We start from the raw sequence: 115343 nt of genomic DNA on the forward strand, positions 1-115343 counted from the left end.
CAGTATCCCGCAGATCACCTCTGTTGGGGGCCTGAACAATGTCGCTTAACACCGCCGCACCACAGCGTGCACACCTGAAAAAATCCCTGACCTTGATCCCGGTTGTCATGATGGGCCTGGCGTATATGCAGCCAATGACCCTGTTTGATACTTTCGGTATCGTCTCTGGATTGACCGACGGCCACGTCGCCACCGCTTATGCTTTCGCGCTGATCGCGATACTGTTTACTGCCGTGAGCTACGGCAAGCTGGTACGCCGCTTCCCATCTGCGGGCTCCGCTTACACCTATGCTCAGAAGGCTATCAGTCCGCACGTCGGCTTTATGGTGGGCTGGTCATCACTGCTGGACTATTTGTTCATGCCGATGATCAACATCCTGCTGGCGAAAAGCTACTTTGAGACGCTGGTGCCGGGCATTCCGTCGTGGATTTTCGTGGTGTTGCTGGTGGCCTTTATGACCATCTCTAACCTCCGTGGTATCAAAACCGTTGCCAACTTCAACAGCGTGATCGTCGTGCTGCAGGTTGTGGTGATGGTGGTGATTACTGGTATGGTGGTTTACGGTGTGGCGCACGGTGTTGGCGCAGGAACATTGACCAGCAGCAAGCCTTTCTGGTCTGAGAATGCCCATGTGGTGCCGATGATTACCGGTGCAACCATACTTTGCTTCTCGTTCCTCGGCTTTGATGGCATCAGTTCGCTGTCAGAAGAGACTAAAGATGCAGAACGTACTATCCCGCGCGCGATTTTCCTGACCGCGCTGATTGGTGGTGTGATCTTTATCGGTGTGTCTTACTTCCTGCAGTTGTACTTCCCGGACATCTCGCGTTTCCAGAATCCGGACTCTTCACAGCCTGAAATCATGCTGTTCGTGGCAGGTAAAGCCTTGCAGATCGGCATCCTGATTTTCTCTGTGGTTACCGTACTGGCTTCCGGTATGGCGGCACACGCTGGCGTTTCCCGTCTGATGTATGTGATGGGCCGTGATGGCGTGTTCCCGCAGCGTTTCTTTGGCTTCGTGCATCCGAAATACCGCACGCCGTCGCTGAACGTGCTGTTGGTGGGCGCTGTGGCACTGCTGGCGATTAACTTCGACCTGGTGACCGCCACTGCGCTGATCAACTTCGGTGCGCTGGTGGCATTCACCTTCGTCAACCTGTCAGTGATTGCGCAGTTCTGGATCCGTGAAAAGCGTAACAAGACGCTGAAAGATCACCTCAACTATCTGGTGCTGCCAGTGATGGGTGCTTTGACAGTGGGTGCACTGTGGATCAACCTGGAAGAGACCTCGATGGTGCTCGGCCTGGTGTGGGCAGCGGTCGGTATTATTTACCTGGCGTTTGTTACTCGCACCTTCCGCAATCCGGTTCCGCAGTTCAGCGAAGAAGTGTAATTTTCGTTGCGCATTATGCGCAGCGGATAAAGACTTCGTGTCGTATGCAAAAGGTCGCCATATTGGCGACCTTTTGCTTTTAGACCAGCAAACTTAACCCGCCAGCACCAACTCCCAACCCCCCGCACTCAACGTCTCGCGTCCCGCTTTACTTAATTCGGTATCGGTTACGAGGGTATCGAAGCGCTCCAGCGGTAATGCCAGATGGGTGGCAATCTTGTTGTATTTCGAGCTGTCGCTCAGCAGTACGCGCTTACTGCTGACATCGCTGGCCGCCAGCTTGACCGGCACCTTATCTTCATCGGGTGTAAACAAGCCGCGCGGCCCCCAGCAGGATGCGGAGATAAACGCGATATCAATCGCCAGCATGCGCAGACTTCTCGCCGCTGATTCGCCGACGCTGGAGCGATTCTCGCGACATACGGTGCCGCCAGTGTGAATCAGCTTGCAGCCGCTGCTCTCCATCAATAGCCGGGCAATCACGAAATCATTGGTCACCACCAACAAATCGTCACGCTCGACCAGTTCGCGAGCCAGCGCCAGCGTGGTGGTGCCTGCGTCGAGATAAATACAGCTGTTGCGCGGAATATGGCGCGCGGCAAACTGACCAATCGCCATCTTTTCACTGCTGTACATGCTGGTTTTCGCCAGATGTGATGGCTCAGCAGCCAGACGATCCGCCGAGCGCACGCCGCCCGATACCGACAGCACGGCACCTTGCTCCTCCAGCTTTTGCACATCACGACGTATCGTCATGTGTGATACGCCTAAACGCTCGGTCAGCTCGGCAATGCTCACCACGCCGCGTTCGGCAACCAGCGCTAAAATTTGTTGATGACGTTCTACCGGAATCACATCGCTCTCCCTGAATTACCAATTTTTCACATTGTAAGGCATCAATTCACAGCCTGCAGCACAATTTATCCCAGGCAAATGTTAGCAAATATCCCTCCAGAACTGGGGTTCCCGTAGGGATTCAGAGGTGTGAATCGATGTTATAAGCTGTGCGTGTAAGTTAATTTTTGTGATTTACCGCACGTTTCTCCGCCAGTAACTGCGGCAGAATTAACAGCATTGAACAAAATATCACTTAAATTAACAACGGAGGTGTGCTGTGTCAGCAACCGTGAATAACATTGGCGTCATTGGTTTGGGTTCCATGGGCATGGGCGCAGCGCAGTCCTGTATTCGCGCTGGATTGAACACCTGGGGCGTTGATTTAAATCCACAGGCGCTGGAAACCCTGCGTCAGGCCGGCGCGCGTGATGCGCAAACTTCCGCTGCCAGCTTCGCGCAAGAGTTAGATGCCGTACTGCTGCTGGTGGTTAACGCGGCGCAGGTGAAAGCGATTCTGTTTGGCGAAACCGGTCTGGCGGCACAACTCAAGCCGGGCACCGTGGTAATGGTCTCTTCAACCATTTCTTCACAGGATGCACAGGCGATTGAACAGCAACTGGCACAACATCAACTGCTGATGCTGGATGCGCCAGTATCGGGCGGTGCAGCTAAAGCCGCGGTCGGCGAGATGACCGTGATGGCGTCTGGCAGCGATGAAGCCTTTGCGCTACTGAAGCCAGTTCTGGATGCGGTTGCCGCCAAAGTGTATCGCGTGGGCAGCGAAATCGGCCTGGGTTCAACCGTTAAAATTATTCACCAGCTGTTGGCGGGCGTACATATTGCAGTGGGTGCTGAAGCGATGGCGCTGGCTGCGCGCGCAGGCATTCCACTCGACACCATGTACGACGTGGTCACCAACGCCGCGGGTAACTCGTGGATGTTTGAGAACCGCATGCGTCATGTGGTGGACGGCGACTACTCACCGAAATCCGCAGTCGATATCTTTGTGAAAGATCTCAGCCTGGTGGCCGATACCGCGAAATCATTGCATTTCCCACTGCCGCTGGCGTCTACCGCCCTCAACATGTTTACCGAAGCGAGTAATGCTGGCTACGGCCGCGAAGATGACAGCGCAGTCATCAAGATTTTCAGCGGCATCACGCTGCCCGAGTCAAAGGAGAAGTAACCATGCGTTTAGGCGTGATTGCAGACGACTTTACCGGTGCAACGGATATTGCCAGCTTCCTGGTACAGAACGGTCTGCCTACCATTCAGTTCAACGGCGTGCCGCAAGGTCATGACGATGTGAGCGCGCAGGCGATTGTCATCAGCCTGAAGTCACGCTCTTGCCCGGCACAGCAGGCAATCGACCAGTCTCTGGCAGCGCTGGCCTGGCTGCAACAGCAGGGTTGCGATCGTTTTTACTTCAAATATTGCTCGACCTTCGACAGCACCGAACACGGCAACATCGGTCCCGTCACCGATGCACTGCTGGCCGCACTGGGCGAGACGCAAACGGTGATCTCACCCTCGCTGCCGGTAAACGGTCGTACCGTGTATCAAGGCTATCTGTTTGTTGCCGACCAGCTGCTGTCTGAATCGGGCATGCGTCATCATCCGGTGACACCAATGACCGACAGCAATCTGGTGCGTCTGATGACGCGTCAGGCGAAAGGGCAGGCGGCGGTGATCAATGCTGCTCAGCTGGACAAAGGCGCGGAAGCGGTTCGTAAACAGCTGGGCGAGCTGAAAGCGCAGGGCATCAACTACGTGGTGCTGGATGCGCTCAACGAGCAGCATCTGCTAACCCAGGGCGAAGCGCTGAAAGAAACCGTGCTGGTGACCGGCGGTTCCGGCCTGGCAATCGGTATCGCGCGCGCCTGGGCCACTCAGCAGCAAAACAGCGATGCCGAGCAGGCCGGACGTCCACAGGGCGAACGTGCGGTGGTGATCTCGGGCTCTTGTTCGCAGATGACCAATCGTCAGGTTCAGGCCTATCGCCAGCAGGCGCCATCACATGAAGTGCTGGTGGAGCGCTGCCTCGACGATGCTGAAGGCTACGCGCAGGAACTGTGCGATTGGATTGCCGCGAATAACCAGCAGCCTCTGGCACCTTTGCTCTTTGCCACTGCCGATGCTCAGCAACTGCAGGCAATCCAGCAGCAATATGGCGCAGCACGCAGCAGCGAAGCGGTTGAGCACTTGTTTGCCGCCGTCACCCGTGAGCTGAAATCACGGGGCTGGCAGCGCTTTATCGTCGCCGGGGGCGAAACCTCTGGCGTGGTGGCACAAAGCCTGGGCGTAACGGCCTTCCACATCGGCCCGATGATCTCCCCTGGCGTGCCGTGGGTGCGTGACATCCAGCAGCCGCTGTCGCTGGCCCTGAAGTCAGGCAACTTTGGCGACGAACAATTCTTTGCCCGCGCACAAACGGAGTTTTCAGCATGACCGAACAACAAGCACGTGAAGAGATGGTGCAACTGGGCGCCTCCTTTTTCCAGCGCGGTTACGCCACCGGTTCAGCCGGCAACCTTTCACTGTTGCTGGAAGATGGCAATCTGCTGGCGACACCTACCGGCTCTTGCCTCGGCGAACTGCAGGCCGACCGCCTGTCAAAAGTGACGATGCAGGGCGAGTGGATTTCGGGTGACAAGCCTTCTAAGGAAGTGGCGTTTCACCGCGCGCTCTATCTAAACAATCCCGCCTGTAAAGCGGTGGTGCATCTGCACAGTCACTATCTGACGGCGCTTTCGTGCCTCAACGATCTCGACAGCGAAAACTGCATTCGCCCGTTCACGCCCTATGTGGTGATGCGCGTGGGCGATGTGCCGGTCGTACCTTATTACAAACCGGGTGATGACCGCCTGGCTGAAGATCTTGCGCAGCTCGCGCCACGTTACAACGCTTTCCTGCTGGCCAATCATGGCCCGGTAGTGGTGGGTAAATCGCTGCGTGAAGCCGCGAATAACACTGAAGAACTGGAAGAGACCGCGCGTCTGATGTTCACGCTCGGCGACCGATCTATTCGTTATCTGACTGATGGCGAAGTGGCGGAATTGAGGAATTACTGATGCCTAAGTTTGCAGCCAATTTATCCACGCAGTTTGGCGAAGTGCCGTTTATTGAACGCTTTGCCGCAGCGGCCAACGCCGGTTTCCGTGCCGTTGAGTTTCTGTTCCCGTATGACTATCCGGCCGAGGTGATCAAAGCCGAGCTGGAGAAACATCAGCTGGAGTTGGTGCTGTTCAACACCGCAGCCGGAAACGTGCAGGTCGGGGAGTGGGGCGTCTCCGCAATTCCTGGTCGTGAAGAAGAGGCGCGTGCCGACATCGATCGTGCGCTGGAATATGCCTTAGCACTGGGCTGCCCTCAAGTGCATGTGATGGCGGCAACGGTGCCAAACGGTGCCGATAAGGCGGCGTATGAAGAAACGTTCGTCCGTAATATGCATTACGCATCCGAGTGCTTTGCACCACACGGCATCCGCTTGTTACTGGAGGCACTCAATCCGATGACGAAGCCGAACTACCTCTACTCCAGCCAGTATCAAACGCTGGCGATGATGGAACGTATCGATCGTCCGAACGTGTTCACGCAGTTGGATCTGTTCCATGCGCAGTTAGTCGACGGCAACCTCAGCCATCTGATTCGCGAGTACGCTGGGCGTTATCGCCATATTCAGATCGCCTCTGCGCCGCATCGTCACGAACCAGACGAAGGCGAAATCAACTATCCGTACCTGTTCAGCCTGCTGGATGAAGTCGGCTATGACGGCTGGGTCGGCTGCGAGTATTTCCCACGCGGTCGCACCGAAGCGGGCCTCGGTTGGTTCGCGCCTTACGCGAAATAGCTTTTGTTGTACCGCCCAGCACAGTGCGTTGCGCCCTGTGCGGGTGAAGTCTTACCTGAATTCATAAAACATTAAAAATATACCCAAGTACCCCCTAAATAATTCGAGCTGCAGGAAGGCGGCAAGTGGGTGAGTCCCCAGGAGCTTACATCAGTAAGTGACTGGGGCGAATCCACGTAGCCAACGCACCTGCAGCTTGAAGTATGACGGGGGGAATAGAATTAGAGGTTTATCATGTCAACCGCGTTGCTGTTAGCTATCGCTACTGCCAGCATTGTCATACTGCTGCTGTTGGTGATTAAAGCCAAAGTCCATCCGTTTGTTGCTTTACTGATTGTCAGTTTGATCGTCGCCATCAGTACCGGTATTCCGGCTGATAAGATCATGGAAACCATCTTTAGCGGCATGGGCAACCTGCTGGGTCATATCACTATTATCATCGTGTTGGGGGCGATGCTTGGTGCAGTGATTGAAGCCTCGGGCGGTGCCGAATCGCTGGCGCAGCGCTTCAGTAAATCGCTCGGTATCAAGCGTACCGTCGCAGCCTTAACCATGGCGGCGTTTATCCTCGGTATTCCGGTGTTCTTTGAAGTCGGCTTTATCATTGTGATCCCGCTGATTTACGGCTTTACCAAAGTGGCGCGTGTCTCGCCGCTGAAGTTTGGTTTGCCGATGGCGGGCGTGATGTTGACCGTGCATGTCGCGTTGCCGACACACCCAGGCGCAGCAGCCGCCGCCGGTATTCTGCATACCGATATGGGCTGGTTAATGATGCTTGGCATCCTGATTTCGATCCCTGTGGGTATCGTCGGTTACTACGTGGCAAAAGTGATGAACCTGCGTCAATACCACCTCTCAGTGGATGTACTTGAGCAGTTGCAGCTGGCGAAACCTGAAGGCACGCCAAAAAGCGAAGTGCCACCACCGGGTGCGATGACGATTGCCGGTCTGATTGTGGTGCCGATTGTGTTGATCGTGTTAGGTACGCTGGCGCACACCATGCTGGCGGAAGGTAGCATTCTGCGTGACGTGATGACGGTGATTGGTAACCCGCCAATTGCCCTGCTGATTGCGCTGGCACTGGCGGCATGGCTGCTGGGCGTGCGTCGCGGCTGGAGTAAAGAGAAGCTGGAAGATCTGACCGGTCGCGCAATTCCTGGCTCTGCAAGTGTGATTCTGGTGGCGGGTGCGGGCGGTGCGTTTGGTAAAGTGCTGGTGGAATCCGGTGTCGGTAAAGCCCTGGCGGTGACGCTGGAAACCCTGCATCTGCCGCTGGTGCCCGCTGCTTTTATCTTGTCACTGGCATTGCGTGCGTCTCAGGGATCGGCCACGGTGGCGATTCTCACCACCAGCGGTTTGTTGAGTCAGGCGGTGGGCGATGTGACCGATATGCAACGTGTGCTGGTCACATTGGCGGCGTGCTTCGGTGGCCTGGGCTTGTCCCACGTTAACGATGCCGGCTTCTGGGTGGTAACACGTTATTTGGGGCTATCCGTCGCCGATGGCCTGAAAACCTGGACGGTGCTGACTACGCTGATGGGGTTAAGTGGTTTTGCGCTGACCTGGCTGGTGTGGGGGATGATTTAAGGTTCACAGCGGTCGCCATTAAGGCGACCCTTAAGTGACAACGGGTATGGCGCACATTTATGTGCGCCTGCATCTGAAATGCATTTCAAACGAACATCAATCTGATACACATCTGTGCACACATGGTTGCGATATGCCGCGATCACGCGCGTGAGCGATTAAGACACCAACTCCTGCGCATACAAATACAGCGCTTTCAGCTGTGCCATCTTCTCCGCGTTATCCTCATGCAAACTCGCTAACGACTCCAGCTCTAAGAGGAACGCCTGCACGCGATCGGCATTCAGCGCTTCACGGCGATGCTGCAACCAGCGCTGCTGCTCTTGATCATCCAGCGTGCCGGGGAAGTTACGCGCACGATAGCGGAATAGCAGCTTCGCAATACGTTTATCGTCGAAGGTCAAATCCAACGCCGGTAAATTCTGCGGCGGCGTCTGACGCACGATGTTCATCGCTGCGCGATCGGCATCACTGAAGAAGCCGTCATACAGCTGTGCGTCAACGTCATCCGATGGCTTAAACGGCTCGGCTTCCGCAAACAGCGTCACCGCTTTCTCACGCACTTCGGCATGCTGACGCAGCAGCGCCAGGTTCGCCAGACAGCGTTCACGATCGATATTCAGGCGTGCAGCATCTTCGGGACGTAAGGTATTCGCTGGGGCTAACACCGGGCATTTATTAATATGCACCAGCTTAATCGGTACCGCCGCGCGACCATCCAACTCACTCTGTTTGGTGTACAACCGCTCGCGCAGTTCATCCGCATTCAGCTCCAGCAGTGGCTGCATATCGCCCGCCAGATCCACCACAATCAGCGCATTACGATTATCCGGATGCCATGCCAGCGGAACGACCCAACTGGTGTTGCCACGTGCCGCACCGAACATGCCGGAGACGTGCACCAGCGGCTTCATCTGCGGAATATCAATCAGGTTCATCAGTTTCTGCTTGTTGCGATGGGTAAACAGAAACTCAAACAGCTTCGGCTGCTTCTCTTTCACCAGTTTCGCCATCGCCAGCGTGGCATACACATCCGACATCGCATCGTGCGCCTGTTCGTGTGCCACGCCGTTGGCTTTGGTGAGATGTTCCAGCTTGAAGCTGGGGAAGCCGTCATCATTTTCCGGCCATTCAATACCTTCCGGGCGCAGGGCGTAACAGGCGCGCATCACATCCAGCAGATCCCAACGTGAGTTGCCGTTCTGCCAGCTCCAGCCGTAGGGATCGAAGAAATTGCGATAGAAGATATTGCGCGTCACTTCATCATCGAAGCGCACATTGTTGTAACCGATCACACAGGTTTGTGGCTCGGTAAACAGCCCATGAATGCGTTCAGCAAATGCCGTCTCTGTTACGCCGCGCGCTTTAGCCACCTGTGGCGTGATGCCGGTGATCATCACCGCTTCCGGCTGCGGCAGATAGTCATCAGCGGGCTGGCAGTAAAACACCTGCGGTTCACCTACGGCGTTGAAATCTTTATCGGTGCGCAGCCCGGCAAACTGCGCCGGACGGTCCAGTGAGGGACTTTTACCGAAGGTTTCGTAATCGTGGAACAAAAAGGTGAACTCAGAGGCGGGCACGGCAGTATCCTGGCAATAGAAAATCAACGCACAGAATAGTCGTGTGCAGCAGGCAGCACAACCTTGTTTACCGCTGCTGTGGGCAGGCGCACAGCATTTGTCCGCAGTTCATACTTTTTTTCAATTTATTCAACTATCCAGGCGCTAATTGCCGTAAAACGTGCGGCGGTAAATTCATTTTTTGATTAGAGGAAGAAGTGTTGAAAAGGCGTCTGCTGGTAACTGTATCTGGAATGATTGTTTGGGCATCACTGGCACACGCTGACGACAGCATGCCATTCCCACTGACGCCTCCGCCGATCGATGCGGCTTCGTGGGTGTTAATGGACGCCACCACGGGCCAGATCCTTACTGCCGGCAATCCCGATGAAGAGCGTAACCCGGCCAGCCTCACCAAGCTGATGACCGGCTACGTGGTGGATCGCGCGGTTGATCAGAAAAAAATCACCCGTGATGATGTGGTCACCGTGGGTAAGGATGCCTGGGCTGCAGGTAATCCGGTGTTCAAGGGCTCCTCGCTGATGTTCCTCAAGCCCGGCGACAAAGTGACGGTACGCGATCTGATGCGTGGCGTGATCATCGATTCCGGCAACGATGCCTGTGTGGCTCTGGCGGATTATGTAGCGGGCAGCCAGGACAGCTTCGTCAATATGATGAACAACTACGTACAGAAGCTCGGTCTGACGCATACCCATTTTGAAACCGTGCACGGCCTGGATGCACCCGGCCAGCACACCACCGCGCGTGATTTAGCGGTGCTGTCGCGTGCCATCATCAATGGTGAGCAGGATTTCTACGCCATGTACGCGGAGAAAACCCTGAGCTGGAACGGGATTACGCAAAATAACCGTAACGGTTTGTTATGGGATCAAAACCTTCACGTTGATGGCATGAAAACAGGCCATACTGAAACGGCAGGTTTCAACATCATTGCGTCAAACATTGTTGGTCGTCATCGTCTGATTGCGGTGATCATGGGCGGTAAGAGCTCGAAAGGGCGTGAAGAGCAGGCGCGTAAACTGCTGGTGTGGGGGCAGAACAACTTCGATACCGTGCAACTCTTCCATGCAGGTAAGAAAATCGGCACCGAAAACGTCTGGTACGGCAATCCGCACAAAGTGGATGTCGGCACCACTCAGGATATTTATCTGTCTCTGCCGCGCACCGAAGTTTCAAACGTCATGGCGAAATATGTGATTGAGCGTAAAGACCTGGAAGCACCGCTGAAAGCCGGTGAGCAGGTGGGTGAAATCCAGGTAATGGACAAAGACAAGCAGCTGGCGAGCTATCCGCTGTATGCCCTACAAGGTGTGGATAAAGCCGGCATCATCACGCGTATCAGTGACTACGTAAAACAGAAACTGTAATCCGCAGCGGATGTCGCGGCCGCTCCCGTCGATATCGGGGAGCGGCCAGAGCGGGCTTTCTGCTGCTGAACGGAGGCAAAGGTATGAAAGCATCTATCGTTGAACGCAATCCTCAAAGCTGGCTGGGCTACCATTTGCAGGGTCCGTGGCAGGAAACCGTGCCGCGCGGATTTAACCAGCTAAAAAGCTGGGTCGAGCAGCATGGTGTCGAAGGCGAATGGCTGGCCATCTATTACGGCAATCCTGAAGTTCTCCCGCCGGAAGAGCTACGCGTTGAAACGGTGATCACTGCGCCCACCGATGCTGTGCCCTCTTATGGTGACGACATCGAGCAAGGCCTGCTGCCCGGTGGGCAATATTTTCATGCGCGCATGGAAGTGATGAACAACGATTTCTTCACCGCCTGGCACAGCCTGTTTGATCATCTCAAGACGAAAACCGACTGGCAGGTGGATAATCGTCCCTGCTTCGAACACTACCTTTCCGACGGCTCTGACAGCGGCGACTGGCTGGTGGATATGTACATTCCGGTACGTGCAGCCGACTAATATCATCAGTGCGTTACTTCTATGTTTCATAAGCGAAAATAAGATGTAGCGCACTTGTTGAATCGCAAAAAAAGAGCGGAAATAGTGCTGCGCAGCACTCAATGTTCGTGTCTCGCCAGGGTAACATAGCGCGCAAATTTTTATCGTTCCCGGACCACCATGTTACGCGCCGACAAACCCATCTCTGCCATTGAGTTCTGGTTCTACCGCCACTATCGCGCTGTGCACGGCGTGCGCATCGCTATCGCCTTTGTGCTCTGTTTTCTGTTTGTGCGTTTGACGGATATTCCGGAAGGCACCTGGCCGCTGATCACGCTGGTGGTGGTGATGGGGCCGATCTCGACCTGGGGCAATGTGTTTCCGCGCGTCATCCAGCGCATCAGCGGTACGTTTGCCGGGCTGGCATCGGGTTTGATCGCCCTGAAGCTGGAGCTGATCTCACTGCCAATGATGTTGTCATGGTGCTTCGTGGTGATGATTATTTGCGGCTATCTGACGCTGGGTAAACATCCTTATATGGCGCTGCTGATTGGTATCACGCTCGGCGTGGTGGTGGGTGCTCCGGCCGGTGACTTCACTGTGGCGCTGTGGCGTGGCGGCGATGTGATCCTCGGTTCGATTATGGCGCTGCTGTTCAGTGCGATTCTCGCTCAGCGTGCCTACACGCACTGGCGCATTCAGCTGTCGGATTCGTTTATCGCCATGGCGAAACTGCATCACACCGGCTTTTCCGCCAACCTGCTGGAGAAACCGCGACTGAACAAACCATTCCAGAAGCAGCTCTCCAGCGTGATTAAAATGCGCGCGCTGCTGGAACCGGCGAGTAAAGAGACGCGTATTCCGAAATCAGTGTTTGAAGCGATTCAGACCATCAACCGTAATATGGTTAACACGATGCAGATGCAAATTGATGCATGGTGGTCATCACGTGAGAGCCACCTGTTGCTGCTCAATGCCCCGACGCTGCGCCGCAGTCAGAAAATGACCGAAGACACGTTGAACGCGCTGGCCACATTGATGGTGAAAGGGGAGACGGAAGGCGTGATCGCCAACAGCCATGAACTGGAGGAGATCACCCAGGAACTGGAACAGTTGATTGCCAACCGCAGCGGGCGCTTAGAGACCACGGCGATCTATGGCTACGTGTGGTTGAGTCTGGAACAGGCGCGTCAACTGGAGCGCATTACGGATCTGGTCCGTCTGGCACTGCGCAAATAGTTTTCTCAGGCAATGACTTAATGTGAATCACCCTTTCTTTGCGCTAAGATAAGTGCCAGTCCGAAATTAGCTGTGAAAATTGCGAATCCAGCTAGCAAGCCGCTAAGCTGTAGCTCATGACTATTCCGCCTGCCGCGGCAGGCTCAAAGAAAGGTGCCAACATGGAAAATGCCAAGCAATCATTTCAGGACGTTCTGGAGTTTGTACGTATGTTTCGTCGTAAAAACAAACTGCAGCGCGAAATCGTGGATAACGAGAAGAAAGTCCGTGATAACCAGAAACGTGTGTTGCTGCTGGACAACCTGAGCGAGTACATCAAACCAGGCATGAGCGTTGAGGCGATTCAGGAAATCATTGCATCCATGCGTGTGGACTATGAAGACCGCGTCGATGAGTACATCATCAAAAATGCTGAATTGTCGAAAGAGCGTCGCGAGCTGTCGAAGAAGTTGAAAGCGATGGGTGAACCAAAGCCGCAGTAAAAATGTTGGGACCGCAAGGTCCCAAATTTTTTGCAGCGTAACGGCTTCCGCACTGCCTGCCGTGGCGTGCGCAATAGCCTGTGCTGCTTTAACCTGGTCAGGCTTTGGGTTTTAATTGTCGCGCTAATGCCTGCAACTGACCGGCGATCTCCGCTATATCCACATCCCCTTGCATCGGCGCAGCTGTCGTTTCGCGCAATATCAGCTCGGTTACCAGCGGTAGGGGCTGTACAGCTTCTCCGGCCAGTTCCGCCAACAAGCGGTCCACAGATACTGCACCCAACTGCTGCAAATCCTGACGCACGGTGGTGAGCGGCGGCTGATACCACGCGCTCTCGGCAGTGTCGTCATAACCAATAATCGACATCTCTCCAGGAATTTTCACGCCGTGTTGGTGCAGTGCACGCATCGCCCCAAGCGCCATCTGATCGTTCGCCACCAGCAGGGCCTGTGGCAGGCGATCCGGCAGTAACTGCAATAGCGCCTGATACCCGGATGACGCACTCCAGTCGCCATGCAGTACGCATATTGGCTGCAACTGGTGTGACGATAACGCCCGTTGCCATGCAGTGAAGCGCGCCCGCGCCGAAGCCGAACTTTCAGGCCCATTCAGCACGCCAATCTGCTGGTGGCCCAGCGCGACGAGATGCTCCACTGCCTGCTGCGCACCCGATTCACTCTGATACTGGCACTGGCTGACAGCAGCATGTTGTTCAACATCGAGAAACAGCACAGGCTTGCTGCCGCACTGCTGCTGCACCTGCGCCGCCTGTTCAGCATCGAGCGGCAGGTTGATGAGTAGTGCATCAACGCGCTGCGCCAGCAGTTCATTCACCGTGTCCTGGGCATTTCCGGCCGCATTCGCCATGGCGATCACCAGATGGTAACCCTGTGCGGCGGCACGTTCATGGATCGCCGAGGCAATCTGTGCCGGGGCCATCAATGCGAGATCGCTGGTGGCCAGCCCCAGCGTGCGCGTGGCTTTTCCTGCCAGCTGCTGTGCCACGCGGTTGGGCACATAGTTCAGCTGTTGCATCGCGGCTTCGACTTTGGCGCGCGTCCGTGGCGAAACCTGCACGGAATGGTTGAGCACACGGGAAACGGTCTGGTAGGAAACCCCCGCCAGTGCAGCGACATCATCGAGGGTAACGGAACGCGCAGTCATAAACTCTCCTGAATCTGATAGCGGCGAGTGTAGCAAATTTTTCTCTGCTGTCGCGGAGTTAAGCCGCTACACTGCCAGTGTTAATGCGAGGAGAACGCGATGCAGCTCAATAGCCAACAGATTCAGGATATCAATACGCTTGCGGCCTGGCTGGCGCTTGACCACATGCCGACAGATGGCACGCTCGAGGTTGATTTGGCAATTCTTGCCGGTCACGCGGTACTGCCCAACGTTGAAGGTGTGATTGCACTGGCGAAGAAGTATCAGCTGCCTCTGATGATAAGCGGCGGTATCGGTCATTCCACGGTGTTACTGGCGGAGATGATCGCTAATCATCCCCTTTATCGTCAGATTTCTACCCAAGGTAAAAGCGAAGCAGAGTTGCTGGGCGACATGGCGGGGGTGTTTGCCGCACTGCCGGACGAGCAGCTGCTGCTGGAAACCGCCTCACGCAACTGTGGTGAGAATGCCGCTTTCAGCCAAAAACTGCTGGATGAGCAGAAGTGGCAGCCGCAGCATGTATTGCTGGTGCAGGACCCACTGATGCAGCGACGTACCTGGGAAACCTTCCGTTATCAATGGCGTGACCGTGCCGACGCACCCGAATTTATCAGCTGGCCGGTGTTCGTCCCGCAGGTGATGATGGATGCGGGTATGCTGCGCATTATCGGTGCGCCACCGCAAGGATTGTGGTCGATGGAGCGTTTTCTTTCGCTGCTGATGGGCGAGATCCAGCGCCTGCGCGATGATGAAAACGGCTACGGTCCACGCGGCAAAGGTTTCCTCGGGCATGTGGATATCCCGGACGAGGTAGAAGCAGGCTGGCAGCGCTTGATGCAACTGAAAGGCGTGCAGTCGCGGCTTGGATAAAACGCGTATAACCCCGATGCGGCGCACTTTATTGCGCATGGGGCGGCGATTTGGCTCTATCAGACTCACGCCTAACCCCGTAGCGGCGCAATTCATTGCACATAAGTCAGCGAATTAGCCTTCTCAGATTCGCGCGATAATATTGCACCGCAACGGTATTAACCTGCGATTTAACGATTCTGCAAATACACCTGCAAATTCATATACACCGCATTCAACAACGGCGTCACCACGCCACTGCGTGCGCCTCGCACCAGCAGATCGCCAATCACCTGGTCCGCCTCAATCTCATAACCCTGGGTTAAGTCGCGATACATCGAGGAGGTCATCGCCACCTGCGGATTATTTAGCGTCTCATAAATCTTTGCCGTTACCGCTGGCCGTTCCTGATAGCCGTCAGCACCAAGCACGGAAAGCACCTCAGTAAAAATCCCCTGCAACAAGGCTTCACCACCTTGGGATCGCAACACCTGTTGGGTATTACCTCGCGCGATGCAGCACACCGCCCCTAATGTGCTCAGCAGCAGCCACTTCTCCCACAGTTCGCTGATGATGTTGTCAGCAAAGACCGTATCGAACTGCGCGATGTTCAGCGTTTCATTGACACGTTGCAGACGTGCATCATTGTGCCCATCGAGTGCACCGTAGTAGAGAATATGCAGCGGCGTCATCTGCACCACTTCACCTTGTTCACCCAGCGTGGCGTTGATTTTGCACAAGCCGCCAATCACCTTGTCGCCAAAGCGTGCGCGCAGCGTATCGATATGGCGCATACCGTTAAGGATCGGCATGATCAGCGTTTCTGGCCCAACGGCGGGTGCAATATCCTCGATAGCCTGATCGAGCCCGAAGCTTTTCACCGTCAGGATAATCAGATCAAACTGGCCTGTCAGCTTGCCGGTTTGCGCCAGCTGCGGGTGAATCACTTCTGTGCCGCCCGGTGTTTTTAGCACCAGACCGTTTTGATGCAGTTGCTGAAAACGGCGCTCGCGCACCAGAAAAGTCACATCACGTCCTGCTTGCGCCAGACGTGCACCGAAATATCCGCCGGTGGCACCGGCGCCGACAACCAGAATGCGCATGGTTAGATTTCCCGTTGAGAGTGAGACCCTTACCATAAATCGGGAAGGGTCGGGCTTGCCAGCCCGTAAATGCTGAAACCGTCACAAGATTTTTCCGATGGCTAAAAAAGGCTCAAACTGTTCGTATTTACTCGTACAATGGGTCTATGCTGTTGCGCAGCGGCGGGCAATGGTGCTCGCCCACTTTTCCAGTCGAACAGACTAAGGACGCATCATGCCCCGACCCCTACCTATCGAACGTTACCGCAATATCGGCATCTCCGCGCACATCGATGCCGGCAAAACCACCACCACCGAGCGCATTCTGTTTTACACCGGGATGAGCCACAAGTTGGGTGAAGTGCACGATGGCGCGGCAACCACCGACTGGATGGCGCAGGAGCAGGAGCGCGGTATTACCATTACCTCGGCGGCGGTAAGCTGCTACTGGCCGGGCATGGATGGCAGCTTCACGCCGCACCGCATCAACATCATCGACACACCCGGACACGTCGATTTCACCATCGAAGTGGAGCGATCCATGCGCGTGCTGGATGGTGCCGTGATGGTGTATGACGCCGTCGGTGGCGTACAGCCGCAATCGGAAACCGTGTGGCGCCAGGCCAACAAGTATCATGTGCCGCGCATTGCTTTCGTTAATAAGATGGATCGCCAGGGTGCGGACTTCTTCCGCGTGGTGCAGATGATGAAAGATCGTTTGCATGCCAACCCCGTGCCGATTGTGATTCCGATTGGTGCGGAAGAGCACTTCGCAGGCGTGGTGGATCTCAACAAGATGCGCGCCATCTATTGGGATGACGCCAGCCAGGGCATGACGTTCAGCTATGCGCCAATCCCTGATGAGTTGCAGGCGCTGGCTGCCGAATGGCGTGAGAATATGGTGGCTGCTGCGGCGGAAGCCAGTGAAGCGTTGATGGATCGTTATCTGGAGCAGGGTGACCTGAGCGAAGAAGAGGTCATCGCGGGCTTACGTCAGCGCACATTGATTGGCGAGATCCAGCCGATGCTGTGTGGTAGCGCGTTCAAAAACAAAGGTGTGCAGCGCATGCTTGATGCGGTGATTGAGCTGATGCCGTCGCCGCTGGACGTGCCGCCGGTTTCCGGTGTGAACGAAAAAGGCGAGCACGATGAGCGCCATGCTGATGACGATGAACCGTTCTCGGCGCTGGCCTTCAAACTGATGAGCGATCCCTATGTGGGCCAACTCACCTTCGTGCGTGTTTACTCCGGTGTATTGCGCAAAGGCGATAGCGTGTGGAATGCGGTGAAAGGGCGTAAGGAGCGCATCGGACGTATCGTGCAGATGCAGGCTAACGATCGCATCGAAATCGAGGAGATTCGTGCGGGTGATATAGCCGCCTGTGTCGGTTTGAAAGAGGTGACCACTGGCGAAACGCTGTGCGATCCGAATGCGGTGATCACCCTGGAACGCATGGAGTTCCCGGACCCGGTAATTTCGCTGTCGATTGAGCCGAAAACCAAGGCAGATCAGGAGAAAATGGGGCTGGCGTTGCAGCGTTTGGCCGCAGAAGATCCGTCATTCCGCCTGCACACCGATGAAGAGTCGGGGCAGACGATTATCTCCGGTATGGGTGAGTTGCATCTGGAGATCATCGTTGATCGCATGAAGCGTGAATTCGGTGTGGAAGCCAACATTGGTCGGCCACAGGTCACCTATCGCGAAACCATTCGTAAGACGGTGCGCGATGTGGAAGGCAAGTTTGTGCGCCAGTCGGGTGGTAAAGGTCAGTATGGCCACGTGGTGCTGACGCTGGAGCCGCAGGCAGCAGGCGCAGGTTTTGCCTTTGAAGATGCCACCAAGGGCGGCGTAGTGCCACGCGAGTTTATTCCTTCGGTGGAGAAGGGGATTCGTGAAGCGCTCAATTCCGGCGTGCTGGCGGGCTATCCAGTGGTGGATCTCAAGGCCACACTGACCTTCGGTTCGTATCATGACGTCGACTCTTCGGAAATGGCGTTCCGCATGGCAGCGATTTTTGGTTTCAAAGCGGCGGCTAAACAGGCCGATCCGGTGATCCTTGAGCCGGTGATGCAGGTGGAGGTGGAAACGCCAGAGGATTACGCCGGTGGGGTGATGGGCGATCTCTCTTCGCGTCGCGGTACGCTGCAAGGTATGGATGAGCGCTTTGGTGCGCGCATCATCCGAGCCGAAGTGCCGCTGTCAGAGATGTTTGGCTACGCCACCACGCTGCGATCCATGTCGCAGGGCCGTGCCACTTACAGCATGGAATTTGCGCATTACGCTGAAGCGCCACGCAATGTGGCCGAGGGAATTATTGCGTCACGCGCAGAGTGATTTTTTGGGCGGCAAGGATGCCGCCTTTAAGCTGCGCGATATATTGCGTATAGCTGCAGCGCGATGAAAGATGGTCGTTGCGCGATAAATTACATCGCGGCTGTTCAAATCACAGCAACTTCACGCCGTATTCCGCTGCTTGATCTTCCCACGCTTGCACCTCATCGTAAAACGCCCGCTCTGGCACCGCAAAACCGCTGATTAGACTCGCTGCCAGCAACTGCTGATGCTTCTTATCAGTAGTGAGTTCGGTCAAGGCGCTGCGCAGACGCTCAAGCGTTTTGGCATCGGTTTTTGCTGAGGTGATTAACGGCAGTGCGGCACACAGCGGGGTTTCACCAATGATCTCTAACCCGGCCAGTTCTTCAGGATGATGAGCACGCAACAGCGCCCAGGTGATGCAATCGATCGCCGCGATATCCGCTCGCTGTTCACGCAACGCGGCCAACGATTGACGATGACTACCGCTTAGCTGTGTTTCACTAAAAAATGCGCCGCCGTGCGCCAAAGGCGCTATCACATAACGCATCGAGTTGTAGCCCGAGTGCGAGTCATCACTGTTGCATACGGCGCGGCGACCACGAAAATCGCTCAGGGTGAGATTTTCATCCGCTTTGCGCGCCACCAGCCAGCTGCGATAGCGCAGTCCCTCACAGCCTTGCGCGCTGGATTGAAACGCGCCGACCAGTTGCACATCGGGCAAAGATGTTACCAGTGGATAGCCGCAGGTCTGGCTTAACAGCAAATCAGCGTCGCGCCAGTGGGGTACGAGATCGCTGTGCCACTCAACCTCAGCCTGCACGCCGCGTTGTTGGAGCAGCGTCGTTAGCGCAGCGGTCAGGCCAAGCGTCGTTGGATGATGAATATCGTACATCGGCAGTGAAATGATCGGCATGCTGTGCATCCTTGTGCGTTCGCGGATGGGCGTTAACGTTGACCGGTTTGCGCCAGAAACGCAGCAACCACTCGCCATAGCCAGCGACGCGGAAACCGTGATTGCGCTGATGGTAGCCGTCGCGATACAGCAGATAGACTTTGCGCAAGCCGTACCAGGGCAAACCGGGCAGATCGTGATGTACAGAATGATAGTTGAGATTCAGAAATAGCCAACGCCACGGCCAGGCGGCTTCATTGTTCACGGAGCGGGCCAGCGGGGCTTCTTCTGCGCGATGCTCGTAGAAAGAACGTATTTTGGTCAACGCCAATGCCGGATAACTCACGGCAACCACGAACCACAGCGGCGACAATCCTTGCTGCTGCATCCAGTAGAAAAGCCCAGCCAGCAGCGTCAGATGAATCACCCACATCGAAATAGCGGCACGATCACGCGCCAAAAGCATCATCTTCAGGGTCGCCACGATATCCAGCAGCGGACCTAACAGCAAACGGCCGGGAAACGTATTACGCAGGTGAATCAAGCGTTGCTGCCACGGCTTAAGCTGTGCCCAGCGTTCCGGCGACAGGTAATAGGTTTCCGGATCTTCATCCGGTTCGGTGAGGGTGTGATTACGGTGATGTGCCAGATGTGAATCGCGATACAGCCCATAGGGATACCACACCGCCAGCGGCAGGGTACCAAACAGCTGGTTGAGCCCTGGAAAACGCGTGGGATGGCCATGGATCAGCTCATGCTGCAGCGACATATACCAGGTGGTGAACACAATCAGCAGCAGAGTGGTTAAAAACAGACCCAGCGTTTGCCAATAGATGACGCAGCCAAACCAGCCGCCATACACCCCGACCATTAGCGCCCAGGTGGGCAGTTCACTGCGCCACAGCCAATTGTGGCCCAGCTGATGCACCACTTCACGCTGCTGTGCGTTGATATAGTCGTTTGCCATGCGGATGCCATAAACCTGTGAATCGGATGAATTCCCCGCAAGATGATTGATCACCGTGATAAACACAAAGACCGTGTTTTTATGACTTATGCAAAAAAGTTGATGAAGCGCGCGAAAACTATTGGCTATCAGTCACCTCTCGCCTGGCGTAACCTTTCTCCATCGAAACCTAATGCATCATGTGCGGGCCAGTACGGTCCCCCTGGAGAATTTCACCATGAAAAAGATTGGCTTCTTATCCTTTGGTCACTGGACCCCGTCATCGCAGTCAGCCACCCGTTCCGCTCAGGACGTGTTACTGCAATCCATCGATTTAGCCGTGGCTGCAGAAGAGTTGGGCGCGGATGGCGCTTACTATCGCGTGCACCACTTCGCGCGTCAGTTAAGCTCGCCGTTCCCGCTGCTGGCGGCAGTCGGTGCCAAAACCAATCGCATTGAGATTGGTACTGGCGTGATCGATATGCGTTATGAAAACCCGCTGTATATGGCGGAAGATGCCGGTGCGGCAGATCTGATTTCTAACGGTCGTCTGCAACTCGGTCTGAGCCGCGGCTCCCCGGAGCAGGTGATTGAAGGCTATCGCTACTTTGGTTTTAACCCGAATGAGGGTGAAACCGATGCCGATATGGGACGTCGTCACACCGAAGAGTTGCTGGAAGTGCTGCGCGGTGAGGGTTTTGCTAAACCCAATCCACAGCCGATGTTCCCGAATCCACCGGGCTTACTGCGTCTGGAGCCTTTCTCAGAAGGGCTGCGTGAGCGTATCTGGTGGGGTTCCGGTTCAAATGCGACATCAGTTTGGGCAGCACAGCAGGGCATGAATCTGCAAAGCTCCACACTGAAGGATGATGAAACTGGCGAACCGTTCCACATCCAGCAGGCGAAACAGATTCGCGCTTACCGTGAAGCCTGGAAAGCCGCCGGACATCAGCGCACGCCGCGTGTGTCAGTGAGCCGCAGTATCTTTGCGCTGACCAATGATATCGACCGTGCTTACTTTGGTCGCAGTGGTCAGGATCAGGACTCCGTGGGCTTCCTCGATGAGAAAACCCGCGCCATCTTTGGCCGTAGCTATGCCGCAGAGCCTGAGCAGCTGATCAAACAGCTGGCACAGGACGAAGGGATTGCAGAAGCCGATACGCTGCTGCTCACCATCCCTAACCAGCTGGGCGTGGATTACTGTGCGCACGTGATGGAAAGCATCCTGACCCATGTGGCACCGGAACTGGGCTGGCGTTAAAACTAAAGAGGCGCACTTTGCGAAGTGCGCCTCTTTTCTTAATTCACCCCTAACTCCCACCACAGCTTATCCAATGCGTAGTAACGGTCGCGTTCGTTTTCGGGTTGATTGAGGTCGCGCTTCCACGGCTTAGCCAGAATAAAGTGCAGGTTCTTCACTTCATCCTCTTGCCACATGGCGCTGTGCTGGAACGGCAGTGTTTTCAGTGCGTTGTAAATATACGGCAGCGGCAGCCAGCGATTCTCAAACACTTCATTAAGCAAATCCTGCTCAGAGAACGGATAGCGGCGTAAATCAGTGATAGCAGCGACTTTTTGCTGTAGCCAGTTAAACACCTCTTCATCCGGTTCGAGCACCAAAAAGCCACCATTCAGATAGCGGTCCAGGCTGGCAGGTGCCGCTTCACCGCGATCCTGCCAGGTATAGTGGCAATTTTCCGGCTGCCAGCTGGCGGGATAACTGGCGATTTTATTCGGATTGCAGCGACAAGCGTGACAGGCGGCCAGCGCATGATCGCCGAGATCCAGCGTAAACAGCTCATCCATATTGCGCAGCACCAGCATGTCGGCATCAAGAAATACCACGCGCTCACAGCCGGTCAGTTCCCATGCCCGCAGCTTGCTCCACACTTCACCAAATTGCGCAGAGGCATAATGCTGCTCCAGGTCCGCATTCGGCATCAGAGGCTCGACCGGATGAATCACACAGCCTAAAGCCTGCAAATCTTCACGTGTTTCGATGTCAATCGCATCGGTCACCATCACAATCAATGGCCATGCGGTTTCGCTGCGTTTTAGTGAACGGTGCAGCGCTTTCACGCCGATAAAATAATCCGGTTGTGTCAGTAGTGTTACCCAGGCGTACATACATTCTCCCCCGTCAAAATTCAATCAAACAAAGCCGTGACATAGTCATTGCTAAAACGACGCTGCGGATCGAGTTGTTCCCGCACCGCGCGGAACGCATCCCACTGTGGATAGATATCCCGCCAGCTGTAGCGCTGCGGATCGTAGTATTTTCCCCAGTGCGGTCGTCCGCCTTCTGCTGCCAGTAATTTCTCCACCTCGGTGAGGAAATGCAGACCGTCCTGTGACAGCGAACCGTCATCGGCGTAATAGACTACGAAGCCAAAGAAACAGGTCGGCTGCTGATACGCTGGACTGAGCCAGGCTTCTGACGCGCCCGTGCAGCGCAGAATGATGGGGTAGTGCATGTGTGGATGATTCTCGGCATACCAGGCTTTGATTTTGCTGATAATCTCCGGCGTTTTATTCAACGGCACACCAATTTCCACGTTGATTTGCGGCACGGCAATACCGCGACAAAACAGCTGATAGATGTCGCCACTGAGGTCAGTGAAATCGCGGAATCGCGTGACCGTACGGAATTGTTTACCACCTTTACCTTCAATTTGCGTATCACGATGCATCTGCGCCAGCGTCTGATCGATGGTGTCGTTCAGACTGCTGTCAGTGTCATCGCCATGCTCGATCACCTCTCCACCATTGGCGTGCCACGCCTGAACATCTGCTTCACTGGCGGGGTTGGCATTCCACACGTGCATCAGGTTGTCATCCACAAACCACCAGGCTTTGCTCAGTTCATACTGCTGATTCCAGCGCGGCAGATCCTGCTCCAGCGTATCCGCAGACTCGGCAAATTTATGGCAGGTAAACAGGCGAAACGGCTGGGTGCGCATCGTCACGGCGGTCACAATCCCCAGCGAACCTAATGAGGTTTGCGCCGCAGGGAAATCACTATCGCCACGTTGAAACTCCCGCACGCTGCCGTCGGCCATAACCATGCGGATGCTTATCACTTCATCCGCCAGTGAACTCTGATCCAATCCCTGGCCATGGGTGCCCGTCGCTATTGCGCCCGCCAGCGTCTGAACGGATATCACGCCTGGCGAACAGCCTAACATGCGATTTCGCGCGGTGAGTGCGTCGAACACATGCTGCAGCAGCGTGCCTGCCGCGAAAGTGATGCTCTCGTTATCCTCTCCCAATACGCCTTGCATGGCGCTGAGATCGAGTAACAGATCGTCGGCATTCACACACAGCATGCGGCCGGGTGATAAACGGCTGCCGATGACGCGCACTTTGCCTGTTGACGAACTCAGCAGCTGTTGCAGTTCGGCTTCGTTTTGCGGCTGATGAACTTGCTCACGCTGGCCCACCACGGTGTTTTGCGCCCAGTTCCACAGGACACTGTCGTGCTCGGTATTTTGCGGGTTGCGAAGGGGGTAAAGGAGGGAATCTCTGTTCACTACGGCGTTCCTTATACTGAGGTCTGTGACGGTCCCAAAGCTTTAAGCGTAGACCATCACAGCACTGCCCAGGTTTAAGGTGCCTTGCAGATGTAGCGCAGCGTTGCGGTCACGGCCAGTTGGCGGTTACGACGGATGCTGTCCTCTTCCGTATCCTCAGGGGTGAACAGGAAGTGGAAGGTGTAGCGGTTGGCGACGTGGTGCACACAGATACTGCTTAATAAGCGGTGCACGTCCACGGTGTTCAGGCCATCAATAAAGATGCCTTGCTGCTGACCGCGCGTCAGAATGTCATCCAGCAGATCCAGCGTACTTTTGTTCAACGCTTTAATGCGCTCGGACTGCACAATGTAGCGACCGCGCAACAGGTTTTCCGTACACACCAAACGCATGAAATCCTGATGGGTGGCGTGATAGTCGAAGCTGGCTTCGACCAGTTTAATCATCGCCTGCTCGGGTTCCATCTGTGCAAGGTTCAATCCGGTTTCGTGTTCACGAATCGCCTGATAGACCTGCTCCAGCACCTCGATATACAGCTTCTCTTTATTGACGAAGTGATACACCACCATGCGCTTAGTGGTCTGCGCGTGTTCAGCAATCTGCTCAAGGCGTGCGCCCTGCATACCGAACTCGGCGAAGGTTTTCAGAGCACCGGCAAGGATGCGTTTTTTCAGCCCTTCCGGGTCATTTTTACGTTTCGTTGTAGTGTCCGACATAGCGCTCAATAACAGGTCAATCAAAACGGCATGGTACCACAGCCGTCCTTTCACTTGTGGCGATGCGAGCGGCTGCGTGTCTTTATTCTTTTCAGGAATAGCATTCCCGGATAAATCATAATGAAGGAATAAGCATCTGCGTATACTGCGGCTATCTGTTCATCACGACAGTGTACTTTGACCGCTGCAATTATAACGATGAGGAAATAACTATGCACACACGCCTGGCATCCGCCAAAACGACATTTTTGTTAACCGCTGGCGCTATGCTGCTGGCGGGCACTAAAGGCATCGGTGAAACGGCCTGGTAAGGATCTAGCATGACGATTTTCACAGGAGTCGAAGCGCCGTTTAGCGCGATAACGCGTGGCGTGGTAGAGAATGCGCAAGACCGTGAACGTTTTGCTCGCGAAAGCGGCAGCGTGGTGCGCTTGCAGGGCGTTTCACGTCGCTTTGGGCAAACTCAGGCGCTGCGCGATGTTTCACTAACGGTGCAGAAAGGTGAAATTCTCGGCCTGATTGGCCGCAGTGGCGCGGGCAAATCGACGTTGATTCGCTGTCTGAACGGGCTGGAGCAACCTGACGAAGGCGTCATTGAAATCGAAGGCCGGAAAATTACCGGCCTGTCGGAAAAACAGCTGCAATCTGTGCGTAGCCGCGTCGGTATGGTGTTCCAGCACTTCAACCTGCTGTCGGCGAAAACCGTGGCGCAGAATGTCGCGTTGCCGCTGAAAATTGCCGGTCTGGATAAGGTGCAACGTGCCCAACGCGTGGCGGAATTGCTGGAATTGGTGGGGCTGTCCGATAAGGCACAGCATTATCCGGCGGCGCTCTCAGGCGGTCAGAAACAGCGTGTTGGCATTGCTCGTGCACTGGCGGCAAGCCCGGCACTGCTGCTGTGTGATGAAGCGACTTCAGCACTGGATCCTGAAACCACCCGTTCCATTCTGGCATTGCTTAAATCGCTCAATCAAAAGCTGGGTATCACTATTCTGCTGATCACCCATGAAATGGAAGTCATCAAGTCGGTGGCGCACCGCGTGGCGGTAATTGACGCGGGTGAGATCATTGAGCAAGGCCCGGTGTGGGAGGTGTTTGCGCATCCGCAATCCGAGCTGACGCGCACCTTATTGCGTGGTTTGCTGCCGCAGCTACCGGAAGCGCTGGCCGCACGGGTTACCGAGAGGAGACAGGGCGAGGCAATTTACAGCGTGCACTTTGCTGGCGAGGACGCGCAGGGCGATTTGCTGACCCGATTTGCGGCGGCGTTGCCGGACAAGTTCCGCTTACTGCAAGGCGGCATCGATCATATTCAGCACTACGCCGTGGTGCGTTTTTTTATCGCGCTTCCGGTCGCCAACGTGGCCGATGAGCAACAGATTCTCAGCTGGCTGCGCGCGCAGCAGGCGCAAGTGGAGTTAGTCGGTTATGTCGCCAGTGATGATTGATTTATTGCTCAACGCGTTGGGCGAAACGGTGTTGATGACGCTGATTTCAGGATTGTTTTCACTGGTTGCCGGTTTACCGTTGGGGCTGATTCTGGTGATGACCAGTGCAGGCGGCATCGCAGAACACCGTGGCATTAACCGGGTGCTGGGGCTGGTGATCAACGGCTTCCGCTCGCTCCCTTTCATCATTTTGCTGGTGGCGCTGATTCCGTTTACCCGCTTTCTGGTCGGTACGTCACTGGGGACGTGGGCGGCGATAGTTCCACTGTCGATCACCGCAACGCCGTATTTTGCTCGCGTGGCCGAAGTGTCACTGCGTGATGTGGAGCGGGGCCTGATTGATGCAGTACGCGCGATGGGCGCCAGCAAGCTGCGCATCGTCTGGGATGTGCTGATTCCTGAAGCGCTGCCCGGCATTCTCTCGGGGTTTGTGGTGACGCTGGTGGCATTAATCGGCGCATCGGCGATGGCGGGAGCGATTGGTGCGGGCGGATTAGGCGACCTGGCGATTCGCTACGGTTATCAACGCTTTGAAACCTCAGTGATGATCGCGGTGATCGCAGTATTAATTGTGCTGGTATGTGGCATTCAGTGGGTCGGCGATCGACTGGTGCAGCACATCGATAAGCGACACTAGACTTCGCGCATTGCATTCCATCATTGGCGACAGCAACGCAGATGTGGCACCTTTACCGCCCGCCGTGGATTAATATCGTCGTTGATTCTGTTCATGCCCGCTCTGGATAACTGAGCGGGCATTTTTTTGGAATCCTTATCGACACGTTTTAACAGAACAAGTGCATGATTCAAACTGCCTCGCCACACTGATTATCGCCTTTAACCTATATAGCATTTGACCTATATCACAAGGAGCGTATCATGTGGCAAATAATTACAACGGACACGTTTGATGATTGGCTTGTAGCGCAAGACGACACTGACCGAGCCTGCGTTCTGTCCGCAATGATTGTATTGCAGCAAGCTGGCCCCGCATTATGCAGGCCCTACGCCGACTCCCTGAAAGGCTCTCGCTTTAGCAATATGAAAGAGCTTCGCATTCAGAGCAAAGGTGATCCTATTCGGGCATTTTACGCATTTGACCCCTGGCGCACCGGTGTGTTGCTTTGTGCAGGTCATAAGAGTGGCAATGAAAAGCGTTTTTATGCTGAGCTGATCCCGCTCGCAGATAAAGAATTCACCCATCATCTTCAACGCGAAGAGAGAAAGGAGTAACGACATGGGCAGAACACTCAAACAGATTCTAGCGTCTGAGAAGTCTGAGGTAGTGGCTAAAGCTAACGCCATGGCTGAAGAAGTATTGTTAAATATCCATCTTGCTGAATTGCGTGAAAGAGTAAACAAAACGCAGGTAGAGATAGCGCAGCAATTAAATATTAAACAACCCACCGTGGCTGGAATGGAAAAACCAGGCCGGGATTTAAAACTCTCGACGCTGAAGCGCTATGTTGAAGCCGCTGGCGGAAAACTGCGTCTCAACATCGAGCTCCCCGATGGCTCGCATTATGAGTTTGTTGTTTAATTCCCTTCTTTGACTTTCTATCCGCAAAAAAACAGTGCGATCTGGCGCACTGTTTCGCGCACTTGCACGCCGACTCACTCCTACCTGCTTGCTCCCCAACCCATGAAAATCCATCCCGCCACGTAACTTTTTGCATACATGAAAAATACAAAGGAAATACAATTAAGTAGTATGATTTTACCTTGGTTTGAAATTAATAAATTAATTTTCAATGAGTTATACGTATAACTTTTTCGAATTATTTTTTCAGATGAATTTTGGAGATGATCACAATCTCAAGTTTTGGGTGTCCTGGGCATGTTTACACCACCTGAAATTCAGCATAGTTTGAACATGGAGTTAACCTGTGATTAACAGACAAAAGCGAACAAATGCGTATTGGGTCAACACACCGCTAAACAATGATGAAGACAGACGATCTGCAAGTGGGTCATGCTTAATTTCATTATTTATGTTCAGGGATTAAACGCAGGGTTTTTCAATTTATAGGTCAATTTCTTTTTCAAAGAAATACCTAAATCAGTCAATGATGTTTTTTCTGTTTCTTTAACGTTCCGCCAAATCATTTTTGATTTGGACAGATCGCTGCGCCTGCAGAGAAATGAATAATTCAGGAGAGACCCTGTTATGAGCAACACCAATATATCCATTGAAGATGTCCCGCTTAATAATTTTCACCAGTTAATGTCGCTGCGCGCGGGTGGCGGTTGGATCCTCGATGGCTACGTGCTGAGTATTATCGGCGTGGCGATCGTGCAGTTTTCCCAGCATCTGCAACTTGATACCTTCTGGCAGGGCATGGTGGCCGCTTCAGCGATGCTCGGCACCTTCTGCAGTGGTTTTCTCGGCGGATGGTTGACCGATATTGTGGGTCGTCGTCGTCTGTTTTTTGTCGGGCCAATCCTGTTTATCCTGGGTTCGGTCGGCACCTTCTGGGCGGAATCGGCGCTGACGCTGTTTATCCTGCGTTTCCTGGTGGGGGTTGGGGTGGGATTAGAATATCCGGTCGCTGGTTCACTGCTGACCGAATTCCTGCCGCAAAAGCATCGTGGTAAACGTTTGGCCGGTTTGACCATTCTCTGGTTTGCCGGTGCAGCCCTCGCTTATATCGTGGGTAACCTCATTCTCTCGATTGGCGGTGATGCCGCATGGCGTCTGGTACTGGCCAGCCCGGCCGTGTTGGGGGTACTCCTTTTCGTTCTGCGCATCGGCACGCCGGAATCGCCACGCTGGTTAGTCAGCAAAGGTCGCTTCAATGAGGCTGAGCAGATCATCAAGAAAGTCTACGGTCCAGAATTCTCGCTGAAAAATATGCCAGCGGAGTCGGTGGAAGCCAAAGTCACGTTGAAAGATCTGGTGCGCTCTGGTTACGGCAAACGTATGTTGTTTGTCTCGGTGTTCTGGAGTGCTGCCGTCGTACCGATGTTTGCGGTGTATTCGTTCGCACCCGTAGTACTGAAAGCCCTGAATCTGGATGGCGAATGGGCCTCACTGGGTTCGATAGCCATCACCTTACTGTTTGTGGTGGGCTGCGTTGTGGCAACCCGTTTGATTGATAGCATGGGCCGCCGCCGTCTGATCATCCACAGCTTTTTATGGTCAAGTCTGGCGCTGTTGGCATTGGGGATGTTCTCCCACGGTTCTGAAATGCTGGTGCTGGTGATGTTTGGCGCTTACGCGGTATTTATCGGCGGAGCGCAGGTGCTGGAGTTAGTGTATCCGAACGAACTGTTCCCAACGGAAGTGCGTGCCTTCGCTGTCGGTATGGGTTCATCCATGTCACGTATCGGTTCTGCCGCAGGAACCTGGCTGGTGCCGATTTCCCTGCAAAATCTGGGCATCGAATACACCATGTATGCTGCAGCGATTGTTTCCTTTTTTGGCCTGCTGGTCTCGGTTTGGCTGGCACCGGAGACGCGTAATATGACGCTGAGTCAGGCGGCTTCGCTGGCACGTTAATAGAAAGAAAAATATCGTAGAAAGACAAAAGCCCGCCCAGGTAATCCTGAGCGGGCTTTTTGCATTTTTTTGGCTACTTCTAAAATGCCGCAGCGTGTTCGCAAGATATGATCTCAAACCTGGAGACTAGACTATCTCTCGCAGTAAATGATAATCCCACCTGTCTATTAGATCATTTCAACAGTCTGCTCTCTCAGCGCGTAACCTCAATTATATGCGCGATTTCGCCAAAGCCTGGTGGGATGCAAAATTTGTGCAAGCGGTGCTTGCACAATCACCCCCGGAACCATGAAGTGTCCTGCTGGACAAACTAAATAGACTGGAACAACGGCACAGGTATCTGCCTAAGCTAAAGTTTGCCTCGTATCCATAACTAGCGAGCTTTTTTGCAAACAAAAAGCCCGCTCAGATTTCCCTGAGCGGGCTTCTCTAAATATGGCTCCTCTGACTGGACTCGAACCAGTGACATACGGATTAACAGTCCGCCGTTCTACCGACTGAACTACAGAGGAATCGTGTGAACGAGGCGCATATTAGCGATGCCGATCCCCAATGTCAAAGCCCGATCGCACACTTCTGGTTTAAGTGCGCGTAAAAGCAGCGGAATGCTGTTTTTCTGCCTTGAACGTTCAGATTTCAAACTGCCAGCAAGATCTCACTTTAAGCGCATTTCCTTTGAGATGTTAGATGCATGTCAAAGTTTTGTTATTTGCCGATTTTAAAACAATCATTTCAGTGCTTTTATGATGAAAATTTCAAATGCTGATCAGATGAAACAAATGAACTGCTTATCATCACGGGTGAAATCAGTTTTGGCGTCTGAAACAGCATTTCGAAAATAACCTTTTGATAAGTAGATAGTTGCAGGAAAGAGCAGTACCGAAACGATAGCGTTAGACCAGAAGCCTTACCTCTACAACCAGATAAATAACGCCAGTGCCGTTGAGTGAATGTAAAAAATATTTTTCATTCGTCGTATCAGCCCAACTGAGCATGTTAACGAATAAGAAGGGTTACCTATGAAATTCAAAAAAGCGTTAGTGACTTCCCTGTTAGCTTGCATGTTACCTGCCGCTGTTATGGCAAAAGACCTTCAGGTGGGCGTCTCTATGGCGCTGTTTGACGATAACTTCCTGACCATTCTGCGTACCGCGATGCAGAAAGAGATGACCAAAGATGGCGTTAAGGGTCAGGTCGAAGATGCGAAGGGCGACGTCTCCCAACAGCTGCAACAAATTCAGAACTTCATCGGTCAGGGCGTTGACGCCATTATCGTTAACCCAGTGGATACCAATGCCGTCAAACCTTTGATGGATGCGGCCTCTAAAGCGGGTGTGCCGCTGATCTTTGTTAACCGCAAACCGGCAGGTGAATTGACCGACAAAATGGCTTACGTCGGCTCTGACTCCGAATTAGCGGGCCGTCTGCAAATGGAAGCGCTGGCAAAAGCGATGAACGGTAAAGGCAACGTCGCCATTTTGATGGGCGATCTGGCTAACGAATCCACTCGTGACCGCACCAAAGGTGTTGAAGCGGTGGTGGCTAAATATCCTGGCATCAAAGTGGTGCAGAAACAGACCGCGAAATTCACCCGTAATGACGCGGTGGACGTAGTGAGTAACTGGATGACCGCAGGCGATGACATTCAGGCGATTGCTTCAAACAACGATGAAATGGCGATCGGTGCGCTGCAGGCGCTGGGCAAAAACCCGAACCACATCCTGATTGCGGGCGTGGATGGTACACCGGATGCGTTGCAGATGCTGAAGAACGGCAAGATGGTCGCCACTGTATTCCAGGATGCTAAAGGTCAGGGTGAAGGCGCCGTACAGACTGCCGTGAAACTGGCGAAAGGCGAGAAAGTGGAGAAGGTGATTAACATCCCTTACCAGCTGATCACCAAAGACAACATGGCGCAGTTCGAATCTCGTAACCAGAAATAATCGTTCCCGACTCAGCCGTACGGAGGTGATGTATGACCGCTTTTGCGCTTGAAGCCGAAGGCATCAGCAAGTTCTTCCCCGGAGTGAAGGCACTCGACAATGTCTCACTACGCATTAAACCGGGGTCGGTACATGCCCTGATGGGTGAAAATGGCGCGGGCAAATCCACTTTAATGAAATGCCTTATCGGGATGTACCGTCCCGATAAGGGCACCATTCGCATTAAAGGGGAGCCGGTGCAGTTTCAGGACACCATGGATGCGCTGCGTTCTGGCATCTCCATGATCCACCAGGAACTGAATCTGGTGCCTTACATGACTGTGGCTGAGAACATCTGGCTGGGTCGCGAACCGATGAAGTACGGCTTTGTTGACCACGCGTTGCTGAACAAGCAAACGCAGGAATTACTCAACAAACTCAATATCCGTTTAAAAGCCGATCGTATGGTTGGCGAGCTGAGTATCGCTGCTCAGCAGATGGTGGAAATTGCCAAAGCGGTGTCGTGGAACTCCGACATTGTGATTATGGACGAACCGACCTCGGCACTGACGGAAACCGAAGTGGCGCATCTGTTCACCATCATCCGCGACCTGCGTGCGCAGGGTAAAGCCATCATCTATATCAGTCACAAGATGGATGAGATTTTCACCATCACCGATGAGATCAGCATATTCCGCGACGGCACCTGGGTGGGTAGCAACAGCACTTCCGAGTTTACCCGTCAGTCATTAATTACCCAGATGGTGGGGCGTGAACTGACGCAGCTGTTCCCGAAATTCAATGGTGAAATCGGTGAGGAAGTGCTGACGGTGCGCAACCTTACCTGTAAAGACCGTTTCACCGATATCAACTTTACGGTACGTAAGGGTGAAATCCTCGGTGTTGCCGGTCTGGTGGGGGCGGGACGCAGTGAAGTGATGGAAAGTTTGTTCGGGATGGAAAGCTTCGACAGCGGTGAAGTGCTGATCGATGGCGTGCCGGTCAAAATCGATTCGCCTTCCACGGCGATTGAGAAGGGCATGGCGTTCCTGACCGAAGACCGTAAAAAGTCCGGCTTATTCCTGGTGTTGTCGGTGATGGAGAACATGAGCATCGTCAACATGCCGGATTATGTCAGTAAAGCCGGTTTCGTTAGCCACATGAAGATGGCACAGGACTGCATGGAGCAGATCCGCAAGCTCAATATTAAAACGCCGACCATGGATCAGATCATCAACAACCTCAGTGGCGGTAACCAGCAGAAGGTGCTGATTGCGCGCTGGCTGCTGGCTCAACCGAAGATTCTGATCCTCGATGAACCGACGCGCGGTATTGACGTCGGGGCAAAAGCCGAGATTTACCGCTTAATCAGCGAACTGGCAAACCGTGGCGTGGCCATCATTATGGTCTCGTCGGAGTTGCCGGAAATTCTGGGCATGAGCGACCGCGTGATGGTTATGCACGGCGGACGTATAACTGGCATCCTCGATAAAGAAGAGGCCAATCAGGAAACCATTTTGTCGTTGGCATCCGAGTGAGGCGCGAGACATCTATGAGTAACGTAAAAATTACGGCCCCGCAGGCCGCGGAATCGACATCCTTCTTTGGCAACCTGCGCCATAAGTTACCGAAAGATACCGGCATCTTTGTGGTGATGTTGGGTATTGCCTTAATCTTTGAGATTGCAGGCTGGTACGTTCGTGACCAATCTTTTCTGCTCAACACCAACCGTCTGGTATTGATTGTTTTACAGGTGGCGATCATCGGCATCATTGCGGTGGGCGTGACCCAGGTCATCATCACCACGGGGATTGACCTGTCGTCTGGTTCGGTGATTGCACTGACGGCGGTAGTGGCGGCCAGTCTGGCACAAACCTCTGACAGCCTGACACCGATGTATCCGTCACTGGTTAACCTGCCTGCCGTCATTCCGATTGTGGCCGGTATTGGTGTAGGTTTGCTGTGCGGGGTCATGAACGGTTTCCTGATTACCAAAACCGGTATCCCGCCATTTATCGCCACACTGGGCATGATGGTGTCGGCGCGTGGTCTGGCGCAGTATTACACGCAAGGTAACCCGATCAGCTTCCTGTCAGATGGTTTTACCTCCATCGGCCAGGGCGCGATGCCGGTGATCATTTTCCTGGTGGTGGCCTTCCTGTTCCACATCGCCCTGAAGCATACCCGTTACGGTAAGTATGTGTATGCAATTGGCGGCAACATGACTTCGGCCAAAGTGTCAGGGATCAATGTTAATAAATACCTGATCATCGTCTATACCATCGCGGGTGCGCTCTCTGGCCTGGCGGGTGTGGTGCTGGCGGCGCGCGTCAGTAGCGGCCAGTCAAGTATGGGTATGGCGTACGAGTTGGATGCGATTGCCGCAGCCGTTATCGGCGGTAGCAGCCTGATGGGCGGCGTGGGTCGCATCACCGGGACGCTGATTGGTGCGGTGATTCTGGGTCTGATTAAGAGCGGATTCACCTTCGTGGGTGTGGATGCTTACGTGCAGGACATCATTAAAGGCATCATCATTGTCGCCGCAGTGTCCATAGATATGCATAGAAACCGTAAAAAGAGATAGTACTTCCTGATTGCAGGGCGCACTGTGTGCGCCCTCAAGGACATTTTGCTCCGTTGTTCACAATAAGTTTTCCCACTGGTTGATCCTGCTCCTTTCCCCGCGTTTGCTTTCGTTCTGACCGTTTTAGGTCATTTTCTGTGAGTTATGCACCACTGCGACGCTTTCGGTCATCACTTTTTTGCACATCTGCCACGCAAGTTGCGCACCATGGTGGTGCATTTCGATTTATTTTTAATCACTCTGTGTCATGTGCTCAGCTTATTAACTCTTAAGAGGTAATCAGAAAGGCTTATTTTCCGTGCCGTTAGGAATATTCTGGCACTGCTTTTTCACGCTCCGAATAAACCTGGCCTGCATATTGCAACTTCATGAACACAAGCCAGCAGGCTGAGACACCCAAACGGGTTATTCGGGGATTGACGGAGGCAATATGAATTTAAGACGACTGAAGTACTTTGTAAAAATCGTCGATATCGGCAGCCTGACTCAGGCAGCAGAAGTGCTGCACATCGCGCAGCCTGCGCTTAGCCAGCAAGTTGCGACGCTGGAAAACGAACTCGATCAGCAGTTACTGATTCGCACCAAACGTGGCGTAACACCAACCGAGGCGGGCAAAATTCTTTATGCTCATGCTCGTACGATTCTGCGCCAGTGTGAACAGGCGCAAACGGCTGTCATCAACGCGGGCCAGGCGTTAAATGGTCAGGTATCAATTGGTCTGGCACCGGGCACCGCCGCTTCTTCGTTGACGATGCCGCTGCTGCAAACGGTGCGGGAACAATTCCCGGATGTACTGGTGTATCTGCATGAGAATAGCGGCACCTCTTTAAATGAAAAAGTGATGAACGGTCAGTTGGATATGGCAGTGCTGTATGACCGTGCGCCGACAGCCGGCATTAACAGCATTCCATTGATGAAAGAAGAGTTGTATCTGGTCGGTGCGACCGCATGCCCGGGCGCTACCGTTGATCTCGCCGACGTGGCGCAGATGAATTTGTTCCTGCCGCGTGACTACAGCGCGGTGCGCAAACGTGTTGATGAAGCATTCTCGCTGCGTCGTCTGAGCGCAAAAATCATCGGTGAAATCGAGTCAATCTCAACCCTGACTGCCGCGGTTTCCAGCGGTATGGGTGTGACCGTTCTGCCGGAATCAGCGGCTCGCGCCCTGGTGAGTTCAACTCACGCGTGGATGGCACGTATTAACAGCCCATCGCTGAATCTGCCGCTCTCGCTGAATATCTCTGCGCGCTTGCCACTGTCACCTTCCGCGCAGGCAGTGAAAAACATCCTGCTGTCACTGCTGAATAAGCCGATGACGGAAGAGCGCGAGTTGATGCTGGTCGGTTAATCCCTTCTTCTTTACCCCAGCTATCTACGGCTGGGGTAACCCCTTCACGCTTTAACACCCGCAAACGCGTCGAGATAAATCACCCTCCTTATTACTATTCCGCATAACACACCGTTTTTTATTATTTCCTGCAATGACACCAACTTCATAACATGGACGAAACAGGGCAGGGAACAGGAGAAAAGGGTGTGAATTTCCAGCAACTTAAAATTATACGTGAAGCTGCACGTTGCGAATTCAACCTGACAGAAGTGGCGAACACGCTGTTTACCTCACAATCCGGGGTTAGCCGCCATATTCGTGATTTGGAAGATGAACTCGGCGTCGAGATCTTCATTCGTCGCGGCAAGCGATTGCTGGGCATGACGGAACCGGGCAAGGCGCTGTTAACCATTGCTGAACGCATTCTTGATGAAGCAGGCAAAGTGCGTCGCCTGGCGGATGTGTTTACCAATGAAACCAGCGGCGTGCTAACGATTGCTACCACGCATACGCAGGCCCGCTATAGTCTGCCGCGTGTGATCAAAGCATTCCGACAGCTCTATCCTAATGTTCGACTTGAACTCAATCAGGGTTCACCGCAGGAAATTGTGGCCATGCTGTTGGCGGGTGAAGCTGATATTGGTATTGCTTCCGAGCAACTGGTGAACAACAGCAGCCTTGCGGCTTTCCCGTGGTTTAGCTGGCACCACTCGTTATTGGTGCCGCACGACCATGAACTGTTACAGCATCAGCCGATCACGCTGGCTAGCCTGAGTCGCCATCCCTTGATTACCTATCGTCAGGGGATCACGGGTCGCTCGCGTGTTGACCGTGCGTTCCAGGCGGCGGGACTTAAGCCGGATATCGTGCTCAGCGCGCAGGACTCCGACGTGGTGAAAACCTATGTTGAGTTGGGACTCGGCGTTGGCATCCTGGCTGATCAGGCGTGCGACATTTATGAAGGTGAAGATTTGGTGAAAATCGACACCCATCATCTGTTCGATGCCAACACCGTATGGCTGGGATTGAAGCGCGGCCAGTTACAGCGCAATTATGTCTGGCAGTTCCTGGAACTGTGTAACGCCAATCTGTCGCTGGAAGAGATCAAGCGTCAGGCGCTTTCCTATGAAACGGAATCTGAACCCGCTATCGATTTCCAGATTTGATGCAGTGGTCGTCATAAATGGCGACCACACATTTCCTACAGGGTGCGCATTCCTGCGCGCCTGGCCTCAAACCGCAGCGTAATCAATGATGCATTCATGCGCACCTGGCAACAAACCTCACCGTAATCAATGACGCATTTATGCACAGCATAAAATTTCTTTTGGCACGCTAAAACACATCCTGGCCCGGTTTCCACCCCTTAGAAAAACATCCTGCACTGCTGCGCCACGTTACAGTGAAATGAACAGGATAAAGGGGATGAAAATGTCGCGGATTCAACTAAAAGATGCAGAACTGTTACGCCAGCAGGCGTTGTTTGGCGGGCGCTGGCAGGACGCGCACGCCGGGGCCACGCTGCCGGTGATCGATCCCTCCACTCAACAACAGATTGCCACCATTCCGGCACTGGGTGCGGCGGAAACCGAGCAGGCGATAGATTATGCCGAGTCGGTGCGTGCCAGCTGGGGCAAGACCCCGAACGCGTCACGCGCGGCACTGCTGGATAAATGGCATCAGCTGATTCTCGACAATGCTGACGATTTGGCGATTATCATGACCGCCGAGCAGGGCAAACCGCTGGCAGAGGCCAAAGGTGAGGTGTTATACGGCGCCAGCTTTGTGAAGTGGTTCGCTGAAGAAGCGCGCCGCATCTATGGCGATACCATTCCGGCGCCGAGTGAAGATCGTCGTATTTTAGTATTGAAGCAGCCGGTGGGCGTGGCAGCAGCCATCACGCCTTGGAACTTCCCGATTGCGATGATCACCCGCAAAGTGGCACCCGCGCTGGCCGCCGGTTGCCCGATCATCGTCAAACCTTCTGAACTGACGCCACTTTCGGCCCTGGCACTGGCGGTGCTGGCTGAGCGGGCGGGCTTCCCCTCTGGCGTACTCCAGGTGCTCACTGGTTTACCTACCGAGATCGGCAGCACGCTGACTGCCAGCCGTACGGTGCGCAAAATCTCCTTTACCGGATCCACGCGCGTCGGCCAACTGCTGATGCAACAAAGTGCCGACAGCATTAAACGCCTTAGCCTGGAACTGGGCGGAAATGCGCCACTGATTGTGTTTGATGATGCCGATCTGGATATCACCATTCCCGGCGTGATGGCGAGTAAGTTCCGCAATGCCGGGCAGACCTGCGTCTGCGCCAACCGTATTCTGGTACAACGCGGCATCTATGAGCGCTTCAGCGAGAAATTGCTTGAAGCCGTTGCCACGCTCAAAGTGGGCGACGGCTTTGCACCGGGAAGCACCATCGGGCCATTGATTAACGAACGCGCCGTCGAAAAGGTGAATAGCCATATCGATGATGCGCTTCGTCAGGGGGCGACGTTATTACGTGGCGGCATCAGTACACCTAACGGCACTTTTGTTGAGCCGACCATACTGGGCAATGTCACCAGTAGTATGCGTATCGCACATGAAGAAACCTTTGGCCCCGTGGCACCGCTGTTCGTCTTCGATAGCGAAGAAGAGGCGATTCAAATGGCGAATGACACGCCGTACGGATTGGGCGCTTATTTCTTTACCGAGAATATACGTCGTGCCTGGCGCGTGGCGGAATCATTAGAGTTTGGCATGGTCGGTTTTAATACCGGTGCGATTTCATTAGATGCCGCGCCTTTTGGCGGAATTAAATTATCCGGATTAGGGCGCGAAGGCTCGCGTTACGGAATTGAAGAGTACTTAGAGCAGAAAACGTTTCATATTGGCAGTTTATAAATATCTGTCACCCTTAATGGTGACACCACAGTAGGGTGCGCATTATACGCACTGGATTTAAAACAGCGTCGGTCACCTTAGGTGATCGGCGCTGTTTTGTTTTGTGCGCTATGTCATGCTTTTCTCACCAGTCACCGTTTTAGTGCAAGTTTCATGCGAGCTGCACCGCCGCGATGCACGAATTTTGTGAAGTAAATCATCTGTTTATTCCTTCGGCAAATCCGCAAGTTTTCCCTCTTCAATACGGCAGAAAATTTTTCTGGGCTGTTTTTTACGCATTTTTATTTTTTACTGGGCTGGCATACTTTCTGCATTAGCTTATTAACGTGACAGATAAATGTTGTGCAAATCGTTAATTGGCGCACATGTGATGGGTGTAACAAATAAGGAATTTTCCATGTTAAGTTTCGACCCTGAAAAAGTTTCTCTCCCGATTGGCCATTATATTGGTGGCCAGCATGTTTCCACCCAGGGCGCGCGTTTTGCCGTAAAAAGACCATCTGATGGCAAAGTCTATGCCGAGCTGAGCGAAGCGCAGGCCAGCGATGTTGATAGGGCTGTCACCCTGGCGCATGAAGCGCTGAAAACCAGTGGCTGGCGCAGCTGCCCACCGCGTCAACGTGGCAAAGTGTTACGCCGTTGGGCGGATCTGATTGAAAGCGATCCGTTACTGGCTCAGCTCGAAGCGCTGGGGTCGACGCGGCCGATCAGCGATGTGGTACAGCATGAGATTCCGTTTACCGCAGAGGCCATCCGTTTCTACGCTGAGTGCGCAGACAAATACAGTGGCGATCTGTTCCCGACGCAGGAAAGCAGCCTCGGCATGCTGATTTCGGAGCCATACGGCGTGATTGGCGCGATTACACCGTGGAATTTCCCGCTGTCGATGGCCTCGTGGAAATGCGGTCCTGCACTGGCAGCGGGTAATGCCGTGGTGCTGAAACCTTCGGAGCTGACACCTTTCTCTACCGTACGCATGGCGGAACTGGCGGTGCAGGCCGGTTTACCGGCGGGCATTCTAAATATTGTGCAGGGCAGTGGTGCAGTGACCGGCAGCGCGCTGGTCACCCATCCGCTGGTACGCAAAGTCTCGTTCACCGGTTCCACGGTGACGGGTGCACGCATCATGAGTGACGCAGCACAGCATGGCATGAAGCCTGTCACGCTGGAGTTAGGTGGCAAAAGCCCACAGCTGGTGTTCGATGATGCGGGCGATATCGATGTCCTGGCACAGCGCATCCTGCGCGGCTTCACCGCCAACGGTGGACAGGCATGCGTCGCGGGTACTCGCTTGATTGTGCAACGTGGTATCGCTCAACCGCTGCTGGATCGCCTGGTGGCGCTATGCCAGCAGCCGCAGCCGGGTGTCACCTGGCAAGACAGCAGCCGTTATGCGCCGCTGATCGATGAGCGCCAGGGCAACAAGGTGGCATCGGTGATCGCCGAAGCCAAAGCGCAGGGCGCAGAAGTGTTAGTGGGCGGCGAACGTTTTGCGGACACCGACGAAGGCTGGTTCTGGCAGCCGACCTTACTGTGCGGCGTGGCGGCAGATAACCCGGCGGTGCAGCAGGAGATCTTCGGCCCGGTGCTGACCGTGCAGGAGTTCGATAGCGAAGAAGAGGGCTTAGCATTGGCGGCGCACGAAACCTATGGCTTGTGCGCCGGTGTGCACACGCTAAGCCTGCCACGCGCCATGCGGGCGATGCGTGCTATCGAATCCGGCACTGTATGGATCAACCGCTACGGTCGCTCCGGTGATTTCATTATTCCTACTGGAGGCTTTCTTGGCTCCGGTATTGGCAAGGATCTGGGTCGTCAGGCGTTTCAGGCCTGCCAGCGCCAGAAGAGTGTATTAATCGATTTCTAAATTCACGTATCAGACAACGACGAGGTCGCGTCATGGCACTGTTTAAACCGAAATTCATCACCTTTGATTGCTACGGCACCCTGATTAACTTTGACATGGCAGGAGCGGCAGAGCGCTGCTTCAAAGATCGGGTGTCAGCCCAAGAGATGCTGGCCTTCACCACCGATTTCGCCATCTATCGCCGCGATGAAGTGCTGGGGGCGTGGAAACCTTACTACGACGTCGTCAGCGATGCGTTGGAGCGCACCTGTAAAAAATGGGGCGTGCAGTGGAGCAAAGCCGATAGCGACTTTATCTACACCGATTGCGCCACCTGGGGGCCGCACCCAGACGTGCCAGCTGGACTCGCCAAAGTGGCGAAAGCGTTCCCACTGGTGCTGCTCACCAACTCAATGAACGATTTGATTCCCCATCACGTGCCGCGTCTTGGTGCACCGATCCACATGACCATCACCGCAGAAGAAGTGGGTGCGTACAAGCCGCAGATGAAAGGCTTCGAGTACATGCTGGACAAGCTGAATTGCGGTCCCGAAGAGATCCTGCATGTTTCGTCGAGCCTGCGCTATGACCTGATGACCTGCTACGACATGGGCATCAAAAACAAAGTATGGGTCAACCGGGGTCACGATCCGGCCAACCCAGCTTATGAATACACCGAGATTAAAGATATCGGCGGTCTGCCCGCTGTGGTTGGACTCTAAGCCCGGAGGCGGCGATGAAACTCGAATCATTCTGGCAAGCCACGGCACCGGAATTTACTGGCGCAGCGAGTGGCGCACTGCCGTCGGTTGCTGACGTGGTGGTGATTGGCGGCGGATTTACCGGCATCTCAACCGCGCTGAATCTCGCACGACAGGGTATCAACGTGGTGGTGCTGGAAAGTGGCAACGTGATGAGTCAGGCCTCCGCACGTAACGGTGGACACTGTAATACCGGCGTATCGCAAAACTTTGCTTCGCTGGTAGCCAGCCAGGGGATCGAGCAAGCCAGTCGCTTCTATCGGGCTTTTGATGACGCCGTGAGTTATGTCCAGCAACTGGTGCGGGAAGAGCAGATTGAATGTGATTTTCGCCTGTGCGGAAAGCTCAAGCTCGCCAGCAAAGCGTCGCATTTCCCCGGACTGCGCAGTGCATGGCAACTGATGCGTGACACAGTTGACCCGGAAATCGAGTTGATCAGTAAAGATGAGATTCGCCGTGAAGTGGGCAGCGATGCCTTTCACGGTGGCTTATTGCAAAAACGCGGTGGCCAGATGCATATGGGCAAGTTCGGCATTGGTCTCGCCAATGCCGCCGCTCGCGCGGGAGCGAAGATCTTTCCCCATCACGCGGTGACCGGCTTGACGCGCCTGGATGGCTACCGTCATCGCGTCACCACCGCCCAGGGCGAGATCATCGCGGATAAAGTCATGATGGCCACCGGCGTATCGAATGAAGGGCCGTTCCCGTGGTTCCAGCGCCGTATCGTGCCGGTGGGCAGCTTTATCGTCGTCACTGAACCACTGGGTGATGCGCTGATTGAACAAGTGCTGCCTAAAGATCGCACCTATGTCACCTCGCTGAATATCGGCAACTACTTCCGCACCACTGCCGATCGTCGCCTGGTGTTTGGGGGGCGCGCACGTTTTGCCGTCAGCAATCCAACCTCGGATTCGCGCAGTGGCGACGTGTTACGTGCGGCGATGACCGCACTGTTCCCACAATTCGGCCAATCGCGCATCGATTACTGCTGGGGCGGCATGGTGGATATGACGTCCGATCGCCTGCCGCATGCGGGTGAGCACGATGGTGTGTTCTATTCACTGGGCTACAGCGGCCACGGCACACAGATGTCGGTATGGATGGGGCGGGTGATGGCCGATTTACTGGCAGAAAAGCGTAACGAAAACCCCTGGCAGCGCGACTCATGGCCTGCACTGCCCGGTTACCACGGGAAACCCTGGTTTTTGCCTCTCGCGGGGCTGTATTACAAGGCTAAGGATCGGCTCTCCTGATCGTTAATTCGGTGCGCATCAATGTGCACTCTACGATGGGATTCTTCAGGTCGCTATTGATGCGCGCCAGGGGGATGCTTTCGAGGGGGACGCATAAATGCACATCCTAAGGTGTCATTGATTTGGCATTCATGCGGACGCTATCCGGTTTGGTAGGGGCCACATTAATGGCGATCTGATTGACGCTCGATTATCAAAACAAACCACTTTTCATATTGAGGGTGTGCAGATGAGTAAATTCGATAAAGAGTCTGACGCTGTAAATCCGGCCCTGACACGTATGCTGACTGAGGGATCCCTGTCACGTCGTGGCCTGATGAAGTTGTTGTCTGCGGGTGCAGTCATGAGCAGCGGCTTGATAGGTTTTCCGCAGATGAGCTTTGCGGCTGAAACACCGGTGAAAGGCGGCAAGATGCGCGCAGCCATGTCCAACGCCTCCGCTACTGACACACTCGATCCTGCCAAAGGCAACAACAGTGGTGACTATACCCGCCAGTTTATGATCTACAGCGGCCTGACCGAACTCGACCAAAAGTTGGCGATTCAACCGGGGCTGGCGGAGTCCGTGGAGTCTTCGGATGGTGTCACCTGGCACATTAAATTGCGCAAAGGGGTCACGTTCCACGACGGTAAACCTCTCACCGCGAAAGACGTCATTTACTCACTCAGCCGCCACAAAGATCCCGCCGTGGCTTCCAATGCCTTTAAGCTGGCCGATCAGTTCAAAACCTTCACGGCGGTGAACGATAACGAAGTCACTCTTGAGCTGAGCAGCGCCAACTTTGACGTGCCTTATATGCTCGCCAGTGCCCCATTCCTGATTGTGCAGGATGGCACCAAAGACTTCAGTAAGGGTATTGGCACGGGGCCGTTCAAATTGAAAGAGTTCACGCCGGGCGTACGCTCTGTTGGCGTGAAGAACCCAAACTACTACAAGCCCGGCCTGCCTCATCTCGACGAAATCGAACTGCTGGGCGTCACCGATCAGGCGGCACGCGTCAATGCGCTAATGTCGGGTGACTTGCATATCGTTTCGACCCTGAGCGCAGCCGACAGTAATCGTTTGAAAGCCACGCAAGACTTCGCCGTGCTGGAGAGCAAGGCGGGGATGTACACCAACCTGATTATCCGCACCGACATGAAGCCGGGCAGCAGCGAGGATTTCGTGCTGGCGATGAAATATCTGCAGCCGCGTGACATCGTGCTGAAAACCGTGCTGCAAGGCTACGGTGATATCAGTAACGACACCCCCGTGCCGCCGTGGCATCCGCTGTTTAACGCCGATCTCAAACCGCGTCCGCTGGATGCCGAAAAGGCCAAATTCCATATCGAGAAAGCCGGTATGAAGGGCGCAACGGTAGAGATCATCACCACGCCAAACATCGAAGGTGCGGTGGAAGGGGGTCAGTTAATCCAGCAGGTGGCGCGTAACACCGGGCTGAACGTTAAGGTGCGTCGCGTGCCGTATGACGGCTACTGGTCAACACACTGGACCAAGGACCCGGTGGGTTATGGCTCGATCAACCCGCGCCCAACGCTGGATATGCTGTTCTCACAGTTCTATATGTCGAGCGCCGCCAACAACGAATCGGGCTGGAAGAACGATCAGTTTGACCAGCTGGTGGTCGCCGCACGCGGTGAGCGCGATCAGGGCAAGCGCAAGCAGATGTATGGCGATATGCAGAAGCTGATCTATGACCACTGCGGCACCATCATCCCCACCTTTATCAGTACCCTCGACGGGTACAGTAAAAAAGTGGGCGGTGTTGAAGCCTGGCCAAGCGGCATGATGATGGGTTACCGCTTCCATGAGTTCGCCTGGCTGAAAGCCTAATCCGTCATCCGTCAGAGGAGAACGCCGATGAACCGATACATGTTGTTTCTGATTGCCCGGCGCGCAGGTGCGGGCATCCTGACCTTGCTTATCGTCTCGGCGGTGGTGTTTTTTATCACCAGCCTGCTGCCCGGCGATGCCGCGCAGATGATCCTGGGGCAAAACGCCACGCCGGAAACGGTGGCGGCGTTACGCCAGCAGCTGGGTCTCGACCAGCCGTTATTGATGCGCTACTTCAGCTGGCTCGGTGGAATGTTGCAGGGTGATTTTGGTACCTCGTTTGCCAGTCATTTGCCAGTGACGCAACTGGTGGGGCAGCGTATTCCTGCCACGCTGGAACTGGCAGGCATCACTACGGTGATCTGCGTCCCTCTGGCGCTGGTGATCGGCATTCTGGCCGCTATGAATCGTGGTTCAGCGCTGGATCGTTTCCTGGTGATCGCCACCATGGCGACAGTGGCCGTACCGGAGTTTCTGGTGGCCACCGTGGCGGTGTTGATCTTCGCGGTCAAACTGCATTGGGTCTCGGCAATGTCGTTTGGCAGCCCCGATATGGATCTCGTTAGTTATTTGAAAGCCTATGCACTGCCGGTACTGACGTTGTGCTGCGTATTAGTGGCGCAGATGGCACGGATGACGCGTTCGGCGATCATTAATCAGCTCGACAGCCCGTATCTTGAGATGGCGTTGCTGAAAGGGGTCTCGCCGCTGCGTGCCGTGTTGCGTCATGCGCTGCCGAATGCGGTGGGACCGATTGCCAACGCCATTTCGCTCAGCCTGTCTTACTTGTTTGGTGGCGTGATCATTATTGAGTCGATCTTCAGCTACCCCGGTCTCGCCAGTGCGCTGGTGGATGCCGTGAGTAATCGCGATCTGCCAGTGGTGCAGCTGTGCGTGATGATGTTCGCCGCCTGTTATCTGGTGCTGCTGCTGATTGCTGACATCCTGACTATCGCCTTTAACCCAAAATGGAGGAGCTGATGAATAGCTTGCTGCTTCCTGTACGAATTTTTCAGTCGCTGTCGATCTCCGGTCGCATTGGCCTGGCAATCTCTCTGTTTTGGGTACTGATGGCGCTGTTCGGCAATCAACTGGCGCCGCATAGTGTAGAGGATATCGGTGGTGGCCCGATGCTAGGAGGGATGACCGCTGACAACCTGCTGGGCACCGATTATCTCGGTCGCGATATCCTCAGCCGCATCTTATACGGTGCGAAGTTCTCCATTGGTCTGGCGTTGACCGCTGCGCTGGGTGCCAGTCTAATCGGCACCTTGCTGGCGCTGCTGGCCGCCGTTGCAGGACGTTGGCTCGAAGAGTTGCTGGGCCGCATCAACGATGCCATGTTGGTACTGCCAGGCAAAGTGCTGTCGCTGATGATTGTGGCGGTATTCGGTTCGTCGCTGCCGATGCTGATTCTGACAGCCATCTTCACCTACTGGCCCGGTGCGTTCCGTATCGCGTTCGCTATGGCCAGCAGTTTGCGCAATATGGATTATGTCCGTGCTTCACGACTGCGTGGCGAAAGCCGCTGGTACGTGGCTATCCATGACATTCTGCCGAATATGGTGCATCCGATGCTCACCGATTTTGGCCTGCGTTTTGTCTATATCGTGCTGTTACTCAGCGGCTTGAGCTTCCTGGGCTTAGGCGTGCAACCACCTTATGCTGATTGGGGCACGCTGGTACGTGAAAATCTACAAGGCCTGTTTAACGGTTCGCCTGCGGTATTGATGCCGGCAGTGGCCATTGCCAGTTTAACCATCGGCGCCAACCTGTTTATTGACAGCCTGCAACAGATGCGTCCTCTGACGCTGGCGAAGGAGGGAGCATGAACGTGACACCCCATACAGCCATGCCCGTGATCTCCGTTGAAAACCTGCGTGTCACCGCCGAGACGGATAAGGGCGAAGAGATCGATCTGGTTTCTGATATCCGTTTTACCGTACAAAAAGGCGAAGTGTTGGCGCTGATCGGTGAGTCCGGTTCGGGTAAAACCACCATCGCCATGGCGCTGATGGGCTATGCGCGCCACGGCTGTCGCATCGCCGAGGGCAACATTCATCTGGCGGGCACCGACGTGCGTAGTCTGTCGCTCGGCCAGCTGCGCGAATTTCGCGGCAACAAAGTGGCCTACATCGCCCAAAGTGCGGCCGCCTCTTTCAACCCCGGTATGCGCATTCTCGATCAGGTGATCGAACCGGTGGTGATCCACGGCACCATGAAGCGCAAAGCCGCCAAAGAGAAGGCGATTGCGCTGTTTCGTGAGCTGGCACTGCCGAATCCTGACACTATTGGCGATCGTTTTCCGCATCAGGTTTCGGGCGGCCAGCTACAACGCCTGATGACCGCGATGGCGCTGATCGGCGATCCGGATGTGGTGATCCTCGATGAGCCGACCACGGCACTGGACGTCACCACTCAGGTTGAAGTACTGAAAGCCTTTCGCCGTGTGGTGGCACAGCGCGGTGTGACCGCGATTTACGTCAGTCACGATCTGGCGGTGGTGGCGCAGATGGCGGACCGTATTCTGGTGCTGCTGCGCGGCAAAATGGCCGAGTACGGCACCACTGAGCGGCTGATTGGCGCACCGCAAGCCGAATATACCCAACTGCTGATGGACGCGGCGCGACAGAAAGAGCGTGAGAGCAGCTGGAGTTGTGCAGAAGCCGACGCGCAACCGTTAATGGAAGTGCGCGATCTCAGCGCCGGTTATGGCCCGCGTGACAGTGAGGGCAAACCGAAAACGCTGATTCTGGAAGATATCAATCTCAAGCTGTGGAAAGGGCAAGCGATTGGCATTATCGGCGAGTCGGGTTCCGGTAAAACCACGCTGGCGCATGCGATTGCCGGGCTCAATGCGCCCAGCCACGGCCATATTCTGTTTAACGGTCACTATATCAACGGTGACATGCACAAGCGTCCCGACAATGAACTGCGCCGTATTCAGTACGTGTTCCAGATGGCGGATACGGCGCTCAATCCCGCGCACAGCGTTGAGCGTATTCTTTCACGTCCGCTGACGCTGTTCCATGAACTGAAAGGGCTCGAACTGCAGCGCCGTCTGTATCAACTGCTGGATCTGGTGAAACTGCCGCGCACCGTGTTGTGGCGTCGCCCCTGGGCGCTGTCGGGCGGACAGAAGCAGCGCGTGAATCTGGCGCGTGCACTGGCGGCGGAGCCGGATCTGATTCTGTGTGATGAAGTCACCTCGGCACTGGATACCGTGGTCGCGGCGGCGGTGCTGGATCTGATCAGTGAGCTACGCCGTGAGTTAGGGCTGTCAGTGTTGTTTATCAGTCACGACATGCACGCGGTTCGCGCCGTATGCGACGACATCGTGGTGATGAAATCCGGTCGCATCGTGACGCAGATTTCCCGTGCTGATTATGATAAACCCACCAGTGAGCTTTATTTTGAACGCCTGAAGCGAGCCGTACCGGAACTGCGTCAAGGCTGGCTGGACGAGCACGAAGAAGTGCTGAAAGCGGAATAGAGATGGTGCAAGCCAGCGCAAATGCGTGCCCACCCTGTGGCAGTCGCGCAAAGAATTTGTCAGGTGGCCATTTATGGCGACCTCAAACCAGGAGCAGCAAATGATCACATTACGCGCCATGACGCAGGATGATATTGAACATGGCTATGCCATCACCCAACAGCTTAAGTGGCCGCATCGCCGTGAAGACTGGCAGCAGGCGCTGGCGCTGGGTGAGGGCGTGGTGGCGGAAGAGCAGGGGCAGTTTGTCGGCAGCGCCTTCGGTTGGCGCTGGGGTGACAGCGCGGCAACCATTGGTCTGGTGGTGGTGAATCCAGCATGTCAGGGGCGGGGAATTGGTAAGCAGTTGATGCTGGCGGTGATGGAGAAATTCCCGGATTGCGTGATTCGCCTGCATGCTACCGAAATGGGCCAGGGGCTATACGAGAAACTGGGTTTTGTGGTGAAAGGCACCATTCAGCAGCACCAGACGCGTGAGCTGGCAGCGGTGCCCGCCGTCAACATCCCGACGGGGTTAACGTTGCGCAATGCTCTGGCCGATGACGTTGAATTGCTCACTGAGTTGGATCATCAGGCGCACGGCATGTGGCGCCCACAACTGATACAAACGCTGGTTGCCGATCACCAGACCGTGTTACTGCAAGATCCGCAGCAGCAGGTACAGGGTTTTGCCAGCCTGCGCCGTTTTGGGCATGGCTGGGCGATTGGCCCGGTGATTGCGCGCCATGTTGATGTCGCGCAGGCGCTGGTGGCCGCGCTGATGCAAGGGCTGGGTGGTGAGTTTGTCCGCATCGACACCGACAGCGCACTGCCACTGGCAAACTGGCTGGAGAGTTTAGGGCTGGTCAAGGTTGACGCGCCCACCACCATGTATCGGGGAACGCCTTGGTCACCGCAAGCCGGTGAGATGCAGGCGTTTGGGTTGATGACCCAGGCGATGGCGTGATGCATATCGTCTATAAATCGGAAGCCACGCGTGGAGCACACTGGCAGCGCTGGCTGGCTGAACATGCACCGGATGTGCAGCTGCATATCTGGCCGGATGTGGGTGACGCAGAACAGGTTGAACTGCTGGTGGCCTGGCAACCGCCAGAAGATGTCATGGCGACCTTCCCTAATCTCAAAGCGCTACTGTCGGTGGGCGCGGGGGCCGATCAGTTCGATCTCAGCCAACTGCCGCCCGATTTGCCGGTGGTGCGCATGATCGAACCCGGCCTGACGCAAGGCATGGTGGAGTACGTCACTTTTGCCGTGCTGGGGTTGCATCGTGATATGCCGCGCTATTTCCAGCAACAGCGCGCAGCAACGTGGCAAACGCACCCGATTCGCACCGCCAATCAGCGGCGGGTGGGCGTCATGGGCTTAGGCGAACTCGGCCAGGCATCTTTGCAGCAGCTGGTGTCATTAGGGTTTGAGTGTGCTGGCTGGAGCCGGACACCGCGTGAACTCGAGGGCGTGCGCTGCTGGCATGGCGCTGAGCAATTGGCTGAGTTTCTGGCACACAGCGACATTCTGGTGTGTTTGCTGCCGTTGACTGACAACACGCGCGGTTTACTCAACTCTGAGCTGTTTGCGCAGTTACCTGCTGGAGCCGCACTGGTACAGGTGGGGCGTGGCCCGCAGTTAAATCATGACGATCTGCTCACGTCGCTGGCCAGCGGACAATTGAGCGCAGCCGTGCTCGATGTGACCGATCCCGAACCTTTACCGCCAGAGCATCCTTTTTGGCAGCATCCGGCGATCTGGCTCACACCGCACATTGCCAGCCAGACGCAAACCGACAGCGCGGTGGCTGCGCTGCTCGATAATCTGCGCCGCTATCAACGTGGCGAACCCATGGTCGGCCTTATCGATCGTAACCGGGGATACTGATATGCAACTGGATCAATTAGTCGCTCTGCGACGGGATCTGCACGTCCATCCCGAACTGGGCTATCAGGAAACGCGCACCAGCGACATCGTGGCGCAGGTGCTGCAAGAGCACGGCATTGAGGTGCATCGCGGCCTGGGTAAAACCGGCGTGGTCGGTGTGCTGAAACGTGGAAATAGCCCGCGCATGATAGGTCTGCGCGCGGACATGGATGCGCTGCCGATGCAGGATAACGGCACCCAGCCGTGGAAAAGTGTGCATGACAATGTCTGTCACGCTTGCGGTCACGATGGTCACACGGTGATGCTGCTGGGCGCGGCTATCCAGTTGGCTCAGCAGGGCGATTTTGACGGCACGCTGGTGTTTATCTTCCAGCCAGCGGAAGAAGGTTTAGCCGGCGCGAAAGCGATGATCGATGACGGCCTGTTCCAGCAATTTCCTTGCGATGCGGTATTTGCCCTGCATAACTGGCCTGAACTGCCTCTGGGCGAAGTGCAGACCCGGCCGGGTGCCATCATGGCGGCGGCGGACCGTTTTGATATCACGGTAAAGGGCGGTGGCGGTCATGCGGCACAGCCACACCTGACGCGTGACACCTTGCTGGCCACCAGTGAATTGGTGGTGCAACTCAATACGCTGGTGGCGCGCGCACTTGACCCGTGCGAGCCGGGTTTGCTGACGGTGACGCGCATGCAGGGCGGTTTCTCACACAACATGATTCCGGCGGAAGCCAGTATCACCGGCACGGTACGTACGTTCAGCCCGGCAGCGCAGGACATCATTGAAAGCCGTCTGCGTGAAATGGCGCAACATGTCACGGCGGCGCACGGTCTGCAGGCAGAGGTGAGCTATCTGCGTTATTACCCGGCCACGGTCAATCATGCGGGTGCTGCACAACTGGCGCTGGATGCCCTGCGTGAGGCGGACATGCCTGCTGAACAAGCCAGACAGCCTGCTCTCACCTCGGAAGATTTTGCCTTTATGTTGCAGGCCAGAGCGGGGGCTTATCTGTGGATCGGATCGGCACCCAGCCAGCCGTTGCACCATTCCTCTTACGACTTCAACGATGCGCTGATCCCGCACGGTATTCAGACTTTGACGGCCATCGCCCGCCACGCGCTGCGTGCAGAATTTCCCCGCTGATTGGCAGAAGATTTTGAAACGAAATGCCGCTGCTTTGCTGATTACGGCAGCGTGAGAAACCAACGGGTTGCGATACTTGAGCCAACCGAACGTTACGTGGATGAGGATTTTGAAAATGCAGAATGTCATGGCGGAGCAGCAAACGTATAGCGATAACGGCCTGTTACTGGATGCACGTGAACAGAACGTGCCGCGTGGTGTGGTCACCGCGCATCCGTTGGTGATTGAGCGGGCAAAAGGCAGTGAAGTGTGGGATGTCGAGGGCAATCGCTATCTCGATTTTGTCGGCGGGATTGGGGTGCTTAATGTGGGCCATAACCATCCGGCAGTAGTGAATGCGGTGACAAAACAGCTTGGGCTGGTGTCACACGCCTGTTTCCAGGTCGTTGCCTACCCGGGCTATATCGAACTGGCGCAGCGCCTGAATGCGCTGGTCGGCAAAGGTGAAGATTTCAAAAGCGTGTTCTTCACCAGCGGGGCGGAAGCGGTAGAAAATGCGGTGAAAATTGCCCGTGCGCACACCAACCGCAGCGGCATTATCGCGTTTGAGGGTGCCTTCCATGGGCGTACGTTGCTAGGCTGTACCCTGACGGGGATGAGCCAGCCGTATAAACAGAACTTCGGCCCGTTCGCCTCAGAGGTGTATCGCCTGCCTTATCCTAATGCCTTCCATGGCGTCAGCGATGATGACTGCCTGCAAGCGCTGGAACAGTTGTTCGCCGTGCAGATCCTGCCGGAGCGTGTGGCAGCAATCATCATCGAGCCTGTTCAGGGCGACGGTGGCTTCCTGCCAGCGGGTGCGAACTTTATGCAAGCGCTGCGTCGCATTACCGAAAAACACGGCATCGTGCTGATTCTCGATGAAGTGCAGACCGGATTTGGTCGCACCGGTACGCTGTTTGCCTTCGAGCAACTGGGCATTACACCGGATCTGGTGACCGTGGCGAAGAGTCTGGGGGGCGGTCTGCCGATTTCCGGCGTAGTCGGCAAAGCAGCCATCATGGATGCGCCATTGCCGGGCGGTCTTGGCGGCACCTATGGCGGTAACGCGCTGGGCTGTGCGGCGGCGCTGGCGGTGCTGGACCTGCTGGAAAACGACAATCTGCTGGCGCGCAGCAATCAGCTGGGTGAACAGCTGAATGCACGTCTGCAACAGCTGGCGGAGAAATATGCCTGCATTGGTGAAGTACGTGGCGTGGGCTTTATGCAGGCGGTGGAGATCATCGACTTCGAAACCAAACGTCCTGACGCTGCGATGACGCAGAAAATCCTCGACTGCGCCTGTCAGGAAGGCCTGCTGTTGATCAAGTGTGGCCTGCATCGCAACGTGGTGCGCTTCCTCGCGCCACTGGTGACCACAGATTCTCAGCTGGAAGAAGCGTTACATATCTTTGATATTGCGCTGGCCCGCGCCAGTGGTCGCCTGGGATAAATCCGGCTTCCTCATTGATATCTCTGGAATTATTGACTCGACCAATGAATGACGTGGCGTGCGGAAGTCGCTAGCGCCGTCACGTCAAAGCGTGATATACCATCGTATCAGCCTGCGCGATTGGTCAACAATGAGGGGTGCTATGAACGGCTTAATGAAACTCGACCGCATCGACATCAACATCCTGGTGCAACTACAAAAAGATGGCCGTATCAGCAACGTCAATCTCGCCGACGCCGTAGGACTTTCGCCCAGCCCTTGTTTGCAACGGGTGAAGCGCCTGGAGCAGGCTGGATTTATTACCGGCTATGAAGCCCACATCAATCTGACCAAAATTACCGATTCCGTTACGGTGTTCACCGAGGTCACGCTCTCGGGCCATCGACGCGAAGATTTTATGAAATTCGAAAATTCGGTTCGCGACGTGGATGAGCTGATGGAGTGCCATCTGATTACCGGCGGCTACGACTATTTGCTGCGCTTTATTACCCGCAGCATCGAGCACTACCAGGAAGTGATTGAGAAGATGCTGGACGCACAAATCGGCATCGATAAGTACTTCAGCTATATCGTGATTAAATCCCCGATTATGAAAAGCACCGTTCCATTGCGATCGCTGATTGCTAAGCATAATTCTGTGGATTTTAGTGTGTAATTGACCCCATCCTGACCTTCTCCCAGACAGGGAGAAGGTATTGTTTCCACTCCGCTATTCGCCCCTGAACCTCCGAACGCATCTGCCACAGCATAAAATTTCTTCTCTGCCGTAAATTCCCTTTATCTTTACTGTTCCGGTCGTGGCTTCACGCGCGTCCTGTGCCTGCATATCCGTACACTCAATTTATCGCTTTACAAGGAGTTGCCATGACCGCTTTAACCCTTGCCGATCATCAATGGCAGCGCGACGAGTTCACCATCTCTACCGATCGCCAGCGCCTTGATATGGATTACATCCACCAGCAATTGACTGAGAAGTCTTACTGGGCCAACGCGCAGCCACGCGCCAAAACCGAGCGCGCTTTTGCCGGTTCGTTGCCATTTGGTGTTTACCATCAGCAACAGCAGATTGGCTTCGCGCGACTGGTGACGGATTACACCCGATTTGGCTGGCTGTGCGATGTGATGATCGATGAAAACTGGCGAGGCCACGGCCTGGGCAGCTGGCTGGCGACCTGTGTGCGTGCGCACCCGGAGCTGGCCACGGTGCACCGCTGGATGCTCTCTACTAATGATGCCCATCAGCTGTATCAGCGCCTTGGCTGGCGTGTGGTGCAGGATCCGCAAAAACTGATGGAATTTCCTCTCTCCTGATAACGGAGCTTGCTCACCATGGGTTACCGCGTTGGCGTTGATATTGGCGGATCCTTTACGGATTTTGCCGTGCTGAATGAACAGACTCATCAGATTCATACCTTAAAAGTCCTGTCGCGACCGGATCAGCCCGGCAGCGAAATCCTCACCGGGCTGTCGCAGTTGCAGCAGCGTGACGGGATTGAACCCCAGCATATTGACTATTTTACCCACGGCACCACCGTGGGCATCAACGCGGTCATCCAGCGACGTGGCGTGCGGCTGGCGCTGTTTGCCACCGAAGGATTTTGTGATGTGCTGGAGCTGGCGCGTCTCAAAATTCCTCATATTCACGATCTCTTTTCGCGACGTCCGGCACCGTTGATTACCCGCGATCGGGTGTTTGCCATCAAAGAGCGAACGGACCGCCACGGCACCGTGTTGCAGCCAGTGGATCGGCAAAGTGTGCTGGATGCCATTGATCAGGCGCGTGCGGCGGGTTGTCAGGGCATTGTGGTGTCGCTGTTACACAGTTATCGCAATCGCCACAACGAAGCAGCAGTCAAAGCCATTATCGACGAGGTGGCGCCTGAACTGCTCACCTCTTGCTCCGCCGACATCTGGCCGATCATTCGCGAATATGAACGGACTATCACCGCCACCATTAATGCCTATGTGCAGCCGATGGTGATTCACTACCTGGAATCGTTTGAACAGGCGTTGCACACCATGGGCGTTAAGCCGCCGCCGCGTATCACCAAATCCAATGGTGGGGTGATGGGCGTGGAGCAGGCGAAAAGTGAATGTGTGCAGATGGTGTTGTCCGGCACGGCTTCAGGCGTGATCGGTGCCAGCTTCCTTGCCAGCGCTTGTGGTTTCGACAAGATCCTGAGTCTTGATATTGGCGGCACCAGCGCGGACGTGGCGGTGATCGTCGATGGGCAAGTGGCGCAGGGCAACGGTGAAATCATCGGTGATTTCCCGATTTATATTCCGTCAGTGGCAGTCACCTCGGTGGGGCAGGGTGGCGGCTCGCTGGCGTGGATCGATAACCAGGGCGTGCTGCAGATGGGCCCGGATAGCGCCGGATCGCTGCCCGGGCCGGTGTGTTTCCAGCGTGGAGGGACGCAACCGACGGCGACCGATGCTTTTGCCGCCTGTGGCATGATCGGTCATGGCGATCTCGGTTACAACGCGGTGAAAGTCGATGTTGCTGCTGCACGTGCTGCCTGGCAACCGCTGGCAGATCAACTGGGTATCACGGTGGAAGAGGCGGCGGAAACCGCCATCGAGCTGGCGATCTCCAGTATGTACGGTGATACCAGCGGATTGCTGTCGCGTTTTGGGTTAGATCCGCGTGAATTTTGGTTCCTCGCCTTTGGCGGCGCGGGCCCGATGATGGGGTGTTTCCTCGCCCGCGAACTCAATATGAAAGGGGTGATCGTGCCGCCTACACCGGGCGTGCTGTCAGCGCTAGGAGGGTTGGTGGCGGATATCCGCAATGATTTTATCCGCACGCTTTATAGCGATCTGGACGCGACGCTGGCGGATGCACTGGCAACGGAAGCGGAAGGCCTGAGCCAACGCGCACGCGGCTGGCTGTGCGAGCAACACGGCACTGATATGCCATTCACCTTGCACTACAGCGCTGATATACGCTATCGCGGTCAGTCGTTTGAGATCGAAGTCGCGCTACAGCCAGAGTGGCTGGCGCAGGCCAACGTGGCGGCCTTGCACGAGGCCTTTGACCGCCAGCATCAGCTGCTATTTGGTCACTGTGATGCCAATGCACCCGTGCAGATTATCAATCTGCGTTTAGTGATCGCCTCGCCCACACCGAAGCCAACGCTCAACATCTTACCCGACGCGACCGGGCCCGTTGCCGTTGCGAAACGTGTCAGTGCCTGGATTGATGGCGCATCGCATCAGGTGGATGTGGTGGTGCGTGCCAGTCTGCGGGCCGGGCATCATCTCAACGGACCGGTGATCATCGCACAAGATGACTGTACCACCTGTGTTCCACCGCAGATGCAGGTGGATGTCGATACCTTTGGCAACTTGCTGATTACGCCTGCGGAGGCAAACTAATATGGCCATTAACGGACGTAACCTGCAAATTCTCGCGAACTATTGTGCCGCTGCGGCAGATGCGATGGCATTTACGCTGATGCGCACCGCGCACTCCACTTTCGTTAAAGAGACCGAAGATTTTTCCTGTCAGATTGTCAGCCGTGACGGCATGGCGTTCGCTTCGCCACGCAGCTTTGGCGCGCCCTGGTACAGCGGCATCGATTACGGCCCGGTGCTGGCGTTAATCGATCATTACGAAGAGGGCGATATCTGCATCACCAATGATTCGTATGCGGGCAATGTGGCCACCCACTCGCCGGATATCCACATCTGGAAGCCGGTGTTCCATAACGGTGAAATTGTCTGTTTTGTGGTGGGTCATATTCACAACACCGACGTGGGCGGTGCGGTGCCGGCTTCGCTGTCGCGCTCGCTGACCGATATCGTGCAGGAGGGCATTCGCATTCCGCCACTTAAGATTGTGCGCAACGGTGAGTTGAATGAAGAAGTCGCCAGCATTATGCGCCTCAACGTGCGTGTACCAGAGCAAAACTGGGGGGATTTCAAAGCGCAGATTGCCTCGGTAAACGTGGGCGAGCGTAAGATCCATGACATCATCGCGCGTTTCGGTATTGAGGATTTCCTGCAGGGTATTGAAGGCATTCTGGACTACGCCGAAGCGCAGGCGCGCAGCATTATCGCCACCATTCCGGATGGTGAATACTTCTATGCTGACTTTGCCGACGAAGATGGTGAAGGCGGCTATCCGTGCCGCGTGGCGATCACGCTGCGCATTAGCGGCGACACGCTGGAACTGGATTACACCGGCAGCGATCCGCAGCTGGCCTCCTCGCTGAATATGCCCACCGGTGGCCGTGAACGGCATCCGCTGGCGCTGGTGGGCGTCACTTATGTGCTCTCAACGCTGGATCGCCATCTGCTGCTTAATGCGGGCACCTTACGCCCGACGCGCGCCATCCTGCCGCCGGGCACCGTAATGAACTGTGAAGCGCCCGCAGCGGTAGGCATGCGTTCGCTGACCTGTGCGCTGTCGCAGATTGCCACCATCGGCGTGTTCTCCCAGGCATTGCCCGATCGCTTACCGGCAAACTCACCCGGCGGCAACTCAATCATGAATATCCGTACCAGCGATAGTCAGAACCGCAGCGTCGTGGCCTCGCTAGGACCTGTCGGCGGTGGCGCGGGCGGAACGCCACGTCATGATGGCCCGGATGGTTCTGGCGGGTTATCGGCGTTTCTGAAAAACACGCCTATTGAGATCAACGAGGCAGAAGTCCCCATCCATTTCCATCGCTATGGGCTGGCGGCGGACAGTGCCGGTGCCGGGCGCTATCGCGGCGGTCTGGCCACGGAGATGGCGTTTGAAATTACCGCGCCCAACACCACGGTAACGGCGCGCAATCGCAACCGGTCAGTGTTCGCCTCGGCTGGCGTGCTAGGCGGTGAGTCAGGGGCATTGTCGCACTTCCGCACGCTGCGCAACGGCAAGGTCATTGAACACGGCAACACCGATGTCATTCGTTGCCAGCCAGGCGATATCGTTGAGGTACGCGGTCCGGGCGCGGGAGGGTATGGCCTGCCGGTGGAGCGCGAGCCGGCGGCGGTGCTGCAGGATGTGCGCTGCGGATTTGTTTCAGTGCAAGTGGCACGTAATAGCTATGGCGTGGCGATCATCAATGATGAGGTGGATGAGGTCACCACTGCGCGTTTACGCGCTGAGATGCAGCGCGAAGCCCGGCAGCATTTTGATCACGGCCCGACACGCACGGCATTTGAACAGCAGTGGACACCGGCGCGCTATGCGTTGCTCACCGCGTTTCTGGCAGAAGCGCCGGTCAGCTGGCGCCACTTCCTGAAGCAACAGGTGTTTGACGCCGTGGCGGCGGAGGCACAACCCGTTGCACTTAAGCCAGCCATAGCAGATACACAACCGGCAGCACTTGACGCGCAGATGCAGGCTATCTTTCAAAATCTGCAACAGCGCTATCCGGCGATGATGAACCGGTCGCACTAAGCGCTAATATTCAGCTTCAGGCTTTGCCATAGTCTTTTGTTGCCCGATGACGGTTCATCGGGCGCACTTAAGAGGATGTCACTATGGCTTCAGCAAACACCCCCGTTTGGTTTATTTCTGGCTGTTCAACCGGCTTTGGCCGGGAGCTGGCGCAGCAGACCATTGCGCGCGGCTTTCACACCGTGGTGACCGCGCGTGACCCGGAGAAAGTGCAGGATTTGGTGGCGGGGCATGACAATGCACTTGCGGTGGCACTGGATGTGACCGATCAGAGCAGTATCGATCGCGCGGTTCACGCGGCGCTGGAGAAATTCGGTGCCATTGATGTGCTGGTCAACAATGCGGGTTACGGCTATCAGAGTTCAGTCGAAGAGGGTGATGATCGCGAGATCCGTGATCAATTCGATGCCAACGTCTTTGGCCTGTTTGCCTTAACGCGTGCGGTATTACCGGCGATGCGCAAACAGCGTCGTGGACACGTCATCAATATCACCTCAGTGGCCGGATTCATTGGTTTTGCCAGCTCAGGCTACTACTCGGCCAGCAAACACGCCGTGGAGGGCTGGTCTGATTCACTGGCGGTTGAAGCGGCACCTTTGGGCATTCATGTTACCTGTGTTGAACCGGGGCCATTCCGCACCGACTGGGCGGGGCGTTCGCTGCATCAGACGCCGAGCACCTTACCGGAGTATGCCGACACGGCGGCAGCGCGCATGAAAGCCACGTCTGAATACAGCGGCACCCAAGCCGGCGATCCGGCACGCGCGGCCACGGCGATGATTGCCATCACCGAACATGACAATCCTCCGCGCCATTTGGTGATGGGCGCATGGGGTTATGAGGCGGTGACCAATAAGTTGAAAGAGCGCCTGGCGCAGATCGAAGACTGGAAACAGACGTCGATTGATACAGATTTTCCGTCATAACCCTGGTGCAGGGTAGATCGCGCCGCCACCGCTAACCGGATTAAACGCGAGCGGCGCGGTTTTGACGTCAATGCCCGTAGGGCGGAACACTCTCCTCCCGCTGGGCATTTATATCATCTTTTCAATCTCTTCAAACGGTACGGCCTGGCTGAACAGATATCCCTGCAGCTGATTACATCCCGCATCGGCCAGTGCCATTTTCTGGCCTTCGGTTTCGACCCCTTCAGCGGTCACCGTTAAGCCCATAGCGTGACCCAGACGCACCACGGATTCAACGATTGCCGCAGAATTTTGCGCCACGCCCAGTGATTGGGTGAAGGAGCGATCAATCTTAATTTTGTCGACCGGGAACGTGCTGAGATAGTTGAGGCTGGAATAACCGGTGCCAAAATCATCCAGCGCAATCCGGAAACCGGCCTCACGCAGCGCGATGATGTTATTACGCGCTTCGTGCTCATCCTCAATCAATACGCCTTCGGTGATCTCCAGTTCCAGATGATGCGGATTGGCGCCTTCTTCACGCACAATTTCAACGATGCGCTCCACAAAGCCACTGGCGCGGAACTGCACGGGAGAAACGTTGACCGCCACAATCACCTGCGGCATTTTCAGTGAGGTTTTACAGGCTTCACGTAATACCCATTCGCCCAGCGGAATGATCATCCCGGTCTCTTCGGCGATGGCGATAAAGTCACCCGGCGAGACATCACCACGTACCGGATGCTGCCAGCGCAGCAGGGCTTCTAATCCCACCACACGCTGTCCGCTGATCTCCATCAGGGGTTGATACCACACGCGCAGGCCATCGAAATTCACCAGCGCCTGACGTAAATCCGTCGCCATCTGCTGGCGGGTGCGCAGCGATTCATCCATCACTTTTTCGAACTGGCGATACTGGCCGCGGCCACTGTTTTTCGCCTCATAGAGCGCGATGTCCGCTTTACGCATCAGCTCCATGCGGTCAATGCCATCTTTAGGGGCCAGCGCCAGCCCGATGCTAACCCCAACCCAGACTTCGCTGCCTTGCAGCTCATAGGCTTCACTCAGCTCACTGATAATGCGTTTTGCCAATGCCTGCACCTGACCGATGTTATCGACGTCCGGCATCATCACAATAAATTCATCCCCACCGATGCGTCCTACGGTATCGCTGGCACGCAAGATGTGCGTGAGGCGGCGCGCCACCTCAATGATCAACTCATCGCCCGCATGATGACCATAGGTATCATTGATGTTTTTAAAGCGATCGAGATCAAGCAACAGCAGCGCCACACGCTGATCGTGCCGGGCGGATGCCGCCAGCGCCTGGGTCAGCCGATCTTCCACCAGCGCCCGATTCGGCAACCCGGTCAGCACATCGTGAAAAGCCAGATGCTGCGCTTGCGCTTCACTGGCACCGAGCTTAAGCAAAGATTGCGACAGATTGAGAGAGGAGGTCCAGATGCGTCTGACCATAAACAGGCAGAGCAGGGTAATCAGCAGCACGGATAACAGTGTTGAAGGGCCGAGCATGCGCAACATCTGCGCACCGGGTTTATCCGGTAGCCAGCTCAGGTAACCCACGGCATCGCCTTGCTGTGAATTCAGTTGGTAGAGTGCATCTGTTCCGGGCTGCGGCGCGCCATCGCTAAAATGCAGCTGCTGCAGCTGGCTGCGATCCGCCAGATTACGTAAATAGCCATCATCGAGGAATTTGATACTCACTAATCGATAGCGGCCTGCTTCACGGGTGCTGCTGATATCGCCAACGGCCAGGGCCGCGGCACGTTGCCCAATGCGCACGAAATCGGCGCGATCGCTGGGACCCGCCACCTCATCGCTGCTCACCACGAGCGGACTGGCCAGCATGTCTTTAAGGTATTGCCCTACGCTGTCACTGGATACGCGTTTACCCTCACGCCAGACCGCCAGTGGCTGATTGTTACGATCCATCAGCAGAATCAACTGGTGGTCAAACATGTCATAAAGCCAGCCGCCGATATTTTGATCTAACCAGTTCTGATCCGGCACGCCCAACGCCAATTGGTCAGCGAGAGGCGACCAGCGAGTCAAACTGCGCAACTGACGCAAATGTTCATTCAAACTTTGGCTAAAGGAGGCCTCAATCATGCGTTGCTGTTGATCGCGAGCCTGTTCATTGCTCAGCGAGGTGCCCCAGAACAAGCCAACACCTGCTCCGGCAAAGGTTAAAACTAAAATCGCCACCAAAGGCAAAATCACTTCCCGAACGAAATTGCGTCTGAATCCATCTGACAGTTTGATTGTATTAATCATTTTAAGGTTCGCGTGACAAGGAGGGCTCATCAATAACGTTAGCAGACTTTACGCAAGCTTCACCCAGTAAGGAAAGCGATAAAGCGGTGAAAATAAGCGATAATTTTTTGAACACTGTCACAAAGGCAACAGTTAAAAATTTTTTATTAAAACCGCAGCCGTTTCGCTTCGATCCTGCTGCCCTATAGCAAATTCATCCTTGCGTCACTGAGCCGTCACGGCGCTGTCATCTGGCTCGCGCACTGTAGTCGCCATCCCGCAGCAACCTTCGCTGCGTTCCTCAACCTGTAGCGAATGAGGTATTGAACGTGATGGAGATATCCAGACATCCGACCACTGTTTATCAGGCGGTCGCCGCCCAACTGGAGCAGGCACTGCAAGAGCGTTATCGCTGCGGTGACTATCTGCCTTCCGAACAACAGCTAGCCGATCACTATGAAGTTAACCGCCATACGCTGCGTCGTGCAGTAGATGAACTGGTCAATAAAGGACTGCTGCAACGCCGCCACGGCGTCGGCATTCTGGTGCTGATGCGTCCTTACGATTACCCCCTGCATGCGCAGGCACGCTTCAGCCAGAACCTGCTGGAGCAGGGCAGCCATCCGACCAGCGAACGTTTGCTGGCAGTGCTGCGACCGGCCAGCAGCGACGTGGCCAGTGCGCTTGCCATTAATGAAGGCGATAACGTGATTCATCTGCGTACCTTGCGCCGCGTCAATGGCGTACCGGTGTGTGTCATCAATCACTTCCTGCCGGAACTGAGCTGGTGGCCGGCGATACAGCAGTTCCAGAACGGCTCGCTGCATGACTTTATGCAGCAGCACCTTGGCCTCGATTTAACGCGTTCGCAAACCCGAATCAGCACCCGCCGCGCCCAGGCTAAAGAGTGTAAACAGCTGGAGATTGCCCTGCAGTCACCGCTGCTGTGCGTGCGCACCCTGAATAAACACCGTGACGGTCAGGTAGCGGAATACTCCGTCAGCCTGACGCGTGGCGACATGATTGAACTGACTCTGGAGCATGAATGAAACAGCAAACCGCTCGCCAGCATTGGCTATCGGTACTCGCGCACAGCGAAGCCAGCCAGCTAAATGCCCACTGGCAGTCGCTGCACCTCAATGCACAATTTGAAGCGATTCGTCCCGCCGAAACCGGTTTAACCCGTTTGCAGGCGCGCATGGGCGGTAGCGGCAAACGCTTCGTAATGGGCGATGCCACCGTCACGCGTGCCGTAGTGAAACTGCACGATGGCACCCTTGGCTTCAGCTATGTGCTGGGCCGCGATAAAGCCCATGCCGAACGCTGCGCCGTGATTGATGCGCTGCTGCAACAGCCGGAAACCCATGCGCTGTTGCAGGAAAAATTAATTGCCCCGCTGGCGGCCTCGCGTGAAGAGCAGCGTCAGCTGCGTGCACGTGAAATCGCCAGCTCTAAAGTGGACTTCTTTACGCTGGTACGCGGAGATAACTAATGACATTACTCGCCAGTTTTAACCATCCGGTTGCCGATTCACAGCGTGCTTTTCGTCGCATCCTGAAAGCCATGAGCGAGCCAGGCGTCATGGTCTCACTGCCGCTGGAACAGGGCTGGGGCGATTTGTCTCCTGCCGCGACGGCGGTACTGCTGACGCTGGTGGATCAGGAGAGTGCGCTGTGGCTGGATAGCCGTGTAGACAGCGAAATCGTGCGTAACAACCTGCGTTTCCACACCGGTGTGCCGATTGTGGAAGAGCGCCATGCACCGTTTGCCTTAACCCATGCAGCGTCAAATCCGGATCCTGCGCAGTTCGCGCCGGGCGACAATATGTCACCGGAAAAAAGTACCACGCTGATCATTGAAGTGCCCTCCCTGAATGGGGGTTTAACCCTGCGCCTGTCCGGCCCTGGCCTGCGTGAATCACGCGCCATCGCGCCACAGTTGCCGGAAGCGATTCTGACTTATCTGCGTGAGCGTCCGCATCCGTTCCCATTGGGCGTGGATCTGATTTTCACCTGCGGTGAAGCGATGATGGCCTTGCCACGCACCACTGACGTGGAGGTGTGCTGATGTACGTTGCGGTGAAAGGGGGCGAGAAGGCGATAGCCAGCGCCCATGAGCTTCAGGCCGATCTGCGCCGTGGCGACCGCGACGTGGCGGAACTGGGTTGCGATCAGGTCGCGCAACAGTTGGGATTAGCGGTGGATCGCGTGATGACCGAAGGCGGCATTTACGATCCCCAGCTCGCGGCCTTAGCGATTAAACAAGCCAGCGGCGATTTGGTGGAAGCCATCTTCCTGCTGCGCGCCTATCGCACCACCTTGCCACGTCTGGCCGACAGCATGGCGCTGGAAACCGATGAGATGCGCATCGAACGTCGTATTTCGGCGGTCTACAAGGATTTGCCGGGCGGCCAGGTGCTCGGCCCCACTTACGATTACAGCCATCGTCTGCTCGATTTCACGTTGCTGGCCAACGGTGAAACCCCGGCGGCACCGCGTGACGATCAGGCACTGCCTGAACGCTGTCCGCACGTGTTCAGCATGATGACCAAAGAGGGTCTGGCGGCGCGTGAAGAGGATGATGGCAGCGAGCCGTGCGATATCACCCGCGAGCCGCCCGGTTATCCGGCGACGCGCGCGGCACGCCTGCAACAGCTGGTACGCGGCGATGAAGGTTTTCTGCTGGCGCTTGGATATTCCACCCAGCGTGGCTACGGGCGTAACCATCCGTTTGCCGGTGAGATTCGCACCGGCTATCTCAGCGTATCAATCTGCCCGGAAGAGCTGGGCTTCGAGATTGATATCGGCGAAATCCTGCTGACCGAGTGTGAAATGGTTAACGGCTTCACCACGCAAACCGAAGGTGCGCCGCACTTCACCCGTGGTTACGGCCTGGTGTTTGGGCGCTCAGAGCGTAAAGCGATGGCGATGGCGCTGGTGGATCGTGCCCTGCAGGCCCCCGATTACGATGAACGTATTGCCGGACCGGCGCAGGACGAAGAGTTTGTGCTGTCGCATGCCGACAACGTGGAAGCGGCGGGCTTTGTTTCGCATCTGAAACTGCCGCATTACGTCGATTTCCAGGCGGAGCTGGAGTTGCTGAAACGGCTGCGTGAACAGGTTCAGGAGCAAAACGATGAGTGAGTTAACCGGCTATAACAACGGCTATCTGGATGAGCAGACCAAGCGCACCATTCGTCGCGCGATCCTCAAAGCGGTAGCGATTCCGGGTTATCAGGTGCCGTTTGCCGGACGAGAAATGCCGATGCCTTACGGCTGGGGCACTGGCGGGATCCAGATCACCGCCAGCATCATTGGTGACAGCGACGTGCTGAAGGTGATTGACCAGGGCGCGGATGACACCACCAACGCCGTATCCATCCGTCGTTTCTTCCAGCGCGTCAGCGGCGCAGCGACCACTGAAGCCACCAAAGATGCCACGCTGATCCAGACGCGTCACCGCATTCCGGAGACGCCACTGCAGGAAGATCAGGTGCTGATTTTCCAGGTGCCGATTCCTGAGCCGCTGCGCTTTATCGAACCACGCGAAACGGAAACTCGCACCATGCACGCACTGGAAGAGTACGGCATCATGCAGGTCAAACTGTATGAAGATATCGCCCGCTACGGCCATATCGCCACCACCTACGCCTATCCGGTCAAGGTCAACGATCGCTACGTGATGGATCCATCGCCGATTCCGAAATTCGACAACCCGAAGATGCACATGATGCCCGCACTGCAGCTGTTTGGTGCTGGCCGTGAAAAACGCATCTACGCGCTGCCGCCGTACACCAAAGTGGAAAGCCTCGACTTCGACGACCACCCATTCACCGTACAAAGCTGGGATGAACCCTGTGCCCTGTGCGGTTCACGCCACAGCTACCTTGATGAGGTGGTCATGGATGATGCCGGTACGCGCATGTTTGTCTGCTCCGATACCGATTTTTGCCACCAGCAGCAGGAACAACAACATGCACAGTGAACAGCCGCTGCTTGCGGTCAACAATCTGACGCACCTCTATGCGCCAGGCAAAGGTTTTGAAGACGTTAGCTTTGAACTCTATCCAGGGGAAGTCTTGGGCATTGTGGGCGAGTCTGGTTCCGGCAAAACCACGCTGCTGCGCAGCCTGTCGGCGCGTTTAGCGCCACAGCAGGGCAACATTCTCTATCGCGCTCAGGATCTCTATCAGCTAAGTGAAAGCGATCGCCGCCGCTTACTGCGCACCGAGTGGGGCGTGGTGCATCAGCATCCATTGGATGGATTGCGTCCGCAGGTCACGGCAGGCGGCAATATCGGTGAGCGCTTGATGGCCGTCGGCCAGCGCCATTATGGCGATATCCGTAAAGAGGCGATGCGCTGGTTGCAGGACGTCGAAATCCCCGCTAACCGCATCGACGATTTGCCGACCACCTTCTCCGGCGGTATGCAGCAGCGTTTGCAGATTGCCCGCAACCTGGTGACCCAGCCCACGCTGGTGTTTATGGATGAGCCGACCGGCGGACTGGATGTATCCGTGCAGGCGCGACTGCTGGATCTGCTGCGTACCCTGGTACGTGAACTCAATCTGGCGGTGGTGATTGTCACGCACGATCTCGGCGTGGCGCGCTTGCTGGCGCACCGTCTGTTGGTGATGAAGCAGGGCAGAGTGGTGGAGAGCGGTCTGACCGATCGGGTGCTGGACGATCCGCACCATCCCTACACCCAACTGCTGGTTTCATCGGTGCTGGCTTAACTTCATCAGGACATCAACATGCAACCTTTATTGCGCGTAGAGAAACTCAGCAAAACCTTTGTGCTGCACAACCAGAGCAGCGCCGAGCTGCCGGTGCTGCAGGATGCCAATCTTGAAGTGTGCGCCGGTGAGTGCGTGGTGCTGCACGGTCGCTCCGGCAGCGGAAAATCCACCTTACTGCGCGCGCTGTACGGCAACTATCAGGCCAACAGCGGTCATATCTGGCTGCAACATCAGGGTGAGTGGATCGATATGGCACAGGCTCCCGCGCGCCAGATACTGGCGATTCGCCGCGAAACCGTTGGCTGGGTCAGCCAGTTCCTGCGGGTGATCCCTCGCGTCCCGACGCTGGAGATCGTAATGCAACCGCTGTTAGAGCGCGGCGTGGAGCGTGCTTTCTGCGAGAAACGTGCCAAAGAGCTGCTGACACGGCTGAATGTGCCGGAGCGTTTATGGTCACTCGCGCCATCCACTTTCTCCGGTGGTGAACAGCAGCGCGTCAACATCGCGCGTGGTTTTATCGCCGACTATCCAGTGCTGCTGCTGGATGAACCTACCGCTTCCCTCGACAGTGCCAACAGCGCCGCGGTGGTGGAATTGATTGAACAGGCGCGCACCCGTGGTGCCGCCATTGTGGGTATTTTCCATGACGAAGCGGTGCGCGCACGCGTGGCCGATCGCCTGCACGTCATGCAGCCGGTTAAAACAGGAGCAGAAGCATGATCGTCAATAACGTCCGTTTGGTGCTGGAACATGAAGTTGTCACCGGTTCGCTGGAAATCCGTGAGGGTCGCATTGCCAGTTTCAGTGACAGTACCAGCCAATTAGCGGGCGCACTGGATGGCGAAAACGCCTTCCTGCTGCCAGGTCTGGTCGAGTTGCACACCGATAACCTCGATAAGTTCTTCACGCCGCGTCCGAAAGTGGACTGGCCGGCGCACTCAGCAATGAGTAGCCACGATGCGCTGATGGTCGCCAGCGGTATTACCACGGTGCTGGATGCCATTGGTGTCGGCGATGTGCGCGACGGCGGTCATCGCATTGAGAACCTGAGCAAGATGATCAACGCGATTCAGGACAGTAACCGCAAAGGCATTAACCGTGTCGATCACCATCTGCACCTGCGCTGTGAGTTGCCCCATAACACCACACTGCCGCTGTTCGAAAAGCTGATGAGTACGCCGGAGCTGTCATTGGTGTCGCTGATGGACCATTCGCCAGGTCAGCGTCAGTACGCTTCACTGGAGATGTATCGCCTCTATTATCAGGGCAAATATTCGCTTAATGATGAGCAGATGGATCAGTTCGAGCGTGAGCAACTGGCGCTGGCCGCTGAGTTCTCCACCCCGAACCGCAACGCCATTTCCGGCCTGTGCCGTTCGCGCGGCATTCCGATTGCCAGCCACGATGACGCCACAGCGGCACACGTTGCCGAATCACACGATGTGGGCAGCACCATTGCTGAATTCCCCACCACGCTGGAGGCCGCACGCGCCTCGCGCGAATGCGGTATGCAGGTGTTGATGGGCGCGCCGAATATCGTACGCGGCGGCTCGCATTCCGGCAACGTGGCAGCCTGGGAGCTGGCCAGCCATGGCCTGCTGGATATTCTGTCATCCGACTATTACCCGGCGAGCCTGCTGGACGCGGTGTTCCGTTTAGTGGCGGATGAGCGCAACAGCCTGACGTTGCCACAAGCCGCCGCGCTGGTGACACGTAATCCGGCTCGCGCTATTGGTTTGCACGATCGCGGAGTGATTGGCGAAGGCATGCGTGCCGACCTGGTGCTGGCGCATACCGAACATGGGCATCCTCACATTCGCCACGTCTGGTCGCAGGGCAGGCTGGTGTTCTGATGGCGCGCCTGATCTGGCTAACCGGGCCTTCGGGCTCGGGTAAAGACAGTCTGTTGAATGCGCTACGCGAAGCGCCGCCGGATAACCTGGTCATCGCCCATCGCTACATTACGCGTCCGGCCGATGCCGGGGGCGAAAACCATGTGGCGCTGAGCGAGGCCGAGTTTCGGCGGCGTCAGACACTGGGATTGTTTGCCATTAGCTGGCAGGCGCACGGCCTGTTCTACGGGCTGGGAGAGGAGATCGACCACTGGCTGGCGCGGGGTTTAAATGTGCTGGTCAATGGTTCACGTCTGCATTTGCCGATTGTTGAGCAGCATTACGGGGCACAACTGTTGCCGCTGGTGCTGCAAGTCTCTCCGGCGGTGCTGGAAATGCGTTTACGGCAGCGCGGACGTGAAAGTGAAGCCGAAATCGGTAAACGGCTGGCGCGTGCGGCAGAACCGCTGCCTGCGCATTGCCATCCGCTCAATAACGATGGCGCACTGAGCGACACGCTCGACACACTGCGTCAACTGCTGGAGCATCCGCCATGAACCTCACTTTTCTCGGTACTGGAGGCGTGCAATCTGCGCCGCTGTTTGGCTGTGATTGCCACGCTTGCGAACGTGCACGTCTTGAGCCACGACGCGCTCGTGCTGCCACCAGTGCGCTGATTGACACCGGCAGCGAACGTATTTTGCTGGATGCCGGACGTCACGATCTGCATCAGCGCTTTCGTCCCGGCGAGCTAAGTCGCATTTTACTGACCCATTTTCATATGGATCATGTAGCGGGACTCTTTAGCCTGCGTTGGGGATTGGGTGAACCGATTCCGGTGTGGGCGCCACCGGATGAGAAGGGCTGTGATGACCTGTTTAAGCATCCGGGCCTGCTGGATTTCCGCTCCGCGCTCACGCCTTTTGTGCCTCACAGTTTCGGGACGTTGCAGGTCACGCCGCTGCCGTTACAGCACTCAAAACTCACTTATGGCTACCTGTTCGACTGGCACGGTACGCGTCTTGCCTGGCTGTGTGATACCTGCGGACTACCCCCGGACACTGCAGATTTTCTTGATGGTCAATCGCTGGATCAGCTGGTGATTGACTGCAATGACCCGCCGCGAGAAAGCGTGCGCAATCATAATGATGTGACGCGCGCATTGCAGATTATTGAACAGCTGGCGCCGCGCCAGGCCTGGCTTATCCACCTGAGCCATGAGATGGACAGTTGGTTACTCAATAATCGCTTACCGGACAATGTGCTGGCGGCTACTGACGGTCAGACCATCACGGTCGGTTCCTCACACGCTGTCACTGTTTAATCATTTTACTGTCATCAAGACTTCATCGGATTTGCCCGTAATAACGGGCAATCAAGACCTCAGCGAGATGGAGTGCAACATGGCACAGGCATTACTGAAAACCGTTATCGACAATCCTTATGTTCCGCACGCCGGGCAAGGCAACAAGGTGCTGTCGGTACAGGGACTGTGCAAGGCGTACGGCGAAAACCGCGTACTGGATAATGTCAGCTTCGATCTGCATGCGGGCGAGCTGGTGGCCGTGATTGGTCGCTCAGGCGCAGGCAAATCGACACTGTTACACATGCTGAACGGCACCATCAGTGCTTCGCAGGGCGCGATTCTCAGCAATCGTCAGGGTGAAGCGGATCGTGATGTAGTGACGCTCAACAGCCGCCAGATGCGCGAATGGCGCAGCGAATGCGGCATGATCTTCCAGGACTTCTGTCTGGTGCCGCGTCTTGATGTACTGACCAACGTCCTGCTGGGACGCCTGAGCCAGACCTCAACCCTGAAATCCTTCTTCAAAGTGTTCTCCGAAGCGGACCGTGCGCAGGCCATTGAGCTGCTGCAGTGGATGAACATGCTGCCGCAGGCGCTGCAGCGTGCGGAGAACCTGTCAGGCGGACAGATGCAGCGCGTGGCGATTTGCCGTGCGTTGATGCAGAACCCGCGCATCCTGCTGGCGGACGAGCCGGTGGCTTCACTCGATCCGAAAAACACCAAACGCATTATGGATGTGCTGCGTCAGGTGAGCGAGCAGGGCATCAGTGTGATGGTGAACCTGCACTCGATTGAACTGGTGAAGCAGTACTGCACTCGTGTTATCGGCATTCAGCGCGGCAAAGTGCTGTTTGACGGACATCCTTCTCAGTTGACTGATGGCTTGCTGCATGAGCTATACGGCGACGAAATTAACCAGCTCCACTAACTTCCACGGCAAGAGAAAAAACACGAATGAAACTGACCTCTTTAGCTTTATTGACTGTTGCAATGACTTTTGGCGTTAACGCAGCGGATGCACCAAAAGAATTGAACCTCGGGATTTTGGGTGGACAGAACGCCACTCAGCAGATCGGTGATAACCAGTGCGTGAAAGATTTCTTCGATAAAGAGCTGAATGTCGATACCAAAATGCGCAACTCGTCTGACTACTCAGGCGTGATTCAGGGCCTGCTGGGTAACAAAATTGATATGGTGCTGAGCATGTCTCCAGCATCTTACGCTTCCGTCTATCTGCAGAACCCGAAAGCGGTTGATGTTGTCGGCATCGTGGTAGATGACAAAGACGGTTCACAGGGTTACCACTCAGTCGTGATCGTGAAAGCGGACAGCCCGTACAAAAAACTGGAAGACCTGAAAGGTAAATCTTTCGGCATGGCCGATCCGGATTCAACTTCTGGCTTCCTGATGCCAAACCAGGCGTTCAAGAAAGAGTTCGGTGGCACAGTTGACGACAAGTACAATAACACCTTCTCCAGCGTCACCTTCTCTGGCGGCCATGAGCAGGACATCCTGGGTGTGCTGAATGGTCAGTTCGAAGGCGCAGTGACCTGGACCTCCATGATCGGTGATTACGACAAGGGTTATACCTCTGGTGCCTTTGGCCGCATGATGCGTATGGACCAACCTGACCTGATGAAGAAAATCCGTATCATCTGGCAGTCTCCGCTGATCCCGAACGGTCCAATCCTGGTGAGCAATAACTTGCCCGCTGACTTCAAACAGAAGCTGGTGGCGGCGATCAAGAAGCTGGATAAAGAAGACCACAGCTGCTTTGTTAAAGCGGTGGGCGGTGCTCAGCACATCGGCCCGGCAACCGTTGCCGATTATCAGAACATCATTGATATGAAACGTGATCTGATGAAAGGCTCACGCGGTTAATTTCGCGTCTGGCTGGCAGGGTCGCCCGTGATGGCGACCCTTTTCACATCTGCACCACCCTCTACCACAGGACATTCCCCTTGACCGATTTCGAACACTACTACCAACGCATTCGTCGCCAGCAAAAGCGCGACACCGTGCTCTGGTCGCTGCTGTTGGTGGCGCTCTACCTCGCTGCGGGCAAGATGGCGGAATTCAATCTGGTCACCGTCTGGCAATCACTGCCACACTTTTTCGATTACATCGGCGAAACCGTGCCGGTGTTGCATCTGCCCGTGCTGTTCTCCGATGGAAAAACCGAAGGCTCGCTGGCCTATTGGGGCTACCGTCTGCACTTCCAGTTGCCGCTGATCTGGGAAACCCTGCAGCTGGCGCTGTCGTCGACCATTGTGGCAGTGATGGTGGCTGGGGTACTGGCGTTTTTCGCAGCTGGTAACACCCAGACGCCGCGCAGCGTCCGCATCGCGATCCGTGCTTTCGTCGCTTTCCTGCGCACCATGCCAGAACTGGCGTGGGCAGTGATGTTCGTGATGGCGTTTGGCATTGGGGCGATTCCCGGCTTCCTCGCACTGGCGCTGCACACTGTGGGCAGCCTGACCAAACTGTTTTATGAATCGATTGAAAGCGCTTCAGACAAACCGGTGCGCGGCCTCGCGGCATGTGGAGCGACCAAATTACAGCGCATGCGCTTCGCCTTCTGGCCGCAGGTGAAACCAACGTTTCTCTCTTACAGCTTTATGCGTCTGGAAGTGAACTTCCGTTCTTCTACCATCCTTGGATTGGTGGGGGCGGGCGGTATCGGTCAGGAGCTGATGACCAACATCAAACTGGATCGTTACGATCAGGTGAGCATCACACTGCTGCTGATCATTGTGGTGGTGTCGCTGCTGGATACGGTATCCGGCTGGTTGCGCCGTCACGTGGTGGAAGGGGATATCAAATGATCGCATTAGTACCGGATGTGGCAAAACTGAAGCAGGAACATCCTGCACTGTTCGCCGCACAGAACCGTTATCTACGCCGCGTGGCTGGCGTTGCACTTGCCATCGCGCTCTATTACCTGTTCTTCTTTGAGTTTTTCGGTATTGAGTGGAGCCGAGTTATTATCGGTTGCGAGCAACTAGGGCGTTACTTCCTGCGCATGTTCGTTTGGCAAGACTTTATGAACTGGCCATTTGGCTATTATTTCTCCCAGATTGGCATCACGTTGGCGATTGTCTTCGCCGGGACGCTGACCGCTTCCATTATTGCGCTGCCGGTTTCCTTCCTTGCCGCCCGCAACGTGATGCACGATCCGATTGCCCGTCCGATTTCCTTAGTGGTGCGCCGTTTGCTTGACATCCTGCGCGGTGTCGATATGGCGATTTGGGGCCTGATCTTTGTGCGTGCAGTTGGCATGGGACCACTGGCGGGTGTGCTGGCGATTGTGGTACAGGATGTGGGCTTACTGGGCAAACTGTATGCGGAAGGGCATGAAGCGGTTGAGCGTTCGCCGAGCCGGGGTTTAGGTGCGGTGGGGGCCAATAGTCTGCAGAAACATCGCTTTGGCATCTTTACCCAATCCTTCCCGACCTTCCTGGCATTGAGCCTGTACCAGATTGAATCCAATACCCGTTCGGCGGCGGTACTCGGCTTCGTTGGCGCAGGGGGTGTCGGTCTGGTTTATGCCGAGAACATGCGCCTGTGGAACTGGGATGTGGTGATGTTCCTGACCATCTTGTTGGTTGGCGTGGTGATGATCATGGATGTGATCTCCAGCAAACTGCGTAAGCGCTACATCACGGGGAAACCGTTGCCGCTGTGGCAGCCTGCCGTGCGCGATTAAGCCGTTCACTGCGTTGCCAGGCGCGCTCCAGCGCCTGCGCTAACTGTGCCTGCTGCCAGGGCTTCGCCAGCCGTTCACATAGCGGCAGCGTGACCTGGCTCTGGCGCAAATCCTGACCGCTGATCAGCAGGGTGGCCAGTTCTGGCCACTGCTGCTGTGCCTGACGAATCACATCCGCCCCGTTTAACGCGCCGGGTAACATCAAATCACTGATCAACAACTCAATATCTGGCGTCTGCCGCAGCAGCGTGAGTGCGGATTCGCCATCGCCACACTCTAAAGTGAGGTAGCCGAGTTGATGCAGATGCTCACACAATGTCTGCCTGACGGCGGGTTCATCATCCAGCACCAACACCAGCCGGTCACTGCTGGCACCCGGCGTAAACTCGGGAAGAGTCGGCGCGGGCTGGACCGCTTCCGGTGCGCGCGGCAGTAACAGGCGCACGGTGGTACCCTGGCCGGGGGCGGTTTCCACTTCGATCTGCCCGCCAGATTGACGCACAAATCCATATACCATCGACAACCCCAGTCCGCTGCCGCTGCCGGTCTCTTTGGTGGTGAAAAATGGCTCAAACACCTGTTCACGTACCTCGGCTGACATGCCGCAGCCGTGATCGATAACTTCAATGGTCACGCGATCGCGTTTACCATCCGCTTCCTGCATTCGCTGATTCCAGATGCGCAGGCGAATTTCTCCGCTCTGTTTCTCCATGGCATCGCGTGCATTGACCACCAGATTCATCAGCGCATTTTCCAGTTGCCCGGCATCGATCCACGCGGGCCAGCCGGGGCGTTGCGCATCAACCACTAATTGCTGACCGGGCAACAGTGCATGCTGTAACAGTGAGTGCAGATTATCGACCAGCTCAATGACTGATACCGCACGCGGATAAAGCGACTGTTTACGTGAGAAGGCCAGCAGCCGCTGGGTAAGCTGTGCCGCGCGGTCGGCCGCCAGCCGGGCTCGCTCAATGCGACTGGCCAGTGAACCGGAGGGGAGTTGGCCCACGGTGAGGGCCAGACTGCCAATAATCACGGCCAGCAGGTTGTTAAAGTCGTGGGCGATACCGCCGGTGAGTTGGCCCACCGCTTTCATTTTTTGGCTGTGCAGCAGCGCTTCTTCCAGCGCCTTACGTGTGGTGCGCTCCAGCACGGTATTGACCATGCCACGGCGTGGCACCGGGCTAAAGCGCAGTTCCAGCGTGCGGCCGTCGGGCAGGCGAACTTCCTGCGCATCCTGCAGGCTGGTGAGCTGCACACCCATTCGTTCTAGCAGACGCTGATAATGCAGGCCACGATGCAGAACGCGTGCCGGAATGCCGAGTAACTCGGCGTACTGCGCGTTCCACACCACCAGTTGCCCACTGTTATCGAACAGCGCAAAGCCATCGCGCATCGCGAGGAAAGTGGATTCCAGCTGATTGCTTTTCTCTTTTAACAGACGTGAAGTGTGGGCCAGTGAAGCAGTATTGCGTGCAAAGACGTTAAAGGCGCGAGCCAGATCGCCGAGCTCATCACGGCGGGCCAATCCCGGAACATTGACGCTTTTCTCGCCCTGGGCCAGACGCGTCATGGCGTGGGCGATAGCGGTCAGGCTCGAACCGAGATTACGATAAATGTAGTAACCTGCGTAACCGGTGATCAACAGTGCCAGCAGCATAAACAGGCCAATAAACCCGATGATGGAGTCCAGCTCCTGATGCGTGGCGGTACTGCGCGCATCGCTCTGCTGCGCCACCAGTTGCACATAATGGGTGATGTCACCATTCAGCATCGCCACCAGCGCTTTGATGCGATAGGTCGCGTAGGCAATGGCAATATCGCTCTGCTCAAGCTGATCAGCGATGGGTTGTAAGCTGCGCGTGGTGTCGACCAATCGGTCACGCTGCATCGCCAGCGCATCCTGTAACGGTAGGGCGGACCAAATGGGCAGCACCTGCTGTAATTGCTGTTCAGCGGCTTGTGGCGCAGTGGATTGGATTGCCACCTTTAACAGGGCATCCGTTTGCTGGCGCAGCGGCAAAAAAGCGCCGTCGCTGGCGAGCACATCAATGCGATTCAGCAAGAGTTGTGCCTGCCACAGGCCACTCAGCATCACATTACGTTGTAAGTGGCGTTGATGGCCAACCCCAAGCAGCTGATTGATGCTCTGTTCCAGCATCTGGCTGCGTTCTCGAATGCGCGCCAGCAGTTCAGGTTGCTGTGCGGCCAGAGGCGCGTTCGCCAGCAGGGATAGGGATTGTTGTAACGCTTGCTGCGTCTGCTGCAGACGAGCCGACTCGCTTTGATACTCCAGCGCACCCACCACCTGCGCCAATCGTACGGCGGCGGTGGCCACGTTGGCAGTATCCCGCGCCAGCGCCAGGCTGCCGTTCATATCCGCCAGGGTTTGCGCCTGTGCCTGCTCCTGAATGTGACCGGCGTGGCGAAATCCAAAAATAGCCACCAGGCTCACCGCCAGCGTGACACTCACCACTAACAGGTTAAACAGCAGCAGGCGACCCCGCGCGCCAGCGTGCCAGTGCAGACTCTGACTCATTGCGGTCACTCCTTACCTCTCAGCTCCCGGCGAGTATAGAAGCGTGACCGGGGCGCAATATGACAAATATGAATGGCCGCTGACATTTTCCATTTATCTGGCGTTGCAACACTCGGCGACAACTTCAGAAAGCAGGAGTCAGGCGATGGCGGCGACACCGATATTAGAAATGCGCGAAATCACCCGACGCTTCGGCAGTTTCTACGCGTTAAAGGGCGTGGATCTGACCGTGTGGCCGGGTGAAGTCCATGCGCTGATGGGCGAAAACGGTGCCGGGAAAAGTACGCTGATGAAGATTCTGGCCGGTGCTTATACCGCCAGCAGCGGGGAAATTCTTATCAACGGTAAACCCTACGCCATCAAAGGCCCAAAAGAAGCGCTGGCAGCAGGCATCACGCTGATTTATCAGGAAATCAATCTGGCACCTAATCTCACCGTGGCAGAGAACATCTTTCTCGGCAGCGAGATCACGCGCGGTGGGCTGGTGAAACGGCGGCAGATGGCGGAAGAGGCACAGCAGGTGATTAATCGTCTGGGTGCCCAATTCAGTGCCAACGATCTGGTGAGCAAACTCAGTATCGCTGAGCAGCAGCAGGTGGAGATTGCCCGCGCGCTGCACCGCAACAGCCGCATTCTGGTGATGGATGAACCCACGGCAGCACTCTCCAATCGCGAAACCGAACAGCTGTTTGCGCTGATTAAACGCCTGCGCAGCGAAGGCATGGCGATCATTTACATTAGCCATCGCATGGCCGAAGTGTATGAGCTTTCGGATCGCGTCAGCGTGCTGCGTGATGGGCAGTATGTTGGCAGCCTGACGCGCGATCAGCTTAATGCCAGTGAACTGGTGCGCATGATGGTTGGCCGTCCGCTGAGCGATCTGTTCAATAAAGACCGCAACATTCCCTTCGGCGAGGTCCGTCTCGCTGTCAATCACCTGACCGATAACCGCAAAGTCCATCCCAGTAGTCTCTCGGTGCGTGCCGGGGAGATTGTCGGATTGGCGGGATTGGTCGGTGCCGGACGCAGTGAGCTGGCGCAGCTGATTTTTGGCGTGCATCAACCCAGGGGAGGCGAAATCTGGATCGATGGCGAGAAAGTCAAAATTCATTCGCCGCGAGATGCCATCGCACGTGGTATTGGCTTCCTCACCGAGAACCGTAAAGAGCAGGGGCTGTTCCTGGAACTGGCCGCACAGGAAAACATCGTGATGGCGACGCTGGAACGCGATGCCAGCTACGGCCTGCTTAATCGGCGTAAAGGGCAAAAGATTGCCGGTGATGCCATCGAATCACTCAACATTCGTGTGCCGCACGCCCAGGTACGGGCCGGGGGGCTATCGGGCGGTAATCAACAGAAACTGCTGATCTCACGCTGGGTAGCGATTGCACCACGCATTCTGCTGCTGGATGAGCCCACGCGCGGCGTGGACGTCGGCGCCAAGAGTGAAATCTACCGCATGATGAACCAGATGGCGCAACAGGGCGTGGCGATTTTGATGATCTCCAGCGAACTGCCGGAGGTGGTCGGGATGAGTGACCGCGTGTATGTGATGCGTGAGGGCAGTATTGCCGGAGAGCTGAGCGGCGCAGAGATTAGCCAGGAAAACATTATGACACTGGCCACCGGCGCACAGCCGGTACAGGCCTGAGGAGACCGCAATGACCAGTGAAACTGCACGCGTAAAAAGTCCAACGCTTAAACGCGCCTTGATGAGCGACCTGCTGCAAACGGTAGGGATTCTGCCGATTTTGATCCTGATTGTGGCGGTATTTGGTTTTGTTGCGCCGAACTTCTTTACCGAAGCTAACCTGCTGAATATTACCCGTCAGGCTTCGATCAATATCGTGCTGGCGGCGGGGATGACCTTTGTGATCCTCACCGGCGGGATCGATCTGTCAGTGGGCTCGATGCTGGGCACCACGGCGGTCGTGGCGATGGTGGTGTCGCTGGATCCGGCCTTTGCGGGCCTGACCATCCCGGCGGCGCTCGGCGCAGGGCTGATTATGGGCCTGTTCAACGGACTGTTGGTGGCATGGGCTGGCTTACCGCCCTTTATCGTGACGCTCGGCACCTATACCGCCTTGCGCGGGGCGGCGTATTTACTGGCGAATGGCACTACCGTCATCAACTCTGACATCAATTTCGAGTGGATAGGCAACGGTTATCTCGGGCCGATCCCCTGGCTGATCATTATTGCCTTTGCCGTCATCGCGCTGTGCTGGTTCATTCTGCGCCGTACCACCCTGGGTGTGCACATCTACGCCGTGGGCGGCAACGTGCAGGCGGCGCGCCTCACCGGGATCAAGGTCGGTATGGTGCTGGTGTTCGTCTATGCCATGAGCGGCATGTTGTCGGGGCTGGGTGGATTGATGAGTGCCTCACGTCTCTACAGCGCTAACGGCAACCTGGGTGTGGGATACGAGTTGGATGCGATTGCTGCGGTGATTTTGGGCGGCACAAGCTTTGTCGGCGGTATCGGCACCATTACCGGCACGCTGATTGGTGCGCTGATAATCGCCACGCTGAACAACGGCATGACGCTGATGGGCGTTTCTTACTTCTGGCAGTTGGTCATTAAGGGCGCTGTGATCATCATTGCCGTACTCATCGATAAGTACCGCACACGTCATCACGTGGGTTAAGGGTGTATTTGCAACAGGCTGTCACACAACGGCGATCTGCTGGATCGCCAACATAATCAAAAAAGCAGGAGAACATCGACTATGCGTTTTAATCCGATTCTGACCGGACTGCTGGCGGCGACGTTGTTGAGTGCGCCACTGGTGCAGGCAAAAGAACTCAAATCCATTGGTGTCACCGTCGGCGATCTCGCCAATCCGTTCTTCGTGCAGATCACTAAAGGTGCTGAGCTGAAGGCGCGTGAACTGGCCGGCGACAAGGTCAATGTGACGCTGGTTTCCAGCGGTTACGATCTTGGTCAGCAGGTGGCGCAGATAGATAACTTTATCGCCGCCAAAGTGGACATGATCATCCTTAACGCCGCCGATTCCAAAGGCATCGCTCCCGCGGTGAAACGTGCGCGTGATGCCGGCATCGTGGTGGTGGCGGTCGACGTGGCGGCTGACGGTGCCAATGCCACCATTACCTCCGATAACACCCAGGCAGGTGCGATGGCCTGTAAATACATCTCTGATCGCCTGAAAGATAAAGGCAACGTGGTAATCATCAACGGACCGCCGGTGTCAGCGGTGCAAAACCGGGTTGAAGGCTGTATGAACGAGCTGAAAACTCATCCCGATATCAAACTGCTCTCCTATAACCAGAACGCCAAGGGCAGTCGCGATGGTGGCCTGGAGGTGATGACGGGACTGCTGTCTGCCAATCCGAAGATCGATGCGGTGTTTGCGATTAACGACCCAACGGCGATTGGTGCCGATTTGGCTGCCAAGCAAGCCCAGCGCAGTGAGTTCTTTATTGTCGGCGTCGATGGTTCGCCAGACGGCGAAGAAGCCCTGAAACGTAAAGGCTCGCTGTTTGTCGCCACCCCAGCGCAAGACCCGCAGGTGATGGCAGCCAAAGCGGTGGAGATTGGCTACGACATCCTGCAGGGCAAACCCGCACCTGACAAACCGGTGCTGATTCCGGTCACGATGATCGATCGCAATACTGTCAGCAGCTACAAAGGCTGGACGGTGAAATAACGTTGATTTCTTGAGGCGGTCTCTGGGCCGCCCACATTGGGAGCGGAGTTATGCATCGATCCGAAGTGAACGCCATTCTGCAACTCACCCGCGAATTCTTTATGCGACAGGATGTGCACCTGCCGCCCTGGGCCGACTATGGCCTCAGCCAATGGCGTGCGCTGGATAAACGCCACGCAGAAGAGCTGCTGGCGCTGCATCTGGGCTGGGATGTCACCAGTTTTGGCGCTGATGATTTCTCTCAGACTGGCTTAACCCTGTTTACTCTGCGCAACGGGTCGCGCGGCGGTCAGCCGTGGGGAAAACCTTACGCTGAAAAAATCATGCACGTGCGGGAAGGGCAGGTGACGCCGATGCACTACCACCCACAAAAGATGGAAGACATCATCAATCGCGGTGGCGGCAATCTGATCGTCACGCTGCATAACCGCGCGGGCGACCGGCTTGATGACTCACCGGTAAAAGTCACTTTAGATGGCATTCGCCAAACTCACGCGGCGGGATCGCAACTGCGTCTTTCCCCGGGCGAGAGTGTCACCTTGCTGCCCGGTATCTGGCACAGTTTCTGGGGCGAAGAGGGCTATGGCGATGTGCTGGTTGGCGAAGTCTCGATGCCCAACGATGACGAGCATGACAACGTCTTTCTCACACCGCTGGCGCGCTTTAATCCGATTAATGAGGATGAAGATCCGCGCTGGCTATTGTGTAACGAATATCACCGCTGGCTGGCATAAAGGAGTTCACGATGGCACTGATTTCTCTGGCGCAGGGCCTGGCCCATGCGCAACAGCACCAATACGCGCTCGGCGCATTTAACGTGCTGGATACCCATTTTCTGCGTGCGCTGTTCCAGGCGGCTGAGCAACAGCGCTCACCGTTCATCATCAATATCGCGGAAGTGCACTTTAAGTATGTCAGTCTGGAACATCTGATTGCGGCTGTACGCACAGAAGCGGCGCTACATGATATCCCGGTGGTGCTCAATCTTGACCATGGTTTGCACTTTGAGGCGGTCATGCAGGCGATTCGCCTCGGATTTACTTCGGTGATGTTTGATGGCTCCACCCTCAGCTATGAGGAGAATGTGCGCCAGACCCGTGAAGTGGTGAAGATGTGCCACGCCATTGGCGTATCGGTTGAAGCGGAATTGGGCGCGGTGGGCGGCGATGAAGGTGGGGCACTGTTTGGTGAGGCTGACAGCAACAAATTCACCGATCATGCTCTGGCGGCGGAGTTTGTCCAGTCAACCGGGATCGATTGTCTGGCCGTAGCGATTGGCAACGCGCACGGCAAATACAAAGGTGAGCCGAAGCTCGACTTTGAGCGTCTGGCGGCAATTCGCTCGGCGGCAGGCATTCCTTTGGTGCTGCATGGCGGTTCAGGGATCAGTGATGCCGATTTCCGCCACGCCATCAGTTTGGGCATTCATAAAATCAATTTCTATACCGGCATGTCACAAGCCGCACTAGGCGCGATAGAAAAGCAAATTACTCAGCGTGATGCGCGCTACGACTCGTTTGCTGAACTGCTGATGGCGGTAGAACACGATATTGCCAATGTGGTGGCGCAGCAGATGCAGGTGTTTGGCAGCGCCGGGAGGGCCTGACATGGTGCAACGCAACGGTATTCTCGGTGCGGGCAGTATGCTGGTGGATCATGTACAACGTATCACGCATTGGCCAGAACAAGGCTGGTTAGCGGAGATCACCCACAGTGAGAAGTGCAGCGGAGGCGCTGCACTGAATGTGCTGTTCACCCTGGCGCGCATGCAGGTCAATTTGCCGCTGGCCGGTGTCGGCATGGTGGGCGGGGACAGTGACGGTGATTACATCGTGCAGTTGCTGGACGATCATCAGATTGATCGTCAGTTTGTACAACGCACGCGCAATGTCAGCACGGCGATGACACAAGTGATGACCACGCCCGATGGTCAACGCACGTTTTTCCATGCCCGCGGCGCCAATGCCGAACTGGATTTGCCCCATTTTGCTGAAGTTGTCACTTCACATCGTATATTTCATGTCGGCTATTTGTTGTTGCTGGATAGTCTCGACCAGTCTGATGAGATTTTTGGTACGCGCAGCGCGCATCTGCTGGCACAAATGCAGCAACGGGGTTACCTCACTTCGCTGGATTTGGTGTCGCGAACCGGGGAGTATCGCCCGTTGGTGGTGCCGGCGTTACGCTGGCTCGATTATCTGGTGATTAATGAACTGGAGGCGCAGTCACTCACTGGCGTGACGCTGCGCAGCGCTTCGGGGCTGGCAGCACCCAGCGCGTTTGCCGAGGCCGCCGCCTGGTTACTGGAACAGGGCGTGCGCCAACGCGTGGTGATCCATGCCCCTGAAGGTGCCTGGGGACAAGAGAGCAGGGGTGAAGTAGGGTGGCAGCCGGCGTGGTGCCTGAAACCAGAAGAGATTGTCGGCAGCGTTGGGGCGGGAGATGCGTTTTGTGCTGGGGTGTTATATGCCAGTCATGAAGGTTGGCCCCTGCTGGAGACATTGAAGCTGGCACATACCTGCGCTTGTTTCAATTTGCATGCAGCGAATGCGCTGGACGGCACGCGGCCATTGGCCGAGATGCAGCGCTGGATGAATCAGGCAATCTGTGTTTCACGCGCGGCTGAAGCCGGACGCAATACATCAGCGGAAAATACGTAACCGAGGCCACGGATGGTGCGGATAAGGCTGGGTTGGTGTGGATTGGCTTCGATTTTCCGCCGCAGTCGCATGATGAGCACGTCTATGGTGCGGTCGAACACCTCAAGACTCTCATTGTGAGTCAGTTCCAGCAGCTGATCGCGCGTCAGCACTTTGCGTGCGTGACCCACCAGGGCGCGCAACAGGGTATATTCGCCTTGAGTGAGGGCGACACTTTCGCGCTGAGGATTAAACAACTGACAACGCGCATCATCCAGCCGCCAGCCATTGAATTGCCATCCTTCATCCTGCTGTGCATCAGCTTGTGTCAGACGTCCACAGCGGCGCAGTGCTGCACGCGCGCGCGCGACAACCACCCGAGGATTGAAGGGTTTGGCGATGTAATCATCCGCACCCATCTCTAATCCCACCACCATATCTGCTTCCGAACCCATCCCGGTCAGCATGATGACCAACAGGTCCGGCCGCTGCCGCTGCATCTGTTGCAGCACCAGTAAGCCGTTGGTGTCCGGTAGCATCATGTCCAGCATCACCAGGGAGATCTCGGGATGCAGGCTGAGCAGCGCAAGGGCATCTTTGCCCTGATGGCAGCTGTAGACGGTAAACACATGTTCACTCAATACATCGTGCAGCAATTCACACACGGCACGATCATCATCAACGACCAAAATCGCGGGCTTCATTGCGCTGTCTCTTATGTTGCGAAAGGGTTAAAAGCAGTGTAACCCGATGTTTTTGAGCTGCTGTCCTGTGCTGCAGAAACGTGAGCGCCATCGCTGAGCAGTGTGCGAAAGCGTGCGTTGCCGCAATCTTTTTCCTCTGGAAGGCAGTAGAAGGGAAAACGATTGCGCAGCCATGGTGCAATGCACCATAATCGCGCCCTGATCGGGTTCAGAATTATCCTAACCGTAACCGCATTTTGAAACGTAAACGATTGCGTGCGGTGATGGCATAGCTATTGCTATGTGGACAGGGGAAAGCGGAAGGTGTGTCTGCCTTGGGTCCAGCGTGTGTCGCTTTCATCAATACAATAATTAGTTTGTTAACCACATTGGCAAGAGAGAACGTGCACCCGTGCCGTCTCCGCTCATGAGAGATGATGATGTTAGAAAAACTCTTCAAACTTAAAGCGCACAACACCACCGTGCGCACCGAAATCATTGCGGGTATCACTACCTTCCTGGCCATGGCCTACATTCTGTTTGTTAACCCGAGCATTCTCGGTGCGACCGGCATGGATAAAGGTGCGGTCTTTGTGGCGACCTGCTTAGCGGCGGCAATTGGCTGTGTGCTGATGGGGCTGATCGCCAACTATCCCATCGCGCTGGCACCGGGCATGGGGCTCAATGCTTTCTTCACTTATACCGTTGTGCTGCACATGGGCTACACCTGGCAGATCGCACTCGGCGCGGTGTTCCTGTCAGCGGTGATCTTCTTTGCGCTGTCAATTTTCAAAATTCGTGAGTGGATTATTGCCAGTATTCCGCTGCCTCTGCGCGCGGGTATCGCTGCCGGTATCGGCTTGTTCCTGGCACTGATTGCGCTGGAAGGCGCGGGCATCGTGGTGGATAACCCTGCAACACTGGTTGGCCTGGGCGATCTGACCAAACCGGGTCCGCTGCTGGCACTGTTAGGCTTCTTCATCATTGTGGCACTGGAAGCGCGTCGCGTGACCGGCGCAGTGTTGATCGGCATCCTGGTCGTGACCTTTATCTCGATGGGCATTGGTCTGACGCCATTTGGTGGCGTGTTCTCAGCACCCCCTTCTATTGCACCCACCTTTATGCAACTGGATATCGCCGGTGCGTTTAACGTGGGTCTGGTGAGCGTTATCTTTGCCTTCCTGTTTGTGGATGTGTTCGATAACACCGGTACGCTGCTGGGCGTGACCAAGCGTGCGGGACTGGCGGATGAGCAGGGCAATGTGCCGAAAATGGGCCGTGCGTTAATCGCTGACAGTGCGGCTGCGCTGTTTGGTTCACTGCTGGGTACCTCAACGACCACCAGTTATGTTGAATCTGCTGCGGGTGTCAGTGCCGGTGGTCGTACTGGTTTAACGGCGATTGTGGTTGCTGTACTTTTCCTGCTGAGCCTGTTCTTCTCGCCGCTGGCGGGTAGTGTTCCGGTTTACGCTACCGCACCAGCATTACTGTTTGTGGCGGTGTTGATGGCCTCTGGTTTGGCCGAAATTGACTGGAAAGACATCACCACGGCTGCGCCAGTGACCGTCACCGCGCTGACCATGCCTTTGACTTACTCCATCGCCAACGGTATCGCCTTCGGTTTCATTACCTGGACCGTGGTAAAACTGCTGAGTGGTCGTACGAAAGAGATCAATGCTGCACTGGTGATTCTCTCGATTCTGTTCGTCATCAAACTGGGCTGGCTGAGCGCTTAAGTTTTGGTTTCCGGAAGCCCGATCGGGCTTCCGTGTTTTCTGTTTCATCCCCACCAATATTTTATGTGCCATCTCTCGCAATCCCTCACTGTGACTGCTTTTGTTATTTCTCTGCCAGTTTTAACCTGCGCGACGTATTGATGCCTGCCTGAACTTTTTTGCCGCGAATGGCGGGTTCGTGGAATGTTTAAGCGGCTCGAATCTGTTTCACTACGCTGCAAGGTGAAGAGATAGCCGGGACTCTCTGGAGGTTTGTAATGGAATACGCCATGCGTACTGCCCCGTTTCTTCCACCACTTATCTATGTCGTCAGGAATATCGGAGATTCAAAAATGGAAGAATTAACTCAACGAGTCGGATTGCTGGAAAAAACTACGCATCAAATTCAACAGGATGTTGCCGTCCTGACCGCGCGATCCGAGAATTTTGCGACCAAGGCCGATATCGGCACGCTGCGTACCGAATTGCTGGGAGAAATGGGAAAGTCGGAAAAGCGTACCGATGATAAGTTCGAAAAGATGGCGCTGCACTTTGACGATAAGCTGGGGGGAATGGCGCGGCATTTCGACGATAAACTAGGGACAATGGCGCTGAATTTCGACGATAAGTTGGGAGGGATGGCGCGGCATTTCGACGATAAACTAGGGACAATGGCGCTGAGTTTCGACGATAAACTGGGAAAAATGGCGCTGCATTTCGATGATAAATTGGGAAAAATGGCGTTTCACTTTGACGATAAACTTGAAAAGTTGGAAGTGCGCATCGACGACAAGTTGGACAAAATGGAACTGCGCATCGACGACAAGCTAGACAAAATGGAACTGCGTATCGACGACAAGCTAGACAAAATGGAACAACGCATCGATGTGAAGTTTGAACGCATGGATGAAAAATTTGAGAAGAAGTTTGTCAGGATCGATGAGAGGTTTGAAAAGCTCAATGTGAAATTTGAAAAGCTGAATGACCGACTCACCTGGTCGATTATGGTGCCCGCTATTCTGGCTGTGCTGGCCTGGTTTGTGAAAGACCTGTTGGTTAAAGTTTGAACTGAAATCCCATGTAATTCCGGCCCCAATGGGACCGGAGTTTAACCTTTACCTGAAAGGGGGTTCATTAAAGGTGCGCAACTTCCTTGAATGCAACTTATCGCCCTCAGCACGCAGCAGTTCTACCGCGCAAATGCCAATCTGCAGGTGCTCAGAAATAGCCCCCTCATAGAAACGATTCGCCTGGCCCGGCAATTTAATCTCGCCGTGCAGTGGCTTATCCGAGACGCACAGTAAGGTGCCGTAAGGTACACGGAAGCGATAGCCTTGCGCGGCAATCGTGGCACTCTCCATATCAACTGCCACCGCGCGACTCAGGTTAAAGCGCAGTGCAGAAGCGGAGTAACGCAACTCCCAGTTACGGTCATCTGTGGTCACTACCGTACCGGTGCGCAGACGCTGTTTTACCTCTTCTCCCGGCATGCCGCTCACGGCTTTGGTGGCGTCATAGAGCGCGCGCTGCACTTCAGCAATGCTTGGAATAGGAATGTCCGGCGGCAGCACACTATCCAGCACATGATCGTCACGCAAATATGCATGCGCCAGCACGTAATCACCGATGGTCTGGCTTTCACGCAGGCCGCCGCAGTGACCAATCATCAGCCAGGCGTGGGGGCGAATCACTGCCAGATGGTCGCAGATGGTTTTGGCATTGGACGGACCCACACCAATGTTCACAAGGGTGATGCCACGGCGATTCGGTGATGTCAGGTGCCAGGCCGGCATCTGGTGCTTCTTCCAGGCCAGATCAGACATCATTGCCGTGGGATCCTGGGTGTCAGCGGTGATCACCACATCGCCAGCACAGGCAAGGCTGTCATAGGGTGTGGAAGGATCCTGAACCTGCTCAATCGCCCAACGCACAAACTCATCGACATAGCGCGTGTAGTTAGTGAAGAGCACAAACGGCTGGAAATGCTCGACGGCTGTACCGGTGTAGTGGCGTAAACGCGCCAGTGAGAAATCAGTGCGCAGTGCATCGAAGTGTGACAGCGGGAAAATGGCATTCGCATGGAACAGGCCATCTGCGGTTTCATCGCCAATCTGCGACAGTTCGGTGGTAGGGAAATGGCGCGCAATGCTGGCGCTCATCGAGCGATCCAGTGTCAGGCCATCAATGACGTACGGGTACGGAATCTCCTGCTGAGAAGGCACCACTTCAACCAGGACGTCGTACTCTTTCTCCAGCATCTGTAATTGCTCACTCAGGTAGTGACGCAACAGTGCCGGGCGGGTAATGGTGGTGCTGTAACTGCCGGTGTGGGTAAAACGTCCCCATGCACGAGTGCGGTTTTGCTGTGGGCCTTCACCCAGCCAGGTGATGCGCAGTTCCGGATAAACAAACAGACCTTTCTGTCGCGCATCTTCATCCGGCAGCGTGCCGGTTGTCGTGAAATCGCGAATCGCGTTGCGCAGTGCTTCCACTGCGCTTTCATACAGGCGCTCCAGTTCATCCAGTGCCTGCTGGCTACTCAATCCGTTCCGTTGCGTATTCATAGATTCTCCTTCAGGAAACGTGGACCGATTTGACCAGAGCATAGCGGATAAACACCCCAGCACGATGAATAATCTGTGATCGACCGCATTCTGCACCATCACGGTGCTGGTATGCGGCTTAACTCTGGCTATGTTTATGATTAGCAGGGATGTCACCTCGCGCCTCGTCTACCCTGGCGCGATGCCACTGCAAAAAGCTGCCACCGACCGTCTTCTTTGGCGAGTTTCTTGCTTGATCCTAAATTGTGGCCCTATCGGCTGCATACAGTGCTGCAAAAGTTTCAGAAATTGATTTCTCCCAGGCCGTGGTATGGCTCCGTTCCTGACCCGTTGAGGATTGAAAGCATGTCTTTGAAATTCATGAAACACCCAGTGAAGGTGGTACTTGCAGGTTGTCTGAGCATGGCATTTTACGCTCAGGCGGATATCAAGATTGGTGTGGCAGGCCCGTTCTCTGGTCCAAATGCGACCTACGGGGCGCAATACTGGAAGGGCGCTAGTCAGGCTGCCGATGATATCAATGCCGCTGGCGGTATTAACGGCGAAAAAATTGTGCTGGTGCAGGGCGATGATGCCTGCGAACCCAAACAGGCGGTATCAGTAGCAAACCGACTCGTCGATCAGGACAAAGTGATGGCGGTGGTGGGTCACTTCTGTTCCTCCTCCACCATGCCCGCGTCAGAGGTGTATGACGAAGCGGGCGTGTTGGCGATCACCCCCGGGTCCACCAACCCGCAAATCACCGAGCGCGGCATGAAAACCATGTTCCGCATGTGTGGCCGTGACGATCAGCAAGGCGCGATTGCGGCGGACTTCATTATCGACAAACTGAAAGCGAAAAAGGTGGCGGTAATCCATGACAAAGACACTTACGGTCAGGGGCTGGCCGATGCCACCAAAGCTGCGCTGGAAAAACGTGGCGTGAAAGAGGTGCTGTATGAAGGGCTTTCACGCGGTGAGAAAGACTTCAATGCGCTGGTCACCAAGATTGGCGCGGTGAAACCCGACGTGGTCTATTTCGGTGGTTGTCATCCAGAAGCCGGTCCGCTGCTGCGTCAAATGCGTGAGCAGGGTGTGAATGCCGCCTTCTTCTCCGGAGACTGCATCGTGACGGAAGAGTTGGTGACAGCGGCTGGTGGCCCTCAATACACCAAAGGGGTTTATATGACCTTCGGTAATGACCCGCGCACCATTCCGGATGGCAAAGCGGTGATTGAGAAGTTCCGCGCCAGCGGCTTCGAACCGGAAGGTTACACCCTGTATGCTTACGCCTCTGTGCAGGCTATTGCGGCGGCTTACAAAGCGGCGGGTAAAGACAACGCCAAAGCCAGTGACTGGTTAAAAGCCAACAGCGTCGATACCGTGATGGGTAAAAAAGCCTGGGATGGCAAAGGCGATTTGAAAGTCTCGGATTATGTGGTTTATCAGTGGGATGATAAAGGCAAGTATCACCAACTGTAATTCGATACGCGGCCCCGTATCACGGGGCCTTTCGCCATTGGGCGCGAGGTATGCGCTCCCTTTACGCGCGGGATGGATTTATGGACGCCTTTTTCTTACAGCAGCTGATTAACGGCCTGACGCTGGGCGCAGTGTATGGGTTGATCGCCATCGGTTACACCATGGTTTACGGCATTATCGGCATGATCAACTTCGCGCATGGCGAGGTATATATGGTCTCCGCCTATTTGTGCGCAATAGGCTTAGCACTCCTGAGCTTCTTCGGTATTCACTCCTTTCCATTACTGATTTTCGGCACCTTGCTGTTCACTATTATTGTCACGGCGGCTTATGGCTGGGTCATCGAGCGTATTGCTTATCGACCCCTGCGTAACTCGACACGCCTTGCACCGTTGATTTCCGCCATCGGCATGTCGTTGATTCTGCAAAACTACGTGCAGCTTAGCCAGGGGCCCAACCAGCAGGGCATCCCGACGCTGCTGACGGGTGTGCTGCGCATGGAAGTGGATGGCGGCATTGTGCAAATCACCTGGACCAAAGTCTTTATTCTGATTGCCGCTTTCTGTGGCATGGCGCTGCTCACCTGGATCATTCAGTACACCAAACTTGGCCGCATCTGCCGTGCCGTTCAGCAGGATCGGCGCATGGCATCGATTCTCGGCATCAATACTGACCGCGTGATTTCGCTGGTGTTTGTCATCGGTGCAGCCATGGCCGGACTGGCGGGCGTGCTGGTGACCATGAATTACGGCACGTTTGATTTTTATGCCGGATTCATTATCGGTATCAAAGCCTTTACGGCGGCAGTACTGGGCGGTATCGGTTCTCTACCCGGAGCCATGCTCGGTGGACTACTGCTTGGGGTAGCGGAAGCGCAGTTTGCGGGGCTGGTTAACTCTGACTACAAAGATGTGTTCTCGTTTTCGCTGCTGGTGGTGATTTTAATCTTCCGTCCGCAGGGACTGCTGGGTCGTCCGCTGGTCGCAAAAGTGTGAGGAAGCCACGATGAATGCAATGACGCAAAAAGCGGGCGTGCGTGAAGCATTGCTCGACACACTGCTGGCGGGAGTGATTGCGCTGGTGGTGTTTGGCCCGATTGTGGGCGTGGTGCTGGAGGGTTACAGCTTCACACTGTCGCCGCAACGTGTGGCGCTGTTAGTGGGATTAGTGATGGTAGGGCGCTTAATGCTCAGCCTGTTCACCCGTACGTCCTATGGACAACGCTTTACACGCAAGTTTGAAGGCAATGACGATGGCGTATATGTCCGCGAACCGGGTTATCGCTCGCGGATGCGCTGGATATTGCCGCTGTTATTGATTGCCGCATTTGCCTTTCCATTTCTATCGAGTAAATACCTGTTAACCGTGGCCATTCTGGGGCTGATTTATGTGCTGCTGGGGCTGGGGCTCAATATTGTGGTGGGGTTGGCGGGATTACTTGATTTGGGTTATGTCGCATTTTATGCCATCGGCGCTTATGGCCTGGCACTGGGCTACGAGTACCTCGGCCTGGGATTCTGGAGTATGTTGCCGATCGCGGCATTAATGGCGGCCTTTGCCGGAGCGCTGCTGGGGTTTCCGGTGTTGCGCATGCATGGTGACTATCTGGCGATTGTGACCCTCGGCTTTGGTGAAATCATCCGTCTGGTCTTAACCAACTGGTTGTCGTTTACCGGTGGACCCAATGGCGTATCGGTGCCTTCCCCGACATTTTTCGGCCTCGAATTTGCTCGCCGGGCGCGGGACGGGGGCGTGCCTTATCACGAGTTTCTGCATCTCGATTACAACCCCAATATGAAATTCATCTTCATCTATGTGGTGCTGGTACTCGTGGTGCTGCTGGTGCTGTTAATCAAGCATCGGTTAACGCGCATGCCCATTGGCCGCGCCTGGGAGGCATTGCGGGAAGATGAAATTGCCTGCCGCGCCATGGGGCTTAATCATGTACTGGTCAAACTCTCCGCCTTTATGTTAGGTGCCTCGACGGCCGGGATTGCCGGGGTGTTTTTCGCCAGCTATCAGGGGTTCGTGAATCCAACTTCCTTTACTTTCTTCGAATCAGCGTTAATCCTGGCGATTGTGGTTCTGGGGGGGATGGGCTCGACACTGGGCGTGGTGCTTGCCGCTTTTGTACTGACAGTCGCGCCTGAACTGCTGCGTAGTTTTGCCGAATATCGTGTGCTGCTGTTTGGCATGCTGATGGTGTTAATGATGATTTGGCGACCACGCGGATTGGTTCGTACTGCACGTGTGGGTGTTCCGCTGCGGAAAGGAGTACGCCATGAGTGATGCCATTCTACAAGTTGATCATTTAATGATGCGCTTCGGCGGCATCAAAGCCCTGAACGATGTCAGCCTTTCTGTGGCGCGCGGTTCGGTTACCTCATTAATCGGCCCTAACGGGGCGGGAAAAACCACGGTGTTCAACTGCCTGACCGGGTTTTATCGCGCCACCGGCGGGCGCATCATACTTAATGCCCAACAGCGCAGTACCGATGTGATCCAGGTGCTGGGGCAAAAAATTCATCCGCAGGACTGGCTTCATCCGGCACGGCTGGGTTCGCGCGTGTGGTACAAAATGTTTGGCGGCGCGCACCTGGTTAACCGTGCTGGGCTGGCGCGTACCTTCCAGAATATCCGCTTGTTCCGCGAGATGTCGGTGGTAGAGAACCTGCTGGTGGCGCAGCACATGCAGGTCAATCGTCAACTGCTGGCCGGCGTATTGAATACCCGTGGTTATCGCGAAGCGGAAAATCGGGCGTTAGACCGCGCTTTTTACTGGCTGGAAAATGTGGATTTGGTCTCCAGCGCCAATCGACTGGCTGGCACGCTCTCGTATGGTCAGCAGCGCCGACTGGAGATTGCGCGTGCCATGTGCACGCGACCGGAACTGATTTGTCTGGATGAGCCGGCCGCGGGATTAAACCCGGTCGAAACCGATGCGCTGAGTCAGATATTGCATCGCTTACGCGCTGATCACCGTATCAGCGTGTTGTTGATTGAGCACGACATGCCGATGGTCATGCGCATCTCCGATCACATTGTGGTACTGGATCATGGCGATGTCATTGCACAGGGGACGCCGCAGCAAATTCGCCACGATCCCAACGTTATCGCCGCCTATCTCGGCGCAGATGAGGAGAGCGACCATGACTGAACCGATGTTGAGTTTTGAACAGGTGGACGTGTTTTATGGTCCGGTTCAGGCGCTCAGGCAGGTTTCCCTGACGGTGAACCAGGGGGAAACGGTGGCGCTGATCGGTGCTAACGGCGCGGGAAAATCTACGCTGCTAATGTCGATTTTTGGCCAGCCGCGCATTGCCAGTGGTGACATTCGCTTACGTGGCGAGTCCATCAGCCATCGCAGCACCCATTTCATCGCCGCCAGCGGCATTGCACAAGCGCCTGAAGGCCGCCGCATCTTTCCCGATATGACGGTGGAAGAGAACCTGCTGATGGGCACGATCGCGGTGGGCGATCGCTTTGTGAAAGAGGATAAAGATCGCATGTACCAACTGTTTCCGCGCCTGCTGGAGCGGCGTAAACAGCGTGCCATGACGCTCTCGGGTGGAGAGCAGCAGATGCTGGCGATTGCGCGTGCGCTGATGAGTCGCCCAAAACTGCTGCTGCTGGACGAACCGAGTCTGGGTCTGGCGCCGATTGTGGTGAAGCAAATTTTCAGCATCCTGCGTGAATTGACCCAGCAGGGCATGACGCTGTTCCTGGTAGAACAAAATGCCCGTCATGCGCTGCGACTGGCCGATCGCGGTTATGTGATGGTCAACGGCGAGATCAAACTGAGCGGCAGTGGGGAAGAACTCCTAAATAACGATGAGGTGCGCAGCGCTTATCTCGGTGGTGCAGCGGATCCTGCGGTGGTGGCGACAAAAAGTTTGTAATAATGATTAAATGGTGATGGGAAACACTTTGCATATTTCTTAGTGGCCTATCATCATTATTACTCTTCTTCCTCTCCAAAGTGATTTGGTACTCCCTTGCAAAATCCTGGCGTAGCAGTGATGCGGGCGGTCAGAAATACGGCGTGGTATCCGAAACGTCGCTCTTATCGCACGCTGTTGTGGCGTGAAATTACCCCATTAGCCGTACCCATCTTTATTGAAAACCTCTGTGTGATGCTGATGGGCGTCCTGAGTACTTTCCTCGTGAGCTGGCTGGGGAAAGAGGCGATGGCGGGGGTCGGTCTGGCCGACAGCTTCAACATGGTGATTATCTCCTTCTTTGCGGCGATTGATCTCGGCACCACGGTGGTGGTGGCCTTTAGCCTCGCCAAGCGCAACGGCAAACGCGCGCGCGCAGCTACGCGGCAGTCGCTGGGCTTGATGACGGTGCTGGCATTCGTGCTGGTGATCGTGATTGAGATCTGGGGACATCTGATTATCGATGTTATCGCGGGCAGCGCGGAACCCAAGGTGAAGGAACTGGCGCTGAGCTACCTGCAAACGTCGGCGTGGAGCTATCCAGCCGCGGCGATCGCCCTGATCGGTAGCGGCTCGTTACGCGGAGCGGGAAACACTAAAATTCCGATGCTGATTAATGGCGGCATGAACATCCTTAACATCGTGATCAGTAGCGTACTGATTTATGGTGCGATGGGGTGGGAAGGGATGGGCTTCGTTGGGGCCGGGTTAGGATTAACCATCTCACGCTATATCGGCGCGGCGGCGGCCATTTATGTGCTGTATCGTGGCATTACGCCGGCGTTAAGAATCAGCATCGCCAGCTATTTCCGACGCTGGGATCGCAACATCCTGATGGAAGTGCTGGGGATCGGGGTGCCGGCCAGTATTGAGTCAGTGCTGTTTAACGGCGGTAAATTGCTGACGCAGATCTTTGTGGCAGGCATGGGCACCAATGAAATCGCCGGTAACTTTATCGCCTTCTCCATTGCCACGTTAATTAACCTTCCGGGCAACGCCCTCGGTTCGGCTTCCACCATCATTACCGGTAAGCGGCTGGGTAAAAATCAGGTGATGCAGGCGGAAAGGCAGATTAAACATGTGTTCTGGCTGGCGATGATTGGGCTGTGCACACTGGCCTTGATCACCGTACCACTGGCGGGCACGCTGGCTAAATTCTACACCCGCGACCCTGAAGTTATTGAAGTCACCAAACACCTCATCTGGCTCAATGCGGCCTTTATGCCGATCTGGACCGCATCCTGGGTGCTGCCTGCTGGTTTGAAAGGCGCGCGCGATGCGCGATACACCATGTATGTGTCGATGTTCAGCATGTGGGGTGCGCGCGTGGTTGCCGGCTACGTGCTGGGGATCATGCTCGGTATGGGCGTGGTCGGGGTGTGGCTGGGCATGTTCCTCGACTGGACAGTACGCGGTGTGTTCTTCTGGTTCCGTTTGACCAGCGGCAAATGGCTCAATAATTACCGTCGTATGCTGGCGAAGAGCCGGGCATAACGGAGTGGGCCGTCGTAGCAGACGGCGGCCTTCAATATATGCATTAATTGGGATTCAATCGCATATCTTATCGTTTTGGTTATAAAGCAAGTTAGGTTTTACTGTCAGGGTCAACCATTACTGGAGAACCTGACGATGAAAACGACGCTGTCACAGTGGTTCCATCGCCTGATCAACGCCACATCACAACCCGCTGAAGAGCGTGAGTTCGATCTCAGCAATCATATTGATTTGCTGATTCCGGTCAGCCAACTTTATGGCATTGAATTCCATCCGTCGGTGTATCGCTACTATGAGCGATGAACGCCTGCATCACGCTATGCGATACAGTTACTGGAATGAACTGTGCGCGCTGCTTAAAAACCCGCTGCCCTGTCCAGCGGGTTTTTTGTGCCTGAATATTAGCCCTTCCTGACGACTTCTTGAGCAAACCCTGACGCAACCCTCCTGCTGGCACTGATTGTATTAATTATGTAAGGCTACCGTAAAGAAATGTATTCCCAAGCCGTTGCGCTTCATGCAAGAATAAAAAAGTAAATGATAACCATTGGCGTTATCGTTTAGGTGTTGCATCTCAAGGCAGTGGAGATCATGGCACCTTGAGTGTTTTGGTTTGCTTGATGCAATAAGCCCGTCAATAACGATAAGAAATTTACTTTTTAAAATGGATAACAATCGCAATTTGCCGTTTGGCAGTTTCAATTCGCTGACCCTGTTCACCGGGCTATGTATTGGTATTTCTCCTGCTGCTGCTCTGGCCGCTGATAATGCCAACAAAAAATCTGACGACACTTTAGTGGTGACGGCGCAAACGCCTTCTCTGTATGCGCCTAATACTTCTGCCGACCCCAAATTTACCCGTCCGCTGGTGGATACCACCCGCACCATGACGGTCATTCCTGATCAGGTGATCAAAGATCAAGGTGTCAATAACCTGACCGATGCGCTGAAAAATGTGCCGGGGGTGGGGGCGTTCTACGCCGGGGAAAATGGCAGTTCTTCGACCGGTGATGCCGTGTATATGCGTGGCATGGATACTTCAAACAGCATTTACGTGGACGGCATTCGTGATATTGGTAGCGTGACACGCGATACCTTTAATACTCAGCAGATTGAAGTAATTAAAGGGCCGTCTGGCACTGATTACGGTCGTAGCGCGCCGTCGGGTTCAATTAACATGATCAGTAAGCAGCCGCGTCTGGATACGGGCCTGGATGCGTCGGCCAGTGTCGGTAGTGCGTGGATGCGCCGCGGTACGCTGGACTATAACCAGGCCTTCAACGACAACAGCGCGTTTCGCCTCAATCTTATGGGCGAGAAAACCCACGATGCCGCACGCGATAATGTGCAAAATGAGCGTTATGGTGTCGCGCCTTCACTGGCATTCGGTCTGGATACGTCAACGCGTTTGTATCTGAACTATCTGCATGTGCATCAGAACAACACACCAGATGGCGGCATTCCGACTATCGGCCTGCCGGGATACTCGTCACCGACTGCCGCTACCTCTGCACTTAATCATTCGGGTAAAGTGGCGACCAGTAATTATTACGGCACCGATTCCGATTTCGACAAATCCACCACCGATAGCGGCACTATTCGCTTCGAGCACGATCTTAGCGACAGCACCACGATTCGCAACACCACGCGCTGGTCGCGAGTGAAGCAGGAGTATCTGCTGACCGCGGTAATGGGCAGCACCATTACCACGCCAAATCCTAATGATGTTGGCACCTGGACCTGGACGCGCAACGCAAACCTGAAAGATGTCAGTAACCGCATCCTTACTAACCAGACCAATATTACCTCGAAATTCTATACCGGTTCAGTGGGGCACGATGTCAGTGCTGGCGTGGAGTTCACGCGTGAAAATCAGACCAACTACGGCGTCAACGCCATTACTGCGCCTGCGGTTAATATCTACCATCCGATCAGCAGCATTTCTGTGGGAGGGCTGGATCGCAACGGCGCCAATGCCAACGGGCAGACCGATACCACCGGAATTTATGCCTTCGATACGCTGGCTATGACCAAAAACTTCGAGCTGAACGGCGGCATTCGTCTTGATAGCTATCACACTGATTATGACAGTGCTACGGCGTGTGGCGGCAGCGGGCGCGGTGCGCTGGCGTGTCCAACGGGCATCGCACGTGGCACGCCTATCACCACCGTTGATACCGCCAAGTCTGGCAATCTGGTGAACTGGAAAGCGGGTGCGCTCTATCGTTTGACCGAGCAGGGCAATGTTTATGTCAACTATGCGATTTCTCAGCAGCCTCCGGGTGGTAGCAGTTTTGCGCTGGCGGCAGGTGGCACCGGTAACAGTGCAAACCGTACTGATTTCCAGCCTCAGAAAGCTAAATCAAGCGAAGTGGGAACCAAATGGCAGATTCTGGATAAACGTCTGCTACTGAATGCTGCGCTGTTCCGCACCGATATCGAAAACGAAGTCACCGCGAATGACGACGGCACTTACTCACAGACCGGTAAAAAACGCGTTGAGGGCTATGAGCTTTCAGCTACTGGCAACATCACCCCAGACTGGGAAGTGATTGCCGGTTACACCCAGCAGCACGCTTCGGTGAAAGAGGGCGCAGCCGTCGCTCAGGATGGTTCATCTGCTATCGCTTATACACCGAAACACGCCTTCACCTTGTGGACGCAATATCAGGCCACTGATGCGATTTCTGTTGGTGCGGGGGCGCGTTACGTGGGCAGTCTGCGTCGCGGCAGCGATGGCGCGGTAGGCACGCCAGACCATACTGAAGGTTATTGGGTGGCAGATGCGAAGCTGGGCTACAAGGTTAATAACAACTTCGATCTGCAGCTCAACGCGTACAATATTTTCGATACCCACTATGTGGCTTCCATCAATAAGAGTGGATACCGCTATCATCCGGGTGAGCCACGTACCTTCTTGTTAACGGCAAACGTACATTTCTAAGAGTCAACGTGGGGCGTTCGCGCCCCTATTTATGAGAGAACACCGCGATGATGTATCACATTCCTGCAGTGCTGACGCCTGAAGAGGTGGCAAATTTCAGTTCGCTGCTGCAACAGGCCGAATGGATTGACGGACGCGCCACGGTGGGCAGCCAGGGCGCAACGGTAAAAAATAATCAGCAGATTGATACGCGTACGCCGCTTTATGATCGGTTACAAACAGCAGTGATGCAGGCTTTGAACAACAACCCGCTGTTCTTTTCTGCTGCACTGCCGCGCTCTATTTCTACACCGCTGTTTAACCGCTACGAACAGGGTGAGACCTACGGTTTTCACGTTGATGGCGCGGTGAGACATAATGGTGCTGCCGGGTGGATGCGAACCGATCTCTCGGCCACGCTGTTTCTCAGTGAACCTGACAGTTATGACGGCGGCGAACTGGTGATTGAAGACACCTATGGTCAGCACAAAGTGAAATTACCTGCCGGCCATCTGGTGCTATATCCTTCGAGTAGCCTGCACTGTGTTACACCGGTGACGCGCGGTGCGCGCGTGGCGTCGTTTCTGTGGATTCAATCGATGGTGCGTGATGATAAACAACGCGCCATGCTGTTTGAACTGGATCGTAATATCCAAAGCCTCAAAGCGCGTCATGGCGATAGCGAGGAGCTGCTGTCTCTGCTGAATATGTATCACAACCTGCTGCGCGGTTGGACGGAAGTGTAGCGAATGAGGGCAGTTGCCGAGTGCTCGTACACAACCTGATGGCTCAAAGGTTCATTTTTGAACCTTTGGCGTGTTTTCATTGGGAACGTGGGCGTCAAAAATACATAAAAGGGTATGAAAGATTCAAAAATGACCCTTTTGCGATCAGAATCTGGCACAGGATGTCGATGCCAGTTTTTTAGAGACGGGGGAACGCAACGTGATGAAAAGCAAAAAACCCGCTCAGGTTTCCCTGAGCGGGTTTCTCTAAATATGGCTCCTCTGACTGGGATCGCCTTAGCCAGTAACTGGCTAATAAATAAGCTAAACCTGAATAGTAGTTCTGTCAAGACCACCATAATGACCACCACTTGTTGTTGGTTACATAAATCTGGCATGGGGACTTCCACTGCATGGGATGATCATTCATCAGATGGCTGCAACATTAGCAGGCACAAGTTAAGCTACTCGGCTATGTCACCGGTAATGATTGATTCAATGCTTAATGCCATTGGCTATACCTTACTGACGATGCTGGTTTCTGGCCTGGTTTGAAGGGGTTAACGGGTTCAACTGGTTTAACTGGTTGCCGGGTCGCCATTGGGTTTGATAGTGGTGACCAGCTCCGGTGGCATTGCCGAGCATCGGCTGATTGAACATGTGTTGAGGATCATTATCAACGGATTTCGATCCTACCATTTAATATTCTACTGGTGGCGCTGATTCCTTTTACGCGTTTTCTGGTTGGCACGTCGCTTGGAACCTGAGCAGTGATTGTTCCACTGTTGATCACCGCGACGCTTTATTTTGCCCGCGTGGCGAACGTGTCATTGCGCGAGGAGGATCGTGGTTTGATTGATGCCGTACGTATCATGGTGGTCAGCTAATTGCGTATCGTCTGGGAAATGTTGGTACCGGAAGCGTTACCGGGCATTCTGGCAGGACTCGTTATTACATTAGTGGCGCTGGTCGGGGCATCCGCGATGGCCGGGGCAATTTGTGCCGGGGGCAGGGTGTTCTCGCGAGTCGTTATGGCTATCAGCGGTTTGAAACTAATGTGATGCTGGCGGTAATCACGGGGTTGATCATTCTGGTGTGCGGTATTCAATGGCTGGGCGATCGTCTGGTGCTAAAGTGGATAAAACGTCATTAGTAACGATTTCCCTGTAAAGGCGCGGTTTATCGCGCCATTTTTTATCTTTCTTCCGTTCATTCCTGCCTGAACCATCCATTCATTTCATTTCCTTTACATTCATGCCGGGCGTTTCTGTCTAAGATGCAGGCGAAATTCTGCGCTAAACGGACAAAATATCCGCTTCGTAATGTTTTTTAAGTATAAAAACCTGACCTGTCATGGTTAACCCAAATTGAGTAAACACTTCTTCAATCAGTGCCACTTTGTTTGTGAATTTTTATGAATTTTTGATGGATGGTTTTTTATCTTAAGTGGTAATTTTCTTATGTATTCTATGTTTTTTTGAGAAAAATCTGATTTCAGTAGCGCAAGGCGGGGTAAGTTTCCATTAAATACATTTGTTAAGCAATGTTTATGTATGTTTCTAAGGGGAGCGGACGTTGATATTTTGTCAGGCTTATGTAAATCTTTCGCGGATGTAAATACATGGATGATTATTTGTGCTCGCGAGCGGATTTAACTGAGCTCGTGCGGTAGCTATGGAGCTACAAGTTGATCTTAAATTATTGATTTAGATCGATTGCGATACATGTTTCTCGCTATTAATATTCGTCACGACTTTTGCACCCTGATTGAGTGGTTTCATATGGCAGGGTGGATTTCAGACCAGGAATGTCATTAGTAAATCTTGTGAACGCTGCTTTACCCTATTTTTGTTGCAAATATTGATCACTTTGATGAATGTTTTCATTGCAACTCAAAATCCTTCCTGGTCTTGCACTCCCTTTTATTGCATCTCAATTACATAATTTTTATTGATCTATTTTAACTTGATATTTGATCTAAAGGTTCCAGAAAACTCCGGAGCCAAACTATCAAATGGTCCTGAATGTATAGGCTTGTCCCTGCATTTAGTGATTTGTTTTGCTAACAACCGGCCAATGGCCATTTTTTAGAGATTAATGGAACTAAACATGAAGAAAATGGTGAATCTCCGCATCGCGTTAAGCCTGCTGTTTGTCCTTGCTATGGCAGGTTGTAAAGCGCCACCGCAAATCACTGATGACACCCTGGAGACCAGCACCGTTGACGGTGTAGCGTTGGTCCACCGCCATGCTGTTATACCACCAGGGCAATTCAGCCCCATCAACGAGGCCTATCGTGCGCTTTACCCGACGTCTGTTATGACCCGTCCTGATTTCGGCGGCAAAGTGGTGACCAGTCTTGAAACCGGTGGAACCTACACCGTACTCGGTATGGTAGAGAACAATTGGCTAGCAATTGGCGAGTTGCCTCAGCAGGCAGAAGCCCCGGCTGAAGGCCAGAAAACCGACGATGCAAAAGCTGTAGCCTCACCAGCCGCAGCTCAGCTCACAGGCTATGTACCGTTCCGTGCGTTGGTGAAAAGCGATCTTTATGATCAAACCCTGAAAGCGGATCAGCCTAAACGCCGTGTACGTAGTGCCAAGAAAAAGACCTGCGTCTCGGTTGATGGCGACAGCAAAGCCTGCCAGAACGGAAACAGTGGTACCTGGATCATCAACTAAGCGCGCTGAAGAAGATGGAGGGAAAGGTGATGGTGATAAACCGTCTGAGAATGTGCTTTCTTCCGCTGTTCGCCTTGCTACTGGCCGCATGCAGTAGCGGGCAGCCTTCAGTGGCGCGTTACAACCTGCATATGCAGGCGCATCCGCAAATCAATTCGGGCGCGCCGCTCAAAGTTCGGGTGATGCTATTAACCTCTGATGCCGCATTTATGTCTGCGGACTTCTATTCTCTGCAAAACCAGCCAGTCACGGTACTGGGCAATTCACTGTTGAACAATCAAGAGTTTTTCCTGAGGGCAGGGCAGCTTAGCAACACGCTCAGTGGCAAAAGCCTGGAGGAAGCGCGCTTCATCGGCATCATGGCGGAATACCAGACATTGGATAGAAAAGTCTGGCGTCTGGCGCTGCCCTTCCCGGATGGGAATAACGGTGCGTTCTGGCAATTCTGGAAAAGTCATGATGGCGAGCTGGATGCCAACATCGTTGCCGATATCAATGGCCTGCGCCTGGTTAAGCAGTAAAGGATGATTATGAACAGAGCCGAAAAGGTGGTGTGGACGGAAGGTATGTTTCTGCGGCCACATCACTTCCAGCAGTCAGAAAATTTTCTGCACAGTACCTTACGTGAATGGGGTCAGTCCCAGCGCGTCTACACCTGGGGATTTTTTGACGTTGAATTTGATGAGGCGCTGTTGCGTCAGGGCAAGCTGGCCTTAAATGCGGCCAGCGGCTGCCTGCCGGATGGCACTTTTTTTGCCTTCAGCCAGCCTCAGCAGGGACCGGCTCCGTTGGATCTGCCAGACAATGTCGATCGGGCAAAAGTGGTGCTGGCGATCCCGACGCGACGCAATGGACGTGAGGCTGTGACATTTCAGGATTCACAAGACTCACTGGCGCGTTATCTGGCATGGGAAAGCGAGGTGGAAGATGACAACGCAATGGCGGTGGGGGCAGCCACGGTTCAATTCGGTAAATTGCGCCTGCGCCTGATGCTGGAGCAGGATCTCACCGCAGAATGGACGGCGATGGGGGTGGCGCGCGTAGTGGAAAAGCGCAGTGATAATCACCTTCGTCTCGACAGCGATTATATCCCACCGATGCTCACCCTGACCGGGAGTCACGGGCTGCAAAGTATGATGAACGATCTGCATGGCTTGATTCTGCAACGCAGCCAGCAACTGAGTCAGCGCACACCGGGTACCGGTCGTTTTAACAGCGCCGATATGGTCGATTTCATGCTGCTGGCCTTGTTAAACCGGCAGTTGGGTCTGCATGCACATCTGCAAAGCTTACCGTTACTGCATCCTGAATCTCTGTTTAGTCATTGGCTACAACTGGCGTCGGAGCTATGCACCTGGTCATCCGCCCGCACGCCGGATGTGTTTCCGCGTTATGACCATGACGATCTGCATGGCTGCTTTACGCACTTGACCTTGCAAATGCGGCAGGCGTTGTCGCAGGTGATGGAGGAGAGCGCCATTCAACTGCCTCTGACCCAGCGCTCACATGGATTGAATGTGGCAACGGTGCCGGAAAGCAGCATGGTGCGCGAATTTGGTTTCGTGCTGGCGGTAAAAGCCAATGTACCTGTCGATGCAATAAAAACCCATTTCCCAGCGCAGATGAAAGTCGCCCCTGTCACCAAAATTCGCGATCTGGTGCAACTTCAGTTGCCTGGCCTGACGCTAATCAGTATGCCGGGTGCGCCACCGCAAATCCCATGGCATGCAGGTTACAGCTACTTTGAACTGGATAAAAACAGTGAGTTGTGGAAGGAGATGGAACGATCAGGCGCCTTTGCGCTTCATCTCGCCGGAGAATTTCCTGGCCTGAATATGGAGTTCTGGGCCATTCGCAGTCAGTCAGAATAATCAAAACTGAGCACGCATGATGCAGCCACAACAGAAATCGAATAGCGATGTCACACAGCCCGACGTGAGCCACCAGAATGCGTTGGTGGCAGCGGCCAACCCGCTGATTAACGCCATCCCGCAGATCCGGCACTCCGTTTCCCATGACGATCCCGCACGTCTGCGTCAGCAATTGATAGACCAGATCCGTCACTTTGAACTGCGTTGTCAGCAGTCGGGCCTGAGTTATGAAGTGATCATCGGTGCGCGTTATTGCCTGTGCACCGCACTGGATGAAGCCGCCGCGCTGACGCCTTGGGGCAGCCGCGGCGTCTGGACCAGCAAAGGTTTGCTGGTCACTTTTCATAATGAAACCTGGGGCGGAGAGAAGTTTTTCCAGTTGCTGGCAAAACTGTCGCAGAATCCGCGTCAGCATATCCTGTTACTGGAATTGATCTACTTTTGCCTGCTGCTCGGTTTTGAAGGGCGCTATCGGGTACTGGACAATGGGCGCTCGCAGCTGGAAACCATCAAACAACGACTGTTGCAGATGATCAAAAGCGTACGCGGCAGCTATGCGGCGGCGCTGTCGTTGCATCCGACCGATCAACCGGTGTTGCGCAAGTTGTGGCGTCCGATGATCCCGCTGTGGGCCTGCGCTGCAGTGGCCGCGCTCGGTGCCTGTCTGTTCTATATCATTCTCAACTGGCGGCTGGGGGACTACACCACACCGGTGCTGGCCAACATCTACCAAACTTCATTACCGGAAATACAGATTCGTCATCCGGCACCGCCGCCACCGGCTGCGCTCAATCTGAAAACGTTCCTCAAACCGGAAATTGATGCTGGCCTGGTCGTGGTGCGGGATGAAGCCGATCAAAGCGTCGTGACGCTAAAAGGGGATGGCTTGTTTACCTCCGGCGCAACCACGGTGCGGGGCCGTTATGAAGCGGTTATCGAACGTATTGCGGCGGCGATGAATAACGTCAGCGGCAAGATTCTGGTGGTGGGTTACAGCGATAACGTACCGATCCGCAGCGCCCGTTTTGCTTCCAACTATGAACTCTCGCTGGCACGTGCCCAGACGGTTCAGAGCTTGCTGCAAAAGCAATTGACCCAACCGGCACGCGTGAAAGCGGAAGGGCGTGGCGAGAGCAATCCAATTGTGCCAAATACCAGTGCTGAGAACCGTGCGCGTAACCGTCGTGTGGAGATTACGCTGCTGGTGGCGCCGGATGCGACGCTAGCTGAACTCAACGGCCTGGCGAGAGGGAACTAATCCATGCTGAATATGCTTTTTGCCGTGCTGACCAGCCGCCTCGCCTGGGGTTTTGTCGGTATCACGGCGCTATCATTTATCATCTGGGTGATTGGCCCGGTGTTCTCGATTGTCGATTCGCGGCCGCTTGAACCTGAGCAGAATCGCGTGATCAGTATTGCCTTGCTGTATCTGGTGTGGGGTTTGAGCCAGGCGATTCCTCGCCTCTACAACATGTGGCTCAACCGTAAACTGATGTCGAGCCTGGAAACCCGCCCGAGTGGCGAATCTGAACAGGACAGAAAACGCCTCACCAACGAGGAGCAAGTGCTGGCGAGCCGTTTTGGCGAAGCGACGGAGATGCTGAAAAAAGCGCATTTCCAGCGTCATAACAGCAAAGGGACGCCGTTTTGGGCACAGCGTTTCAGCCGTCAGCATCTCTACCAATTGCCGTGGTACATGATCATCGGCGCTCCGGGGGCCGGTAAAACGACTGCGCTGGTCAATTCGGGTCTGCAATTCCCGCTGGCGGATAAGTTTGGTAAGGCCGCGCTGCGGGGTATCGGGGGCACGCGCAACTGCGACTGGTGGTTTACCAATGATGCTGTGCTGCTGGACACCGCCGGACGCTATGCCACCCAGGAGAGCCAACAGGAGCGTGATGCCAGCGAGTGGCACCACTTTTTGGGGTTGCTTTGCAAATACCGTGGTCGCCAGCCGATCAATGGTGTCATCGTCACCCTGAGCGTGGCGGATTTACTTAGCCAGACGCCGGAAGCCTTGCGCAATCAGGCCCTAACCTTACGCCAGCGTCTGATGGAGTTGCACGACCGCCTCGGTATTCGTTTCCCGGTCTACGTGCTGGTTACCAAAGCGGACTTGTTGAAAGGGTTTCGTAGCTATTTTGCCGGGCTGGATAAAACCCAGCGCGAACAAATCTGGGGCTTTACCTTTCCCTGGGCGCAGGCGTCTACGGCTGATTTCGAACTGAGTAGCCAGTTCCAGCAGGAGTATTCGCTGCTGCAACAACGTCTGGATGCCGGGCTAGCCGATACCTTGCTGGCTGAAGGCGATGCCCAGTCGCGCGCGGATAGTTATCTGTTCCCGCAGGAGTTTGCCGCATTACGTCCGTTGCTGGCCGAAGCACTGGAGACCTTATTCGCCCGCTCCGATTTTGAAACCCAGTTCGCTCCGCGCGGTATCTACTTTGCCAGTGGTACCCAGGAAGGACTGCCGTTTGACCGCGTGATGGGGGAGTTAACCCGCGCGTTGCATTTGCCGGGACAACAGAACGGTGAATTAGGTCGCTGGGATCAGGTTGGCAAAGATGCACCCATCCCCCCGACCAAAGGGCAAAGCTTTTTCCTGAAAGACATGCTGGAAGATGTGGTATTTCAGGAATCCGGCCTGGCAGCCAGCAATCGCTGGTGGGAACTGCGCAATCGTGCGGGATTATGGTCCGGCTATCTGGCGCTTTTGGTCATTGTGGTCGTTGCAGGGGTGTTGTGGCTGACCAGTTACAGTAAAAATAAAACCTATTTACAGGAGATGGCAGCAAAGACGCCGCAAGTTGAGCAACTTGGCGAACAACTGCAACGCCAGGGTAATGGCGATTTGTTTGCGCTGGTGCCTTACCTCAATACGCTGTTGCATCTGCCGGAGAGCAAAGACTTCTCATTGCAGGAACCACCGCTAACGCGTCGTATGTGGTTATACCGTGGCACTGAAGTAAGTGACGCCAGCCAGGCACTTTACAGCAAAGCGTTGAAGCAATTGTTGCTGCCGCAGGTGGCACAAAACATCACCCGCTGGCTGCGTAATGACAACGGCAGTGATGCGGATTACAGCTACGAGGCGCTGAAGGCATATCAGATGCTGTATCAACCTAAGCATTATGACGGCAAGTTCCTGCAAGCCTGGCTGATGCTGAATATCTCGCGTGAGCTACCGCAGAACGTGACCCAGCAGGAAGTCAAACAGCTGGCGTGGCATCTGCAACAGTTGCTGGAAACGCAAATCCAATCCTCGCCTTATGCGCAGGATGATGCGCTGGTAAAGCGCGAGCAGGCGCTGATTAATCAGATGCCGCTATCACAGCGCGTCTACGGACGCCTTAAGCGCCTGCTACAACGTGATGGCAGCTTACCTACGGTTACCCTCGCCGCGCTCGGTGGCCCGCAAAGCGAACTGGTGTTCTCACGTAAAAGTGGAAAGTCGGTTAACGATGGCGTCGCAAGCCTGTATACCCCGGACGGATACTGGCAGCACGTTGATAAGCAAATTGCGCCGGTAACTCAGGCACTGTATCAGGACGATCGCTGGGTATTGGGCGGCACCACGCAACAGGAAAACAGCCAACAGACCGACTTAGCGGTGCGCCAGCTCTATATGCAGGATTACATTCGTCAGTGGGAACAATTCCTCAGCGATATTCAGCTCAATAACAGCGCTGATCTGGCACAGCGTATTAACACCGCTCGTTTACTTTCCGGCAACCACTCACCATTGCGCCAGTTGGTTATCAACCTGAGTAAAGTGTTGACGCTGACGCGTCCGATAACAGATGACAAAGCAGCACAAACCGCGCCGCCAGCGTCAGACAATAGCGCTACCCGCACCTTGCAGGCGTTATTTAGTGCGCCGAAGGCCAGTGCGGCACAGAACGAAGCGAATCCGGCACCAGAACAGGTAGTGGGTGCGCACTTTGCCTCGATTATCGAACTGGCGCAGCCGTTACAGCAGGGCAGTAAAGTGCTGGCGGTGGATGATTTTCTGCACCAGATTGACGATCTCTATCGTTACCTGACCGCGGTGCAAGATGCGGCTAACAGCGGTATGCCACCGCCATCGAGTGATGCCATTAGCCGCGTACAGGCCAGTGCGGGTCGTTTACCTGGTACATTACAAAACATGGTTTCCAGCATGGCGGTGGGGGCCAGTTCAGACGCCCAGCGTCGCGATATGGATAACGTACGCAAACGTATCCAGATGGCGGTGGGCAGTTTCTGTCAGCAGGCTATCGCCGGACGTTATCCGCTGGTGCGCAATGGTCGCAACGAAGTAACTCCCGATGACCTGGCACGCATGTTTGCGCCGGGAAGCGGCCTGATGGACAGCTTCTTCCGTGACAATCTGGCGAGCAAAGTTGATACCACCCACGCGGCCTGGCGTTTCACACCCGGGATTGATGGCAAAACCTTGCCGGGTGGTGAAGCGTTGCTGCGTCCGTTCCAGCAGTCGCAGTCAATTCGCGATGCGTTCTTTACCAATGGCGCGACCACGCCATCTTTTCGCGTCACACTGCGCACGGTAAAAATGGATAACGAAATCCTCACCCTGACGCTGGATGTCGATGGGCAGATCCTGCGCTACAGCCATGGCCCACAGGCGGTACAAATGGTCAGTTGGCCGGGGCCTGGTGGCACCAGTCAAGTGCGTATGCAGCTTGGCTTAACTAATGGTACCACCTCCACGCTGGTCACCAGTGGTCCCTGGGCGCTGAATCGCTTTTTCGATCGCGCCCGGCTGACACAGTCCGGCGGCCTGACGCGCGAAGCCAACTTTAACGTGGAAGGACATCAGGTCACGCTGTCATTTACCCCCGGCAGCATTCGCAACCCGTTCCAGCTTCCCGCTTTTAGCTGTCCCTGAATCGGAGCCTTACGATGACGCAATACGCAGCACCCGGCTGGTACGGCAAAATCCCCAGTGCGGGGGACTTTGTTAAGCGACGCATTCCCGACAGCTTGCTACGGCAATGGTCACACTGGTTTCAGGTGGGGTTACACCACTGGCAAACCAGTGCCGAAGGGGAGAATGCGCCTTCTCGAGCGTTTCTCAGCGCTCCAGTATGGAATTTTGTCGTGCCACCGATGCTCGGCAGCCAACTGGTGCAGATGGGGAGCCTGACCGCTTCACGCGATAGCGTTGGCCGCCACTATCCGCTGTGCGCCCTGCGCCACTTCAGCCCGACAGAATGGTCGCCTGCCATGCTGGGCTATGCGGGCGACTGGTATCAACAGGTCGGCAACACACTACTGCGTGTGGTGCGCGACGGTAGTAGCCCGGAACAGTTGGATCAGGCTTTGCTCAGCATTCCTCTGCCGCAGCAGCCAGAGGAGGAGGCATCAGAGATTCTGGCGATTATTGGTGAAGGGAGCAGCGTGTCGAACCTGAGCTGGCAACTGCCTTCCGACATCTTTGATCCCCAGTTTTACACCAGTTTCTGGTGGACCAATCAAAGCGACGGCTTCCCGTTATACACCCATGTGCATAGTGGCAACTTCACCGCCCAGTTATTTTCGCTGCTGTTTGACCCGGCAGGCGGTGCGAAGCCCGGACGAAATGGACTTTACCCCCCGATGTTTGAATCCTGAGGTGCAACCGCATGAATATTAATCTCGACGCGTTGCTGGCGCCGATCGGTAATGATGACCCTTGCGGCGACAACCTGGAATATCACGCTGATTTTCAGGCGATGGAGCAGGCCAGCGCGGGTAAAGCTGAGCAACAGTTTGGTGAAACCATTATCCCGGCTGAGCCAGCTGACTGGAACCGGGTAGAAAAGCTGGCGACGGAATTGCTGAGCCGCAGCAAAGATTTACGCGTGATGCTGGCCCTCACCCAGGCGTGGACCCATCTTAATGGCCTGCCAGGCTATGCGCAGGGGCTGGAACTGATTGAAAAAGCACTATTGCGTTACTGGGAACCGCTCTGGCCACGGCTGGAAGAGGACGGCGAACAGGATCCGTTCTATCGCATCAATGCGCTGGCACTGCTTGAAGACGCTTCTGCGTTAACGGCAGCCGTGCGCCAGGCCTGGCTGTTACGTCAAGCCTCGGACGGTATCACGCTTCGTGATGCAATCGCCCTGTGTGATGGCAGCAAATTAGAGACACCTGACTACCCAGGCGGGATGGCGCGTCTGCGCGACGAACTGGCGCAGCAGGGGCAACCCGCCGCTGCCACCTTGCAACACATCTATCAATACCTGCAAAGCCTGCACGCGCTGCTCGCCGAACGTCTCGGGGAAAGCGCGGTGCCTGATATGACGCAGTTGCAGAAAAGTTTTGCCTTGCTGGTCAGCCTGACGCAATCCGCAAACTCAGCGGAGGCACTGCCAGATGCTGCTGATGATCAGCCCGCAGACGTGCCAGCATCTACGGCGACTCGTAATGCGCCAGACTGGCGGACAGTACAGCTTACCAGCCGCGCGGATGCCCAATTGATGCTGGAAAAGGTGAAGCAATACTTCGCCCAGCATGAGCCAAGCCATCCGGCGCCGTTAATGATTGACCGCGTACAGCGGCTGGTCGAACTCGATTTTATGGACATCATCCGCGATCTGGCACCGGACGGCGTTCATCAGTTGCAAAACATCTTCGGACGCCACGACTAACGCCGCGTCCCTCTTTTCATCACGCAGTGACACCTGCGCGCCTTAACCGCGCATCATTTATGGAGAAAATCATGGCCACTATGAAATCCAGCGGGCAGAAATTTATTGCCCGCAATCGCGCGCCCCGCGTTCAAATTGAATATGACGTGGAGATTTATGGTGCGGAACGCAAAATCCAGCTGCCGTTCGTGATGGGCGTGCTGGCAGACCTCGCTGGCAAGCCACTGGAACCGCAGGCTGCTGTTGATGATCGTAAATTCCTTGAAATCGATATTGATAATTTTGACGAGCGCATGAAGGCGATGAAACCGCGTGCGGCGTTTCAGGTTGAAAACACCCTGACGGGTGAGGGAAAACTCAATGTCGAACTGACCTTTGAAAGCATGGATGACTTTTCACCTGATGCGATTGCACGCCACGTTGAGCCATTAAACAAGCTGCTGGAAGCACGTACCCAGCTTGCTAACCTGTTGACCTATATGGATGGTAAAAACGGCGCGGAAGAGTTGATTGGCAAAATTCTGCATGACCCGACGCTACTGCAGGCGCTGACGCATCTGCCAAAGCAAGCCGACGTAGCAGAAGGTAAGGAGGAAGAATAATGAGCGAGAAATTGCAACAGCAGGCGGAAAGCGCATCCAGCTTCAGCCAGGATGAATTCAGCGCGCTTCTCAGTAAAGAGTTTCGTCCGAAGAACGATCAGGCGCGGGAAGCGGTTGAAAACGCGGTCAAAACTCTGGCCCAGCAAGCGCTGGAGAACAGCGTTACCATTTCCAACGACTCGTACCGCACTATCCAGTCACTGATCGCTGAAATTGACGAGAAATTATCGGCGCAGGTAAACCAGATTATTCACCACCAGGATTTCCAAAAACTGGAAAGCGCGTGGCGTGGCCTGAGTTATCTGGTGAACAACACCGAAACCGATGAGATGCTTAAAATTCGCTTTATGAGTATTTCCAAGCAGGAGCTGGGACGTACCCTGAAACGTTACAAAGGTGTGGGCTGGGATCGCAGCCCGCTGTTCAAGAAAATCTATGAGCAGGAATACGGCCAGTTTGGTGGCGAACCTTTCGGTTGCCTGGTCGGTGATTACTACTTTGATCATGGCCCACAGGATGTGGAGTTGCTGGGAGAGATGGCACGTATTGGCGCAGCGGCACACTGTCCGTTTATTACCGGTGCGGCACCCGAAGTCATGCAGATGGAGTCATGGCAGGAACTAGCGAATCCACGCGATTTGACCAAGATTTTCCAGAACACTGAATATGCTGCCTGGCGCAGTCTGCGTGAATCAGAGGATTCACGTTATCTCGGCCTGGTGATGCCACGTTTCCTTGCTCGTCTGCCATACGGTATCCGTACTAATCCGGTGGACAGTTATGATTTTGAAGAGCAAACGGATGGCTCTGATCATGGCAATTACGCCTGGAGTAACGCCGCCTATGCGATGGCAGCCAACATCAACCGTTCCTTCAAAGAGTACGGCTGGTGCACCTCAATCCGTGGTGTGGAATCGGGCGGGGCGGTAGAAAACTTACCGTGCCATACCTTCCCGAGTGACGATGGTGGTGTGGACATGAAATGTCCAACTGAGATCGCCATCAGCGATCGTCGTGAAGCGGAGCTGGCGAAAAACGGTTTTATGCCACTGGTACATCGTAAAAATTCGGACTTCGCGGCCTTTATTGGTGCGCAGTCATTGCAGAAACCGGCGGAATACCACGATGCCGACGCTACCGCCAATGCGCGTCTGGCGGCGCGTCTGCCGTATATGTTTGCCTGCTGCCGCTTTGCTCACTATTTGAAGTGCATTGTGCGTGACAAAATCGGCTCATTCCGTGAGCGCGATGAGATGGAGCGTTGGCTGAATGATTGGGTGATGAACTATGTCGATGGTGACCCGGCCAACTCCTCGCAGGAAACCAAATCACGCAAACCGCTTGCCGCAGCCGAGGTGAACGTTGAGGAGCAGGAAGACAATCCGGGTTATTACGCGGCGAAATTCTTCCTACGTCCGCATTATCAACTGGAAGGTCTGACGGTATCGCTGCGTCTAGTATCGAAACTGCCTTCGCTGAAAAATGACAATACGTAAGTTTTAATAAGGATGTGCGATGCCTGAGTTTTACCAAGCAGAACACATCCTGAAACTTATAGGATGTCAGGCGCTAAATGGCTTTGCGCCTGATGTCTTCTGGAATCATCGCTGTTTAAAAAGGATTCGGGATATGGATTCGCCGAAAAGTATTGCTGATGGCATGCTGGCCCTGTTCAATACCAAAAAGAAATCGGATGTTGAGACGTTTATGGTGAGTGCGCTGAGTGGATTTGCCGCTATTCCAGGTGATCTCTATGCGCTGACCAAAGACTTTCTTGATAGTGACCATCGCTGGGATAACGAAACGGATCGCATCCGCTTGATCAGCCTGCTGAAGAAGGGAGCGACAAGTGATGATCTGCGCAAGTTGATAAAACTCGTGGTTGAGCAATATTTTAAACGGCTTAGCGAAGAGCAGTTAGAAAAATTACTGGTAAAAATGGGTGGTAGTGCAGCGGGATCTTTTGCTTTTAAATACCTGTTTGTTAATGAGATCGTGTCACGATTCTTTATCCGGGTCATCCCTAAGTTTCTTTTTAGCGCGGGGATGACAGGGATCATCACCATTGGTGCTTCTGTTTCAAGGTCAATCTATACCTCGCGGGATTTGATGAAAAAGAATAAGGAGGTCTATGCCATGTTGCGCGGTGCAGGTGATCTCGATTTACTCTATTTTCTGCTACAAGATAATATTGACCCTTGGCTGGATGCGATTGCACTACAACAGAATAATTCGCCACTGGCGCAAGAGGTGTTTTCGAACTTTCTGGAAGGAATACGTGATGTTTAAAAAATCAGCTCTCTATATCATGAGCCTTTTGCTGACCTTTTTGTCTGCGCTGATTTTAATAACATGTGTAGGTTATTATATTCTGTTCTTTGACTGGGATATCTCTTTGGTGGGGAAAGTTATCAACGCAGTTCTGATAATTATTTCAATAACTGCGTCAATTGCAATCTATGCAGTAGCCGAAAAGTTAAAGCGAACTAATTAAACGGACTTTTGTGTACTCTTTTATATAAAATAAAAATAATAGCGATGCAGAGCACTGCAAAGATAATTTTACCGGCAATGATTCCGGTGGAATCGGCATTAAAGTTTTCATAACGAGAAACCAGAACTATTGATTCGATAATATCTGCGATTGAATAGAGTGAGAGCAGCGATAACACTAATATCAGGGATGCTGAGATAACCTTTTTCATATTCGTTCCTTCGGTAAACTTTTGATACGCTGGGCTACTATAGACTATCTGTCAGGTCGCTGTCCATGAAATGAGTGCGTGAAGTTCGGGCATGCAAAAGGGAATCAGGTTTTCAATATATATATCGATTTAAAAACGCATACAAGTTTTTGTCGGATATAAATTCGGCAATACGTTATCTGAAATATTGTTTACGACACTGTTTCAGAAGCAAGGCAAAGGTAAAATATGGACTGTTTTATTCAGCCCCATGCTTTTCTTTTTGCCATATCCTTGCTTTTTTTAAAGCAACAATCTCAATCAATTAAGAGAGAAAGATAATGGCTATTGATATGTTTATGAAGGTCGACGGCGTTACCGGCGAGTCTAAAGACTCAAACCACACTGGCTGGACCGATATTACCTCTTTCTCATGGGGAGCTTCTCAACCAGGCAATATGTCTGTTGGCGGTGGCGGCGGTGCGGGTAAGGTTAATTTCAACGATCTGCACGTCAATGCACTGATCGATAAATCCACCACTGCGCTACTGAAGAACTGCGCCAGCGGTAAGCATCTCACGAAAGTCGAACTCTCTATCTGTAAAGCGGGTGGCACTCAGGTTGAATATGCTCGCATTACACTGGAAGACGTGCTGGTAACTAATGTGAACTATAATGGCTCTGACAATGGCGATACGCTGGGAATGAGCTATTCTTTCCAGGCCTCTAAAGTTAAGCAGCAGTATTGGGAGCAGAGCTCTTCTGGTGGTAAAGGTGCAGAAAGCAGCTCAGGCTGGAACATTAAAGAAAACAAAGAAGCGTAATATTATTTATTTGTTAACTCTGCAGTAATTTGTAGCGGCGCGATTTAGTTTCTTTTCAAAGGTGCGCGATAAATCGCGCCGCTACAATGTTATGGGGCTTAAAGCGGGTATTGGTGTTTACTATGATAATAGTGCGACGGAAAAATTCCAGAACTCCTCGCTGAAATCTATTGCTGAATTACGCAAGGCCTATCTAAAGTAAAACTCAGCGGTCTTCATAAGGACGCTGAAAAATTTTAAACGATAAGGACGTTGGTATGAAAAAGGGAATCATTGTCTTTCTGTTTATCGGTGTGTTACAGAATTACGCTAATGCAGAGGATGTTTGCGGCAAAGCTGTGAATGATGGTGAGGTTTTCTCCTGCTTTAAATCCGCAAAACAGACAGCAGAAAAAACGTTAAATGAAGAGTATCTCGCAACAAAGAATAGAATCGCGGCTGAGTATTCCGCCTCACCGGCAGCTTTGCAAAGCTATACGTTAACCTTAACCGAGTCACAGCGCGGCTGGCTAAAGTATCGCGATGGTCAATGTAACCTTGAGTCTTTTATGGCTGAGAAAGGAACCGTTACTTACGATGCGCTTAAGGATAAATGCATTGCCAGAGTTGACCTGGAACGTGTTGAGCAACTTAAATCGATTCCTTATGAATAATTATTGCTAATTACTTCTTCTTGCTGACTCCTGTTTGGGGGCCGCTGCTTGTAATAAACTCAAGACAAATAAAATTTCTAATTGTTTAATTATTATATCTTCTCTCTCATCTTTTTTTGATAAATCCCACATTCTATAGTGAAGCGATTTATCGCGCAGTTTTAAACTAATAATCAACCAGCTAAAAAGAGCGCGATAAATCGCGCCGTAGCCCGTCATAAAAACGCTTCCTATATTCCGCCTCTTTCACGAGAGAGGCGCGATATAGATGCCGAACAGCCAACCGCAGGAATCCGTTATGCGCTTTACGATAATAACGACTAAACCCGGCCATCAGCCGCCGCAGACTCTCTTTAACTTCTTACCTCCCGGCGGCACCATTGGTCGTGGGGTGGATAACAATCTGGTATTACCTGATGATGACCGTACCATTTCCCGATTACAGGCCATTGTGCATATTACTGCTGACGGTGAATGTCGTCTGACCAACCGTGGTAATGTCACTCGCGTGCTTCTTAACGATATTCCGCTGGAACGTGGGCGTCAGGTGGAATTGCAGGACGGCGATATTATTGGCATTGATGATTATCAGTTGCTGGTTAACGATACTCACGCCGCATCGTCTGCCAGCGTGGTCGCTAAGCCAGCCGCCAAAGCGGCAATCATTGTCGATGAGCCAGCCACAGCGGTGAGCAGCACTGCCGCAATCCCCAGTGAGATCTGGGACAGCCTGGCGAAAGAATTTTCCATCTCTGACGATTTATCGCAACGTAACAAACCTGCGCCAGCGTCATCCGAAGCTCATCCGCTGACTGCTCCCGCTGCCGCCGAACGTAATCCGGAAAATCCACTGGCTGCGCTGATCAGTGATGCGCCACTGGATATCGGCCAACAGCCGACTCATCGCAGTTTGTTTGATGAAGAGGATGCGTTGTTTGCCCAGGACAGCATTTTTGATGATGCGACCCCGAGCGCGCTGGTCGGGCAGAAGAGTGTTGCGGCCTCTGCACCGGTTGAGAAGCAGCCTGATGAGCTGGATCCTCTTAGTCTGTTTGGCTGCCAGAATACCCCCGATCCCCGCCATCACGATGACCCACTAGGTTTAATGATGAGCGGGGCGGTTCCGCTGGCGCAACCCGAAGTACCGCCGCTGCCAGAAGTTGAACCAGAACCAGAACCAGAGCTAAAGCCAGCTTCGGTCGCGCCTGACGCCGTTGATCTGGCTGAACTTAGCAGCTCGCCATTATTTGATGATACCGACACGGCGCCTGCGCCAATAGTGGCTGAAGAAGCTGAAGAAGCTGAAGAAGCTGAAGAAGCTGAAGAAGCTGAAGAAGCTGAAGAACCGACCGAAACCAGCCCGACACCGCTTGAATATGGTGGTATCACCTTGCCGACGCCGCAGGCGGTGCAGCGTACTCCATCACCTACCCCTAAAGGGCGTCTGCGCATTGATCCGGTGGCGTCTCACAGCCAGCGCGAGGCGGCGGCTCAAAGCAGTGGTGATGCGCTGAAAGGTGAGTTACTGGATGCCTTGCTGGAAGGAATGGGTCTACAGGATTTGCAGCCCACGCCGCAGTTCGATTGCGATCAGATGCGCCAGTTTGGCCAGATGCTCAGCATGTTCTCGCAGGGTACCGTCGCATTACTCTCATCACGTTCCATTCTCAAGCGTGGCGTAAAAGCAGATATGACGGTGATCCTCGACGATGCCAATAACCCGTTCAAACTGCTGCCCTCTGGCAAAACCGTGCTGATGCAGATGTTTGGTAGCCGGATGCCCGGCTTTATGCCGCCGCGCCAGGCGGTACGTGATGCGCTGATCGATCTTCAGGCGCACCAGTTAGGGATGATCGCCGGTATCCGCGCCATCATCGCTTCTATGCTGCAATCCTTTAATCCTGATCAGCTAGAAGCAGAAGCGCGCGAGGCAGGTTCCGTATCTCGCCTTGGTCTGCCGGGGAGCCGTAAAGCGGCGTTGTGGGAGCATTTTGTCGAGCGCTACGGCGAAACTGCTGGCGAGATCGAAGATGACTTTCACACCCTGTTTGGCGAAGCTTTCCTGCACGCCTACGACATGGAAGTTAATCAGTATAAAGATTCACAAACCCACACGGATGACGCATGAATATCACTATTGCTTCCACGTCGAATCAGGGCGACCGCGCCAGCAATCAGGATCAGACCGGTGAGATTATCGGTGAACGTTCAGCCTGCTTTGTCGTCTGTGACGGCGTGGCCGGTTTCCCGGGTGGAGACGTCGCTGCCACTATCGCCCGCAGCAGTTTAATGGAGACGTTTAACGGCGAAACCCATCTGAATGCGCAGTCGATACGTAACTATGTCAATCACGCGAATCACTCCATCCGTCAGCAACAAAAGGCCAGCAGCGAGCACAGCCGGATGGGCACAACACTGGTGAGCCTGTTTATCGATCGTGATTACGGCCTGGCTTACTGGGCACACGCCGGTGACAGTCGCCTTTATCTGTTTCGACGCGGTTATCTCTTCCACGTCACCACTGACCACAGCCTGGTGCAGCAAATGAAAGATGCCGGGCATCAGACCGAGGGCATCAACACCAATTTGCTCTATTTCGCGCTCGGTATGGGCGACGAGCAGCGTGATGCCAGCTACAGCGATGTGGTGGCGATTGAGGACGGTGATGCCTTTCTCCTGTGTACCGACGGCTTCTGGCATGGGGTCACGCTGGAACAGATGCAGCAGTCACTGCATATGGTCAACACGCCGCAAGAGTGGCTCACGCTGATGCAGCAAATCATTAAAAACGAACAACCGGAACAGGGGCAGCAGGACAACTTTAGTGCGCTAGCCGTGTGGGTTGGTTCACCTCAGGACACCACCTTACTGCACTCGCTCTCAGATGCGGCGCAGTTTTTCCCTCTTCGCGATTGAGAACGCCAACATGAAATATGGATTATTGGGGCTGGCTGCGCTGCTACTGAGTACACAGGCCTTGGCTGAGAACTACCGCATTGTGCAGTCCCCGGCACAGAAACTGGATGTCTGGATCGATGACGTCAAAGATAACCAGCTGGCGAGTTGGTGTCAGAAGAGTGTGGATCTGCGTATCGTCAGCAAAGGTGAAAAAAGTGCCAGCGTGCTGGATGGCTTCCTGCCGCGTGTCGCCGGATTAATGGCGTCGCAGTGCAAATCGCTGCAACAACTGCACTGGCAATTGCAGGATGCAGAAGGTAATGCACTG

At 54.8% G+C, this 115343-nt stretch carries 103 protein-coding genes and 1 tRNA gene (1 of these 104 running past the window's edge); 87 read left to right on the forward strand and 17 right to left on the reverse strand.

Going from position 1 to position 115343, the window contains the following annotated elements; all coding sequences use genetic code 11:
- The first annotated feature begins 38 nt into the window (after window positions 1-38).
- The gene (locus CRO33_RS01280; protein ID WP_058962044.1) at window positions 39-1394 is read left to right on the forward strand and encodes an APC family permease; all 1356 of its coding nucleotides are present in this window, start codon (window positions 39-41) and stop codon (window positions 1392-1394) included.
- A gap of 93 nt (window positions 1395-1487) precedes the next feature.
- Here CRO33_RS01280 and ygbI read toward each other — a convergent pair whose 3' ends face one another.
- Entirely contained in the window at window positions 1488-2249 is a 762-nt protein-coding gene (gene ygbI, locus CRO33_RS01285) for a DNA-binding transcriptional repressor YgbI (protein ID WP_097116680.1), read from the reverse strand.
- A gap of 259 nt (window positions 2250-2508) precedes the next feature.
- Between ygbI and ltnD the strand changes: the two genes are divergently transcribed.
- The 5 genes from ltnD to CRO33_RS01310 all read left to right on the forward strand — a co-directional run bounded on the left by ltnD (window position 2509) and on the right by CRO33_RS01310 (window position 7668).
- Window positions 2509-3417, forward strand: coding sequence for an L-threonate dehydrogenase (gene ltnD / locus CRO33_RS01290; RefSeq protein ID WP_097116681.1), 909 nt, complete (start codon window positions 2509-2511; stop codon window positions 3415-3417).
- Between the two features lie 2 nt (window positions 3418-3419).
- The gene (otnK, locus tag CRO33_RS01295; RefSeq protein WP_097116682.1) at window positions 3420-4679 is read left to right on the forward strand and encodes a 3-oxo-tetronate kinase; all 1260 of its coding nucleotides are present in this window, start codon (window positions 3420-3422) and stop codon (window positions 4677-4679) included.
- Window positions 4676-5302, forward strand: coding sequence for a 3-oxo-tetronate 4-phosphate decarboxylase (otnC, locus tag CRO33_RS01300; RefSeq protein ID WP_034824702.1), 627 nt, complete (start codon window positions 4676-4678; stop codon window positions 5300-5302). The genes otnK and otnC overlap by 4 nt, the downstream gene beginning before the upstream one ends.
- Entirely contained in the window at window positions 5302-6081 is a 780-nt protein-coding gene (locus CRO33_RS01305; RefSeq protein WP_097116683.1) for an HPr family phosphocarrier protein, read from the forward strand. Before otnC ends, CRO33_RS01305 begins: the two co-directional genes overlap by 1 nt.
- 234 nt (window positions 6082-6315) lie before the next feature.
- On the forward strand, window positions 6316-7668 hold the full coding sequence (locus CRO33_RS01310) for a GntP family transporter (protein WP_097116684.1): 1353 nt from the start codon (window positions 6316-6318) through the stop codon (window positions 7666-7668).
- Between the two features lie 158 nt (window positions 7669-7826).
- Here CRO33_RS01310 and sbcB read toward each other — a convergent pair whose 3' ends face one another.
- Complete coding sequence (gene sbcB, locus CRO33_RS01315) at window positions 7827-9248, reverse strand: exodeoxyribonuclease I (RefSeq protein WP_097116685.1); 1422 nt, start codon at window positions 9246-9248, stop codon at window positions 7827-7829.
- Between the two features lie 200 nt (window positions 9249-9448).
- On the opposite strand from sbcB, the gene dacD reads away from it, so the two are divergent.
- The 4 genes from dacD (at window position 9449) to tmaR (ending at window position 12863) form a co-directional block, all read left to right on the forward strand.
- Window positions 9449-10615: a serine-type D-Ala-D-Ala carboxypeptidase DacD gene (gene dacD, locus CRO33_RS01320; protein ID WP_176505712.1), complete on the forward strand. Its 1167-nt coding sequence runs from the start codon at window positions 9449-9451 to the stop codon at window positions 10613-10615.
- Window positions 10616-10698: 83 nt separating this feature from the next.
- Window positions 10699-11163: a GyrI-like domain-containing protein gene (locus tag CRO33_RS01325; protein WP_097116686.1), complete on the forward strand. Its 465-nt coding sequence runs from the start codon at window positions 10699-10701 to the stop codon at window positions 11161-11163.
- Between the two features lie 159 nt (window positions 11164-11322).
- Window positions 11323-12381: an FUSC family protein gene (locus CRO33_RS01330; RefSeq protein ID WP_058962283.1), complete on the forward strand. Its 1059-nt coding sequence runs from the start codon at window positions 11323-11325 to the stop codon at window positions 12379-12381.
- A gap of 161 nt (window positions 12382-12542) precedes the next feature.
- Window positions 12543-12863, forward strand: coding sequence for a PTS system regulator TmaR (tmaR, locus tag CRO33_RS01335; protein WP_097116687.1), 321 nt, complete (start codon window positions 12543-12545; stop codon window positions 12861-12863).
- Between the two features lie 97 nt (window positions 12864-12960).
- Here the strand turns inward: tmaR and CRO33_RS01340 are convergent, their stop codons facing one another.
- Entirely contained in the window at window positions 12961-14028 is a 1068-nt protein-coding gene (locus CRO33_RS01340) for a LacI family DNA-binding transcriptional regulator (RefSeq protein WP_097116688.1), read from the reverse strand.
- Between the two features lie 99 nt (window positions 14029-14127).
- Between CRO33_RS01340 and CRO33_RS01345 the strand changes: the two genes are divergently transcribed.
- On the forward strand, window positions 14128-14898 hold the full coding sequence (locus CRO33_RS01345) for a YdcF family protein (protein WP_097116689.1): 771 nt from the start codon (window positions 14128-14130) through the stop codon (window positions 14896-14898).
- Between the two features lie 170 nt (window positions 14899-15068).
- On the opposite strand, the gene CRO33_RS01350 is transcribed toward CRO33_RS01345, so the two are convergent.
- Window positions 15069-15980, reverse strand: a complete 912-nt coding sequence (locus tag CRO33_RS01350; RefSeq protein ID WP_097116690.1) for a ketopantoate reductase family protein — start codon at window positions 15978-15980, stop codon at window positions 15069-15071.
- Window positions 15981-16194: 214 nt separating this feature from the next.
- On the opposite strand from CRO33_RS01350, the gene fusA reads away from it, so the two are divergent.
- The gene (gene fusA / locus CRO33_RS01355; RefSeq protein WP_097116691.1) at window positions 16195-18294 is read left to right on the forward strand and encodes an elongation factor G; all 2100 of its coding nucleotides are present in this window, start codon (window positions 16195-16197) and stop codon (window positions 18292-18294) included.
- 109 nt (window positions 18295-18403) lie between these two features.
- On the opposite strand, the gene CRO33_RS01360 is transcribed toward fusA, so the two are convergent.
- The gene (locus CRO33_RS01360; protein ID WP_441339527.1) at window positions 18404-19189 is read right to left on the reverse strand and encodes a phosphate/phosphite/phosphonate ABC transporter substrate-binding protein; all 786 of its coding nucleotides are present in this window, start codon (window positions 19187-19189) and stop codon (window positions 18404-18406) included.
- Window positions 19086-20135 (reverse strand): fatty acid desaturase, encoded by a 1050-nt coding sequence (locus CRO33_RS01365; RefSeq protein WP_097116693.1) that lies wholly within the window; start codon window positions 20133-20135, stop codon window positions 19086-19088. The genes CRO33_RS01360 and CRO33_RS01365 overlap by 104 nt, the downstream gene beginning before the upstream one ends.
- 217 nt (window positions 20136-20352) lie before the next feature.
- Here CRO33_RS01365 and CRO33_RS01370 point away from each other — a divergent pair, with 217 nt between their 5' ends.
- On the forward strand, window positions 20353-21375 hold the full coding sequence (locus CRO33_RS01370; RefSeq protein ID WP_097116694.1) for an LLM class flavin-dependent oxidoreductase: 1023 nt from the start codon (window positions 20353-20355) through the stop codon (window positions 21373-21375).
- 38 nt (window positions 21376-21413) lie between these two features.
- Here CRO33_RS01370 and CRO33_RS01375 read toward each other — a convergent pair whose 3' ends face one another.
- The 3 genes from CRO33_RS01375 to CRO33_RS01385 all read right to left on the reverse strand — a co-directional run bounded on the left by CRO33_RS01375 (window position 21414) and on the right by CRO33_RS01385 (window position 24360).
- Window positions 21414-22241, reverse strand: coding sequence for a glycosyltransferase family 8 protein (locus CRO33_RS01375; protein WP_097116695.1), 828 nt, complete (start codon window positions 22239-22241; stop codon window positions 21414-21416).
- A gap of 20 nt (window positions 22242-22261) precedes the next feature.
- Window positions 22262-23644, reverse strand: coding sequence for a D-arabinono-1,4-lactone oxidase (locus CRO33_RS01380; RefSeq protein WP_097116696.1), 1383 nt, complete (start codon window positions 23642-23644; stop codon window positions 22262-22264).
- A 74-nt stretch (window positions 23645-23718) separates the two neighbouring features.
- Window positions 23719-24360 carry a TetR family transcriptional regulator gene (locus CRO33_RS01385; protein ID WP_058962323.1) on the reverse strand — a complete coding sequence of 214 codons (642 nt, stop codon included), beginning with the start codon at window positions 24358-24360 and terminating at the stop codon, window positions 23719-23721.
- 320 nt (window positions 24361-24680) lie between these two features.
- On the opposite strand from CRO33_RS01385, the gene CRO33_RS01390 reads away from it, so the two are divergent.
- The 5 genes from CRO33_RS01390 (at window position 24681) to CRO33_RS01410 (ending at window position 29307) form a co-directional block, all read left to right on the forward strand.
- Window positions 24681-25808, forward strand: a complete 1128-nt coding sequence (locus CRO33_RS01390; protein WP_097116697.1) for a methionine ABC transporter ATP-binding protein — start codon at window positions 24681-24683, stop codon at window positions 25806-25808.
- Window positions 25789-26445 (forward strand): methionine ABC transporter permease, encoded by a 657-nt coding sequence (locus CRO33_RS01395; protein WP_097116698.1) that lies wholly within the window; start codon window positions 25789-25791, stop codon window positions 26443-26445. Before CRO33_RS01390 ends, CRO33_RS01395 begins: the two co-directional genes overlap by 20 nt.
- 242 nt (window positions 26446-26687) lie before the next feature.
- Entirely contained in the window at window positions 26688-27041 is a 354-nt protein-coding gene (locus CRO33_RS01400) for a type II toxin-antitoxin system RelE/ParE family toxin (protein WP_097116699.1), read from the forward strand.
- Window positions 27042-27045: 4 nt separating this feature from the next.
- Window positions 27046-27348: a helix-turn-helix domain-containing protein gene (locus tag CRO33_RS01405; protein ID WP_097116700.1), complete on the forward strand. Its 303-nt coding sequence runs from the start codon at window positions 27046-27048 to the stop codon at window positions 27346-27348.
- Between the two features lie 627 nt (window positions 27349-27975).
- Complete coding sequence (locus CRO33_RS01410) at window positions 27976-29307, forward strand: MFS transporter (RefSeq protein ID WP_097116701.1); 1332 nt, start codon at window positions 27976-27978, stop codon at window positions 29305-29307.
- 436 nt (window positions 29308-29743) lie between these two features.
- Here the strand turns inward: CRO33_RS01410 and CRO33_RS01415 are convergent.
- Window positions 29744-29819, reverse strand: a tRNA-Asn gene (locus CRO33_RS01415).
- A 507-nt stretch (window positions 29820-30326) separates the two neighbouring features.
- On the opposite strand from CRO33_RS01415, the gene CRO33_RS01420 reads away from it, so the two are divergent.
- From CRO33_RS01420 to CRO33_RS01525, 22 genes are all read left to right on the forward strand, one after another.
- Entirely contained in the window at window positions 30327-31250 is a 924-nt protein-coding gene (locus tag CRO33_RS01420) for a sugar ABC transporter substrate-binding protein (protein WP_034824630.1), read from the forward strand.
- 32 nt (window positions 31251-31282) lie between these two features.
- Complete coding sequence (locus CRO33_RS01425) at window positions 31283-32767, forward strand: sugar ABC transporter ATP-binding protein (RefSeq protein WP_034824628.1); 1485 nt, start codon at window positions 31283-31285, stop codon at window positions 32765-32767.
- A 14-nt stretch (window positions 32768-32781) separates the two neighbouring features.
- Window positions 32782-33813 (forward strand): ABC transporter permease, encoded by a 1032-nt coding sequence (locus tag CRO33_RS01430; RefSeq protein WP_038646197.1) that lies wholly within the window; start codon window positions 32782-32784, stop codon window positions 33811-33813.
- Between the two features lie 430 nt (window positions 33814-34243).
- A complete protein-coding gene (nac, locus tag CRO33_RS01435; protein ID WP_034824624.1) occupies window positions 34244-35161 on the forward strand; it encodes a nitrogen assimilation transcriptional regulator NAC in 918 nt (305 codons plus the stop codon).
- Window positions 35162-35349: 188 nt separating this feature from the next.
- Window positions 35350-36309, forward strand: a complete 960-nt coding sequence (gene cbl / locus CRO33_RS01440; protein ID WP_045832269.1) for an HTH-type transcriptional regulator Cbl — start codon at window positions 35350-35352, stop codon at window positions 36307-36309.
- 265 nt (window positions 36310-36574) lie between these two features.
- On the forward strand, window positions 36575-38032 hold the full coding sequence (locus CRO33_RS01445; RefSeq protein WP_097117243.1) for an NAD-dependent succinate-semialdehyde dehydrogenase: 1458 nt from the start codon (window positions 36575-36577) through the stop codon (window positions 38030-38032).
- Between the two features lie 397 nt (window positions 38033-38429).
- Window positions 38430-39899 carry an aldehyde dehydrogenase family protein gene (locus CRO33_RS01450; RefSeq protein ID WP_034824619.1) on the forward strand — a complete coding sequence of 490 codons (1470 nt, stop codon included), beginning with the start codon at window positions 38430-38432 and terminating at the stop codon, window positions 39897-39899.
- A 32-nt stretch (window positions 39900-39931) separates the two neighbouring features.
- Window positions 39932-40600, forward strand: coding sequence for a haloacid dehalogenase type II (locus CRO33_RS01455; protein ID WP_097116702.1), 669 nt, complete (start codon window positions 39932-39934; stop codon window positions 40598-40600).
- A 14-nt stretch (window positions 40601-40614) separates the two neighbouring features.
- Window positions 40615-41892, forward strand: a complete 1278-nt coding sequence (locus CRO33_RS01460; protein ID WP_097116703.1) for an NAD(P)/FAD-dependent oxidoreductase — start codon at window positions 40615-40617, stop codon at window positions 41890-41892.
- Between the two features lie 229 nt (window positions 41893-42121).
- A complete protein-coding gene (locus CRO33_RS01465; protein ID WP_097116704.1) occupies window positions 42122-43726 on the forward strand; it encodes an ABC transporter substrate-binding protein in 1605 nt (534 codons plus the stop codon).
- A 27-nt stretch (window positions 43727-43753) separates the two neighbouring features.
- Window positions 43754-44707, forward strand: a complete 954-nt coding sequence (locus CRO33_RS01470; protein ID WP_034824611.1) for an ABC transporter permease — start codon at window positions 43754-43756, stop codon at window positions 44705-44707.
- Window positions 44707-45558, forward strand: a complete 852-nt coding sequence (locus CRO33_RS01475) for an ABC transporter permease (RefSeq protein ID WP_058962118.1) — start codon at window positions 44707-44709, stop codon at window positions 45556-45558. Before CRO33_RS01470 ends, CRO33_RS01475 begins: the two co-directional genes overlap by 1 nt.
- On the forward strand, window positions 45555-47219 hold the full coding sequence (locus CRO33_RS01480; RefSeq protein WP_097116705.1) for an ABC transporter ATP-binding protein: 1665 nt from the start codon (window positions 45555-45557) through the stop codon (window positions 47217-47219). Before CRO33_RS01475 ends, CRO33_RS01480 begins: the two co-directional genes overlap by 4 nt.
- 100 nt (window positions 47220-47319) lie before the next feature.
- Complete coding sequence (locus tag CRO33_RS01485) at window positions 47320-48165, forward strand: GNAT family N-acetyltransferase (RefSeq protein WP_097117244.1); 846 nt, start codon at window positions 47320-47322, stop codon at window positions 48163-48165.
- Entirely contained in the window at window positions 48165-49091 is a 927-nt protein-coding gene (locus CRO33_RS01490) for a 2-hydroxyacid dehydrogenase (RefSeq protein WP_097116706.1), read from the forward strand. Before CRO33_RS01485 ends, CRO33_RS01490 begins: the two co-directional genes overlap by 1 nt.
- Before the next feature lie 7 nt (window positions 49092-49098).
- Window positions 49099-50232: a M20 aminoacylase family protein gene (locus CRO33_RS01495; protein WP_176505728.1), complete on the forward strand. Its 1134-nt coding sequence runs from the start codon at window positions 49099-49101 to the stop codon at window positions 50230-50232.
- Window positions 50233-50347: 115 nt separating this feature from the next.
- On the forward strand, window positions 50348-51664 hold the full coding sequence (gene gabT / locus CRO33_RS01500) for a 4-aminobutyrate--2-oxoglutarate transaminase (protein WP_097116708.1): 1317 nt from the start codon (window positions 50348-50350) through the stop codon (window positions 51662-51664).
- Window positions 51665-51806: 142 nt separating this feature from the next.
- Window positions 51807-52319, forward strand: a complete 513-nt coding sequence (locus CRO33_RS01505) for an Lrp/AsnC family transcriptional regulator (RefSeq protein WP_034824599.1) — start codon at window positions 51807-51809, stop codon at window positions 52317-52319.
- A gap of 209 nt (window positions 52320-52528) precedes the next feature.
- Entirely contained in the window at window positions 52529-52975 is a 447-nt protein-coding gene (locus CRO33_RS01510) for a GNAT family N-acetyltransferase (protein WP_034824597.1), read from the forward strand.
- A gap of 18 nt (window positions 52976-52993) precedes the next feature.
- Entirely contained in the window at window positions 52994-55042 is a 2049-nt protein-coding gene (locus CRO33_RS01515; RefSeq protein WP_097116709.1) for a hydantoinase/oxoprolinase family protein, read from the forward strand.
- A gap of 1 nt (window position 55043) precedes the next feature.
- The gene (locus CRO33_RS01520) at window positions 55044-57059 is read left to right on the forward strand and encodes a hydantoinase B/oxoprolinase family protein (RefSeq protein ID WP_097116710.1); all 2016 of its coding nucleotides are present in this window, start codon (window positions 55044-55046) and stop codon (window positions 57057-57059) included.
- An 83-nt stretch (window positions 57060-57142) separates the two neighbouring features.
- Window positions 57143-57985, forward strand: coding sequence for an oxidoreductase (locus CRO33_RS01525; RefSeq protein ID WP_097116711.1), 843 nt, complete (start codon window positions 57143-57145; stop codon window positions 57983-57985).
- Window positions 57986-58093: 108 nt separating this feature from the next.
- On the opposite strand, the gene CRO33_RS01530 is transcribed toward CRO33_RS01525, so the two are convergent.
- Complete coding sequence (locus tag CRO33_RS01530; RefSeq protein WP_097116712.1) at window positions 58094-60259, reverse strand: putative bifunctional diguanylate cyclase/phosphodiesterase; 2166 nt, start codon at window positions 60257-60259, stop codon at window positions 58094-58096.
- 311 nt (window positions 60260-60570) lie between these two features.
- Here CRO33_RS01530 and phnF point away from each other — a divergent pair, with 311 nt between their 5' ends.
- The 14 genes from phnF to phnE (CRO33_RS01600) all read left to right on the forward strand — a co-directional run bounded on the left by phnF (window position 60571) and on the right by phnE (CRO33_RS01600) (window position 71820).
- Window positions 60571-61287 (forward strand): phosphonate metabolism transcriptional regulator PhnF, encoded by a 717-nt coding sequence (gene phnF / locus CRO33_RS01535; RefSeq protein WP_097116713.1) that lies wholly within the window; start codon window positions 60571-60573, stop codon window positions 61285-61287.
- Window positions 61284-61730 carry a phosphonate C-P lyase system protein PhnG gene (gene phnG, locus CRO33_RS01540; RefSeq protein WP_097116714.1) on the forward strand — a complete coding sequence of 149 codons (447 nt, stop codon included), beginning with the start codon at window positions 61284-61286 and terminating at the stop codon, window positions 61728-61730. Before phnF ends, phnG begins: the two co-directional genes overlap by 4 nt.
- Complete coding sequence (gene phnH / locus CRO33_RS01545; protein ID WP_034824582.1) at window positions 61730-62305, forward strand: phosphonate C-P lyase system protein PhnH; 576 nt, start codon at window positions 61730-61732, stop codon at window positions 62303-62305. Before phnG ends, phnH begins: the two co-directional genes overlap by 1 nt.
- Entirely contained in the window at window positions 62305-63381 is a 1077-nt protein-coding gene (locus tag CRO33_RS01550; protein ID WP_097116715.1) for a carbon-phosphorus lyase complex subunit PhnI, read from the forward strand. Before phnH ends, CRO33_RS01550 begins: the two co-directional genes overlap by 1 nt.
- On the forward strand, window positions 63374-64222 hold the full coding sequence (locus tag CRO33_RS01555; protein ID WP_058962106.1) for an alpha-D-ribose 1-methylphosphonate 5-phosphate C-P-lyase PhnJ: 849 nt from the start codon (window positions 63374-63376) through the stop codon (window positions 64220-64222). Before CRO33_RS01550 ends, CRO33_RS01555 begins: the two co-directional genes overlap by 8 nt.
- Entirely contained in the window at window positions 64212-64973 is a 762-nt protein-coding gene (gene phnK, locus CRO33_RS01560) for a phosphonate C-P lyase system protein PhnK (RefSeq protein ID WP_039332167.1), read from the forward strand. The genes CRO33_RS01555 and phnK overlap by 11 nt, the downstream gene beginning before the upstream one ends.
- Before the next feature lie 18 nt (window positions 64974-64991).
- Complete coding sequence (phnL, locus tag CRO33_RS01565) at window positions 64992-65696, forward strand: phosphonate C-P lyase system protein PhnL (RefSeq protein ID WP_034824574.1); 705 nt, start codon at window positions 64992-64994, stop codon at window positions 65694-65696.
- Window positions 65693-66829 carry an alpha-D-ribose 1-methylphosphonate 5-triphosphate diphosphatase gene (gene phnM, locus CRO33_RS01570; protein WP_097116716.1) on the forward strand — a complete coding sequence of 379 codons (1137 nt, stop codon included), beginning with the start codon at window positions 65693-65695 and terminating at the stop codon, window positions 66827-66829. Before phnL ends, phnM begins: the two co-directional genes overlap by 4 nt.
- A complete protein-coding gene (phnN, locus tag CRO33_RS01575; RefSeq protein WP_097116717.1) occupies window positions 66829-67365 on the forward strand; it encodes a ribose 1,5-bisphosphokinase in 537 nt (178 codons plus the stop codon). Before phnM ends, phnN begins: the two co-directional genes overlap by 1 nt.
- Window positions 67362-68132 carry a phosphonate metabolism protein PhnP gene (phnP, locus tag CRO33_RS01580; protein ID WP_097116718.1) on the forward strand — a complete coding sequence of 257 codons (771 nt, stop codon included), beginning with the start codon at window positions 67362-67364 and terminating at the stop codon, window positions 68130-68132. The genes phnN and phnP overlap by 4 nt, the downstream gene beginning before the upstream one ends.
- 79 nt (window positions 68133-68211) lie before the next feature.
- The gene (gene phnC / locus CRO33_RS01585) at window positions 68212-69042 is read left to right on the forward strand and encodes a phosphonate ABC transporter ATP-binding protein (protein ID WP_034824566.1); all 831 of its coding nucleotides are present in this window, start codon (window positions 68212-68214) and stop codon (window positions 69040-69042) included.
- Between the two features lie 26 nt (window positions 69043-69068).
- Window positions 69069-69995, forward strand: a complete 927-nt coding sequence (gene phnD, locus CRO33_RS01590; RefSeq protein ID WP_034824564.1) for a phosphonate ABC transporter substrate-binding protein — start codon at window positions 69069-69071, stop codon at window positions 69993-69995.
- Window positions 69996-70075: 80 nt separating this feature from the next.
- Complete coding sequence (phnE, locus tag CRO33_RS01595) at window positions 70076-70939, forward strand: phosphonate ABC transporter, permease protein PhnE (protein WP_097116719.1); 864 nt, start codon at window positions 70076-70078, stop codon at window positions 70937-70939.
- Window positions 70936-71820, forward strand: a complete 885-nt coding sequence (gene phnE, locus CRO33_RS01600; RefSeq protein ID WP_097116720.1) for a phosphonate ABC transporter, permease protein PhnE — start codon at window positions 70936-70938, stop codon at window positions 71818-71820. Before phnE (CRO33_RS01595) ends, phnE (CRO33_RS01600) begins: the two co-directional genes overlap by 4 nt.
- Here phnE (CRO33_RS01600) and CRO33_RS01605 read toward each other — a convergent pair.
- On the reverse strand, window positions 71774-74359 hold the full coding sequence (locus tag CRO33_RS01605) for an ATP-binding protein (protein ID WP_097116721.1): 2586 nt from the start codon (window positions 74357-74359) through the stop codon (window positions 71774-71776). The genes phnE (CRO33_RS01600) and CRO33_RS01605 overlap by 47 nt on opposite strands.
- A gap of 145 nt (window positions 74360-74504) precedes the next feature.
- Between CRO33_RS01605 and CRO33_RS01610 the strand changes: the two genes are divergently transcribed.
- The 6 genes from CRO33_RS01610 to CRO33_RS01635 all read left to right on the forward strand — a co-directional run bounded on the left by CRO33_RS01610 (window position 74505) and on the right by CRO33_RS01635 (window position 80684).
- Complete coding sequence (locus CRO33_RS01610; RefSeq protein WP_097116722.1) at window positions 74505-76010, forward strand: sugar ABC transporter ATP-binding protein; 1506 nt, start codon at window positions 74505-74507, stop codon at window positions 76008-76010.
- A 10-nt stretch (window positions 76011-76020) separates the two neighbouring features.
- Window positions 76021-77004 (forward strand): ABC transporter permease subunit, encoded by a 984-nt coding sequence (locus CRO33_RS01615; protein WP_097116723.1) that lies wholly within the window; start codon window positions 76021-76023, stop codon window positions 77002-77004.
- An 81-nt stretch (window positions 77005-77085) separates the two neighbouring features.
- Window positions 77086-78024: an ABC transporter substrate-binding protein gene (locus tag CRO33_RS01620; protein ID WP_058962098.1), complete on the forward strand. Its 939-nt coding sequence runs from the start codon at window positions 77086-77088 to the stop codon at window positions 78022-78024.
- 50 nt (window positions 78025-78074) lie between these two features.
- A complete protein-coding gene (locus CRO33_RS01625) occupies window positions 78075-78758 on the forward strand; it encodes a D-lyxose/D-mannose isomerase (RefSeq protein WP_097116724.1) in 684 nt (227 codons plus the stop codon).
- 11 nt (window positions 78759-78769) lie between these two features.
- Window positions 78770-79630, forward strand: a complete 861-nt coding sequence (locus CRO33_RS01630) for a ketose 1,6-bisphosphate aldolase (protein ID WP_097116725.1) — start codon at window positions 78770-78772, stop codon at window positions 79628-79630.
- A 1-nt stretch (window position 79631) separates the two neighbouring features.
- On the forward strand, window positions 79632-80684 hold the full coding sequence (locus CRO33_RS01635; protein WP_097116726.1) for a carbohydrate kinase family protein: 1053 nt from the start codon (window positions 79632-79634) through the stop codon (window positions 80682-80684).
- Here CRO33_RS01635 and CRO33_RS01640 read toward each other — a convergent pair.
- The gene (locus CRO33_RS01640; protein WP_058959928.1) at window positions 80621-81367 is read right to left on the reverse strand and encodes a response regulator; all 747 of its coding nucleotides are present in this window, start codon (window positions 81365-81367) and stop codon (window positions 80621-80623) included. The genes CRO33_RS01635 and CRO33_RS01640 overlap by 64 nt on opposite strands.
- Window positions 81368-81783: 416 nt before the next feature.
- On the opposite strand from CRO33_RS01640, the gene CRO33_RS01645 reads away from it, so the two are divergent.
- Together CRO33_RS01645 and CRO33_RS01650 are read left to right on the forward strand one after the other, a co-directional pair.
- Complete coding sequence (locus tag CRO33_RS01645) at window positions 81784-83082, forward strand: NCS2 family permease (protein WP_211728366.1); 1299 nt, start codon at window positions 81784-81786, stop codon at window positions 83080-83082.
- A gap of 257 nt (window positions 83083-83339) precedes the next feature.
- Window positions 83340-84128, forward strand: a complete 789-nt coding sequence (locus tag CRO33_RS01650) for a hypothetical protein (RefSeq protein ID WP_097116727.1) — start codon at window positions 83340-83342, stop codon at window positions 84126-84128.
- A 48-nt stretch (window positions 84129-84176) separates the two neighbouring features.
- Here CRO33_RS01650 and CRO33_RS01655 read toward each other — a convergent pair whose 3' ends face one another.
- Entirely contained in the window at window positions 84177-85625 is a 1449-nt protein-coding gene (locus tag CRO33_RS01655; RefSeq protein ID WP_097116728.1) for an AMP nucleosidase, read from the reverse strand.
- Between the two features lie 402 nt (window positions 85626-86027).
- Here CRO33_RS01655 and CRO33_RS01660 point away from each other — a divergent pair, with 402 nt between their 5' ends.
- The 10 genes from CRO33_RS01660 to CRO33_RS24695 all read left to right on the forward strand — a co-directional run bounded on the left by CRO33_RS01660 (window position 86028) and on the right by CRO33_RS24695 (window position 96721).
- Window positions 86028-87086 carry a branched-chain amino acid ABC transporter substrate-binding protein gene (locus tag CRO33_RS01660; RefSeq protein WP_176505729.1) on the forward strand — a complete coding sequence of 353 codons (1059 nt, stop codon included), beginning with the start codon at window positions 86028-86030 and terminating at the stop codon, window positions 87084-87086.
- An 80-nt stretch (window positions 87087-87166) separates the two neighbouring features.
- Window positions 87167-88081 carry an ABC transporter permease subunit gene (locus CRO33_RS01665; RefSeq protein ID WP_097116730.1) on the forward strand — a complete coding sequence of 305 codons (915 nt, stop codon included), beginning with the start codon at window positions 87167-87169 and terminating at the stop codon, window positions 88079-88081.
- A 10-nt stretch (window positions 88082-88091) separates the two neighbouring features.
- Entirely contained in the window at window positions 88092-89375 is a 1284-nt protein-coding gene (livM, locus tag CRO33_RS01670) for a high-affinity branched-chain amino acid ABC transporter permease LivM (protein ID WP_097116731.1), read from the forward strand.
- On the forward strand, window positions 89368-90243 hold the full coding sequence (locus CRO33_RS01675; protein WP_097116732.1) for an ABC transporter ATP-binding protein: 876 nt from the start codon (window positions 89368-89370) through the stop codon (window positions 90241-90243). The genes livM and CRO33_RS01675 overlap by 8 nt, the downstream gene beginning before the upstream one ends.
- Complete coding sequence (locus tag CRO33_RS01680) at window positions 90236-90985, forward strand: ABC transporter ATP-binding protein (RefSeq protein ID WP_097116733.1); 750 nt, start codon at window positions 90236-90238, stop codon at window positions 90983-90985. The genes CRO33_RS01675 and CRO33_RS01680 overlap by 8 nt, the downstream gene beginning before the upstream one ends.
- Before the next feature lie 120 nt (window positions 90986-91105).
- Window positions 91106-92518 (forward strand): EmmdR/YeeO family multidrug/toxin efflux MATE transporter, encoded by a 1413-nt coding sequence (locus CRO33_RS01685; protein WP_034824533.1) that lies wholly within the window; start codon window positions 91106-91108, stop codon window positions 92516-92518.
- A gap of 135 nt (window positions 92519-92653) precedes the next feature.
- The gene (locus tag CRO33_RS24490; RefSeq protein WP_166932180.1) at window positions 92654-92821 is read left to right on the forward strand and encodes a hypothetical protein; all 168 of its coding nucleotides are present in this window, start codon (window positions 92654-92656) and stop codon (window positions 92819-92821) included.
- Window positions 92822-93182: 361 nt separating this feature from the next.
- On the forward strand, window positions 93183-95462 hold the full coding sequence (locus CRO33_RS01690) for a catecholate siderophore receptor Fiu (RefSeq protein WP_097116734.1): 2280 nt from the start codon (window positions 93183-93185) through the stop codon (window positions 95460-95462).
- Between the two features lie 47 nt (window positions 95463-95509).
- Complete coding sequence (gene ybiX, locus CRO33_RS01695; protein ID WP_097116735.1) at window positions 95510-96187, forward strand: PKHD-type hydroxylase YbiX; 678 nt, start codon at window positions 95510-95512, stop codon at window positions 96185-96187.
- Between the two features lie 114 nt (window positions 96188-96301).
- Window positions 96302-96721 (forward strand): hypothetical protein, encoded by a 420-nt coding sequence (locus tag CRO33_RS24695; RefSeq protein WP_255253242.1) that lies wholly within the window; start codon window positions 96302-96304, stop codon window positions 96719-96721.
- Here CRO33_RS24695 and CRO33_RS24700 read toward each other — a convergent pair.
- Window positions 96689-96826, reverse strand: a complete 138-nt coding sequence (locus CRO33_RS24700; protein WP_255253236.1) for a hypothetical protein — start codon at window positions 96824-96826, stop codon at window positions 96689-96691. The two genes, CRO33_RS24695 and CRO33_RS24700, sit on opposite strands and share 33 nt — an antisense overlap.
- 1437 nt (window positions 96827-98263) lie before the next feature.
- Here CRO33_RS24700 and CRO33_RS01710 point away from each other — a divergent pair.
- The 10 genes from CRO33_RS01710 (at window position 98264) to CRO33_RS01755 (ending at window position 110245) form a co-directional block, all read left to right on the forward strand.
- On the forward strand, window positions 98264-98848 hold the full coding sequence (locus CRO33_RS01710) for a hypothetical protein (protein WP_097116736.1): 585 nt from the start codon (window positions 98264-98266) through the stop codon (window positions 98846-98848).
- A gap of 29 nt (window positions 98849-98877) precedes the next feature.
- On the forward strand, window positions 98878-99369 hold the full coding sequence (tssJ, locus tag CRO33_RS01715; protein WP_097116737.1) for a type VI secretion system lipoprotein TssJ: 492 nt from the start codon (window positions 98878-98880) through the stop codon (window positions 99367-99369).
- Between the two features lie 9 nt (window positions 99370-99378).
- The gene (gene tssK / locus CRO33_RS01720; protein WP_097116738.1) at window positions 99379-100719 is read left to right on the forward strand and encodes a type VI secretion system baseplate subunit TssK; all 1341 of its coding nucleotides are present in this window, start codon (window positions 99379-99381) and stop codon (window positions 100717-100719) included.
- A gap of 16 nt (window positions 100720-100735) precedes the next feature.
- On the forward strand, window positions 100736-101977 hold the full coding sequence (locus tag CRO33_RS01725) for a DotU family type VI secretion system protein (protein ID WP_097116739.1): 1242 nt from the start codon (window positions 100736-100738) through the stop codon (window positions 101975-101977).
- Window positions 101978-101980: 3 nt separating this feature from the next.
- Window positions 101981-105607, forward strand: a complete 3627-nt coding sequence (gene tssM, locus CRO33_RS01730) for a type VI secretion system membrane subunit TssM (protein WP_097116740.1) — start codon at window positions 101981-101983, stop codon at window positions 105605-105607.
- A 14-nt stretch (window positions 105608-105621) separates the two neighbouring features.
- Window positions 105622-106332, forward strand: coding sequence for a type VI secretion system-associated protein TagF (tagF, locus tag CRO33_RS01735; RefSeq protein ID WP_097116741.1), 711 nt, complete (start codon window positions 105622-105624; stop codon window positions 106330-106332).
- Between the two features lie 11 nt (window positions 106333-106343).
- Window positions 106344-107354, forward strand: coding sequence for a type VI secretion system protein TssA (tssA, locus tag CRO33_RS01740; protein WP_097116742.1), 1011 nt, complete (start codon window positions 106344-106346; stop codon window positions 107352-107354).
- Between the two features lie 71 nt (window positions 107355-107425).
- Window positions 107426-107956: a type VI secretion system contractile sheath small subunit gene (gene tssB / locus CRO33_RS01745; protein ID WP_045813586.1), complete on the forward strand. Its 531-nt coding sequence runs from the start codon at window positions 107426-107428 to the stop codon at window positions 107954-107956.
- Window positions 107956-109452 (forward strand): type VI secretion system contractile sheath large subunit, encoded by a 1497-nt coding sequence (gene tssC / locus CRO33_RS01750; protein WP_097116743.1) that lies wholly within the window; start codon window positions 107956-107958, stop codon window positions 109450-109452. Before tssB ends, tssC begins: the two co-directional genes overlap by 1 nt.
- 19 nt (window positions 109453-109471) lie before the next feature.
- Window positions 109472-110245, forward strand: coding sequence for a hypothetical protein (locus CRO33_RS01755; RefSeq protein ID WP_234472763.1), 774 nt, complete (start codon window positions 109472-109474; stop codon window positions 110243-110245).
- A 197-nt stretch (window positions 110246-110442) separates the two neighbouring features.
- On the opposite strand, the gene CRO33_RS01765 is transcribed toward CRO33_RS01755, so the two are convergent.
- Window positions 110443-110661 (reverse strand): hypothetical protein, encoded by a 219-nt coding sequence (locus tag CRO33_RS01765; RefSeq protein WP_097116745.1) that lies wholly within the window; start codon window positions 110659-110661, stop codon window positions 110443-110445.
- 320 nt (window positions 110662-110981) lie between these two features.
- On the opposite strand from CRO33_RS01765, the gene CRO33_RS01770 reads away from it, so the two are divergent.
- A complete protein-coding gene (locus CRO33_RS01770) occupies window positions 110982-111464 on the forward strand; it encodes an Hcp family type VI secretion system effector (protein ID WP_045813581.1) in 483 nt (160 codons plus the stop codon).
- A 257-nt stretch (window positions 111465-111721) separates the two neighbouring features.
- On the forward strand, window positions 111722-112117 hold the full coding sequence (locus CRO33_RS01775; RefSeq protein WP_038646144.1) for a lysozyme inhibitor LprI family protein: 396 nt from the start codon (window positions 111722-111724) through the stop codon (window positions 112115-112117).
- Between the two features lie 6 nt (window positions 112118-112123).
- Here CRO33_RS01775 and CRO33_RS01780 read toward each other — a convergent pair whose 3' ends face one another.
- Complete coding sequence (locus tag CRO33_RS01780; protein ID WP_097116746.1) at window positions 112124-112336, reverse strand: hypothetical protein; 213 nt, start codon at window positions 112334-112336, stop codon at window positions 112124-112126.
- Window positions 112337-112415: 79 nt separating this feature from the next.
- Here CRO33_RS01780 and tagH point away from each other — a divergent pair, with 79 nt between their 5' ends.
- The 3 genes in view from tagH to CRO33_RS01795 are tightly spaced (at most 10 nt apart) and all read left to right on the forward strand, a layout consistent with a single transcriptional unit that may run on beyond the window.
- A complete protein-coding gene (tagH, locus tag CRO33_RS01785) occupies window positions 112416-114245 on the forward strand; it encodes a type VI secretion system-associated FHA domain protein TagH (RefSeq protein WP_097116747.1) in 1830 nt (609 codons plus the stop codon).
- Window positions 114242-115033 carry a PP2C family protein-serine/threonine phosphatase gene (locus CRO33_RS01790; protein ID WP_038646150.1) on the forward strand — a complete coding sequence of 264 codons (792 nt, stop codon included), beginning with the start codon at window positions 114242-114244 and terminating at the stop codon, window positions 115031-115033. Before tagH ends, CRO33_RS01790 begins: the two co-directional genes overlap by 4 nt.
- 10 nt (window positions 115034-115043) lie before the next feature.
- On the forward strand, window positions 115044-115343 hold the beginning of the coding sequence (locus tag CRO33_RS01795; protein WP_176505713.1) for a hypothetical protein. The gene runs 672 nt beyond the window's last position; only the first 300 of its 972 coding nucleotides appear in the window; the start codon lies at window positions 115044-115046; the stop codon falls past the right edge of the window.

The organism is Pantoea sp. GL120224-02 (assembly GCF_900215395.1).
Taxonomy (GTDB): Bacteria; Pseudomonadota; Gammaproteobacteria; order Enterobacterales; family Enterobacteriaceae; genus Pantoea; species Pantoea communis.

Excerpts from the sequence above, each read along its gene's own strand:
- gabT (WP_097116708.1), top strand. The coding sequence starts at position 50,348 with ATGCAGAATGTCATGGCGGAGCAGCAAACGTATAGCGATAACGGCCTG.
- tssJ (WP_097116737.1), top strand. The coding sequence starts at position 98,878 with ATGGTGATAAACCGTCTGAGAATGTGCTTTCTTCCGCTGTTCGCCTTG.
- CRO33_RS01665 (WP_097116730.1), top strand. The coding sequence starts at position 87,167 with ATGGACGCCTTTTTCTTACAGCAGCTGATTAACGGCCTGACGCTGGGC.
- CRO33_RS01515 (WP_097116709.1), top strand. The coding sequence starts at position 52,994 with ATGGGTTACCGCGTTGGCGTTGATATTGGCGGATCCTTTACGGATTTT.
- CRO33_RS01425 (WP_034824628.1), top strand. The coding sequence starts at position 31,283 with ATGACCGCTTTTGCGCTTGAAGCCGAAGGCATCAGCAAGTTCTTCCCC.
- otnC (WP_034824702.1), top strand. The coding sequence starts at position 4,676 with ATGACCGAACAACAAGCACGTGAAGAGATGGTGCAACTGGGCGCCTCC.
- CRO33_RS01620 (WP_058962098.1), top strand. The coding sequence starts at position 77,086 with ATGCGTTTTAATCCGATTCTGACCGGACTGCTGGCGGCGACGTTGTTG.
- CRO33_RS01530 (WP_097116712.1), bottom strand. The coding sequence starts at position 60,259 with ATGATTAATACAATCAAACTGTCAGATGGATTCAGACGCAATTTCGTT.
- CRO33_RS01460 (WP_097116703.1), top strand. The coding sequence starts at position 40,615 with ATGAAACTCGAATCATTCTGGCAAGCCACGGCACCGGAATTTACTGGC.
- phnE (WP_097116720.1), top strand. The coding sequence starts at position 70,936 with ATGATCGCATTAGTACCGGATGTGGCAAAACTGAAGCAGGAACATCCT.
- CRO33_RS01445 (WP_097117243.1), top strand. The coding sequence starts at position 36,575 with ATGTCGCGGATTCAACTAAAAGATGCAGAACTGTTACGCCAGCAGGCG.
- phnM (WP_097116716.1), top strand. The coding sequence starts at position 65,693 with ATGATCGTCAATAACGTCCGTTTGGTGCTGGAACATGAAGTTGTCACC.
- CRO33_RS01325 (WP_097116686.1), top strand. The coding sequence starts at position 10,699 with ATGAAAGCATCTATCGTTGAACGCAATCCTCAAAGCTGGCTGGGCTAC.
- phnC (WP_034824566.1), top strand. The coding sequence starts at position 68,212 with ATGGCACAGGCATTACTGAAAACCGTTATCGACAATCCTTATGTTCCG.
- CRO33_RS01510 (WP_034824597.1), top strand. The coding sequence starts at position 52,529 with ATGACCGCTTTAACCCTTGCCGATCATCAATGGCAGCGCGACGAGTTC.
- CRO33_RS01640 (WP_058959928.1), bottom strand. The coding sequence starts at position 81,367 with ATGAAGCCCGCGATTTTGGTCGTTGATGATGATCGTGCCGTGTGTGAA.
- tssC (WP_097116743.1), top strand. The coding sequence starts at position 107,956 with ATGAGCGAGAAATTGCAACAGCAGGCGGAAAGCGCATCCAGCTTCAGC.
- CRO33_RS01420 (WP_034824630.1), top strand. The coding sequence starts at position 30,327 with ATGAAATTCAAAAAAGCGTTAGTGACTTCCCTGTTAGCTTGCATGTTA.
- tssM (WP_097116740.1), top strand. The coding sequence starts at position 101,981 with ATGCTGAATATGCTTTTTGCCGTGCTGACCAGCCGCCTCGCCTGGGGT.
- CRO33_RS01375 (WP_097116695.1), bottom strand. The coding sequence starts at position 22,241 with ATGTACGCCTGGGTAACACTACTGACACAACCGGATTATTTTATCGGC.
- CRO33_RS01520 (WP_097116710.1), top strand. The coding sequence starts at position 55,044 with ATGGCCATTAACGGACGTAACCTGCAAATTCTCGCGAACTATTGTGCC.
- CRO33_RS01345 (WP_097116689.1), top strand. The coding sequence starts at position 14,128 with ATGCAGCTCAATAGCCAACAGATTCAGGATATCAATACGCTTGCGGCC.
- CRO33_RS01775 (WP_038646144.1), top strand. The coding sequence starts at position 111,722 with ATGAAAAAGGGAATCATTGTCTTTCTGTTTATCGGTGTGTTACAGAAT.
- CRO33_RS01505 (WP_034824599.1), top strand. The coding sequence starts at position 51,807 with ATGAACGGCTTAATGAAACTCGACCGCATCGACATCAACATCCTGGTG.
- CRO33_RS01645 (WP_211728366.1), top strand. The coding sequence starts at position 81,784 with ATGATGTTAGAAAAACTCTTCAAACTTAAAGCGCACAACACCACCGTG.
- CRO33_RS01675 (WP_097116732.1), top strand. The coding sequence starts at position 89,368 with ATGAGTGATGCCATTCTACAAGTTGATCATTTAATGATGCGCTTCGGC.
- CRO33_RS01480 (WP_097116705.1), top strand. The coding sequence starts at position 45,555 with ATGAACGTGACACCCCATACAGCCATGCCCGTGATCTCCGTTGAAAAC.
- CRO33_RS01790 (WP_038646150.1), top strand. The coding sequence starts at position 114,242 with ATGAATATCACTATTGCTTCCACGTCGAATCAGGGCGACCGCGCCAGC.
- phnL (WP_034824574.1), top strand. The coding sequence starts at position 64,992 with ATGCAACCTTTATTGCGCGTAGAGAAACTCAGCAAAACCTTTGTGCTG.
- livM (WP_097116731.1), top strand. The coding sequence starts at position 88,092 with ATGAATGCAATGACGCAAAAAGCGGGCGTGCGTGAAGCATTGCTCGAC.
- CRO33_RS01555 (WP_058962106.1), top strand. The coding sequence starts at position 63,374 with ATGAGTGAGTTAACCGGCTATAACAACGGCTATCTGGATGAGCAGACC.
- CRO33_RS01395 (WP_097116698.1), top strand. The coding sequence starts at position 25,789 with ATGTCGCCAGTGATGATTGATTTATTGCTCAACGCGTTGGGCGAAACG.
- CRO33_RS01615 (WP_097116723.1), top strand. The coding sequence starts at position 76,021 with ATGACCAGTGAAACTGCACGCGTAAAAAGTCCAACGCTTAAACGCGCC.
- CRO33_RS01485 (WP_097117244.1), top strand. The coding sequence starts at position 47,320 with ATGATCACATTACGCGCCATGACGCAGGATGATATTGAACATGGCTAT.
- CRO33_RS01690 (WP_097116734.1), top strand. The coding sequence starts at position 93,183 with ATGGATAACAATCGCAATTTGCCGTTTGGCAGTTTCAATTCGCTGACC.
- CRO33_RS01280 (WP_058962044.1), top strand. The coding sequence starts at position 39 with ATGTCGCTTAACACCGCCGCACCACAGCGTGCACACCTGAAAAAATCC.
- CRO33_RS01610 (WP_097116722.1), top strand. The coding sequence starts at position 74,505 with ATGGCGGCGACACCGATATTAGAAATGCGCGAAATCACCCGACGCTTC.
- fusA (WP_097116691.1), top strand. The coding sequence starts at position 16,195 with ATGCCCCGACCCCTACCTATCGAACGTTACCGCAATATCGGCATCTCC.
- CRO33_RS24695 (WP_255253242.1), top strand. The coding sequence starts at position 96,302 with ATGAAAGATTCAAAAATGACCCTTTTGCGATCAGAATCTGGCACAGGA.
- CRO33_RS01430 (WP_038646197.1), top strand. The coding sequence starts at position 32,782 with ATGAGTAACGTAAAAATTACGGCCCCGCAGGCCGCGGAATCGACATCC.
- otnK (WP_097116682.1), top strand. The coding sequence starts at position 3,420 with ATGCGTTTAGGCGTGATTGCAGACGACTTTACCGGTGCAACGGATATT.
- tssK (WP_097116738.1), top strand. The coding sequence starts at position 99,379 with ATGAACAGAGCCGAAAAGGTGGTGTGGACGGAAGGTATGTTTCTGCGG.
- tmaR (WP_097116687.1), top strand. The coding sequence starts at position 12,543 with ATGGAAAATGCCAAGCAATCATTTCAGGACGTTCTGGAGTTTGTACGT.
- ybiX (WP_097116735.1), top strand. The coding sequence starts at position 95,510 with ATGATGTATCACATTCCTGCAGTGCTGACGCCTGAAGAGGTGGCAAAT.
- CRO33_RS01450 (WP_034824619.1), top strand. The coding sequence starts at position 38,430 with ATGTTAAGTTTCGACCCTGAAAAAGTTTCTCTCCCGATTGGCCATTAT.
- CRO33_RS01340 (WP_097116688.1), bottom strand. The coding sequence starts at position 14,028 with ATGACTGCGCGTTCCGTTACCCTCGATGATGTCGCTGCACTGGCGGGG.
- tagH (WP_097116747.1), top strand. The coding sequence starts at position 112,416 with ATGCGCTTTACGATAATAACGACTAAACCCGGCCATCAGCCGCCGCAG.
- phnH (WP_034824582.1), top strand. The coding sequence starts at position 61,730 with ATGACATTACTCGCCAGTTTTAACCATCCGGTTGCCGATTCACAGCGT.
- phnP (WP_097116718.1), top strand. The coding sequence starts at position 67,362 with ATGAACCTCACTTTTCTCGGTACTGGAGGCGTGCAATCTGCGCCGCTG.
- CRO33_RS01780 (WP_097116746.1), bottom strand. The coding sequence starts at position 112,336 with ATGACGGGCTACGGCGCGATTTATCGCGCTCTTTTTAGCTGGTTGATT.
- CRO33_RS01630 (WP_097116725.1), top strand. The coding sequence starts at position 78,770 with ATGGCACTGATTTCTCTGGCGCAGGGCCTGGCCCATGCGCAACAGCAC.
- CRO33_RS01470 (WP_034824611.1), top strand. The coding sequence starts at position 43,754 with ATGAACCGATACATGTTGTTTCTGATTGCCCGGCGCGCAGGTGCGGGC.
- phnG (WP_097116714.1), top strand. The coding sequence starts at position 61,284 with ATGAAACAGCAAACCGCTCGCCAGCATTGGCTATCGGTACTCGCGCAC.
- phnN (WP_097116717.1), top strand. The coding sequence starts at position 66,829 with ATGGCGCGCCTGATCTGGCTAACCGGGCCTTCGGGCTCGGGTAAAGAC.
- CRO33_RS01625 (WP_097116724.1), top strand. The coding sequence starts at position 78,075 with ATGCATCGATCCGAAGTGAACGCCATTCTGCAACTCACCCGCGAATTC.
- CRO33_RS01475 (WP_058962118.1), top strand. The coding sequence starts at position 44,707 with ATGAATAGCTTGCTGCTTCCTGTACGAATTTTTCAGTCGCTGTCGATC.
- CRO33_RS01770 (WP_045813581.1), top strand. The coding sequence starts at position 110,982 with ATGGCTATTGATATGTTTATGAAGGTCGACGGCGTTACCGGCGAGTCT.
- CRO33_RS01390 (WP_097116697.1), top strand. The coding sequence starts at position 24,681 with ATGACGATTTTCACAGGAGTCGAAGCGCCGTTTAGCGCGATAACGCGT.
- CRO33_RS01455 (WP_097116702.1), top strand. The coding sequence starts at position 39,932 with ATGGCACTGTTTAAACCGAAATTCATCACCTTTGATTGCTACGGCACC.
- CRO33_RS01350 (WP_097116690.1), bottom strand. The coding sequence starts at position 15,980 with ATGCGCATTCTGGTTGTCGGCGCCGGTGCCACCGGCGGATATTTCGGT.
- CRO33_RS24700 (WP_255253236.1), bottom strand. The coding sequence starts at position 96,826 with ATGTTCAATCAGCCGATGCTCGGCAATGCCACCGGAGCTGGTCACCAC.
- CRO33_RS01635 (WP_097116726.1), top strand. The coding sequence starts at position 79,632 with ATGGTGCAACGCAACGGTATTCTCGGTGCGGGCAGTATGCTGGTGGAT.
- phnK (WP_039332167.1), top strand. The coding sequence starts at position 64,212 with ATGCACAGTGAACAGCCGCTGCTTGCGGTCAACAATCTGACGCACCTC.
- CRO33_RS01310 (WP_097116684.1), top strand. The coding sequence starts at position 6,316 with ATGTCAACCGCGTTGCTGTTAGCTATCGCTACTGCCAGCATTGTCATA.
- CRO33_RS01330 (WP_058962283.1), top strand. The coding sequence starts at position 11,323 with ATGTTACGCGCCGACAAACCCATCTCTGCCATTGAGTTCTGGTTCTAC.
- phnD (WP_034824564.1), top strand. The coding sequence starts at position 69,069 with ATGAAACTGACCTCTTTAGCTTTATTGACTGTTGCAATGACTTTTGGC.
- CRO33_RS01385 (WP_058962323.1), bottom strand. The coding sequence starts at position 24,360 with ATGTCGGACACTACAACGAAACGTAAAAATGACCCGGAAGGGCTGAAA.
- CRO33_RS01755 (WP_234472763.1), top strand. The coding sequence starts at position 109,472 with ATGCCTGAGTTTTACCAAGCAGAACACATCCTGAAACTTATAGGATGT.
- CRO33_RS01680 (WP_097116733.1), top strand. The coding sequence starts at position 90,236 with ATGACTGAACCGATGTTGAGTTTTGAACAGGTGGACGTGTTTTATGGT.
- tssA (WP_097116742.1), top strand. The coding sequence starts at position 106,344 with ATGAATATTAATCTCGACGCGTTGCTGGCGCCGATCGGTAATGATGAC.
- CRO33_RS24490 (WP_166932180.1), top strand. The coding sequence starts at position 92,654 with ATGAAAACGACGCTGTCACAGTGGTTCCATCGCCTGATCAACGCCACA.
- CRO33_RS01710 (WP_097116736.1), top strand. The coding sequence starts at position 98,264 with ATGGAACTAAACATGAAGAAAATGGTGAATCTCCGCATCGCGTTAAGC.
- CRO33_RS01360 (WP_441339527.1), bottom strand. The coding sequence starts at position 19,189 with ATGCCGATCATTTCACTGCCGATGTACGATATTCATCATCCAACGACG.
- CRO33_RS01605 (WP_097116721.1), bottom strand. The coding sequence starts at position 74,359 with ATGAGTCAGAGTCTGCACTGGCACGCTGGCGCGCGGGGTCGCCTGCTG.
- CRO33_RS01490 (WP_097116706.1), top strand. The coding sequence starts at position 48,165 with ATGCATATCGTCTATAAATCGGAAGCCACGCGTGGAGCACACTGGCAG.
- CRO33_RS01365 (WP_097116693.1), bottom strand. The coding sequence starts at position 20,135 with ATGGCAAACGACTATATCAACGCACAGCAGCGTGAAGTGGTGCATCAG.
- CRO33_RS01465 (WP_097116704.1), top strand. The coding sequence starts at position 42,122 with ATGAGTAAATTCGATAAAGAGTCTGACGCTGTAAATCCGGCCCTGACA.
- CRO33_RS01765 (WP_097116745.1), bottom strand. The coding sequence starts at position 110,661 with ATGAAAAAGGTTATCTCAGCATCCCTGATATTAGTGTTATCGCTGCTC.
- CRO33_RS01305 (WP_097116683.1), top strand. The coding sequence starts at position 5,302 with ATGCCTAAGTTTGCAGCCAATTTATCCACGCAGTTTGGCGAAGTGCCG.
- CRO33_RS01550 (WP_097116715.1), top strand. The coding sequence starts at position 62,305 with ATGTACGTTGCGGTGAAAGGGGGCGAGAAGGCGATAGCCAGCGCCCAT.
- CRO33_RS01400 (WP_097116699.1), top strand. The coding sequence starts at position 26,688 with ATGTGGCAAATAATTACAACGGACACGTTTGATGATTGGCTTGTAGCG.
- tagF (WP_097116741.1), top strand. The coding sequence starts at position 105,622 with ATGACGCAATACGCAGCACCCGGCTGGTACGGCAAAATCCCCAGTGCG.
- nac (WP_034824624.1), top strand. The coding sequence starts at position 34,244 with ATGAATTTAAGACGACTGAAGTACTTTGTAAAAATCGTCGATATCGGC.
- tssB (WP_045813586.1), top strand. The coding sequence starts at position 107,426 with ATGGCCACTATGAAATCCAGCGGGCAGAAATTTATTGCCCGCAATCGC.
- CRO33_RS01725 (WP_097116739.1), top strand. The coding sequence starts at position 100,736 with ATGATGCAGCCACAACAGAAATCGAATAGCGATGTCACACAGCCCGAC.
- CRO33_RS01650 (WP_097116727.1), top strand. The coding sequence starts at position 83,340 with ATGGAATACGCCATGCGTACTGCCCCGTTTCTTCCACCACTTATCTAT.
- CRO33_RS01660 (WP_176505729.1), top strand. The coding sequence starts at position 86,028 with ATGGCATTTTACGCTCAGGCGGATATCAAGATTGGTGTGGCAGGCCCG.
- CRO33_RS01410 (WP_097116701.1), top strand. The coding sequence starts at position 27,976 with ATGAGCAACACCAATATATCCATTGAAGATGTCCCGCTTAATAATTTT.
- CRO33_RS01405 (WP_097116700.1), top strand. The coding sequence starts at position 27,046 with ATGGGCAGAACACTCAAACAGATTCTAGCGTCTGAGAAGTCTGAGGTA.
- CRO33_RS01525 (WP_097116711.1), top strand. The coding sequence starts at position 57,143 with ATGGCTTCAGCAAACACCCCCGTTTGGTTTATTTCTGGCTGTTCAACC.
- CRO33_RS01370 (WP_097116694.1), top strand. The coding sequence starts at position 20,353 with ATGAAAAAGATTGGCTTCTTATCCTTTGGTCACTGGACCCCGTCATCG.
- CRO33_RS01685 (WP_034824533.1), top strand. The coding sequence starts at position 91,106 with ATGCGGGCGGTCAGAAATACGGCGTGGTATCCGAAACGTCGCTCTTAT.
- phnF (WP_097116713.1), top strand. The coding sequence starts at position 60,571 with ATGGAGATATCCAGACATCCGACCACTGTTTATCAGGCGGTCGCCGCC.
- CRO33_RS01655 (WP_097116728.1), bottom strand. The coding sequence starts at position 85,625 with ATGAATACGCAACGGAACGGATTGAGTAGCCAGCAGGCACTGGATGAA.